Origin of the sequence: Enterobacter cloacae complex sp. P12RS, from assembly GCF_014895875.1 — a bacterium.
GTDB classification, from domain to species: Bacteria; Pseudomonadota; Gammaproteobacteria; order Enterobacterales; family Enterobacteriaceae; genus Enterobacter; species Enterobacter bugandensis.
Window position 1 is genome coordinate 451,661 of record NZ_JADBQO010000007.1, and the last position, 113,255, is coordinate 564,915.

Annotated in this window: 109 protein-coding genes and 1 pseudogene (1 of these 110 cut by a window edge); 69 read left to right on the forward strand and 41 right to left on the reverse strand. The window is 56.9% G+C overall.

Translation table 11 applies throughout. The features are described 5' to 3' along the window. Nucleotides 1-934, forward strand: the 3' portion of a protein-coding gene (locus tag IM284_RS05070) for a VOC family protein (protein ID WP_047368525.1). Its footprint begins 410 nt before the window's first position; the window shows 934 of its 1,344 coding nt (coding positions 411-1,344); its start codon lies off the left edge, out of view; the stop codon is at nucleotides 932-934. A gap of 43 nt (nucleotides 935-977) precedes the next feature. Beyond that, nucleotides 978-2,483 (forward strand): carboxylesterase/lipase family protein, encoded by a 1,506-nt coding sequence (locus IM284_RS05075; protein ID WP_047368526.1) that lies wholly within the window; start codon nucleotides 978-980, stop codon nucleotides 2,481-2,483. On the opposite strand, the gene IM284_RS05080 is transcribed toward IM284_RS05075, so the two are convergent. Next, on the reverse strand, nucleotides 2,470-3,312 hold the full coding sequence (locus IM284_RS05080) for a LysR family transcriptional regulator (protein WP_047368527.1): 843 nt from the start codon (nucleotides 3,310-3,312) through the stop codon (nucleotides 2,470-2,472). The two genes, IM284_RS05075 and IM284_RS05080, sit on opposite strands and share 14 nt — an antisense overlap. 114 nt (nucleotides 3,313-3,426) lie before the next feature. Here IM284_RS05080 and IM284_RS05085 point away from each other — a divergent pair, with 114 nt between their 5' ends. From IM284_RS05085 to rimL, 4 genes are all read left to right on the forward strand, one after another. Next, the gene (locus IM284_RS05085; RefSeq protein WP_047368528.1) at nucleotides 3,427-4,596 is read left to right on the forward strand and encodes a pyridoxal phosphate-dependent aminotransferase; all 1,170 of its coding nucleotides are present in this window, start codon (nucleotides 3,427-3,429) and stop codon (nucleotides 4,594-4,596) included. Between the two features lie 10 nt (nucleotides 4,597-4,606). Beyond that, nucleotides 4,607-5,380 (forward strand): transporter substrate-binding domain-containing protein, encoded by a 774-nt coding sequence (locus tag IM284_RS05090; protein ID WP_025756391.1) that lies wholly within the window; start codon nucleotides 4,607-4,609, stop codon nucleotides 5,378-5,380. Between the two features lie 242 nt (nucleotides 5,381-5,622). Continuing rightward, nucleotides 5,623-7,278 carry a glucan biosynthesis protein D gene (locus IM284_RS05095; RefSeq protein WP_045260490.1) on the forward strand — a complete coding sequence of 552 codons (1,656 nt, stop codon included), beginning with the start codon at nucleotides 5,623-5,625 and terminating at the stop codon, nucleotides 7,276-7,278. Between the two features lie 45 nt (nucleotides 7,279-7,323). Next, nucleotides 7,324-7,872, forward strand: coding sequence for a 50S ribosomal protein L7/L12-serine acetyltransferase (rimL, locus tag IM284_RS05100; RefSeq protein ID WP_047368529.1), 549 nt, complete (start codon nucleotides 7,324-7,326; stop codon nucleotides 7,870-7,872). Here the strand turns inward: rimL and ydcK are convergent. Beyond that, nucleotides 7,867-8,847 (reverse strand): YdcK family protein, encoded by a 981-nt coding sequence (gene ydcK / locus IM284_RS05105; RefSeq protein ID WP_041910038.1) that lies wholly within the window; start codon nucleotides 8,845-8,847, stop codon nucleotides 7,867-7,869. The two genes, rimL and ydcK, sit on opposite strands and share 6 nt — an antisense overlap. 122 nt (nucleotides 8,848-8,969) lie before the next feature. On the opposite strand from ydcK, the gene tehA reads away from it, so the two are divergent. Both tehA and tehB read left to right on the forward strand, forming a co-directional pair. Continuing rightward, on the forward strand, nucleotides 8,970-9,971 hold the full coding sequence (gene tehA, locus IM284_RS05110; RefSeq protein WP_041910036.1) for a dicarboxylate transporter/tellurite-resistance protein TehA: 1,002 nt from the start codon (nucleotides 8,970-8,972) through the stop codon (nucleotides 9,969-9,971). Beyond that, complete coding sequence (gene tehB / locus IM284_RS05115; protein ID WP_028013116.1) at nucleotides 9,971-10,564, forward strand: tellurite resistance methyltransferase TehB; 594 nt, start codon at nucleotides 9,971-9,973, stop codon at nucleotides 10,562-10,564. Before tehA ends, tehB begins: the two co-directional genes overlap by 1 nt. Here the strand turns inward: tehB and pepT are convergent. After that, complete coding sequence (gene pepT, locus IM284_RS05120; protein ID WP_047368530.1) at nucleotides 10,561-11,790, reverse strand: peptidase T; 1,230 nt, start codon at nucleotides 11,788-11,790, stop codon at nucleotides 10,561-10,563. The two genes, tehB and pepT, sit on opposite strands and share 4 nt — an antisense overlap. A 111-nt stretch (nucleotides 11,791-11,901) precedes the next feature. Here pepT and IM284_RS05125 point away from each other — a divergent pair, with 111 nt between their 5' ends. Both IM284_RS05125 and IM284_RS05130 read left to right on the forward strand, forming a co-directional pair. Next, nucleotides 11,902-13,497 (forward strand): ABC transporter substrate-binding protein, encoded by a 1,596-nt coding sequence (locus IM284_RS05125; protein ID WP_047368531.1) that lies wholly within the window; start codon nucleotides 11,902-11,904, stop codon nucleotides 13,495-13,497. Nucleotides 13,498-13,631: 134 nt separating this feature from the next. Then, a complete protein-coding gene (locus tag IM284_RS05130) occupies nucleotides 13,632-14,306 on the forward strand; it encodes a DUF3313 domain-containing protein (protein WP_047368532.1) in 675 nt (224 codons plus the stop codon). A 34-nt stretch (nucleotides 14,307-14,340) separates the two neighbouring features. Here IM284_RS05130 and IM284_RS05135 read toward each other — a convergent pair whose 3' ends face one another. Continuing rightward, on the reverse strand, nucleotides 14,341-15,237 hold the full coding sequence (locus IM284_RS05135) for a DMT family transporter (RefSeq protein WP_047368533.1): 897 nt from the start codon (nucleotides 15,235-15,237) through the stop codon (nucleotides 14,341-14,343). Between the two features lie 174 nt (nucleotides 15,238-15,411). Here IM284_RS05135 and IM284_RS05140 point away from each other — a divergent pair, with 174 nt between their 5' ends. Continuing rightward, nucleotides 15,412-16,284 (forward strand): helix-turn-helix transcriptional regulator, encoded by an 873-nt coding sequence (locus IM284_RS05140; RefSeq protein ID WP_028013121.1) that lies wholly within the window; start codon nucleotides 15,412-15,414, stop codon nucleotides 16,282-16,284. Here IM284_RS05140 and IM284_RS05145 read toward each other — a convergent pair. Further along, nucleotides 16,258-17,430 (reverse strand): benzoate/H(+) symporter BenE family transporter, encoded by a 1,173-nt coding sequence (locus IM284_RS05145; RefSeq protein ID WP_047368534.1) that lies wholly within the window; start codon nucleotides 17,428-17,430, stop codon nucleotides 16,258-16,260. The two genes, IM284_RS05140 and IM284_RS05145, sit on opposite strands and share 27 nt — an antisense overlap. Before the next feature lie 92 nt (nucleotides 17,431-17,522). On the opposite strand from IM284_RS05145, the gene IM284_RS05150 reads away from it, so the two are divergent. Both IM284_RS05150 and IM284_RS05155 read left to right on the forward strand, forming a co-directional pair. Then, nucleotides 17,523-18,050 (forward strand): helix-turn-helix domain-containing protein, encoded by a 528-nt coding sequence (locus tag IM284_RS05150; protein WP_045260498.1) that lies wholly within the window; start codon nucleotides 17,523-17,525, stop codon nucleotides 18,048-18,050. A gap of 80 nt (nucleotides 18,051-18,130) precedes the next feature. After that, complete coding sequence (locus tag IM284_RS05155; protein ID WP_047368535.1) at nucleotides 18,131-20,095, forward strand: U32 family peptidase; 1,965 nt, start codon at nucleotides 18,131-18,133, stop codon at nucleotides 20,093-20,095. Here the strand turns inward: IM284_RS05155 and IM284_RS05160 are convergent, their stop codons facing one another. After that, nucleotides 20,096-20,326 (reverse strand): DUF2554 family protein, encoded by a 231-nt coding sequence (locus tag IM284_RS05160; protein WP_047368536.1) that lies wholly within the window; start codon nucleotides 20,324-20,326, stop codon nucleotides 20,096-20,098. A gap of 246 nt (nucleotides 20,327-20,572) precedes the next feature. On the opposite strand from IM284_RS05160, the gene IM284_RS05165 reads away from it, so the two are divergent. Next, nucleotides 20,573-20,935, forward strand: coding sequence for a hypothetical protein (locus tag IM284_RS05165; RefSeq protein ID WP_045260501.1), 363 nt, complete (start codon nucleotides 20,573-20,575; stop codon nucleotides 20,933-20,935). Nucleotides 20,936-21,091: 156 nt separating this feature from the next. Here the strand turns inward: IM284_RS05165 and ftrA are convergent, their stop codons facing one another. After that, on the reverse strand, nucleotides 21,092-22,099 hold the full coding sequence (ftrA, locus tag IM284_RS05170) for a transcriptional regulator FtrA (RefSeq protein ID WP_193055742.1): 1,008 nt from the start codon (nucleotides 22,097-22,099) through the stop codon (nucleotides 21,092-21,094). Nucleotides 22,100-22,172: 73 nt separating this feature from the next. Here ftrA and IM284_RS05175 point away from each other — a divergent pair, with 73 nt between their 5' ends. The 8 genes from IM284_RS05175 to zinT all read left to right on the forward strand — a co-directional run bounded on the left by IM284_RS05175 (nucleotide 22,173) and on the right by zinT (nucleotide 30,193). Further along, a complete protein-coding gene (locus IM284_RS05175) occupies nucleotides 22,173-22,586 on the forward strand; it encodes a rhodanese-like domain-containing protein (protein ID WP_047365183.1) in 414 nt (137 codons plus the stop codon). 158 nt (nucleotides 22,587-22,744) lie between these two features. Further along, nucleotides 22,745-23,848 (forward strand): cobalamin-independent methionine synthase II family protein, encoded by a 1,104-nt coding sequence (locus IM284_RS05180; RefSeq protein ID WP_041910011.1) that lies wholly within the window; start codon nucleotides 22,745-22,747, stop codon nucleotides 23,846-23,848. Between the two features lie 202 nt (nucleotides 23,849-24,050). Further along, the gene (gene urtA, locus IM284_RS05185) at nucleotides 24,051-25,322 is read left to right on the forward strand and encodes an urea ABC transporter substrate-binding protein (RefSeq protein WP_028013130.1); all 1,272 of its coding nucleotides are present in this window, start codon (nucleotides 24,051-24,053) and stop codon (nucleotides 25,320-25,322) included. Nucleotides 25,323-25,346: 24 nt separating this feature from the next. Beyond that, nucleotides 25,347-26,921, forward strand: a complete 1,575-nt coding sequence (gene urtB / locus IM284_RS05190; RefSeq protein ID WP_047368538.1) for an urea ABC transporter permease subunit UrtB — start codon at nucleotides 25,347-25,349, stop codon at nucleotides 26,919-26,921. Further along, a complete protein-coding gene (gene urtC, locus IM284_RS05195) occupies nucleotides 26,921-27,994 on the forward strand; it encodes an urea ABC transporter permease subunit UrtC (RefSeq protein ID WP_047368539.1) in 1,074 nt (357 codons plus the stop codon). Before urtB ends, urtC begins: the two co-directional genes overlap by 1 nt. Continuing rightward, a complete protein-coding gene (gene urtD, locus IM284_RS05200; protein ID WP_041910005.1) occupies nucleotides 27,994-28,791 on the forward strand; it encodes an urea ABC transporter ATP-binding protein UrtD in 798 nt (265 codons plus the stop codon). Before urtC ends, urtD begins: the two co-directional genes overlap by 1 nt. A 9-nt stretch (nucleotides 28,792-28,800) precedes the next feature. Beyond that, nucleotides 28,801-29,499 (forward strand): urea ABC transporter ATP-binding subunit UrtE, encoded by a 699-nt coding sequence (urtE, locus tag IM284_RS05205; RefSeq protein ID WP_028013134.1) that lies wholly within the window; start codon nucleotides 28,801-28,803, stop codon nucleotides 29,497-29,499. Nucleotides 29,500-29,551: 52 nt separating this feature from the next. After that, entirely contained in the window at nucleotides 29,552-30,193 is a 642-nt protein-coding gene (zinT, locus tag IM284_RS05210) for a metal-binding protein ZinT (protein ID WP_047368540.1), read from the forward strand. Between the two features lie 45 nt (nucleotides 30,194-30,238). Here the strand turns inward: zinT and ydeE are convergent, their stop codons facing one another. Next, the gene (gene ydeE / locus IM284_RS05215) at nucleotides 30,239-31,432 is read right to left on the reverse strand and encodes an efflux MFS transporter YdeE (RefSeq protein WP_028013136.1); all 1,194 of its coding nucleotides are present in this window, start codon (nucleotides 31,430-31,432) and stop codon (nucleotides 30,239-30,241) included. A gap of 194 nt (nucleotides 31,433-31,626) precedes the next feature. Between ydeE and eamA the strand changes: the two genes are divergently transcribed. Then, nucleotides 31,627-32,526 (forward strand): O-acetylserine/cysteine exporter, encoded by a 900-nt coding sequence (gene eamA / locus IM284_RS05220; protein WP_028013137.1) that lies wholly within the window; start codon nucleotides 31,627-31,629, stop codon nucleotides 32,524-32,526. A gap of 38 nt (nucleotides 32,527-32,564) precedes the next feature. Here the strand turns inward: eamA and marB are convergent, their stop codons facing one another. The 3 genes from marB to marR are packed head-to-tail and all read right to left on the reverse strand — an operon-like array spanning nucleotide 32,565 to nucleotide 33,652. Then, nucleotides 32,565-32,783 carry a multiple antibiotic resistance protein MarB gene (gene marB / locus IM284_RS05225; protein ID WP_028013138.1) on the reverse strand — a complete coding sequence of 73 codons (219 nt, stop codon included), beginning with the start codon at nucleotides 32,781-32,783 and terminating at the stop codon, nucleotides 32,565-32,567. 33 nt (nucleotides 32,784-32,816) lie between these two features. Continuing rightward, nucleotides 32,817-33,197: an MDR efflux pump AcrAB transcriptional activator MarA gene (gene marA / locus IM284_RS05230; protein WP_008502237.1), complete on the reverse strand. Its 381-nt coding sequence runs from the start codon at nucleotides 33,195-33,197 to the stop codon at nucleotides 32,817-32,819. 20 nt (nucleotides 33,198-33,217) lie between these two features. Then, nucleotides 33,218-33,652, reverse strand: a complete 435-nt coding sequence (gene marR / locus IM284_RS05235) for a multiple antibiotic resistance transcriptional regulator MarR (protein WP_028013139.1) — start codon at nucleotides 33,650-33,652, stop codon at nucleotides 33,218-33,220. 256 nt (nucleotides 33,653-33,908) lie between these two features. Here marR and IM284_RS05240 point away from each other — a divergent pair, with 256 nt between their 5' ends. Continuing rightward, entirely contained in the window at nucleotides 33,909-34,574 is a 666-nt protein-coding gene (locus IM284_RS05240; RefSeq protein WP_041909999.1) for a MarC family NAAT transporter, read from the forward strand. 46 nt (nucleotides 34,575-34,620) lie between these two features. Here IM284_RS05240 and IM284_RS05245 read toward each other — a convergent pair whose 3' ends face one another. Continuing rightward, nucleotides 34,621-35,817 (reverse strand): sugar transporter, encoded by a 1,197-nt coding sequence (locus IM284_RS05245; RefSeq protein ID WP_041909997.1) that lies wholly within the window; start codon nucleotides 35,815-35,817, stop codon nucleotides 34,621-34,623. Between the two features lie 177 nt (nucleotides 35,818-35,994). On the opposite strand from IM284_RS05245, the gene IM284_RS05250 reads away from it, so the two are divergent. The 3 genes from IM284_RS05250 to IM284_RS05260 all read left to right on the forward strand — a co-directional run bounded on the left by IM284_RS05250 (nucleotide 35,995) and on the right by IM284_RS05260 (nucleotide 38,177). Next, complete coding sequence (locus tag IM284_RS05250) at nucleotides 35,995-36,783, forward strand: PhzF family phenazine biosynthesis protein (protein ID WP_047368542.1); 789 nt, start codon at nucleotides 35,995-35,997, stop codon at nucleotides 36,781-36,783. A 26-nt stretch (nucleotides 36,784-36,809) separates the two neighbouring features. Next, nucleotides 36,810-37,604, forward strand: a complete 795-nt coding sequence (locus IM284_RS05255; RefSeq protein ID WP_047368543.1) for a PhzF family phenazine biosynthesis protein — start codon at nucleotides 36,810-36,812, stop codon at nucleotides 37,602-37,604. 90 nt (nucleotides 37,605-37,694) lie between these two features. Next, nucleotides 37,695-38,177 carry a GNAT family N-acetyltransferase gene (locus tag IM284_RS05260; protein ID WP_047368544.1) on the forward strand — a complete coding sequence of 161 codons (483 nt, stop codon included), beginning with the start codon at nucleotides 37,695-37,697 and terminating at the stop codon, nucleotides 38,175-38,177. Here the strand turns inward: IM284_RS05260 and IM284_RS05265 are convergent. After that, nucleotides 38,131-39,009 carry a LysR family transcriptional regulator gene (locus IM284_RS05265; RefSeq protein WP_028013145.1) on the reverse strand — a complete coding sequence of 293 codons (879 nt, stop codon included), beginning with the start codon at nucleotides 39,007-39,009 and terminating at the stop codon, nucleotides 38,131-38,133. The genes IM284_RS05260 and IM284_RS05265 overlap by 47 nt on opposite strands. 98 nt (nucleotides 39,010-39,107) lie before the next feature. On the opposite strand from IM284_RS05265, the gene sad reads away from it, so the two are divergent. The 8 genes from sad to IM284_RS05305 all read left to right on the forward strand — a co-directional run bounded on the left by sad (nucleotide 39,108) and on the right by IM284_RS05305 (nucleotide 47,974). Further along, nucleotides 39,108-40,496: a succinate-semialdehyde dehydrogenase gene (gene sad / locus IM284_RS05270; RefSeq protein WP_047368545.1), complete on the forward strand. Its 1,389-nt coding sequence runs from the start codon at nucleotides 39,108-39,110 to the stop codon at nucleotides 40,494-40,496. A gap of 107 nt (nucleotides 40,497-40,603) precedes the next feature. Next, entirely contained in the window at nucleotides 40,604-42,193 is a 1,590-nt protein-coding gene (locus IM284_RS05275; RefSeq protein ID WP_047368546.1) for a methyl-accepting chemotaxis protein, read from the forward strand. Nucleotides 42,194-42,255: 62 nt separating this feature from the next. Beyond that, the gene (gene glsB, locus IM284_RS05280) at nucleotides 42,256-43,182 is read left to right on the forward strand and encodes a glutaminase B (protein ID WP_047368547.1); all 927 of its coding nucleotides are present in this window, start codon (nucleotides 42,256-42,258) and stop codon (nucleotides 43,180-43,182) included. After that, nucleotides 43,182-43,544, forward strand: coding sequence for a DUF4186 domain-containing protein (locus IM284_RS05285; RefSeq protein ID WP_045260515.1), 363 nt, complete (start codon nucleotides 43,182-43,184; stop codon nucleotides 43,542-43,544). Before glsB ends, IM284_RS05285 begins: the two co-directional genes overlap by 1 nt. 170 nt (nucleotides 43,545-43,714) lie before the next feature. Then, nucleotides 43,715-44,680 (forward strand): sensor domain-containing diguanylate cyclase, encoded by a 966-nt coding sequence (locus IM284_RS05290; protein WP_028013150.1) that lies wholly within the window; start codon nucleotides 43,715-43,717, stop codon nucleotides 44,678-44,680. Nucleotides 44,681-44,763: 83 nt separating this feature from the next. Next, entirely contained in the window at nucleotides 44,764-45,291 is a 528-nt protein-coding gene (locus IM284_RS05295; protein ID WP_047368548.1) for a GNAT family N-acetyltransferase, read from the forward strand. A gap of 116 nt (nucleotides 45,292-45,407) precedes the next feature. Next, entirely contained in the window at nucleotides 45,408-46,859 is a 1,452-nt protein-coding gene (locus tag IM284_RS05300; RefSeq protein ID WP_193055743.1) for a tagaturonate reductase, read from the forward strand. Nucleotides 46,860-47,059: 200 nt separating this feature from the next. After that, complete coding sequence (locus IM284_RS05305; protein WP_047368550.1) at nucleotides 47,060-47,974, forward strand: bestrophin family protein; 915 nt, start codon at nucleotides 47,060-47,062, stop codon at nucleotides 47,972-47,974. Here IM284_RS05305 and IM284_RS05310 read toward each other — a convergent pair. Then, nucleotides 47,962-48,510: a GNAT family N-acetyltransferase gene (locus tag IM284_RS05310; protein WP_028013154.1), complete on the reverse strand. Its 549-nt coding sequence runs from the start codon at nucleotides 48,508-48,510 to the stop codon at nucleotides 47,962-47,964. The genes IM284_RS05305 and IM284_RS05310 overlap by 13 nt on opposite strands. A 144-nt stretch (nucleotides 48,511-48,654) precedes the next feature. Between IM284_RS05310 and IM284_RS05315 the strand changes: the two genes are divergently transcribed. From IM284_RS05315 to IM284_RS05340, 6 genes are all read left to right on the forward strand, one after another. Further along, entirely contained in the window at nucleotides 48,655-49,125 is a 471-nt protein-coding gene (locus IM284_RS05315; RefSeq protein WP_047368551.1) for a GNAT family N-acetyltransferase, read from the forward strand. Nucleotides 49,126-49,137: 12 nt separating this feature from the next. Further along, on the forward strand, nucleotides 49,138-49,578 hold the full coding sequence (locus tag IM284_RS05320) for a GNAT family N-acetyltransferase (protein WP_028013156.1): 441 nt from the start codon (nucleotides 49,138-49,140) through the stop codon (nucleotides 49,576-49,578). Nucleotides 49,579-49,721: 143 nt separating this feature from the next. After that, the gene (locus IM284_RS05325) at nucleotides 49,722-50,717 is read left to right on the forward strand and encodes an alpha/beta fold hydrolase (protein ID WP_047368552.1); all 996 of its coding nucleotides are present in this window, start codon (nucleotides 49,722-49,724) and stop codon (nucleotides 50,715-50,717) included. A 44-nt stretch (nucleotides 50,718-50,761) separates the two neighbouring features. Beyond that, on the forward strand, nucleotides 50,762-51,502 hold the full coding sequence (locus IM284_RS05330; protein ID WP_047368553.1) for a response regulator: 741 nt from the start codon (nucleotides 50,762-50,764) through the stop codon (nucleotides 51,500-51,502). Beyond that, nucleotides 51,499-52,797, forward strand: a complete 1,299-nt coding sequence (locus IM284_RS05335; protein WP_047368554.1) for an ATP-binding protein — start codon at nucleotides 51,499-51,501, stop codon at nucleotides 52,795-52,797. The genes IM284_RS05330 and IM284_RS05335 overlap by 4 nt, the downstream gene beginning before the upstream one ends. A 136-nt stretch (nucleotides 52,798-52,933) precedes the next feature. Continuing rightward, the gene (locus IM284_RS05340; RefSeq protein WP_047368555.1) at nucleotides 52,934-54,124 is read left to right on the forward strand and encodes a cytochrome c biogenesis protein/redoxin; all 1,191 of its coding nucleotides are present in this window, start codon (nucleotides 52,934-52,936) and stop codon (nucleotides 54,122-54,124) included. A 6-nt stretch (nucleotides 54,125-54,130) separates the two neighbouring features. Here IM284_RS05340 and tam read toward each other — a convergent pair whose 3' ends face one another. Continuing rightward, nucleotides 54,131-54,889, reverse strand: a complete 759-nt coding sequence (gene tam, locus IM284_RS05345; RefSeq protein WP_045260523.1) for a trans-aconitate 2-methyltransferase — start codon at nucleotides 54,887-54,889, stop codon at nucleotides 54,131-54,133. 83 nt (nucleotides 54,890-54,972) lie between these two features. After that, the gene (locus tag IM284_RS05350) at nucleotides 54,973-55,557 is read right to left on the reverse strand and encodes an NUDIX domain-containing protein (RefSeq protein WP_047368556.1); all 585 of its coding nucleotides are present in this window, start codon (nucleotides 55,555-55,557) and stop codon (nucleotides 54,973-54,975) included. 86 nt (nucleotides 55,558-55,643) lie between these two features. On the opposite strand from IM284_RS05350, the gene IM284_RS05355 reads away from it, so the two are divergent. After that, nucleotides 55,644-56,399: a DeoR/GlpR family DNA-binding transcription regulator gene (locus IM284_RS05355; RefSeq protein ID WP_041909965.1), complete on the forward strand. Its 756-nt coding sequence runs from the start codon at nucleotides 55,644-55,646 to the stop codon at nucleotides 56,397-56,399. A gap of 57 nt (nucleotides 56,400-56,456) precedes the next feature. Here IM284_RS05355 and IM284_RS05360 read toward each other — a convergent pair whose 3' ends face one another. Continuing rightward, a complete protein-coding gene (locus tag IM284_RS05360) occupies nucleotides 56,457-56,828 on the reverse strand; it encodes a VOC family protein (RefSeq protein WP_047368557.1) in 372 nt (123 codons plus the stop codon). Between the two features lie 99 nt (nucleotides 56,829-56,927). Beyond that, nucleotides 56,928-57,371 (reverse strand): PACE efflux transporter, encoded by a 444-nt coding sequence (locus IM284_RS05365; RefSeq protein ID WP_047368558.1) that lies wholly within the window; start codon nucleotides 57,369-57,371, stop codon nucleotides 56,928-56,930. Between the two features lie 381 nt (nucleotides 57,372-57,752). On the opposite strand from IM284_RS05365, the gene IM284_RS05370 reads away from it, so the two are divergent. Continuing rightward, on the forward strand, nucleotides 57,753-58,790 hold the full coding sequence (locus IM284_RS05370) for an aldo/keto reductase (RefSeq protein WP_045260527.1): 1,038 nt from the start codon (nucleotides 57,753-57,755) through the stop codon (nucleotides 58,788-58,790). A 140-nt stretch (nucleotides 58,791-58,930) separates the two neighbouring features. On the opposite strand, the gene IM284_RS05375 is transcribed toward IM284_RS05370, so the two are convergent. Further along, nucleotides 58,931-60,112, reverse strand: coding sequence for an aldo/keto reductase (locus IM284_RS05375; RefSeq protein WP_047368761.1), 1,182 nt, complete (start codon nucleotides 60,110-60,112; stop codon nucleotides 58,931-58,933). Nucleotides 60,113-60,158: 46 nt separating this feature from the next. Then, on the reverse strand, nucleotides 60,159-61,145 hold the full coding sequence (locus IM284_RS05380; protein ID WP_047368559.1) for an aldo/keto reductase: 987 nt from the start codon (nucleotides 61,143-61,145) through the stop codon (nucleotides 60,159-60,161). 212 nt (nucleotides 61,146-61,357) lie between these two features. Between IM284_RS05380 and IM284_RS05385 the strand changes: the two genes are divergently transcribed. Further along, nucleotides 61,358-62,266 carry a LysR family transcriptional regulator gene (locus IM284_RS05385; RefSeq protein WP_047368560.1) on the forward strand — a complete coding sequence of 303 codons (909 nt, stop codon included), beginning with the start codon at nucleotides 61,358-61,360 and terminating at the stop codon, nucleotides 62,264-62,266. 36 nt (nucleotides 62,267-62,302) lie between these two features. Here IM284_RS05385 and IM284_RS05390 read toward each other — a convergent pair whose 3' ends face one another. Further along, a complete protein-coding gene (locus tag IM284_RS05390; protein WP_047368561.1) occupies nucleotides 62,303-63,202 on the reverse strand; it encodes a LysR family transcriptional regulator in 900 nt (299 codons plus the stop codon). Between the two features lie 83 nt (nucleotides 63,203-63,285). Then, nucleotides 63,286-64,401, reverse strand: a complete 1,116-nt coding sequence (locus tag IM284_RS05395; RefSeq protein WP_047368562.1) for an alkene reductase — start codon at nucleotides 64,399-64,401, stop codon at nucleotides 63,286-63,288. A 97-nt stretch (nucleotides 64,402-64,498) separates the two neighbouring features. Between IM284_RS05395 and IM284_RS05400 the strand changes: the two genes are divergently transcribed. From IM284_RS05400 to IM284_RS05440, 9 genes are all read left to right on the forward strand, one after another. Beyond that, nucleotides 64,499-64,882 carry a helix-turn-helix domain-containing protein gene (locus IM284_RS05400; RefSeq protein WP_193055744.1) on the forward strand — a complete coding sequence of 128 codons (384 nt, stop codon included), beginning with the start codon at nucleotides 64,499-64,501 and terminating at the stop codon, nucleotides 64,880-64,882. Nucleotides 64,883-65,066: 184 nt separating this feature from the next. Next, the gene (locus IM284_RS05405; protein WP_014831950.1) at nucleotides 65,067-65,375 is read left to right on the forward strand and encodes a hypothetical protein; all 309 of its coding nucleotides are present in this window, start codon (nucleotides 65,067-65,069) and stop codon (nucleotides 65,373-65,375) included. A gap of 8 nt (nucleotides 65,376-65,383) precedes the next feature. Beyond that, the gene (locus IM284_RS05410; protein ID WP_047368563.1) at nucleotides 65,384-66,073 is read left to right on the forward strand and encodes a type 1 glutamine amidotransferase domain-containing protein; all 690 of its coding nucleotides are present in this window, start codon (nucleotides 65,384-65,386) and stop codon (nucleotides 66,071-66,073) included. An 83-nt stretch (nucleotides 66,074-66,156) separates the two neighbouring features. Further along, nucleotides 66,157-67,104, forward strand: a complete 948-nt coding sequence (locus IM284_RS05415; RefSeq protein ID WP_047368564.1) for an aldo/keto reductase — start codon at nucleotides 66,157-66,159, stop codon at nucleotides 67,102-67,104. Between the two features lie 102 nt (nucleotides 67,105-67,206). Continuing rightward, entirely contained in the window at nucleotides 67,207-68,241 is a 1,035-nt protein-coding gene (locus tag IM284_RS05420) for an amidohydrolase family protein (RefSeq protein ID WP_047368565.1), read from the forward strand. Nucleotides 68,242-68,391: 150 nt separating this feature from the next. Beyond that, nucleotides 68,392-68,964, forward strand: coding sequence for an NAD(P)H-dependent oxidoreductase (locus IM284_RS05425; RefSeq protein WP_047368566.1), 573 nt, complete (start codon nucleotides 68,392-68,394; stop codon nucleotides 68,962-68,964). Between the two features lie 2 nt (nucleotides 68,965-68,966). Next, the gene (locus tag IM284_RS05430) at nucleotides 68,967-69,986 is read left to right on the forward strand and encodes an aldo/keto reductase (RefSeq protein WP_047368567.1); all 1,020 of its coding nucleotides are present in this window, start codon (nucleotides 68,967-68,969) and stop codon (nucleotides 69,984-69,986) included. Nucleotides 69,987-70,045: 59 nt separating this feature from the next. After that, on the forward strand, nucleotides 70,046-70,741 hold the full coding sequence (locus IM284_RS05435; protein ID WP_047368762.1) for a putative quinol monooxygenase: 696 nt from the start codon (nucleotides 70,046-70,048) through the stop codon (nucleotides 70,739-70,741). Between the two features lie 15 nt (nucleotides 70,742-70,756). Continuing rightward, a complete protein-coding gene (locus tag IM284_RS05440) occupies nucleotides 70,757-71,560 on the forward strand; it encodes a carboxymuconolactone decarboxylase family protein (RefSeq protein ID WP_047368568.1) in 804 nt (267 codons plus the stop codon). A 118-nt stretch (nucleotides 71,561-71,678) separates the two neighbouring features. Here IM284_RS05440 and IM284_RS05445 read toward each other — a convergent pair whose 3' ends face one another. Next, nucleotides 71,679-72,584, reverse strand: coding sequence for a LysR family transcriptional regulator (locus tag IM284_RS05445; protein WP_047368569.1), 906 nt, complete (start codon nucleotides 72,582-72,584; stop codon nucleotides 71,679-71,681). Between the two features lie 117 nt (nucleotides 72,585-72,701). Here IM284_RS05445 and IM284_RS05450 point away from each other — a divergent pair, with 117 nt between their 5' ends. Beyond that, nucleotides 72,702-74,102 (forward strand): MFS transporter, encoded by a 1,401-nt coding sequence (locus tag IM284_RS05450; RefSeq protein ID WP_047368570.1) that lies wholly within the window; start codon nucleotides 72,702-72,704, stop codon nucleotides 74,100-74,102. Between the two features lie 83 nt (nucleotides 74,103-74,185). On the opposite strand, the gene IM284_RS05455 is transcribed toward IM284_RS05450, so the two are convergent. From IM284_RS05455 to IM284_RS05465, 3 genes are read right to left on the reverse strand one after another with little or no spacing between them, the layout of a single operon-like run. After that, nucleotides 74,186-75,181, reverse strand: coding sequence for a DUF2891 domain-containing protein (locus tag IM284_RS05455; RefSeq protein WP_028013180.1), 996 nt, complete (start codon nucleotides 75,179-75,181; stop codon nucleotides 74,186-74,188). A gap of 9 nt (nucleotides 75,182-75,190) precedes the next feature. Beyond that, nucleotides 75,191-76,177: a DUF979 domain-containing protein gene (locus IM284_RS05460; protein ID WP_041909955.1), complete on the reverse strand. Its 987-nt coding sequence runs from the start codon at nucleotides 76,175-76,177 to the stop codon at nucleotides 75,191-75,193. Next, nucleotides 76,174-76,896 (reverse strand): DUF969 domain-containing protein, encoded by a 723-nt coding sequence (locus tag IM284_RS05465; protein WP_028013182.1) that lies wholly within the window; start codon nucleotides 76,894-76,896, stop codon nucleotides 76,174-76,176. The genes IM284_RS05460 and IM284_RS05465 overlap by 4 nt, the downstream gene beginning before the upstream one ends. A 199-nt stretch (nucleotides 76,897-77,095) precedes the next feature. On the opposite strand from IM284_RS05465, the gene IM284_RS05470 reads away from it, so the two are divergent. Continuing rightward, nucleotides 77,096-77,641 carry a winged helix DNA-binding protein gene (locus IM284_RS05470; RefSeq protein WP_028013183.1) on the forward strand — a complete coding sequence of 182 codons (546 nt, stop codon included), beginning with the start codon at nucleotides 77,096-77,098 and terminating at the stop codon, nucleotides 77,639-77,641. Nucleotide 77,642: 1 nt separating this feature from the next. Here IM284_RS05470 and glgX read toward each other — a convergent pair whose 3' ends face one another. The 3 genes from glgX to treZ are packed head-to-tail and all read right to left on the reverse strand — an operon-like array spanning nucleotide 77,643 to nucleotide 83,986. Next, complete coding sequence (gene glgX / locus IM284_RS05475; protein ID WP_047368571.1) at nucleotides 77,643-79,718, reverse strand: glycogen debranching protein GlgX; 2,076 nt, start codon at nucleotides 79,716-79,718, stop codon at nucleotides 77,643-77,645. Nucleotides 79,719-79,733: 15 nt separating this feature from the next. Beyond that, nucleotides 79,734-82,202, reverse strand: a complete 2,469-nt coding sequence (gene treY, locus IM284_RS05480; protein WP_193055745.1) for a malto-oligosyltrehalose synthase — start codon at nucleotides 82,200-82,202, stop codon at nucleotides 79,734-79,736. Further along, the gene (gene treZ / locus IM284_RS05485) at nucleotides 82,199-83,986 is read right to left on the reverse strand and encodes a malto-oligosyltrehalose trehalohydrolase (RefSeq protein ID WP_047368573.1); all 1,788 of its coding nucleotides are present in this window, start codon (nucleotides 83,984-83,986) and stop codon (nucleotides 82,199-82,201) included. Before treZ ends, treY begins: the two co-directional genes overlap by 4 nt. A gap of 132 nt (nucleotides 83,987-84,118) precedes the next feature. Between treZ and IM284_RS05490 the strand changes: the two genes are divergently transcribed. The 4 genes from IM284_RS05490 (at nucleotide 84,119) to IM284_RS05505 (ending at nucleotide 87,520) form a co-directional block, all read left to right on the forward strand. Next, nucleotides 84,119-84,646 (forward strand): N-acetyltransferase, encoded by a 528-nt coding sequence (locus IM284_RS05490; RefSeq protein ID WP_041909946.1) that lies wholly within the window; start codon nucleotides 84,119-84,121, stop codon nucleotides 84,644-84,646. A gap of 86 nt (nucleotides 84,647-84,732) precedes the next feature. Beyond that, the gene (locus IM284_RS05495; protein WP_226838541.1) at nucleotides 84,733-85,476 is read left to right on the forward strand and encodes a 5'-nucleotidase, lipoprotein e(P4) family; all 744 of its coding nucleotides are present in this window, start codon (nucleotides 84,733-84,735) and stop codon (nucleotides 85,474-85,476) included. 141 nt (nucleotides 85,477-85,617) lie between these two features. Continuing rightward, nucleotides 85,618-86,604: an MBL fold metallo-hydrolase gene (locus tag IM284_RS05500; protein ID WP_047368575.1), complete on the forward strand. Its 987-nt coding sequence runs from the start codon at nucleotides 85,618-85,620 to the stop codon at nucleotides 86,602-86,604. A gap of 4 nt (nucleotides 86,605-86,608) precedes the next feature. After that, nucleotides 86,609-87,520: a LysR family transcriptional regulator gene (locus IM284_RS05505; protein WP_047368576.1), complete on the forward strand. Its 912-nt coding sequence runs from the start codon at nucleotides 86,609-86,611 to the stop codon at nucleotides 87,518-87,520. Here the strand turns inward: IM284_RS05505 and IM284_RS05510 are convergent. After that, complete coding sequence (locus IM284_RS05510; RefSeq protein WP_047368577.1) at nucleotides 87,511-88,395, reverse strand: LysR substrate-binding domain-containing protein; 885 nt, start codon at nucleotides 88,393-88,395, stop codon at nucleotides 87,511-87,513. The genes IM284_RS05505 and IM284_RS05510 overlap by 10 nt on opposite strands. Before the next feature lie 113 nt (nucleotides 88,396-88,508). Between IM284_RS05510 and IM284_RS05515 the strand changes: the two genes are divergently transcribed. Continuing rightward, the gene (locus tag IM284_RS05515) at nucleotides 88,509-89,996 is read left to right on the forward strand and encodes a UbiD family decarboxylase (protein WP_047368578.1); all 1,488 of its coding nucleotides are present in this window, start codon (nucleotides 88,509-88,511) and stop codon (nucleotides 89,994-89,996) included. Between the two features lie 24 nt (nucleotides 89,997-90,020). On the opposite strand, the gene IM284_RS05520 is transcribed toward IM284_RS05515, so the two are convergent. The 5 genes from IM284_RS05520 to opgC are packed head-to-tail and all read right to left on the reverse strand — an operon-like array spanning nucleotide 90,021 to nucleotide 94,127. Further along, nucleotides 90,021-90,446: an ATP-binding protein gene (locus IM284_RS05520; protein WP_041909935.1), complete on the reverse strand. Its 426-nt coding sequence runs from the start codon at nucleotides 90,444-90,446 to the stop codon at nucleotides 90,021-90,023. Beyond that, nucleotides 90,447-90,785: an STAS domain-containing protein gene (locus tag IM284_RS05525; RefSeq protein WP_028013194.1), complete on the reverse strand. Its 339-nt coding sequence runs from the start codon at nucleotides 90,783-90,785 to the stop codon at nucleotides 90,447-90,449. It abuts the gene before it with no gap. Then, complete coding sequence (locus IM284_RS05530; RefSeq protein ID WP_028013195.1) at nucleotides 90,775-91,989, reverse strand: PP2C family protein-serine/threonine phosphatase; 1,215 nt, start codon at nucleotides 91,987-91,989, stop codon at nucleotides 90,775-90,777. Before IM284_RS05530 ends, IM284_RS05525 begins: the two co-directional genes overlap by 11 nt. Nucleotides 91,990-91,998: 9 nt before the next feature. Further along, nucleotides 91,999-92,898 (reverse strand): hypothetical protein, encoded by a 900-nt coding sequence (locus IM284_RS05535; RefSeq protein WP_028013196.1) that lies wholly within the window; start codon nucleotides 92,896-92,898, stop codon nucleotides 91,999-92,001. Nucleotides 92,899-92,909: 11 nt separating this feature from the next. Continuing rightward, nucleotides 92,910-94,127: an OpgC domain-containing protein gene (gene opgC, locus IM284_RS05540; protein ID WP_047368579.1), complete on the reverse strand. Its 1,218-nt coding sequence runs from the start codon at nucleotides 94,125-94,127 to the stop codon at nucleotides 92,910-92,912. 280 nt (nucleotides 94,128-94,407) lie between these two features. Between opgC and IM284_RS05545 the strand changes: the two genes are divergently transcribed. From IM284_RS05545 to IM284_RS05585, 9 genes are all read left to right on the forward strand, one after another. Next, nucleotides 94,408-96,225 (forward strand): glycosyltransferase, encoded by a 1,818-nt coding sequence (locus tag IM284_RS05545; protein WP_028013198.1) that lies wholly within the window; start codon nucleotides 94,408-94,410, stop codon nucleotides 96,223-96,225. Next, nucleotides 96,222-97,541 carry a DUF3131 domain-containing protein gene (locus IM284_RS05550; protein WP_047368580.1) on the forward strand — a complete coding sequence of 440 codons (1,320 nt, stop codon included), beginning with the start codon at nucleotides 96,222-96,224 and terminating at the stop codon, nucleotides 97,539-97,541. The genes IM284_RS05545 and IM284_RS05550 overlap by 4 nt, the downstream gene beginning before the upstream one ends. Further along, nucleotides 97,538-99,085, forward strand: coding sequence for a DUF3131 domain-containing protein (locus tag IM284_RS05555; protein WP_045630442.1), 1,548 nt, complete (start codon nucleotides 97,538-97,540; stop codon nucleotides 99,083-99,085). The genes IM284_RS05550 and IM284_RS05555 overlap by 4 nt, the downstream gene beginning before the upstream one ends. Then, the gene (locus IM284_RS05560; RefSeq protein ID WP_047368581.1) at nucleotides 99,070-100,464 is read left to right on the forward strand and encodes a DUF3131 domain-containing protein; all 1,395 of its coding nucleotides are present in this window, start codon (nucleotides 99,070-99,072) and stop codon (nucleotides 100,462-100,464) included. Before IM284_RS05555 ends, IM284_RS05560 begins: the two co-directional genes overlap by 16 nt. Next, nucleotides 100,461-100,886: a hypothetical protein gene (locus tag IM284_RS05565; RefSeq protein WP_028013202.1), complete on the forward strand. Its 426-nt coding sequence runs from the start codon at nucleotides 100,461-100,463 to the stop codon at nucleotides 100,884-100,886. Before IM284_RS05560 ends, IM284_RS05565 begins: the two co-directional genes overlap by 4 nt. 11 nt (nucleotides 100,887-100,897) lie before the next feature. Then, nucleotides 100,898-103,564, forward strand: a complete 2,667-nt coding sequence (locus tag IM284_RS05570; protein ID WP_047368582.1) for a response regulator — start codon at nucleotides 100,898-100,900, stop codon at nucleotides 103,562-103,564. Further along, a complete protein-coding gene (locus IM284_RS05575) occupies nucleotides 103,561-105,735 on the forward strand; it encodes a glycoside hydrolase family 2 TIM barrel-domain containing protein (RefSeq protein WP_047368583.1) in 2,175 nt (724 codons plus the stop codon). The genes IM284_RS05570 and IM284_RS05575 overlap by 4 nt, the downstream gene beginning before the upstream one ends. A gap of 94 nt (nucleotides 105,736-105,829) precedes the next feature. Continuing rightward, entirely contained in the window at nucleotides 105,830-106,117 is a 288-nt protein-coding gene (locus tag IM284_RS05580; RefSeq protein WP_041909918.1) for a VF530 family DNA-binding protein, read from the forward strand. A 7-nt stretch (nucleotides 106,118-106,124) separates the two neighbouring features. Continuing rightward, nucleotides 106,125-107,417, forward strand: a complete 1,293-nt coding sequence (locus IM284_RS05585) for a glycoside hydrolase family 10 protein (RefSeq protein WP_047368584.1) — start codon at nucleotides 106,125-106,127, stop codon at nucleotides 107,415-107,417. A gap of 40 nt (nucleotides 107,418-107,457) precedes the next feature. Here IM284_RS05585 and dsbG read toward each other — a convergent pair whose 3' ends face one another. From dsbG to IM284_RS05615, 6 genes and pseudogenes are all read right to left on the reverse strand, one after another. Beyond that, nucleotides 107,458-108,216, reverse strand: coding sequence for a thiol:disulfide interchange protein DsbG (gene dsbG / locus IM284_RS05590; RefSeq protein ID WP_047368585.1), 759 nt, complete (start codon nucleotides 108,214-108,216; stop codon nucleotides 107,458-107,460). A gap of 41 nt (nucleotides 108,217-108,257) precedes the next feature. Next, nucleotides 108,258-108,869 carry a DsbA family protein gene (locus IM284_RS05595; RefSeq protein ID WP_047368586.1) on the reverse strand — a complete coding sequence of 204 codons (612 nt, stop codon included), beginning with the start codon at nucleotides 108,867-108,869 and terminating at the stop codon, nucleotides 108,258-108,260. A gap of 6 nt (nucleotides 108,870-108,875) precedes the next feature. Further along, nucleotides 108,876-110,900: a protein-disulfide reductase DsbD gene (locus IM284_RS05600; RefSeq protein WP_047368587.1), complete on the reverse strand. Its 2,025-nt coding sequence runs from the start codon at nucleotides 110,898-110,900 to the stop codon at nucleotides 108,876-108,878. Nucleotides 110,901-110,948: 48 nt separating this feature from the next. Then, nucleotides 110,949-111,317: a hypothetical protein gene (locus IM284_RS05605; protein WP_028013210.1), complete on the reverse strand. Its 369-nt coding sequence runs from the start codon at nucleotides 111,315-111,317 to the stop codon at nucleotides 110,949-110,951. 87 nt (nucleotides 111,318-111,404) lie between these two features. Further along, nucleotides 111,405-111,965, reverse strand: a pseudogene (locus IM284_RS05610) (RNA polymerase sigma factor). A 5-nt stretch (nucleotides 111,966-111,970) separates the two neighbouring features. Continuing rightward, entirely contained in the window at nucleotides 111,971-112,390 is a 420-nt protein-coding gene (locus IM284_RS05615) for a hypothetical protein (RefSeq protein WP_047368588.1), read from the reverse strand. Nucleotides 112,391-113,255: the final 865 nt, after the last annotated feature.

Consider the following 113,255-nt stretch of genomic DNA (forward strand, 5'->3'; position numbering starts at 1 on the left):
AAACGTGGCGTTACGCGAGCGGGCGGCAGAAATTCTCTCTCAGCGGAACATCTTTACGCCGCGCTGTCTGGAACTTATTGACCTCCATGAGTCGGAAGGGCACTTTACCGAAGCGCAGGCGCACGAGTTTGTGCAGGAAGCGTTAAAAACATTCCGCTGGCACCGTCATGCAACGGTCGACCAGGAGACCTACCTGGCGTTGAGTAACGAGCACCGCCTGATAGCTGACGTGGTCTGCTTCCCGGGGTGCCATATCAACCACCTCACGCCGCGCACGCTGGACATTGACCGGGTGCAGGAGCTGATGCCGAAGTACGGGATTGAGCCCAAAATTCTGATCGAAGGGCCGCCGCGTCGTGAAGTGCCGATCCTGCTGCGTCAGACCAGCTTTAAAGCCCTCGAAGAGCCGGTGCTTTTCGCCGGGGAACATAAAGGCACCCACACCGCGCGCTTCGGTGAAATTGAACAGCGCGGCGTGGCACTGACCCCGAAAGGCCGTGAACTGTACGATAGCCTGCTGGCCCAGGCCGGAACCGGAAAAGATAACCTGACGCACCAGCTGCATTTGCGGGAGATTTTCAGCGCCTTCCCGGACAGCGAAATGTTCCTGCGCCGTCAGGAGCTGGCGTATTTTCGCTATCGCCTGACCCCGGCGGGAGAGGCCCATCGTCACGCGTTTCGTCCGGGGGATGACCCGCAGCCGCTGATCGAGCGCGGGTGGGTGGTGGCCCAGCCGATAATTTACGAAGATTTCCTTCCGGTCAGCGCGGCGGGGATTTTCCAGTCCAATCTCGGGAATGAAACCCAGGCGCGCAGCCACGGGAATGCCAGCCGCAATGCGTTTGAAGCCGCGCTCGGCTGCCCGGTGTATGACGAATTTACGCTCTACGAGGAGGCGGAAACGCGCAGCAAACAGCGTTGCGGTTTGCTCTGAAATCGTTACTCTTCAGGGGTGTGATGGAAAAAATAAGGTCGTTATGCAAAATCCTTCCGCCCCTGTGGTTAAAACGCGCCAGGGCGCACTGTCTGGTTTAACCGATGAAAACGTTCACCTCTGGCGCGGTATTCCCTATGCCGCACCGCCCGTTGGCGACTGGCGCTGGCGCTCACCCCGGCCGCCGGAACGCTGGGATGGCGTGCGTGCAGCTACCAACTTTTCGCCCTCAAGCTGGCAAAGCAGTGAATATTGTCAGGAGTTGGGCGGGGGCGATCCCGGCCAGTTTTCTGAAGACTGCCTCTATCTGAACGTCTGGTCCCCTATCGACCGTACCGGGCCGCTGCCGGTCATGGTTTGGCTGCACGGCGGCGGGTTTACGATCGGCGCCGGAAGCCTGCCGCCGTATAACGGCAAGGCCCTGGCATCCCGCGTGGTGGTTGTCGTCACGATTAACTACCGTCTCGGCCATCTCGGCTTCTTCGCCCATCCCGCTCTGGAAGGTGAAGAGGAGCGGGTGGTGCATAATTTTGCCCTGCTGGACCAGATCGCCGCGCTCGAATGGGTGCGGGATAATATTGCCGCGTTTGGTGGCGACCCGAATAACGTGACCCTGTTTGGTGAATCCGCCGGCGCGCGCAGCGTGCTGTCGCTGCTGGCCTCGCCGCTGGCGAAAGGACTATTCCATAAGGCGATAGTGCAAAGCGGGTACACTTTGCCGGATACGCCGCGCGCGCAGGCCCTGCACAAAGGGGAAGCGCTGGCCGCCCACTTCGGGCTGGAAAATGCGACGGCAGAGCAGCTGCGCGCGATCCCGCCTGAGGCGTTCTGGCCGCTGACCTCGCCGCTGAACCTCGCTCCGGCCCCTATCGTTGGGGATTGCGTTTTGCCGGAGGCGATGCTGGACGTCTTTTTCGCCGCCCGCCAGCATCCCGTGCCGGTGATGATTGGCTCCAACAGCGATGAAGCCAGCGTGATGGCGGTGTTTGGTGTCGATCTCGCCGGGCAGATCCAGAAGCTTCGCCGGGAGCGCCGCTTCGGGCTGGGGCTCATCAAGCTGCTTTATCCGGGCGTGAAGGGCGACGAGGAGCTCGGCAGGCAGGTGTGCCGCGACATGGCCTTCACCACTATGGGCTACGTGGTGATGCAGGCCCAGCAGCGCGTCGGCGGGCTTTGCTGGCGCTACTGGTTTGACTATGTGGCCGAAGCGGAACACGCCACCTATATCAACGGTGCCTGGCACGGCAATGAGGTGCCGTACGCGTTCGATACCCTCGGGCAGGTGGAGCCTTCGCGCCAGTACGTTAACGAACGGGATCTGGCGTTTGCCGCCCAGGTGGCTGATTACTGGGTGAGCTTTGCGCGCGATGCCGGAACGCATGACAGCCTTCACGGGCCGACGCGCTGGCCCGCCTGCCGCAAAGGGCGGGACGTGCTGTTACGTATTGGTGTGAATAAACATGCAGGTTTCAGGCTTGAAAACCGCTTTATGCGCGCCCGCATGAGCCTCTTCAAGCGCGTGATGAAGCACCACGTCAGCCTCGATTAAGCAAACAGGCGCGAAACGCCGCCAGACTATTCTCCTGACAAGGCGTTTCGCGCAGCACCAGCCGGTAGCTCGCGCCGGTTTTAATGCTGGTCTCATAGGGCCGCATTAGCCTTCCGGCGCGGATATCTTCTGCCACCAGCGTTTCGTCGGCAATGGCTACGCCCAGCCCCTGAATGGCGGCGGTAATGGCGAGATCCATCGTATCGAAGTGTTGATTTTTGTGCATAGCAAAGCCCGGACCTTCCTGATTCGCCAGCCACAGTGACCAGTCTGTCTTATCCCTTGTCGGATGAAGAAACGTAAGCGAACCCAGCGCGGCACCCGCTCGCACGGGGCTGAACACCGGCGTCAGCGCCTCTTCGAACAGCAGATCGCCTGCGCTCATGTGCGTGCCGAAGACGATGGCGGCATCGTAAGATTCGGTTTTGAAATTGACGTTATGATCGGTCGTGGTGGTGAGCGCGATCTGCAGATCCGGCTGCTCGCGCTCCACTTCCAGCAGGCGCGGCACCAGCCAGCGCATCGCGCAGGTGGGGGCCTTGAGGCGAATCACCGTATGCTGGCTGCGGGCCTGGTCGGCCACGTTCAGCAGTTGTTCGAAGGAGGACTGCAGTTCGGGAAGCAGGGCGCTGCCCTGAGGGGAGAGACGCAACCCGCGCGCGTGGCGCTCAAACAGCGGAAAACCAAACCAGGCTTCAAGGGAGGCAATCTTACGGCTCACGGCCCCCTGCGTCAGGCAGAGTTCCGCGGCGGCATGGGTAAGATTCAGATGACGCGCGGTGACTAAAAATGCGTCGATGGCATTGAGCGGGAGCGAACGGCGTGACATTGAAACACCTCAGCTATGCATTTTTCTCATGGCTATTATGACAACAATTCGATTGTCCCGGCAACGGAGTTATTGTTTGAATAGTTATGCAATATCCATGAGAAGGGTAAGAGGATGACTTTACGAACGCCGGTGCAAACGCGCTCCAAGCTGCCAGACGTGGGGACCACCATTTTTACCGTTATCGGCCAGCTTTCGGCCCAGCATAACGCCATCAACCTTTCTCAGGGGGCACCGAATTTTTCCTGCGACCCGAAGCTGATCGCCGGCGTTACCCGCGCGATGGAGGCAGGGCATAACCAGTATGCGTCGATGACCGGCCTGCAGCCGCTCAAAGAACGCATCGCCGATAAGATTGCCGCGCTCTACGGCACGCAGTATAACCCTGCCAGCGAGGTGCTGGTCACCGCCAGCGCCAGCGAAGGGCTCTATTCGGCGATAAGCGGGCTGGTGCACCCTGGCGATGAGGTGATCTACTTTGAGCCGTCGTTTGACAGCTACGCGCCGATTGTTCGTCTGCAGGGGGCAACGCCTGTCGCCATCAAGCTCACGGTGCCGGATTTTGCCGTCAACTGGGATGAGGTCCGTGCGGCAATCACCCCGCGCACGCGCATGATCATCATCAATACGCCGCACAACCCGAGCGGCCAGGTCTTCTCCGCTAATGACCTGCAGCATCTGGCGGCGCTGACGCGCAATACCGACATCATTATTTTGTCTGACGAAGTGTATGAACACGTCGTGTTTGATGGGGAACCGCACCACGGGATGGCCACGCACCCGCAGCTGGCGGAGCGTAGCGTGATTATTTCTTCTTTCGGAAAAACCTATCACGTCACCGGCTGGCGCGTGGGTTATTGTGTGGCGCCAGCAGAGCTGATGGACGAGATATGTAAAGTCCATCAATTTTTGATGTTCTCTGCCGATACGCCAATGCAATACGCGTTTGCAGAACACATGACCGATCCGCAAACCTGGCTGTCGCTGTCGGCGTTTTACCAGCGTAAGCGCGATCTGCTGCACGGCCTGCTGGCCGATTCGCCGTTTACCCTGCTGCCGAGCGCCGGGTCGTTCTTTATGCTGGCGGACTACAGCCAGTTCAGCGACGAGCGCGACAGCGAGCTGGTGAAGCGGCTGATTGTTGAGTACGGTGTTGCCACCATTCCGCTGTCGGCGTTTTATGCCGACGGCACGGATAATAAATTGATTCGTCTCTCTTTTGCGAAAGATGAGGCGACGTTACGGGCAGGTGCTCAAGCCCTGTGTCGGGTTAAACCACGCTAAGGAGTATGAAATGAAATTACGCGCGTTAGTTGTCGGCATGGGATTGCTGTGTACCTTTTCCTCCTTCGCGGCCACCGAGCTGCGCTACGGTCTGGAAGCGGAATATCCGCCGTTTGAAAGCCGTAATGCGGCAGGCGAACTGGAAGGGTTTGACGTTGAGCTGGGAAATGCCATCTGCAAAGCGGCAGCGCTGAAGTGCAGCTGGGTCGAAACCTCGTTTGACGCGCTGATCCCGGGGCTGGTGGCGAAGAAGTTTGACGCCATCAATTCGGCGATGAATATCACCGAACAGCGCCGCAAGAGCATCGATTTTACCCAGCCGATCTACCGCATTCCGTCTCAGCTGGTGGGCAAGGCCGGTACGGCGGTCGAAGCAACGCCTGAAGGGCTGAAGGGGAAAACCATCGGCGTGCTGCAGGGGTCGATTCAGGAAACCTATGCCAAAGAGCACTGGGAAAAGCAGGGTGTCACCGTGGTGTCGTATAAAGATCAGAATATGGCCTGGGGTGACCTGCTGAATGGCCGCATTGATGCCTCGCTGGTCATGTCCGCGGCCGGGCAGGCGGGTTTCCTCAGCAAGCCGCAGGGAAAAGGGTTTGGCTTCATCGGCAAACCGGTGTCTGACGACACTATCCTCGGCAGTGGGATCGGCTTTGGGTTGCGCAAAGGTGACGAGGCCACCAAAAAGCAGCTTGATGCCGCCATTGATAAAGTACGTGCCGACGGCACGATCGCCAAACTCGCTGATAAGTACTTCCCGGGTATCGATGTCAGCGTAAAATAACCGCCTCATTGGCCCCGTCAGCTGATGTCCTGACGGGGCATTTTTCTACACATTTTCCAGGCTTTCTTTACACCACTTTCGGGCCGTTCTGGTCGACAGAAAATATTTCTCACTTTGTTCAGATAATCACCGGCCAACAATTGGATTCTTAACCATTTTTGTTTAGGCTGTGCGTTCTTTCTTGCCGTCATTTCGCCGAGCGCGAAACACATTCACACGACCATAAGGACGTTTTTCCAGGCATGAATCGCAGACGTTTTCTAAAAGGCTCGCTGGCTGTGGCAGCCCTGAGCGGCACCTCCGGCCTTGCTTCCCTGTTTTCCAAAGCGGCATATGCGGCTGACTCTGACATCGCTGACGGTCAGAGCCGTCGGTTTGACTTCTCCGTACTGCAATCCATGGCGCATGACCTGGCGAAAACCCCGTGGGGTGGCGCGCCGCGTCCGCTGCCGGAGACGCTGGCGACCATGACGCCGCAGGCGTATAACGCCATCCGCTACGATGAAAAACAGTCTCTGTGGAACAACATTGAAGGGCGTCAGCTGGACGTGCAGTTCTTCCATATGGGAATGGGGTTCCGCCGCCGCGTGCGGATGTTCTCGCTGGACCAGTCTACCTCTATGGCGCGCGAGATCCATTTCCGCCCTGAGCTGTTCAGCTACGGTGACACGGGTGTCGATACCAAACAGCTGGAAGGGCAAAGCGATCTCGGCTTTGCGGGCTTCCGCGCCTTTAAAGCGCCTGAGCTGGCGCGCCGCGATATTGTCTCTTTCCTCGGGGCGAGCTATTTCCGCGCGGTGGACGATACCTACCAGTACGGGCTTTCCGCGCGCGGTCTGGCGGTAGATACCTTTACCGACACCCCGGAAGAGTTCCCGGACTTCACCTCCTTCTGGTTTGAAACCGTCAAGCCTGGCGATACCACCTTTACCGTCTATACGCTGCTGGACAGCCCGAGCGTCACCGGTGCCTATAAATTCGTGATCCACTGCGAGAAGAGCCAGGTGATCATGGAGGTGGAAAACCATCTCTACGCGCGTAAGGACATTAAGCAGCTGGGCATCGCGCCGATGACCAGCATGTTCAGCTGTGGCAACAACGAACGCCGCATGTGCGACACCATTCACCCGCAAATCCACGACTCCGACCGCCTGGCAATGTGGCGCGGCAACGGGGAGTGGATCTGCCGTCCGCTCAATAACCCGCAGAAGCTGCAGTTTAATGCCTATCTGGACAAAAACCCGAAAGGGTTCGGCCTGCTGCAGCTCGATCGCGATTTCTCCCACTATCAGGACGTGATGGGCTGGTATAACAAGCGCCCGAGCCTGTGGGTTGAGCCGCGCAATGACTGGGGGAAAGGATCTATCGCGCTGATGGAGATCCCAACCACCGGTGAAACGCTGGATAACGTGGTCTGCTTCTGGCAGCCGGAAAAACCGGTGAAAGCTGGCGACGAGCTGGACTTTAAATATCGTCTCTACTGGAGCGCGCAGCCGCCGGTGCGTTCCCCGCTGGCCAACGTTTACGCGACCCGCACCGGCATGGGCGGCTTCCCTGAGGGCTGGGCGCCGGGCGAACACTATCCGAAAGTGTGGGCCCGCCGCTTTGCGATTGATTTCGTCGGCGGTGACCTGAAGGCCGCCGCGCCGAAGGGCATCGAGCCGGTGATTACGCTCTCCAGCGGTGAAGCGAAGCAGGTTGAGATCCTTTATGTTGAGCCGTTTGACGGGTATCGCATTCTGTTTGACTGGTACCCAACGTCGGATTCGACGGAGCCGGTGGATATGCGCCTGTTCCTGCGCTGCCAGGGCGATGCCATCAGCGAAACCTGGCTGTATCAGTATTTCCCGCCAGCGCCAGATAAACGTCATTACGTTGATGACCGGGTAATGCGTTAACGATCGATTCCCTCTCCCTGTGGGAGAGGGTTAGGGTGAGGGGCAATGACCGCAACACAATCCGAAACTATTCCCGTATCTGACGCGCTCGAGCTTCGCGCCGTCGAAGAGCGTTACACCGCCGAACTGCATAACCTCGTCGTCAAAAACAGAGCCTATCTGCAAACCGCCTTTGACTGGGCGCAGCACGTGGGCAGCGAGGACGATACCCGACGCAACGTGCAGAGTAACCAGTTGCTGCACCAGCGCGGCTACGCCAAAATGTTTTTGATCTTCAGGGAGGATGCGCTGGTCGGCGTACTGTCGTTTAATGCGATTGAGCCTGCCAACAAAGCCGCGTACATCGGCTACTGGCTGGATGAAGCGCACCAGGGGCAGGGGATCCTCTCGCAGTCGCTGCAGGCGTTTATGCGCTACTACGCTGAGCGCGGTGAGATCCGCCGATTTGTGATCAAGTGTCGGGTGGCGAATCAGCACAGCAACAGCGTGGCCCTGCGCAACGGTTTTACGCTGGAAGGGTGCCTGCGTGAAGCGGAATACCTCAATGGCGCCTATGACGATGTGAACATCTACGGCAAAATTTATACCCTATAGCGCCCCCAGCAGCGGCGTGCGGGTGATGCGCTGGTCGCCGTTGATCACCTTTTCACCGCGCAGGTGAATGCTCTCACCAGCAAAGGCCTCTATCACCGCATCGTCGGTGATTTCTACCCGATGCTCAATCAGCACGTCGCCGCTGATCCGCGCGCGTCCCTGAATCACCACTTTATCATCCAGCATGATCGGCCCGCCGCGCAGCCATGCCTGACCGCCGATCAGGACGTGGTGCTTGATGATGCAGTTTCCTTCCACCACGGCGTTCTCGGCAATCTGAGAGCTGTAGCGCACGGTAGGGATGGCGTCATCGTCGAAACCGGCTATTACGCGGGCGTTGCCGTACACTTTGGCGCAGTCGCACACCCAGACGTTGTTGAGTTCGTTACCTTCGAGGATCGCGCAGTCGAACACTTCGGCGCGGTGCTCAACAAACGCGTTATTCACCATCGCCTCGCCGTATATTTGTGCCTGATGCACAATGCGCGATCGGCTTACCGTCGCCTTGCCGTAGATTTGCAGGATCTGGTCGTGGTCCGGCGTGAGGCCTTTAGCGGCAATGATGACGCTGTTGTGTAGGACGCGCGCGTCGCCGTAAAGATGGCACTCACCCCGCACGCAGGAGTGCTGAATTGTGACGTTGTCACTTATTCGCGCCCCGTGGCTGACCTCTGCGGCGTCAAGCCAGCAGTTATCGCCGATATGCGCGTCATGGCTGACGGTGCACGGCAGGGTCAGGCGCGCGTTGCCGGACACGGTTGCGCCAGCGAATACCACGCTGTTTTCATCGTAGATCCAGCAGTCTCCGTCCTGCGCAAGGGCGCGCTCATCGTCAATCCAGCCGCCTTTCGTGCCGGCCTTCACATCGTTAAAGTCCACCGTAGCGATAATCTGCCGCAGCGTCGTTGAGTGGGATGTTTCGCCATTTTTCCATTGCCAGAGCCGGGTTTCATCGCTGAGCCGATACTTATTCATCGTGGGGTCCCTGATATGCGTCTTCACTAAACGTAGCAAACTTTTGGCTTTCCGTTGTGCTGGCATCCGTTGCTGAAACCCCTTAAAATGGCATTTAAAATACATTTTAAAAATTCAAATTAATGGATAAATTAAACAAACCTGAACAGGCGCTTAACCTTCCCGCAGGCTATTTTGGCATGGTGCTGGGCATCATCGGCATGGGTTTCGCCTGGCGATACGCCAGCACCCTGTGGCCGGTGACGCGCTGGCCGGGTGAGATTCTGGTCGCTCTCGCAGTTGCCTGCTGGTTTTTACTGACGACGGCGTTTATTACCCGTGCGATCCGTTTCCCGCACAGCGTGCTGGCAGAGATGCGCCATCCGGTGATGAGCAGCTTCGTCAGCCTTTTTCCGGCCACCACCATGCTGGTCGCCATCGGTTTTGTGCCCTGGTTCCGCCCGGTATCGCTGGCGCTTTTCGGCGTGGGCGTGGTGTTACAGCTTGCTTATTCCGCCTGGCAAAGCGCCGGGCTCTGGCGAGGCAGGCACCCGCAGGAGGCCACCACGCCCGGATTGTATCTGCCGACGGTGGCGAATAATTTCATCAGCGCGATGGCGTGCGGTGCTCTGGGGTTCAACGATGCAGGGCTCGTTTTTCTCGGCGCGGGCGTCTTTTCCTGGCTCAGCCTGGAGCCGGTGATCCTCCAGCGTCTTCGCAGCGCCGGGGAGCTTCCCACCGCGCAGCGCACCGCTTTAGGCATTCAGCTGGCGCCCGCGCTGGTGGCGTGCAGCGCCTGGTTTAGCGTCAACGGTGGGGAAGCCGACACCTTCGCCAAAATGCTGTTCGGCTACGGCCTGTTGCAGTTGCTCTTTATGCTGCGCCTGCTGCCGTGGTATGTGTCTCAGCCGTTTAACGCCTCCTTCTGGAGTTTCTCGTTTGGCGTGTCGGCTCTGGCTACCACCGGGCTGCATCTGGGTCACGGCAGTTCGTCTGGATTCTTCCACGCCATTGCCGTGCCACTGTTTATCTTTACCAATCTCATCATTGGGATGCTGTTGGTCCGTACGTTTATTCTGCTGATTCAGGGCAAACTTCTGGTGCGCACTGATAAGGCACTGCTTATGCAATCTGAGGAAAAATAATGGCTGTCGATGAAAATTACTTCACAGAGAAATATGGCTTAACCCGTACGCATTCAGAGGTGCTGTACAGCGCCGGGATCGTAAAGCCCGGAAAGACATTGGATCTGGGCTGCGGAAATGGCCGCAACAGCCTTTACCTGGCGGCCAACGGCCACGAGGTGACCGCCTGGGATAAAAACCCGATGAGCGTTGATAACATTGAGCGTATCAAGGCGGCAGAAGGAATTGAGAATCTGCACACTGCCGTCAAAGATCTTAACAGCCTGAGCTTTGACGGCGAGTACGACTTTATTCTTTCCACCGTGGTGCTGATGTTCCTGGAGGCGAAAACCATTCCGGGCCTTATCGCCAACATGCAGCGCTGCACCAAACCCGGCGGCTACAACCTGATCGTTGCCGCGATGGACACGGCGGATTACCCGTGCACCGTGGGCTTCCCGTTTGCGTTCAAAAGCGGTGAGCTGAGCAGCTACTACGAAGGCTGGGAACTGCTCAAATACAACGAAGAGGTTGGCGAACTGCACCGCACCGATGAAAACGGCAACCGCATCAAGCTGCGCTTTGCCACCATGCTGGCGCGCAAGCCCGCTTAACGGGCGGCCAGCAGGCAGATCTGCAGGGCAGTCTTGTAAGACGCCTCGAACGACGACAGCGGCAGGAACTCAAACTTCGAGTGGAAATTATGCGCGCCGGTGAAGAAGTTCGGGGTGAGTAGCCCTTTTGCCGACAGCGCCGCACCGTCCGTGCCGCCGCGCATAGGGATCGGTTTTGGGGTGATGCCGAGCGATTCCATCGCCTCAAACATCAGGTCGATGGCGCGCCGGTCTTCACCAATCGCATTGCTGATGTTGCTGTAGGTATCTTCAATGCGATAGTCGACCTTCGCCGTCGGGTGTTGGGCGGCAATCAGCGCGGCGACGTCCGCAATCTGCTGCTTGCGGGCGTCAAAGCTGGTTTTATCAAAATCGCGAATATTAGCCTTTAGCACGGCGTCGTTCTGTCCGGCCTGAATGCCGTTAAACCAGATATAGCCCTCGCGGCCCTCGGTGCACTCCGGGGTTTGCTGGCGGTCGAAATGGCTGATGAAGTCGGTCGCCATCAATAACGGGTTCACCAGTACCCCTTTGGCGGACATCGGGTGCGCCGTCACGCCGGTGAAGTGGATCTCTGCCGCTGCCGCGTTAAAATTCTCGTAAACAATTTCTCCCAGCTCACAGCAGTCGATGGTCCAGGCAAAGTCCACGTCGAAGCGTTTCAGATCCAACGCCTTGGCGCCGTTCAGGCCAATCTCTTCGTCGGGCACAAACGCGACCACAATGTCGCCATGCTGATGCTCAGCGGTGAGGTTTTCCAGTACGGTCATTACCACCGTCACCGCCGCTTTATTGTCTGCGCCCAATACGCTGGTACCGTCGCTGAAAATAATCTCCTCATTCGGATAAGCCAGAATTTCCGGGTGCTCGTTCACGCGCAGCCAGATGTCTTTTTCCTTATTCAGACAGAGATCTTCACCATTAAACGTTAATATTTGCGGATGAATATTCGGTGATAAACCGACGTCTACCGTATCAATGTGGGTAATAAAGCCGATGCGCGGCGCACCGGGCACGTTGCCTTTTTTCACTGCCGTCACGGTCGCGAATTCGTCAATCACGATGTCGTCTAAACCCAGCTGCGCCAGCTCCTGCGCCAGCTCTCGCGCCATGTCGTGCTGGCCCGGCGTCGAGGGCAGAGTTTTTACTTTCGGATCGCTCTGGCTGGTAATCGCAAGATAGCGGAAAAAACGGTGCGTTAATTGTCTGGAAAGCGGCGAGCCCATAGTGTTTTCTTCCTTATTTATTTTTCGGGTGTTTGCCACTTCACTTTAATGTTATTTATGAAATGGCAAAAGAATTAATTAGCCGTCGAATTAAAAAGACAGGAATAAATGATGACAAGCAAACGCACAACGTTAACGCTGGCACTCGCTGCGCTCACGGTCAGTTCCACCGTAGCCGCGAAAACGCTGGTGTATTGCTCCGAAGGGTCACCGGAAAACTTTAATCCCCAGTTATACACATCGGGCACCAGCGTGGATGCCAGCGCAGTGCCGGTCTACAACCGGCTGGTCGATTTCAAACCCGGCACCACGGAGCTGGTGCCGAGCCTGGCAGAGCGCTGGGAGGTGAGCGACGACGGCAAGGTTTATACCTTCCATCTGCGTAAAGGGGTGAAGTTTCAGAGCAATAAATTCTTCACGCCGACCCGCGATTTTAACGCCGATGACGTGATCTTCTCGTTTATGCGCCAGAAGGACGTGAACCATCCCTATCACAACGTCTCTAACGGCAGCTATTCCAACTTCGAAAGCCTGGAGTTTGGCAGCCTGATTACCGCTATTGATAAAGTCGATGACCACACGGTGCGATTTACCCTGGCGCACCCTGAAGCGCCGTTTGTTGCGGATCTGGCATGGTATTTTGCCTCGATCCTCTCCGCGGAGTATGCCGATGCAATGTTGAAAGCGGGCACGCCGGAGAAGGTGGATATGCAGCCCATTGGCACCGGGCCGTTTAAGCTGGCGCAGTATCAGAAGGATTCCCGCATTCTGTTTACGGCGTTTGCCGACTACTGGCAGGGGAAATCAAAGCTGGACAGGCTGGTCTTTACCATCACCCCGGATCCCTCCGTGCGTTTTGCCAAAATTGAGAAAAACGAATGCCAGGTGATGCCGTTCCCGAACCCGGCGGATCTGCCGCGTATGAAGGCTAATAAAGATATTACGCTGATGAGCAAGGCCGGGCTGAACACGGGTTTCCTGGCGTTTAATACCCAAAAACCGCCGCTGGATAACGTGAAGGTCCGTCAGGCGCTGGCGATGGCCATCAACAAACCGGCCATTATTGACGCGGTGTTCCACGGTACCGGAACGGCGGCCAAAAATCTGCTGCCGCCGGGCGTCTGGAGCGCTGACAGCGAGCTGAAGGATTACGATTACGATCCTGAAAAAGCGAAAGCGTTGCTGAAAGAGGCCGGTTTAGCCGGCGGCATGAGTATTGACCTGTGGGCGATGCCCGTCCAGCGGCCCTATAACCCGAACGCCAGGCGGATGGCGGAGATGATTCAGGCTGACTGGGCGAAGGTGGGGGTGCAGACCAAAATTGTCACCTACGAATGGGGCGAATATCTCAAGCGCGTGAAGGACGGTGAACATCAGGCTGCCCTGATGGGCTGGACGACCGCAACGGGCGACCCGGATAACTTCTTTGGCCCGCTGTTTACCTGCACCTCGGCCAACGGCGGTTCGAATTCGGCGAAGTGGTGCTATAAGCCGTTTGATAAAATTATCGCGGAGGCAAAATCAACCACCGATCGCGACAAGCGCGTGGCGCTGTATAAAGAGGCGCAGCAGATCATGCATGACCAGATGCCGGCGGTCATGATTGCGCATTCAACGATCTTTGAACCGGTGCGCAAAGAGGTGACAGGTTACGAAATCGATCCGTTTGGCAAACATTTGTTCTGGCAGGTGGATATTAATCAGTAATTTTCTCTGCCCGGTACGCTGCCGGGCACTCTTTTCGCAATTTGTGCTCCCCACGTCATTTTTTGTCACAACAGACCCACCGAACTTTTGCTATAACTTCAAATGCATACTTGCAGATTACATGGAAAACTATCATGCGTACTCAAACTTTTTTTAAAGTTGCAGTGCTTACGGGTTTATTGGCAGTGGCGGGCTGTTCTTCAAAAGTCGCGGCTCCAGAACAATATTCAGGCTTTTTAAAAGATTATTCCGGCTTGCAGCAGACGACGTCTGCAACGGGTAAACCAACGCTGCGTTGGGTTGACCCTTCCTATAACGAAGCCAACTATGACAGCATTATCTGGACGCCAATCACCTATTATCCAACGCCAAAACCGACGACTCAGATCGGGAAACAAACCCTTGATGAGCTGCTGGATTACACCAATAACAAAATGAAAACGGCTATTGGTACCCGTAAGCCGATTGTGACCACGCCGGGTAAACACAGCCTGATTTTCCGCGGTGCTATCACCGGGGTGAGTTCGCAGAAAGAAGGCCTGCAGTTCTATGAAGTGGTGCCGGTCGCGCTGGTGGTAGCAGGTACGCAGATGGCTACCGGCCATCGCACCATGGATACCCATCTCTACTTTGAAGGTGAGCTGATCGACGCGGCCACCAATAAACCGGTGATGAAGGTGGTACGTAAAGGTGAAGGTAAAGAGCTGAATAACGAAAGTACGCCGATGACCTTTGCGACGCTGAAGCAGGTTGTTGACGACATGGCGACAGACGCCACCATGTTTGACGTGCATAAAACAGCGAAATAATGTTAAGCGGCCTGCATTGCGCAGGCCGTTTTTTTTACGCCGTACGCAGGCGCCTGAACCAGGTCTCTGGTTTCGTGAACATCACCATATTCCCGCCCAGAATCAGCAGCAAACCGACGATACCGTTGATGTGCCAGACGTAGCCTTCATACACCGTTGAGATAGAGAGCGCCACCAGCGGGAAGAGAAGCGTACTGTAGGCCGCTTTCCCGGGGCCGATACGTCCCACCAGCGTGAAGTAGGCGCCAAAGGCAATCACCGAGCCGAAGAGGGCCAGATAGAGCAGCGCGCCCATGTAGGTGACCGTCCATTCCGGAGTAAAACTGTCGCCTCTGAAGAGCGCAATACACCCCATCACCAGCGTGCCGTAAAGCATAGCCCAGGCGTTGGTGGTCATGGTTTCCAGACCTCTGCGCTGATGGCGCATGCTGATCATATTGCCCAGCGAGAAGCCGTACGTGCCGAGGGCGGAAAGGCCAATGCCCGTCAGGAGCGATACGCTCCAGCCGCTGGCCAGCAGGTCGTCCCAGAAAAGGGTCACGATCCCCACAAGACCCAGCGCCGCCGCCGTCCAGAAACGCGCGGGCGGGCGCTGTCCAAAGAAAATAAAACAGTTAATAGCGTTGTAGAGCACCGCCATGGAGAAGATCACCGATTCCAGCCCGGTGTTGATGTGTGCCGCCGCGGTATAAAAACACCAGAAGTTAAAGCAGAAGACGCAGCATCCCTGAAGCATGCAGAACAGATGATCCCGCAGCGCCAGCTTGCGCAGCCGGCGCAGGGCAAGTAACACCACCATCATCGTGGCGCTGGCCACCGCGAAACGCCAGAAAATAGAGACGGGGGCGGGTACGGGACCCTGCTGCAGGAAAATGGCAATCCAGGTGGTTCCCCAGATGATCACCACCAGTCCGTATAATAACGCGTTCATATTTTTTCTCTTCTCAAACCACGGAAGCCCGCAGTATGGCGCTGTCATCGCTCTGGGGCTTTCACCGGCTTGCGGTAGACTTGCAAAATCTTGCGCTTTTTTCTTTTCCGGGGGCTGGCAACGGGGGACAACAGTTCTTAGACTGACAGTTCACTCAATAACGCGCTAACGGTTATGTCTTACGCTTACGATACCTTTGAAACGCTTCGCCAGCAGAATGCGGTCCTGCGGGAAACGGTCGCGCTCAATTCCGGCATTCAGCTGGCGGCGTGGTACAACAAGCACGATACGATAACGGTTAAAAGCAATCATCATACCCTTAGTCTGTACGTCGCCGACGGTTACGAGAGCTATCAAAAGACGCCGGGCGGCTGGAAGAACGGCGGGGGACCGGACCGTTTCTGTCTGATGCCGAAAGAGAGCGAATCGACGTGGGACATCCGCGATGACCTGTCGTTTGTCCATCTCTACTGCACCGATGAACACCTGCGCGATGTGGGCGAAAAAATCTGGGACAAGCGGCCCCTGTCGCTGACTCTGGACGAGCGCATTTTTGGCAGCGACCCGAAAATTACCGCGCTGTACCGCCAGTTTCTGCTCGGCTGCGACTGGCAGCAGCAGGCCAACCAGCTCACCCTGAGCACGGCCTCTACGCTGCTGTTGACCCACCTGCTGCAAAACTACGCCAACGTTCAGTGGAAGCTCCCGGTCGTTACTGGCGGGCTATCGCCGTTTGTTCTGCGCAACGTGCTGGCTTTTATTGAAGAAAACCTCGGACAACCCCTGACGCTGGCCGATCTGGCGGCGCAGGCCGCACTCAGCGAATACCATTTTGCCCGCATGTTCCGCCAGTCGACGGGGCTGGCGCCGCATCAGTACGTTATGCAACGGCGCATGGAAAAAGCGAAAAACCTGGTGCAGCATACCTCGACGCCGCTGACGGATATCGCGCTGGCCTGCGGGTTTAACTCCGCCAGCCACTTCAGTAACCGTTTTCGCAGCGTCATGGGCATCACGCCGTCACAGCTGCGCGCGGCGAGCGCGTGAAAACAGGGCATAGCTTACGCCGCCCAGCACCAGCCCCCAGAATGCCGAGCCGATGCCCAGGATCGTGACGCCGCTTGCGGTCATCAGAAACGTGACGATAGCCGCGTCGCGCTCCGCTTCATGATTCAGCGCCTGATATAAACTCCCGCTGATGGTACCCAGCAGCGCCAGACCGGCCAGCGTCTGGATCCAGCTGAGCGGCAGCGCAGCCATTATCCCGGTGATGGATCCGCCGAACACTCCCGCCAGCAGATAAAACCCGCCCGCGGCGATAGCCGCCAGCCAGCGTTTACCGGCATCGGGGTGGGCATCCGGGCTTTGACAGATAGCGGCGGTAATGGCGGCTATGCAGATGGAAAAGACGCCGAAGGGGGATAGCAGCAGCGCCAGCCCGCCCGTAAAAATAATGAGCGGTGAGACCGCCAGCGGATAGCCGGACGCTTTCATGGTCGCGAAACCGGGCGCATTTTGCGAGGCCATGGTCACCAGGAAGAAGGGCAAGCCGATGCTCACCAGGCTGGTGAAGGTGAACGTGGGCGCAATAAACTCAGGTGTCACGAAGGAAATGGTGATTTTATCCGTGACAACGTCACCTCCCGCCCACGCCACGATCCCGCCCACCAGCAGCGTAACGACGATCGCATAGCGCGGTGCCAGCGCTTTCGCCAGCAGCCACGCGGCAATCATGCTGCCGCACAGCAGAAAGTGCCCGTCCAGATGGGCAAACGCATGCAGCCCAAACTGCAGGAGTACACCTGCCAGCATGGCCGCAGCCAGTGAGTGTGGGATCAGCTTCATCAGGCGGGCGAAAAGCCCGGTAATGCCGCAGAGTAAAATGAGCGCGTTGGCGAAGATAAACACGCCGATTGTCTCGGCCAGCGTCACGCCGTGCAGGCTGGTGGCGAGTAGCGCCGCGCCGGGCGTAGACCAGGCGGTCAGCACCGGAGCTTTATACCACCAGGAGAGCGCCAGCGTGCTGACGCCCATCCCAACCCCCAGCGCGGTCATCCAGCCCGCAATCTGCTGCGCGCTGGCGCCTGCCGCTGCGGCGGCCTGCCAGATGATAGCTGCCGAACTGGCGTAACCGACCAGAACGGCGACAAATCCAGCCAGTACGACTGGAACGAGATGAGAGGTAGGGCGCATAGAAACTCCGCTGTGCGTTATAACGTCCGCGATAAGGTAACACTGTGCGCTATAGCGTACAAGTGGTATGCTCAGGGCCATCAGGAGGGAGCATGGACATTACACAACATCTTGCAGCAACGCTGAAAACGCTGCGCCAGGCGCGCGGCTGGAGTTTATCGAAGCTGGCGGACGAAACGGGCGTGTCGAAAGCGATGCTCGGGCAAATCGAGCGCAATGAGTCCAGCCCGACGGTGTCGACGCTGTGGAAAATTGCCACCGGGCTGAACGTCCCGTTTTCCGCTTTCATTACGCCAGAGGCGGACAGGCCAGCTGTGTTTGATTCACAGCAGCAGGCGATGGTGGTCAAACCGCTCTTTCCCTGGGATGAGACGCTCCGGTTCGATCATTTCTCCATCACGCTGGCACCGGGTGCCCTGAGCGAGTCCACGCCGCATGAGGCTGGCGTGATTGAACATGTGGTGGTCATCAGCGGCGAGCTGGAGATGAACATCAACGACGAGTGGCAGACGGTGCATGCCGATTCTGGCGTCCGTTTTGCCGGCGATAAACCGCACGCCTACCGCAACAGCAGCGACAGGCCGGTGCATTTTCACTCTCTGATCCATTATCCCCGCTGAGGCTACGCAAAACTGTTTCGCTGGCGCATACTTCTGACTACAATAGCCGCCATTTTGACCATAACGGATAACGACGAAGTATGCGCCTGCAATCCCATCATCTTGAACTTTTAAGCCCGGCCCGCGACGCCGCCATTGCCCGTGAAGCGATCCTTCATGGCGCTGACGCCGTCTATATCGGCGGCCCTGGCTTCGGTGCCCGCCATAACGCCAGCAACAGCCTGCGCGATATTGCCGATCTGGTGCCGTTCGCCCACCGTTTCGGGGCGAAAGTGTTCGTGACCCTGAACACCATTCTTCATGATGATGAGCTGGAGCCCGCGCAGCGTCTGATTACCGATCTCTACCAGACCGGCGTCGATGCCCTGATTGTTCAGGATATGGGCGTGCTTGAGCTGGATATTCCGCCTATCGAACTGCATGCCAGCACCCAGTGCGATATCCGCACGGTTGAGAAGGCGAAGTTTCTCTCAGACGTGGGCTTTTCGCAGATCGTTCTGGCGCGCGAGCTGAACCTCAGTCAGATCCGCGATATTCACCAGGCAACCGACGCGACGATCGAATTCTTTATCCACGGCGCGCTGTGCGTGGCCTATTCCGGCCAGTGCAACATTTCCCACGCCCAGACGGGCCGCAGCGCCAACCGCGGCGACTGCTCGCAGGCCTGCCGTCTGCCGTATACCCTGAAAGACGACCAGGGTCGCGTGGTGGCGTTCGAAAAACACCTGCTTTCCATGAAGGATAACGATCAGACCGCCAACCTGGGCGCGCTGATCGACGCGGGCGTGCGTTCCTTTAAGATTGAAGGGCGCTACAAAGATATGAGTTACGTGAAGAACATCACCGCGCACTATCGCCAGATGCTGGACGCCATCATCGAAGATCGCGGTGACCTGGCGCGCGCCTCGGCTGGTCGTACCGAACATTTCTTTATTCCGTCAACGGACAAAACCTTCCACCGCGGCAGCACGGACTATTTCGTGAACGCCCGCAAAGGGGATATCGGCGCGTTTGACTCACCGAAGTTTATCGGTTTACCGGTCGGTGAAGTGTTGAAAGTGGCGAAAGATCACCTGGACGTTGAAGTGACCGAGCCGCTGGCGAACGGCGACGGCCTGAACGTGATGATTAAGCGTGAAGTGGTGGGCTTCCGCGCCAACACGGTCGAAAAAACCGGCGAGAACCGCTACCGCGTCTGGCCGAATGAAATGCCTGCCGATCTCTACAAGGCAAGGCCGAACGCGCCGCTCAACCGTAACCTGGATCATAACTGGCAGCAGGCGTTGCTGAAAACCTCCAGCGAGCGTCGCATCGCGGTGGACATTGAGCTGGGCGGCTGGCAAGAGCAGCTGATCCTGACCATGACCTGCGAAGACGGCATCAGCGTAACGCATACCCTTGATGGCCTGTTCGAGGTGGCAAACAACGCGGATAAAGCGCTTAACAGCCTGAAGGACGGCGTAGCGAAACTGGGCCAGACGATTTACTACGCGCGCGCCATCGAGGTTAATCTGCCGGACGCGCTGTTCGTGCCGAACAGCCTGCTGAACCAGTTCCGCCGCGAAACGGCAGAGATGCTGGATGCCGCACGCCTGGCGCAGTATCCGCGCGGCAGCCGTAAGGCTGAATCCGTTCCTGCGCCTGTGTATCCGGACACCCATTTATCGTTCCTGGCCAACGTTTACAACCATAAAGCGCGTGAATTTTATCATCGCCACGGCGTGCAGCTTATCGACGCGGCCTATGAAGCGCACGAAGAGAAGGGCGATGTGCCGGTGATGATCACCAAGCACTGCCTGCGCTTTGCTTTTAACCTGTGCCCGAAACAGGCGAAAGGGAATATTAAAAGCTGGAAGGCCACCCCCATGCAGCTGGTCAACGGTGACGAAGTCCTGACCCTGAAGTTTGACTGCCGTCCTTGCGAAATGCATGTTATCGGCAAAATGAAAAACCACATTTTCAAAATGCCACCGCCGGGCAGCATCGTTGCGTCCGTGAGCCCGGACGATCTGATGAAAACCCTTCCGAAACGCAAGGGCAGTTAATTACCTTACGTGCGTGTCCGGTTTGCGCGATTTCTGCCACAGGTGGTGTTCGCGCAAACCCTCCGCTGACTCTTCCGCTACACTGCGTAACTCGTCACTGTCGGCCTCATGCCGCAGCTGATGCTCCACATTCTTTACCCAAACATATTCATGCCCTTTGTGCCCGGCCATCAGTTGGCCAGAAAAGAGGGCACAAATAAGCATGATAAAAGATAGCCCTTTTTTGAACATAAATTCACCGAATAAGAACAGCGCGGGGAAATCATGCCAATTATTGTTTAGGGTTATTATTCAAAATTTCAAAATAGCGCAAAGAAAATGTCAAATAACGTGGGTTCATAATACCGATTAGGATTTTTCTTAAAATATATGTGCGTTTTTGTAAACCTCCTATTTCTGGTCCATAGTTGGATGTTCGCTTTAAGGATAAATCCTATATAATAGTGAATCTCTGGCTAAGGAATGGGTCATTCATAAATGAAAAAAATAATAGCGTTTTCGCTTCTGGCTGTTGCGGTAGGTGCCGTTGCAGCGATTCGTTATGCAGGTAATGACGAACCAGAATATATTCAGTCCGCTGAAATTCGCGTTGGTTCCTATTTAACCAGCGACTATGGACGCGTAGCCTGCACTAGTAAAAGAGTAAATGAACAGCGCTGGGAATTAGACTGCACCCATCCGGCACGGGGAAAAACATTCCAGTTTGCGGTATATCCCTCTGAAAAGGCTCCCTATGGCGTATCGCGATCGTTTTATCTTGAGGCCCTTAACGATGATGCCAGGCAGAGCGCTGAGCAGGGCCTGATGCGCTATTTGCAAATCAACACCAGCGCGAGTTAATCAGGCTGTTTAGCTTTCGTTGAGACAGCCAGTGTTAGTTTGTATGAGATCCGCTGCCCGACCATGGAGCGTCGGGGACGTAGAGACCAAAATACAAATCTATCCATGCAAGCATTTACCGCCAGATAATGGCGGTTTTTTTTTGCGCTTTTGCCGCTAGCGGGGAGTATCAGAACGTGAAAATTGTTTGCGATACTGAGCCGGGGAAAGCGCGAACTGCTGACGAAAATGATGACGCAGCGTCGACGCCTGACCAAACCCGGTCTGTTCCGCGATGCTGTCGATGCTTAAACGGCTGCTCTCCAGATAATCTTTTGCTCTCAGAAGGCGTTCATTAAGCAGCCAGCGAGCAGGCGTCGTGCCCGTTGCCGCCTCGAAGCGACGAAGAAAGGTGCGCTGGCTCATGCCGACCCGACGCGCCAGCGAGTCGACGCTGTGCGGCTCGACAAGGTGCGTGTGCAGAAAATCAAACAGCTGGCCCAGGCGCTGGCTCTCACGCAGCTGCGCCACCGGGCGGCTCAGCTGCTGCGGCTGTGAACCATCCCGGTGAGGGGGGATCACCAGCCGACGCGCCACGCTGTTGGCGGTTTCCATGCCATAGTCCCGCCGGACGACGTGCAGACAGAGATCGATTCCCGCCGCGCTGCCCGCGGAGGTCAGGATATCGCCCTCGTCCTGGTAGAGCACATCCTCAACCACCTCGATGTCAGGGTAGCGAACCTTAAGCGCGTCAATGTAGCGCCAGTGCGTCGTGGCTTTACGTCCGTTCAGCAGCCCCGTAGCGGCCAGCACGAACACGCCCGAGCAGATGGACAGCAGCTGACATCCGCGCGCGCTGGCCTGGCGCAGCGCCTCGCAGAGCGCCGGAGGAACCGGTGAGTCCAGCCCCCGCCAGCCGGGAACCAAGATCAGGTCCGCCGACGCAAGCAGGTTCAAGTCCCCATCGGTAACGATGCGGATCCCGCCGGTCGCCCGCAGTTCGCCGCTATCCACGCTCGCCACCGCAAAACGATACCAGTCGTCGCCCAGCTCCGGACGCGGCAGGCCAAAAATCTCAACCGCCACGCCAAACTCAAAGGTACATAGCCCGTCATACGCCAGCACCACCACCTGCGGACGGGTAACCTGTCTTAAGTTTGTCATCTTTTTGCTGTTTTCTGGCATAAGCGAGCGCATTCACGGGCTGAATTTGTGGATAGAGTAGTGTTAACACAAACGCCAAAGATGAGGAAGGATCATGAGCTATGTTACTGAATTTCCGGCTGCCGAGCCGCAGGAAGCCGTTACCCATTTTCTGCGTCGCCTGAGCGTCGAAACCGACTGTGCCGACGTGCATCACGCCATCGCCAATAATGAGCAGGACTTCGTGCTGCTGCACGTGGTGGGGAGCCCGGAACAGTTTGCCCGCCGCCATGTGCCGGGCGCACTGCATATGCCGTGGAGCCAGATGACCGCTGAGCGGATGTCTCAATGGCCGGAAGGGACGCTGTTTGTCGTCTACTGCGCGGGGCCACACTGTAACGGCGCGGACAGGGCGGCGCTGAAGCTGGCGCGTCTCGGGCTGCCGGTCAAAATCATGCTCGGCGGCATCACCGGCTGGGAAGATGAACGCTACGCCTTTGCCAGCCAGGCGCACGCTGACGCGCTGTGAAGATGAATTTTTTTCAACACACGTGAAATTTTCTCGTTTGCCGGAAACGGTCAGGTATGACATCTTTTTTTTGGACATTTAGACATCCAGAAGTCTAAAGATTCAAATGATGAATTATCACTGCGGGCAATTAATACCGGCAGACTGAGGAGATTTCCATGCAACGACAGCACGCCCCATACCGCGCCGACGTAGTCGGCAGCTTTTTACGCCCGGATGCCATCAAGCAGGCTCGCCTGAAGTTCGCCAGCGGCGAGATTGATGCCGGACAGCTTCGCGCGGTGGAGGACGAGGCTATTCGCCACGTCGTCGAGCAGCAGTGCGCGTGCGGCCTGCATGTGGTGACCGACGGTGAATTTCGCCGTGCCTGGTGGCACTTCGATTTCTTCGACGGTCTTCAGGGCGTTGAGCGTTACGATTCCCAGCAGGGGATTCAGTTCAACGGAGTACAAACCAAAGCCCACGGCGTGCGCGTGACCGGCAAGCTGGGCTTTGGCGACCACCCGATGCTGGAAGACTTCCGCTATCTGAAAAGCATCAGCGGCAATGCCCAGCCGAAGATGACCATTCCCAGCCCAAGCGTGCTCCATTTCCGCGGCGGGCGCAAAGACATCGACGCGACGGTGTACCCGGATCTGAACGACTATTTCGACGATCTGGCAACCACCTGGCGCGACGCGATACGCGCATTCTACGACGCGGGCTGCCGTTATCTGCAGCTGGACGACACCGTCTGGGCCTACCTCTGCTCGGACGACCAGCGCCGTCAGATCCGCGAGCGCGGCGACGATGCCGATGAGCTGGCGCAAATCTATGCCCGCGTACTGAACAAGGCCCTGGAAGGCAAGCCGGAGGATCTGACCATCGGGCTGCATGTCTGCCGCGGTAACTTCCGTTCAACCTGGATTTCCGAAGGCGGCTACGAGCCGGTGGCGGAAGTGCTGTTCGGGACGGTCAACGTTGACGCATTCTTCCTTGAATACGATAACGACCGCAGCGGGGATTTCGCGCCGCTGCGCTTCGTTCGCCCGGGCAAGCAGCAGGTGGTGCTGGGCCTGATCACCACGAAAAACGGTGAGCTGGAGAACCCGGAAGGCGTGAAGGCCCGTCTGGAAGAGGCGGCGAAATACGTGGCGAAAGAGCAAATCTGCCTCAGCCCGCAGTGCGGTTTTGCCTCCACGGAAGAGGGCAACAGCCTGAGCGAGTCCCAGCAGTGGGATAAGGTCCGTCTGGTGACGCAGATCGCCAGCGAAGTCTGGTAAAACCGCTTCCTCAGCGCTGCATTATAAAAGTGCAGCGCTGTGCCATTCTGAGTCGTTCTCTTTACATCCTGCCGTCTGTCTCCTGCAATAGCGCTTCCTCCATTCTGGCATCCTTTTTGCTCCTGCTTCGCTGACACCTTTATTTCCGCGTCCATGCCGTAACGGACGTTTTCGCACAGCGTTCTTTTTCAGGAGTGAAAATATGCAGCGTCGTACCTTATTAAAAGCTTTTGCGTTATCCGCGTCCGTCGTGGCGATGGGAATGAGTTTTGGCGTGCAGGCGGCCGACACCATCAAAGTGGGGATCATGCACTCTCTGTCCGGCACGATGGCCATCTCCGAAACCCCGCTAAAGGACGTCGCCCTGATGACCATCGACGAGATCAACGCCAAAGGCGGCGTGCTGGGTAAGAAACTGGAGCCTGTGGTGGTGGATCCAGCCTCAAACTGGCCGCTGTTTGCCGAGAAGGCACGCCAGCTGCTGAGTCAGGATAAAGTGGCAGTGGTGTTCGGCTGCTGGACGTCAGTTTCGCGCAAATCCGTGCTGCCGGTGTTTGAGGAGCTGAACGGCCTGCTGTTCTATCCGGTGCAGTATGAAGGCGAAGAGATGTCGCCAAACGTCTTCTATACCGGCGCGGCGCCGAACCAGCAGGCCATCCCGGCGGTGGAATACCTGATGAGCGAGGACGGCGGCGGGGCGAAGCGCTTCTTCCTGCTGGGTACCGACTACGTTTACCCGCGCACCACCAACAAGATCCTGCGCGCGTTCCTGCATTCGAAAGGGGTGGAGGATAAGGACATCGAAGAGGTTTACACCCCGTTTGGTCACAGCGACTACCAGACCATCGTCGCCAGCATCAAGAAATTCTCCGCCGGCGGCAAAACCGCCGTGGTGTCGACCATCAACGGCGACTCCAACGTGCCGTTCTACAAAGAGCTGGCTAACCAGGGGCTGAAGGCCACCGACGTGCCGGTGGTGGCGTTCTCTGTCGGCGAAGAAGAGCTACGCGGAATCGACACCAAACCGCTGGTGGGTAACCTGGCGGCGTGGAACTACTTTGAGTCCGTGGATAATCCAACCAACCAGGCGTTCGTCGCGGATTACAAAGCCTATGCGAAGGCGCACAAGCTGCCGAATGCCGATACCGTGGTAACCAACGACCCGATGGAAGCGACTTACGTGGGGATCCATATGTGGGCACAGGCGGTGGAAAAAGCAGGCACCACCGACGTGGATAAGGTGCGCGCGGCGATGGCCGGTCAGTCATTTAAGGCGCCGTCTGGCTTTACACTCACCATGGATGCTACCAACCATCATCTGCATAAGCCGGTCATGATCGGTGAAATTGAAGGCAACGGCCAGTTCAACGTGGTCTGGCAGACGGAACAACCGGTACGCGCCCAGCCGTGGAGCCCGTTCATTGCCGGGAATGACAAAAAGCCCGACCAGCCGATGAAAACCGCCAGCAACTAGGCCATTGCCTCAGGGAGAAACGTCATGAACGCCATGCGCATGTTCATCGCTCTTGTATGTCTTTCCGGACTGCTGCCAGGGATGGCGCAGGCATCGGATGCCGATCGTTTTGTTGCCGCCAGCCGCGGCCAGCAGGCGGAGCTCCTCACGCAGTGGGCCGCCGCGCCGGATGCCGCCAGGCTTCCGCTGCTTCAGTCCCTGCAAAAGGAAAACCTGTATACCGACAGCCAAAAGCACGCCTTTGCGAAGCGTAATGGCGAAATGGTTTCGCTCGGTGAGGCCCGCGCGGCAGTAGGGCAAACCAAAGCTGTACGCCTGACAAACCGGCTGCGCGTGCTGGCTGCAACGGCCATTGCCACGCATCAGCTTGTTAGTGACAGTGTCACCGAAAGGCGGGCGGCAGCCCGGCAGCTGCAGCGGGATGCTCAGCCCGACATGCTCGCTTTTCTGGAAAAGCGCGCCGGGGATGAAGCGGACGCTGTGGCGCGGCAGGCGCTACTGCTGGCGGTAGCGAATCTCCAGCTGGCGAGCCCGCAGCCGGAGGTGCGCCGCAGGGCCGTCGAACTGCTTGGCCAGTCAGACGATCCGGACGTACAGTCCAGACTCACGCCGTTTACCCAGGCGCAGACCGAGCCGGATGCCGGCGTGCGCGCGGCCGCAGAAGAGAGCCTTAGCCAGATTACGCATCGCCTGATGTGGGGCGATCTGCTGGGCCAGGCGTTTATGGGGCTTTCTCTGGGTTCGGTGCTGCTGCTGGCTGCGCTGGGGCTCGCTATCACCTACGGCCTGCTGGGCGTCATTAACATGGCCCACGGCGAGATGCTGATGCTGGGGGCGTACGCTACGTGGATGGTGCAGCAGGCAATGGCCGGGCTTGCGCCTCAGTGGCTGGCGCTCTATCCCGTTATCGCCTTGCCGGTAGCGTTCTGCCTGACGGCGGGCATTGGAATGGTGCTGGAGCGCACCGTGATCCGTCACCTGTACGGTCGTCCGCTGGAAACGCTGCTGGCGACCTGGGGGATCAGCCTGATGCTCATCCAACTGGTGCGCAAGACCTTTGGTGCCCAGAACCTGGAGGTGGCAAACCCGGCATGGCTTTCCGGCGGGGTACAGGTTTTTGCTAACCTGACCCTGCCGTGGAACCGCATTGTGGTGCTGGGCTTCGTGCTGCTGGTGCTGTTCTTCACCTGGCTGATTCTGAATAAAACCCGTCTTGGTCTGAACGTGCGCGCGGTGACGCAAAACCGCAGCATGGCCGCCTGCTGCGGGGTACCGACCGGGCGCGTCGATATGCTGGCGTTTGGGCTGGGCTCAGGGATCGCCGGGTTAGGCGGCGTGGCGTTATCCCAGCTTGGTAACGTCGGGCCGGAGCTTGGTCAGGGGTACATCATCGACTCGTTCCTCGTAGTCGTTCTCGGTGGCGTAGGCCAGCTGGCAGGCAGCGTGGCCGCCGCGTTTGGGCTGGGCATATTCAATAAAATCCTTGAGCCGCAGATGGGGGCGGTACTGGGCAAGATCGTGATTCTGGTGGCGATTGTCCTGTTTATCCAGAAGCGCCCTCAGGGGCTGTTTGCGCTGAAAGGGAGGGTGATTGACTGATGAGCCAGCCGCTGACCTTAACGCTGGCGCGTAAAGCGCCGCGCACAACACAGATTGCAGGCAGCCTGCTGGTGGCGTGTCTGCTGATATTACCGTTTTTCGCCTTGCTGCCCGCCACGCATCCGCTGGCGCTGTCGACCTGGATGCTGACGCTCATCGGCAAGATCCTCTGCTATGCCATCGTTGCGGTGGCGCTGGATCTGGTGTGGGGCTACGCCGGCATGCTCTCTCTTGGACACGGCATCTTCTTCGCCCTGGGCGGCTATGCGATGGGCATGTACCTGATGCGCCAGGCGTCAGGCGACGGCCTGCCCGCGTTTATGTCGTTTCTCTCCTGGAGCGAGCTGCCGTGGTTCTGGTGGGGCACCCAGCACTTTGCCTGGGCGCTGGTACTGATCGTGATGGTGCCGGGTTTGCTGGCGCTGGTGTTTGGCTGGTTTGCCTTCCGCTCGAAGATCAAAGGGGTTTACTTCTCGATTATGACCCAGGCGCTGACCTACGCGGGCATGCTGCTGTTCTTTCGCAACGAAACCGGCTTTGGCGGCAATAACGGCTTTACCGGTTTTACCACGCTGCTTGGGTTTTCGGTGACGGAAACGGCAACCCGCATCGCGCTGTTCCTGGCGACGGTGCTGTTGCTGCTTCTGGCGTTGGGCACCGGATTTGCGCTGGCGAAGAGCAAGTTTGGCCGCATCCTGACCGCCGTGCGCGACGCGGAAAACCGCCTGACGTTCTGCGGGTACGATCCGCGCGGGTTCAAGCTGCTGGTGTGGACGCTCTCCGCCGTGCTGTGCGGCCTGGCGGGGGCGCTGTACGTTCCGCAGGTGGGCATCATTAACCCCGGTGAAATGTCGCCGACCAACTCGATAGAAGCCGCCATCTGGGTGGCGCTGGGCGGACGCGGCACGCTGGTGGGGCCGGTGATTGGCGCGGCGCTGGTGAACGGGGCGAAAAGCTTCTTTACCGTTGCCATGCCGGAGTACTGGCAGCTGTTTCTGGGGCTGATTTTTATCGCCGTCACGCTGTTCCTGCCGCGCGGCGTCTACGGTCTGTTGCGTAAGGGAGAGAAATAATGCAGCCAACGGAAGAGTTATTTACCCGCCAGTTGCCCGGCGATCGCTACCGGGACCAGACTGACCCGGTGCTTCAGCTTGAGGCCATTAACGTCAGTTTCGACGGCTTCCAGGCGCTGACCGATCTCTCCCTGAATATCGGCGTGGGCGAGTTGCGCTGCGTGATTGGCCCCAACGGGGCGGGTAAAACCACGCTGATGGACGTGATCACCGGCAAAACCCGACCCAAAAGCGGGAGAGCGATTTACGACCAGTCCATCGACCTGACCGGGCTGGAGCCTGCGGCCATTGCCCGTCAGGGGATTGGCCGAAAATTCCAGAAACCCACGGTCTTTGAAGCGCTGACGGTGTGGGAGAACCTTGAGATCGCCATGAAAACCGATAAATCCGTCTGGGCGAGCCTGCGGGCAAAACTCAACGGCGAGCAGCGGGACCGCATTGACGAGATGCTGGTTCTTCTGCGCCTTGGCAGCGAGCGGGACCGTCGCGCCGGGCTGCTTTCGCACGGGCAGAAACAGTTCCTGGAGATCGGCATGCTGCTGGTGCAGGACCCGCACCTGCTGCTGCTGGATGAACCCGCCGCCGGGATGACCGATGCGGAAACGGAATACACCGCCGAGCTGTTCAAAACCCTGGCGGGCAAGCATTCGCTGATGGTGGTGGAGCATGACATGGGCTTTGTTGAAACGATTGCCGACCACGTCACGGTGCTGCATCAGGGGCGCGTGCTGGCGGAAGGCTCGCTTCGCGAGGTGCAGGCCAACGAGCAGGTGATTGAGGTCTATCTGGGCCGCTAAGGAGCGATGATGTTACAGGTTAACGAACTGAATCAGTACTACGGCGGCAGCCATATCCTGCGCGGCGTGAGCTTCGAAGCCGCTCCCGGTGAAGTCACCTGTCTGCTGGGACGCAACGGCGTCGGGAAAACCACGCTGCTGAAGTGCCTGATGGGGCTGATCCCGGCGAAAACCGGGGAGGTCATCTGGCAGGGTAAAACGATCACCCACAGCAGGCCGCACCAGCGGGTGCAGTCCGGCGTGGCGTATGTCCCGCAGGGTCGCGAGATTTTCCCGCGCCTGACCGTGGAAGAGAACCTTTTGCTTGGGCTGTCGCGTTTTTCCGCCCGCGAGGCAAAGCAGGTTCCTGACGAGATCTGGCAGCTGTTTCCGGTTCTCAAAGAGATGAAGCACCGCCGCGGGGGCGATCTCTCCGGCGGGCAGCAGCAGCAGCTGGCGATTGGTCGCGCGCTGGCGAGCCGTCCGCAGCTGCTGATTCTGGACGAACCGACGGAAGGCATACAGCCTTCCGTCATCAAAGAGATTGGCCAGGTGATCCGCACCCTGGCAAACAGAGGCGATATGGCAATCCTGCTCGTCGAGCAGTTTTACGACTTTGCCGCCGAGTTGGCCGACAGCTATCTCCTGATGTCCCGCGGCACTATCATTCAGCGCGGGAGGGGCGAAAATATGGAGCAGGAGGGCGTTCGCGGGCTGGTTGCGATCTGAAATGTTATAATATAACATCCTTATTCTTATAAAACGGAATGAGGGCGTTACTTTGGCTGTACATATTGGAAAATTTGCCATGACTCTGGGGGCGCTGCTGGTCAGTGGCCAGCTGTTTGCTCACTCGCACGGCCATCAGATGACCGAAGCGGAACAGAAGGCGGCAAACGGGGTGTTTGAGGATAAAGACGTAAAGGACAGAGCGCTGTCCGACTGGGACGGCACCTGGCAGTCGGTGTATCCGTTCCTGCTGGACGGTTCGCTGGATCCGGTCTTCAAACAGAAAGCGCAGAAGGATAAAAGCAAAACCTTTGACGAGGTGAAAGCGTATTACCGCAAGGGATATGCCACGGACGTGGATGCCATCGGCATTGAAAATAACGTAATGGAATTCCACAGAGGCAAGGCGGTCAGCAGCTGTCAGTATGACTACAGTGGCTACAAAATTCTGACCTACGCATCGGGTAAAAAAGGCGTTCGCTATCTGTTTGAGTGTAAGGATGCCGACAGCAAGGCGCCGAAGTTCGTGCAGTTCAGCGACCACATCATCGGGCCGAAAGCCTCATCGCACTTCCATATTTTTATGGGCAATACCTCCCACGAGGCGCTGCTGAAAGAGATGGACAACTGGCCGACCTATTATCCAAACGAGATGTACAAAGAGCAGGTGGTGGAGGAGATGCTGCACCACTGATGCGTTATTGCCGGGGGCGGCTTCGCCTTACCCGGCCACTATTTTTTACGCCGCTTTGGGGGATTCGTTCCACGCCTTCACGCTCATTCCCCGCAAAATCATCAGCCAGGCAACGACGATGGCAACCATCATGATTGCAAACAGCGACCAGTGCGGCAGGTTGGTCAGGATAATGCCGGTGATCATCGGGTTTGCCGCCGCGCCGAGCCAGCCCAGCGCCTGCGCGGAAAAATAGCTCGCCTTCATCCCCGGCGGGGCGATGTTGTCGATCAGCATGTATTCACCCGGTGCGTAGATAATCTCACCCAGCGTAAAGATGGCGGCGGCGATGCCCCAGTAAATCAGGTTCTCCCCGGAGAGCATAAAGCCTCCCAGACCCAGGATAAAAAACAGCGTTGCGGCGGTCATTAAAGGCCGAATATTGCTGGCGGAGATCTTCCGCCCCAGCGCGTACTGCAGCGTCACCACCACGGCGGCGTTAACGGGCAGCACCACGGCGACCACCTTCTGGGCAAAATCGCTGTCGGCATTGGCGGCCAGTACGTATTGCGAAATGCAGCTGGCGAACGATCCGCCCACGTAAGACGCGAGCAGGCCGGAGAGGGTGAACCAGAACAGGGCGCGATCTTTCAGCAGCACCGACGGCTGCCAGGGCATCTTCTCCTCGGCGGTATCCAGCGCGACGCTTTTTTGCACGAAGAAATGAATAAACCCGAGCGGCAGCGCGGCGCAGAAGGCCGCCAGCCAGAACGGCAGCTGCAGGCTGTACATCACCAGCAGGGTGCCAATCGGCGGCCCAATCGTCCAGCCAATGTTCAGAAAGCTGTAGTTGAGCGAGAAGACGCGCGCTTTCTGGCTGGAGGTCAGCACGTCCGAGAACCAGGCTTTCAGCACCGTCGAAAAGACGGAATAGGCGCAGTTAATCAGGGAAAAGAACAGCACTACCAGGGTGACGTTATCCACCAGCGGAATCGCGACAAAACCGGCGATAAAAGCCACGATCGCGATCAGCATATAGCGTTTTTTATCAAACTTATCGGCCAGAATACCAAATCCCAGGCTAAACACCACGCCAACGGTCAGCGCAATCGTCAGGGCATAACCAATATTCTCGACGCTCATATTAAACACGCGCGTGAGATAAATGGTCATGAACGGCAGCGTTGCCCCCCGACCGATGGTTAATAACAATGACGATGCCAGCAGCGCTGCGGTTGAGCGCCTGAGAGATGGTTTCATATTCCTTCCCGACGGTTGCTTATGCTTTTTTTAGACGAGTGTTAACAGGATTACCATGACATAAGGGGCTTGTATAGCACCCGATTTATCCCTAAGTGCTTCAGCTGCCTGCCAGAAATAATGATCTTCTCGCGGCACACTTTTTTCTGTTACCTTGAACTGTTAACAAATTATTAATAATTCAGGGGCAGGGTATGACGCGTAAAGACGGACTGCTGGCGTTGCTGGTGGTCGTGGTATGGGGACTCAATTTTGTGGTCATCAAGCTGGGATTGCACAACATGCCCCCGCTGATGCTGGCCGGTTTGCGTTTTATGCTGGTGGCGTTCCCGGCGCTCTTTTTCGTCGCCCGTCCGAAAATCCCGTTAAAACTGCTGCTGGGCTACGGTCTGACCATCAGCTTTGGCCAGTTCGCGTTTCTCTTCTGCGCCATCAAGTTCGGCATGCCGGCCGGTCTGGCCTCGCTGGTGTTACAGGCGCAGGCGTTCTTTACCATTATTCTCGGCGCATTTGTGTTTGGCGAACGTCTGCAGGGCAAGCAGCTGGCGGGGATAACGCTGGCGGTATTTGGCGTGCTGGTGCTGATTGAAGCCAGCCTGAACGGTCAGGATGTGGCGCTGCTTGGGTTTATGCTCACGCTGGCGGCGGGGCTGAGCTGGGCGTGCGGCAATATTTTCAATAAGCTGATTATGCAGCACGAGGCGAGGCCTCAGGTGATGTCCCTGGTGGTCTGGAGCGCATTGATTCCGATAATCCCGTTTCTGGTGGCGTCGTTTATTCTGGATGGCCCGGAGGTGATGCTGAACAGCCTGGTCGAGATCGATCTGACTACGATCCTTTCTCTTATCTATCTGGCGTTTGTCGCCACCATCGTGGGCTACGGGATCTGGGGTTCGCTGCTGGGGCGCTATGAGACCTGGCGCGTCGCGCCGCTGTCTTTGCTGGTTCCGGTAGTGGGGCTTGCCAGTGCGGCGATACTGCTGGATGAAACGCTGAGCGCGCTGCAGCTGCTCGGTGCCGTGCTGATCATGGCCGGGCTGTACATCAACGTGTTTGGCCTGCGGGTTCGCCGGGCGGCGCGGGTAAGGGGATAGGGCATAAAAAAGCCCCGCGGCTGCGGGGCAAAAACGAATCAGAGGCCGTGCTGATTATAATAAGGCACGCCTAATTCGTCGGATTTGTCGCTACCAGCACCCATGTGGTTGAAATCATAAGGCGACTGGTCATGTGCTGACGGCAAAATCATCGTGTCATGATTATTTTGCTGCGTTGCACCTGGAGTTTGCTCCGCGAAGGTCTGGCTGGAAAACAGCACCAGCAAGGCGAGGGCGGCGGAGGCGGTAACTTTCATTTTTTCCTCGGTTACGTCTTTTACAGGCGATGATTAACTACAGTGTTTTAACGGATACAGGTAACGGGATTCACCCGGCACGCTGGTGATTCGGTACTTATGAGGCGGCACGTCAAAATAGTTCTTGAACGTACGCGTGAGGGTTTGCTGTGATTCAAATCCGTAACGCTCCGCCAGATAAAGGATCGGTTCATTGCTTTCTTTCAGTTTCTGGGCAATTTCCGTCAGCTTGCGGCTGCGAATATATTGACCTAATGAATGACCGGTCTCTTTTTTGAACATCCGTTGCAGGTGCCATTTGGAGTAACCTGAACGCTCAGACACTTTTTCAAGGGAGAGCGGCGATTCCAGGTTATCTTCGATCCAGTCCAAAATGCTATGAATAGTGATAGCGTCAGTATTGCGTCTGGACATCGTCATACCTCTTTTTCTGTTTACGGCAGTATTTTCTTCAGCAAAAGCTCAAGGGTAGCCACTTCATCTGCCGTTAAGTTTTTTGTTAGTTCCTGATGCAGTGTTTGTCCTACTAATTGATGACATTGCTCGCACATAGCCGCACCATCGCTGGTGAGCCTGACCAGTACGCCGCGTTTGTCATTCGGGTTAGGGCTTCGTTCTACCCATCCTTTGCAGACGAGACGATCGAGCATGCGGGTTAACGCACCCAGATCGACAGAGAGCACCTTTTTCAGCTCAACCGGCGTGATACACACTTCGCAGCGAATGGAACACAGCACTTTGAACTGTGTTGCGGTGATATCCAGCGGTGACAGGTAGTCATTGAGCAGGCGATCTTTTTTCTGGTTAACCATATGAATAAGACGACCCAGCGGAACAACGTCGTTAAAGATATCACTGGTGCTTTTCACAATGGTTGCCCTGGCAAGTAGTTTAATCACGGCAGATATTATTGCTCAGGCAAGTATAAGTCAACTGAATGAATCAGCCGATGCCACGAATTGCTAAAACGTTTCATGAACGATATTTGCAACCTTTCAAATCAGGAAGATAACTAACGAGTATCGTTCCCAAAGGAAAACTATCGTTACGTTGCGCCGATGGCTGAACGTCACACTTTCACCCTATAATTGCGATGTTAAATGTGGATAAGGACAACGACGCACTATGTTGGATTTGATTAAAGCAATTGGTCTCGGGCTGGTGGTACTGCTGCCGTTAGCTAACCCGTTAACGACGGTGGCGCTGTTCCTGGGGCTGGCAGGGAATATGAACAGCGCCGAGCGCAACCATCAGTCGATGATGGCTTCGGTGTATGTGTTTGCCATTATGATGGTGGCCTACTACGCCGGACAGCTGGTGATGAACACCTTCGGGATTTCAATTCCCGGGCTGCGTATTGCGGGCGGGCTGATTGTGGCCTTTATCGGCTTCCGCATGCTGTTCCCGGCGCAAAAAGCGCACGAGTCTCCGGAGGCAACCAGCAAATCTGAAGAGCTGGAGTCCGAACCGAGCGCGAATATTGCTTTTGTCCCGCTGGCCATGCCGAGTACGGCCGGGCCGGGTACCATCGCGATGATCATCAGTTCTGCATCGACGGTGCGCGACAGCTCTACCTTCCCGGACTGGGTACTGACCGTTGCGCCACCGCTAATTTTTGCACTTATTGGGGTTATCGTGTGGGCGTCTCTGCGCAGTTCCGGTGCGATCATGCGCTGGGTGGGCAAGGGCGGAATCGAGGCGATTTCCCGTCTGATGGGCTTCTTACTGGTCTGTATGGGCGTGCAGTTTATTATTAACGGCGTGCTGGAGATTATTAAGACCTACCACTGATGTCATTGCCGGGTGGCGGCTACGCCTTGCCCGGCATAAATAAACCTCACCCGTGCTGCCCCTGTTCCTCCAGCGCCACCGGCCACTTGCGGAAGATGAGTACCGACCAGACGAGCGCGACGAGCGCCGGAATCGCCCCCAGATAGCCAATCGCCGACATCGATACGTGCAGGCTAATCTGATTGCCCACCAGCGCCCCCGCGCCAATCCCCAGATTGAATATCCCCGAAAACAGCGACATCGCCACGTCCGTGGCATCCGGTGCCAGGGCCAGGACTTTCACCTGCATGCCGAGACCAATAATCATGATCGCCACGCCCCAGAACAGGCTCAGGATCGCCAGCTGGCTTTCGCTGCCTGACGCAGGCAGCAGCAGCACCAGGCACGCCAGCAGCAGGCCGATGGCGCTGCTCACCAGCAAGGAGGCATGCTGGTTACCCAGTTTACCAAACAGCACGCTGCCAATAATGCCCGCGCCGCCGAGAATGAGCAGTAAGAGGGTGGCAAAGTTTGCGCTAAAGCCCGCGACCACCTGCACAAACGGTTCAATGTAGCTGTACGCCGTGTAGTGCGCGGTGACCACGATAACGGTAAGCAGGTAGATACTCAGCAGCGCCGGGCGACGCATCAGCAGCGGCAGGCTTTTCAGCGAGCCGGAATGTTCGCTTGGCAGCGCGGGCAGCAGCTTAATCAGACACACCAGCGTCACCAGCGCGCCCATGCCGATGGCAAAGAAGGTGGTACGCCAGCCGAAGTACTGTCCCACGATGCGGCCAATGGGCAGCCCCAGCACCATCGCCAGCGCGGTACCGGTGGCAATCAGGCTCAAGGCCTGGGCGCGTTTACCCGCCGGTGCGAGCCGAATAGCCAGCGACGCGGTGATCGACCAGAACACCGCGTGGGCAAAGGCAATGCCGATGCGGCTAATGACCAGCACCGTAAAATTCCACGCCATAAACGACAGGACATGGCTGGCAATGAACAGGGCAAACAGGCCGATCAACAGCCTGCGCCGCTCCATCTGGCTGGTCAGCAACATAAACGGCAAAGACATCAGCGCCACCACCCAGGCGTAGATAGTTAACATAATCCCCACCTGCGCCGTTTCCATCTGGAAGCTTTCTGCTATGTCAGACAACAGCCCAACCGGAACAAATTCTGTGGTGTTAAAAATAAATGCGGCAATGGCCAGCGTGACCACGCGTAGCCACGCGACCCTGCGGGAAACTGTGTTCGTTGTCATAGGGATGTCGGAGATTCGTTGCTGGAAAGATGAGAAGGCGATCTTAAAACGTCATACGGCGAAAACTCAACCATTATGTGACGCAGATCTCAATATTTACCTTATGAAAGCGGTAGCCGGGGGCGTTGTTTTCATTGAATATAAAAGTACGACACAGCATAGACAGGCGGTAAGACAATGCAGGAGATTGATTTTTATCTGGTAGATGCGTTCAGCAATACCTCGTTCGGCGGCAATCCGGCAGCGGTTTGCCCGCTAAACGAATGGCTGCCGGATGAAACGTTACTGAAAATGGCGCAGCAGCATAATCAGTCGGAAACCGCATTTTTCGTCTGCACTAAGGGCGGCATTGAGCTACGCTGGTTTACCACGCTCACTGAAGTCAATCTCTGCGGTCACGCCACCCTGGCCGCCGCGTACGTTCTGTTTAATGAACTCGATTACCCCGACTCGCGGATCCACTTTGATACCGCCTCTGGCCGACTGACGGTCAGCCGGGAGGGAGAGTGGATGACGCTGGACTTCCCGGCGTGTCCTATCCGTGAAGAGACGCCGCCGCCGGAGATGCTCGCGGCGCTCGGTATCCGCCATTACGTTGAAGCCCGTAAAGGCCGCGCCTGGGTGATTGTGCTGGAAAATCCCCGGCAGGTTGAAGCACTTGCGCCGCGCTTTTCGGCGATGACGCCGGGCGAGCATAAAGTGAGCGTGACGGCACCGGGTGAAGGGGAATATGACTTTGTCAGCCGCTTCTTCTCACCGGGCGTTGCCGTTCCGGAAGATCCGGTGACCGGATCCGCGCACACGATGCTGATCCCCTACTGGAGCGAAAAGCTGGGGAAAACGGCAATGTTTGCCCGTCAGGTTTCGGCGCGCGGCGGGGATGTGCGCTGCGAGCTGAAGGGGGAGCGCGTATTGATGAGCGGTCAAGCGTCGTGCTACCTGAAAGGCACTGTGTATCTGCGCTAAAACTGATAACAAAAGAGGAAGAGACAATGCGGGAAATTGATTTTTATCTGGTGGATGCCTTCAGCGACAAAACCTTTGGCGGCAACGCGGCAGCGGTATGTCCTCTGGAAGAGTGGCTGCCGGACGAGACGCTTCTCAAAATGGCACAGCAGCATAATCAGTCGGAAACCGCGTTTTTTGTGCGAACCGACGGCGGATTTGAACTGCGCTGGTTCACCACGCTGCATGAAATTAACCTCTGCGGCCATGCGACCCTCGCGGCATCACACGTCATTTTTGAGTATCTGGACTATCCGCATACGGAAATCCACTTTACCACGCGCTTCGTGGGGGAGCTGACGGTCAAACGCAGCGGCGACTGGCTGACGCTGAATTTCCCCGCATGGTCCACGGAGGTCGTCGATAACCCACCGCCTGCACTGTTTAGCGCGCTGGGCATCCCGGCGGCAAAAGAGGTGCGCGTCGGGCGAGACTACTGCGTGGTGCTGGAGAGCCAGCAGCAGGTGGAGGCATTAATGCCGGATATTGGCGCGATGGTTCCGCTGGGCAAAATGGTCTGCGTAACCGCGCCGGGCGAAGGGGAATATGACTTCGTCAGCCGCTTTTTCTGCCCGGGCGAAGGGGTACCGGAGGATCCGGTTACCGGGTCCACGCACAGCATGCTGATCCCTTACTGGAGTGAAAGGCTGGGTAAGAAGTCGCTTAACGCCCGCCAGGTGTCGTACCGCGGCGGGGATCTTCGCTGCGAGCTGAAGGGCGACCGCGTACTCATTGCCGGTCAGGCCACCCTGTACCTGAAAGGGCGGATCTTTTTACGCTAGCGGCTGCGCGATAAGTTAATACTATGAAGCAGCCTGGCAGGCCTGCGCTATGTTGACATTGAGTTTCACAAATAAAGCAAGGAGCCTGCCATGTATTCCATTACCTCTGAATCTGCACGTCACCCGGACATTCTTATGCTGATTGCGGCCCTCGACCGTTATCAGAGCGAACTCTATCCCGCCGAAAGCAACCATCTGCTCGATCTTTCAGAACTGCCCGCGACATCCCTTATCCTGATGATCGTCCGCGACCCGCAGCTTCAGGCCGTTGGCTGTGGAGCTATCGTGCTCAACGGCGACGGAACGGGGGAGATGAAGCGGGTTTATATCGATCCGGCCCATCGCGGGCAACATCTGGCTGAGAAGCTGCTGGCCGCGCTGGAAGATGAGGCCCTGAGCCGTCACTGCCATACCGTACGGCTTGAAACGGGCATCAAACAGCATGCCGCGATTCGTCTTTATGAACGAAGCGGCTACGATCGGCGTCCGGCGTTTGCCCCATATGTGGACGATCCGCTTAGCCTGTTTATGGAGAAGGCGCTGGTTGAAGACGTTCGTTTAGCAGCGCTATAAACGCTTCCAGCTGGCGGGTCATCGCCCCGCGTCGCCACACCAGCCAGGTAGTGAGCCAGCGCCAGTTTTCCGCCAGCGGCCAGGCTTCAACCTGATGGTGGCCCGGCATACTTTCCAGCATTGAGCGCGGCATCAGCGCGATGCCCGCACCCGCGATGACGCAGGCGAGCATGCCGTGATAGGACTCCATCTCATGAATGCGTCCCGGCGCGGCTCTGTCTGCATGAAACCAGCTCTCCAGGTGTCGGCGATACGAGCAGTTTGCGCGAAAGGCATAAACATCGCTGCCGCTCACCTGCGCAGCGCGCGTTACCTCTGTCTGCCCGGCAGGGGTGACCAGCATCATCTCTTCCCGGTAGACCGGCATTCCCTCCAGCTCCGGGTGCGACAGCGGCCCGTCGACAAAGGCGGCGCTCAGGGTTCCCTCCAGTACGCCATCAATCATCGTCCCGGACGGCCCGGTAGAAAGGGCAAACTGGATGCGCGGATAGCGCTGGTTAAACTGCGCCAGCGTCTCAGGGATGCGCACGGCGGCGGTGCTCTCCAGCGCGCCGAGGGCAAACAGCCCCTGCGGCTCATCGCCCGCGACGACCATGCGCGCTTCATCCACCAGCGCCAGGATCTGCCTGCTGTAGCGCAGGAAGTTATGCCCGGCGGGAGATAAGCGTAAACGCTGGTTCTCACGAATAAACAGCTCCACGCCAAGATCGGCCTCCAGCTGGCGGATGCGGGTCGTCAGATTCGAAGGAACGCGATGCACCTTCTGCGCCGCCTGGGTGATGCTTCCCGTCAGCGCGACGGCGTTAAACATTTCAAGCTGGGTTAAGTCCATAGCATTCTCGTTTCGTGAATAAGGTGGTCAGTATTATTCATTTTTAAGAAATAGCAGAGTGAGCCACACTTAATCAACCGAAATGCGTGGAGAACATCATGAAATATTCATCTGCTACACATGCTCTGTCCGTTAACCCTGCAACGGGCGAAACGCTCGCCTCGTATCCGTGGGCGACGCAGGAAGAGGTTGAACGTGCCATCGCGCTGGCTGATGCGGGCTTTCGTCACTGGCGGTGCGAAAGCGTAGCCCACCGGGCGCAGAAGCTGCGCGATCTCGGCACCGCGCTGCGCGGTCGCGCGGAAGAGATGGCCCGGATGATGTCCCGCGAGATGGGAAAACCCATTCAGCAGGCGCGGGCGGAAGTGGCGAAATCAGCGGGCCTCTGCGACTGGTATGCCGAACATGGCCCGGCGATGCTGAATGCTGAACCCACGCAGGTCGAGAATAACAACGCGGTCATCGAGTATCGTCCGCTGGGGCCAATTCTGGCGGTGATGCCGTGGAACTTCCCGCTCTGGCAGGTGCTGCGCGGCGCGGTGCCGATCCTGCTGGCAGGTAACAGCTATCTGCTCAAACACGCGCCCAATGTGCTCGGCTCGGCGGAACTTATCGCGCAGATTTTTGCGGACGCCGGCTTCCCTGAAGGGGTATTCGGCTGGGTGAACGCCACCAATGACGGCGTAAGCCAGGCGATTAACGATCGTCGCATTGCGGCGGTAACCGTCACCGGCAGCGTGCGCGCCGGGGCAGCCATTGGCGCGCAGGCGGGGGCGGCGCTGAAAAAATGCGTTCTTGAGCTGGGGGGTTCTGACCCGTTCATCGTTCTCAACGATGCCGACCTGGATCTTGCCGTGAAGGCGGCGGTAGCAGGGCGCTACCAGAATACCGGGCAGGTGTGCGCAGCGGCCAAACGGTTCATTGTGGAAGAGGGTATTGCAGACACCTTTACCCGACGCTTCGTTGACGCCGTCGCCGCGTTAAAGATGGGCTCGCCGGATGAAGAAGAGAACTACCTTGGCCCGATGGCGCGCTATGATCTGCGCGATGAACTGCATCAGCAGGTGCAGGCGAGCCTGGCAGAAGGGGCAACGCTGCTGCTGGGGGGAGAGAAAATCAGCGGTGAGGGGAATTATTACGCGCCAACCGTGCTGGCGAACGTCACCCCATCGTTGACGGCCTTCCGCCAGGAGCTGTTTGGTCCGGTCGCGGCCATTACCGTTGCGAAAGACGCGGCGCACGCCCTGACGCTTGCCAATGACAGCGACTTTGGCCTGTCTGCCACGGTCTTCACCGCCGACGCAGCGCTTGCGGATAAATTCTCTCGCGAGCTGGAGTGCGGTGGGGTGTTTATCAACGGATACAGCGCCAGCGACGCGCGTGTGGCCTTTGGTGGCGTGAAGAAAAGTGGCTTTGGCCGCGAGCTTTCCCATTTTGGTTTGCACGAGTTCTGTAATGTGCAGACGGTGTGGAAGGATCGCGTGTAATTTATTCGGCCCTCATCACGAGGGCCGTTGTCATTTATCTGCAATGGTTCTGTCATTTTCGTTTCGTAGACTCGCACGCGTCTAACGTCTTGTTACTGAAGAAAATTATGAACCTAACGCAAATTTTTCGCCGTATTGCGCAGCGTCTTATCCCTCGCCAGTTTGGCCTGCTGACGGGTATCTTTTGTATTATTGGCCTTTTCTCCGCGCTGCAGCTCTCCTCATCCTTTCTGCTGAACGCCTCCCTGAAGGAAGCTCAGCGCAATGAACGGCAAAACCTGCTGGCGTATCAGCAGCAGAGCAAGCTGGATCTGGCGCGCGTCTCCCTGCTGGCGGCGAGCGATCTGCTCAACCGCTCCGGCGTCTGGTTTATGCAGGATAAAGAAACCGGCTCGGAAGGAAGCTGGCACAGCCTGATGGACGACGCACAAAAGTCGCTGGCGGTTTCTCAGCAGGCATGGAAAGCCTGGCTGGCGCTCAGCCCGCCAAAAGATGAGGCGCTGATTAACAGCTACCAGCTTTTCTACGATGCCATTAAGGAGCAATCGGAAGCGCTTGTCAGAACCAACTCGATTGATTCCTTTTTTGCCGTGCCGGCACAGGCGTTTCAGACCGACTTTAACGACAACTACGCGCGCTATCAGCAGGCCAGCGAGAAGCAGGCCATGCAGGGGCGTCAGGCTTTAATGGCGCAGCTCTCCGGTTTGCAAACGTTGTTCCTGCTGGCGCCGGTTCTGCTACTCGCCATCGCCGCAGCCGTCTGGTTCGGTATGTCCAGGTGGGTGATTACGCCGTTGCGTCGGCTTATTGCACATATTAACCGGCTGGCCGCTGGAGATCTCTCCGGCACGCCGCCAAACGTGATGCGCTTTAACCGGGAGACGGGGCAGCTTAGCGACAGCGTTGCCACCATGCAGCGCGGCCTGCAGCAGCTGGTGACGCAGGTCAGCCACGCTACAGCCACGATGGTGGAGAACATTGGCACCCTCGCGGAGGGAAACCAGAAGCTGTACCAGCAGTCGGCGCGTCAGGCAAAGGAGCTGGAGGAGGTCACAGCGCATATCGCGGCGCTGGAAACCCACGTGGAAGGGAATACCGGCTATGCCCGCCTCGCCAGCTCGCGCGCGGATGAAGCGCGTCAGGCTGCCGCAGGAGGCGACCAGATGATGTCGACCGTGAATGCCTCCATGCAGGCGATCGTCGAGCGATCGTCAGAGATGCGCGGGATCGTGGCGATGATCGACAGCGTGGCGTTTCAGACTAACATTCTGGCGCTCAACGCCGCCATTGAGGCCGCCCATGCAGGAAACCAGGGGCGCGGGTTTGCCGTCGTCGCCCGGGAAGTCGGGCTCCTGGCGCGAAAGAGCAGCCACTCGACGCAGACCATTCAGGAGTTGATCAACCGCTCCGTGCAGGGCATTGAAGACGGCTCCCGCGCCGTGAATCTGATGGAAGAAAACCTGCAGCAGGTCACCGGTCTGGTGGGCAATTTAAGCAGTTTGCTGAATGAAATCTCGACCGCCACGCTCAGTCAGGGAGAAAGTATTCACCAGATGACGCGCCAGCTTCAGGCGCTGAATCAGGTCTCGCGCCAGACGGATCTGCTGGTTTCTGACGCCTCGGAGGCCTCTGAACGCCTGCAAAAGCAGTCCGATCTTTTATTGCAGGCCGTTTCGCGTTTTCGTCTTAGCGCCTGACGCAATACATTAGCCTCTGTTATACTCGCAGCCCGTTTTAGCCTGAGGGCAAGGAGCAAAGAGTGGCTGCGGTCATCCATAATGAGATGCTGGACGAGATTCTGGCGCAGGTTCGTCCGTTATTGGGAAAGGGGAAGGTTGCCGACTACATTCCGGCCCTTGCCTCGGTGAGCGGGAATAAGCTGGGCATCGCTATCTGTACCATAGACGGACAGCGATACCAGGCAGGCGATGCCGCTGAACGCTTTTCTATTCAGTCTATTTCTAAAGTGCTGAGTCTGGTCGCGGCGATGCGCCAGTATGAGGAAGAAGAGATCTGGCAGCGCGTGGGAAAAGATCCGTCCGGCCAGCCCTTTAACTCACTGCTTCAGCTCGAAATCGAGCAGGGTAAACCGCGTAACCCTTTTATCAACGCCGGGGCGCTGGTGGTCTGCGATATGCTGCAAAGCCGCCTCAGCGCACCGCGTCAGCGAATGCTTGAGATTGTTCGTCAGCTTTCTGGCGTGGACGATATTGCCTATGATTCGGTGGTGGCGCGCTCGGAGTTTGAACACTCCGCCCGCAACGCGGCTATCGCCTGGTTGATGAAATCCTTCGGCAATTTCCACAATGACGTGGCGACCGTGCTGCAAAACTACTTCCATTACTGCGCCCTCAAGATGAACTGCGTTGAGCTGGCTCAGACGTTTCTGTTCCTTGCGCACCAGGGGCACGCGCCGCATCTCGATCAGGAGGTGGTTTCCCCGCTTCAGGCCCGTCAGGTTAACGCCCTGATGGCTACCAGCGGCATGTATCAGAACGCCGGGGAGTTTGCCTGGCGGGTTGGCCTTCCGGCCAAATCGGGCGTTGGCGGCGGGGTGGTGGCGATAGTGCCGCATGAAATGGCGATTGCCGTCTGGAGCCCGGAGCTGGATGAAACGGGAAATTCACTTGCCGGCGTGGCGGTTCTGGAGAAGCTGACCCAGCGCCTGGGACGTTCTGTATACTGATGTCTGACCTGGATCCCCTTTTTTCCCGCCTGGCGCGATCGACGTTTCGCTCGCGCTTCCGCTTAGGCAATAAGGAACGACAGTACTGCTGGGACAAAGGCCCCGAAACCATTGACCAGCATGCCGCCGATTTTGTCGCTAAACGCCTTGCACCCGCGCAACCCGCAAACGACGGCAAGCAGACGCCCATGCGTGGCCACCCGGTGTTTATCGCCCAGCATGCCACCGCGACCTGCTGCCGGGGCTGTCTGGCAAAATGGCATAACATTCCCCAGGGCGTGCAGCTGAGCGCGCAGCAGCAACATTATATCGTCAGCGTGATCCACCGCTGGCTGGTGATACAGATGAACGCCCAAAAATGATATTTAATGCGTTCTGCGCTTACCGCCTGCATCTTCGTACCCGGCTAGCGGACGAGCAAATCGTCATAACGCATTGACGTGAAATGGATAGCGGCTTAACAGGACGTCGAACGCTGACAATGTCTCGGTTTAAGCTACGCTTTGAGTAACGCTTTACGTCAGGAGACATTATGAAAGCACCTGCAACACCTGAAAATGAAATTGACAGACTTAACGCGCTGCGCGAATCGGGTCTGCTTGAGATTGACAGTTCCCCGGCGTTTGACCGCTTAACGCGTCTGGCAAAACGTTTTTTCCAGGTACCGCTGGCCATGGTCAACCTTATTGATGAGCATACGCTGATCGTTAAGTCGGCGGATGGGCAGGCACCCGATTCCGTTCCGCGCAACATCTCTTTTTGTGGCCATACCATCCTCACCGAAGCACCGCTGATCGTCGGGGATATGCTTCAGGACGATCGTTTTGCGGATAACCCGCTGGTGGCCGGTGAACCTCGCGTGCGGTTTTACGCAGGCTTTCCGCTGCGTTTACGCAACGGCGCGAGCGTTGGCTCGCTTTGCCTGATTGACTACGCACCGCGGGAGTTCTCAGCGACCGATCTCGCCGTGTTGGGGGATTTGGGCGCGCTGGCTGAAGATGAGTTTGCGGCAATCAGCGCGGCGACCACGGATGAATTGACCGGATTATTCAACCGACGGGGCTTTAACCAGCTCGTGCGGTTCACGCTCTCCATCGCCCGACGCCGGGCTGAGCCGTTAACGCTCGGCTGGCTGGATCTGGATCGTTTCAAGGAGATTAACGATCGCTACGGGCACGAAGAGGGGGATAAGGCGTTAAAGACCATGGCGCAGCTGATGCGCGCTTCTTTCCGCGAAGCGGATATGCTGGTTCGTTTTGGTGGCGATGAGTTTGCCGTGCTGTTTGCTGATACGGATGAGAAGGGCGCGTGGATAGCCATGCAGTATCTCGCCGAGCAGGTCGAAAACTACAATGCACGCAAGCTACATCCGTGGTCGCTTCTGTTCTCCTGGGGGCTGAGCGAATTCGATCATAACGGCAACGACCTGCAGCAGTGGCTTAAAGATGCCGATGAAAAAATGTATGCCATGAAGCAGCAGCGGCAGCGGGCCAGATGACATAACAAAAGCATATGACCGTTCCGTTTGCGTTAATAAAATGTTAAATGCAAAGTGAGGATATTCAACGTAAGGACAAAAAAATGAATACCTCACTGCAAATCAAAAACCTCACCCGCGACGACATTCTCACCCATCTTGATGCGTTGGCCGGGATCCTCGAAAACTGCGTAAACGGCGGGGCATCCGTCAGCTTTATGCTGCCCTTTAACCTGGAGAAGGCCCGTTCATTCTGGCTCGGCATAGCTGACAGCGTAGGGCGCAACGAGCGCGTGGTGCTGGCCAGTATTGATCCGCAGGAGGGCGTCATCGGCACGGTGCAAATGATTACCGACCAGCCGGAAAACCAGCCGCACCGTGCGGACGTGGCAAAGCTGCTGGTTCATGAAAAAGTGCGTCGAAAAGGGGCCGCAATGACGCTGATGGAAGCGCTGGAAGCGGAGGCCCGGGCCAGAAACATTTCGGTTCTGGTGCTCGATACCTCCACCGGCAGCGGCGCCGAAACCTTCTACCAGCGTGCCGGCTGGCAAAAGGTCGGTGAGATCCCGCGCTACGCCCTGATGCCGGACGGCGCTATGACGGCCACGTCGGTGTTCTATAAATTCTTATAATTTTTTCACAACCACGCCGGGGATTGATCGAAACAGGGTTTCTGGTCGTAAAGTTTTGATAAGTTATCGTACCAATCTTATCAGGCTGTATGACTAATCATAAAAGGAACCCTCTTGTGAACACGCTCAACCGTCGTGATTTTCCCGGTGCGCAGTATCCCGAACGCATTATTCAGTTTGGCGAAGGCAATTTCCTGCGTGCGTTTGTCGACTGGCAAATTGACCTTTTGAATGAACATACCGATCTCAACGCCGGTGTGGTTATCGTTCGTCCTATTCAGAGCGACTTCCCGCCGTCGCTGAACACGCAAGATGGGTTATACACCACCATTATTCGTGGCCTGAATGAGCAGGGCGAAGAGGTGAGCGAAGCCCGACTTATCCGCTCTGTTAACCGTGAAATCAGCGTCTACGACGATTACGACGCCTTTCTGAAACTGGCACACAGCCCGGATATGCGCTTTGTTTTCTCGAACACCACCGAAGCCGGAATCAGCTATCACGCGGGGGATAAGTTCGACGATGCGCCTGCCGTCAGCTACCCGGCGAAGCTAACGCGCCTGCTGTTTGAGCGCTTTAGCCACTTTAACGGCGCGCCTGACAAGGGCTGGGTTATCATTCCGTGTGAACTGATTGACTACAACGGTGACGCATTGCGTGAACTTGTGTTGCGCTATGCCCAGGAGTGGGCGCTGCCTGCCGCCTTTATCCAGTGGCTGAACGAGGCAAACCACTTCTGCTCAACGCTGGTTGACCGTATCGTAACCGGTTACCCGCGCGATGAAGTGGACACGCTTGAGGCCGAGCTGGGTTATCACGATGGGTTCCTGGACACGGCTGAACACTTTTATCTGTTTGTAATTCAGGGGCCAGCCTCGCTGGCTGGTGAACTGCGCCTGGATAAGTACCCGTTAAACGTGTTGATTGTCGACGACATCAAGCCCTATAAAGAGCGTAAAGTCGCCATTCTTAACGGTGCGCACACGGCGCTGGTACCGGTGGCCTATCAGGCCGGGCTGGACACGGTTGGCGAGGCGATGAATGATGAAGACGTGTGCGCTTTCGTCGAAAAAGCAATTTATGAGGAAATTATTCCGGTTCTCGATTTGCCCCGCGACGAACTGGAGTCGTTCGCCAGCGCGGTAACAGGGCGTTTTCGAAATCCCTACATCAGACACCAGCTGCTTTCCATCGCGCTCAACGGCATGACCAAGTATCGCACGCGTATTCTTCCGCAGCTGCTGGCAGGGCAGAAGTCCTCAGGTCAACTGCCAGCGCGTCTGACGTTTGCGTTAGCGGCACTGATCGCATTTTATCGCGCGGAGCGTAATGGAGAGAACTATCCGGTGCAGGATGATGCGTTCTGGCTGGAACGTTATCAACAGCTATGGGCGCAGCATCGCGATAATCAGCTCGCTACCCGCGAACTGGTGCACGCCGTGCTGAGCGTAGAAGCGCACTGGGAGCAAGACCTGACGAAAGTAGACGGTCTGGTTGATCAGGTGACGCGGGATCTTGATGCCATTCTGCTGAAGGGCATGCGCGCAGCGGTGAAGCCGCTTTGCTAATTACGAGACCCGGCTTCGGCCGGGTTTAAACAGGCATTATTTTAGTTACAACATACTATTTACCCTGTTTTTAAAATCAAATGCAGCACCGTGCGGTTTTCGTTCTTCAGGTGAGAGAATGCAATGTTCCGTTAACATGCTTGCAACCGTGATGGGGATCACGTTTAATAGCCACGCTCTTTTCTTGCCTGAAACTCACTATGATTGTTCGTCCTAAACAGCACTGGCTACAACTGATTTTTGTCTGGCACGGTTCGGTACTCCCCAAAATCTATACCCGACTGCTGCTCAACTTCCTGCTTTCTATCGCCGTTATCCTGATGCTGCCCTGGTATACCTCGCTGGGCATCAAATTTACCGTGGCGCCATTTAGCATTCTCGGCGTGGCGATCGCAATCTTTCTTGGTTTCAGAAACAACGCCTGCTATTCACGCTACGTTGAGGCTCGCCAGCTGTGGGGGCAACTGATGATAGCGGCACGCTCGTTGTTTCGCGAGGTAAAAAACACCTTGCCGGACGATAATCACCTGGGGGAATTTGTCCGCCTGCAGATCGCCTTTGCCAACTGCCTGCGCATGACCCTGCGCCGGGAAATGAACGCTGACCAGCTCTCTCGCTATCTTGCCCCGGACGTTTTAGCTCAGGTAATGGGCGCCAACTCGCCGGCGAACCGTATTTTGCTGGTCATGGGGGAGTGGCTGGCCGTGCGGCGGCGTAACGGGCAGCTTTCGGACATCCTGTTCCACAGCCTGAACAACCGCCTCAACGATATGTCCATCGTCCTTTCCGGCTGTGAACGGATTGCGACAACGCCAGTGCCGTTTGCCTATACGCTGATTTTGCACCGCACGGTGTATCTGTTCTGCATCATGCTGCCGTTCGCGCTGGTTGTGGATCTGCACTACATGACGCCGTTTGTCTCGGCGCTGATCTCATACACCTTTATCTCGCTGGACACCCTGGCGGAAGAGCTGGAAGACCCGTTTGGCACAGAAGATAACGACCTTCCGCTGGACGCCATCTGCAACATGATGGAACGCGATCTGCTACAGATGAACGATGAAGAGAACATTCCGGAAAGGCTGATGCCGGATAAGCACTATCAGCTGACCTGATGGGCGTTCCATTCGTCGCGGGTGATCTCCCACAGTTCGGAGTCCAATATCCCGCTGACGTAGGCTTTCTTTTCCGTTCTGATGAGCCGCATGCCGCTGCTGTCTGAAATACGACGGGAGCGGCTGTTCGCGGCGGCCTTCGGCGCCCGCAAAACGGGTTTGTTGAGCGTATTAAACCAGTAATCCGTCGCGGCAATGCTGGCCTCACGCATATATCCCTGTCCCTGAAACTCCGGCGCCAGCCAGAATCCGCGGTTATTATCGTCAACATCGTACAGACAGATAATCCCCATCAACGCATCCGGCACCTCACGACGGCGGATGCTCCAGATCCAGGCTATCCCTTTTGCCATATCCGGCAGCGCGACGTTATTCACATAGTTTTCCGCGCCATTATCCGGGTAGGGCCAGGGCACGGAAGAGACCAAATAGCGAACGATCTCCCAGCGCGGATACAGCTTTTGAATCTGAACCGCATCTTCGGCGACCAGCGGTTTCAGCAGGAGACGTTCTGTCGTGAGGGTCGGTATTGTCATCTGCGGATCTCCTTATTTAAGCGTTATGTTTTTGTTTGCGTTCTGGTATTTTCATCTCTATCACATTCTGGTGAGGCGTGCTGTGGTTATTCACTACCAAAAATGGGCAACGTCTCTTTAATGGCGAAATATTGAAGAGGTGATATGACGTTACGAACTGCTCATCCACAGGAAGCCGAAATACTCTGGAATATACGCAATCAGGCGATTCGTCACGGCTGCAAAACCAGCTACGACGCTGACGTGATTGCACGCTGGACGCCGGATCTTATGCCCGAGCATTACCGTCAAATGGTCATTGATTACCCTTTTTACGTGGTGGAAGACGAGAAGGGCGTCATTGCGGCTACCGGCTATCTGGATCTTGATACCCATTGTCTGGAGGCCATATTCACCTTGCCTTCAGCCACCGGAAAAGGCATGGCGACCAGAATTATCGAGGCGCTTACACACGAGGCGCGCAGCCGGGGGATAACCCGCCTGAGGCTGGATGCAACGCCTAACGCCCACGCCTTTTATCAGAAGCTGGGGTTTGTTACGCTGCGCGAAAACTATCATCACTCGCGTATGGCGGGGGCTGATTTACGCTGTTTTGAAATGGCAATCGACTTGTAATGTGAGGAACGCATGGCTGTCACGGTAAGACCTCTACGCGAAGATGACTATCCCCAGTGGCGACCGCTGTGGGATGGCTATACCCATTTTTATGATTGCTACCTCGAGGAGTCCGTTACCGCATCGACATGGGAAAGGGCGCTTTCAGCGCATTCACCGATGTTCTGTCGGGTGGTAGAGAAAGACGCAAAGGTCATCGGTTTCGCAATGTGTGTTCTGCACGAAGGAACCTGGTCAACCGCGCCCATCTGCTATCTGGAAGATCTGTTTGTTGATGCAGCCGAGCGCGGCGCGGGAGCGGGTAAGGCGCTGATTGATGCCTTGATAGCGGAAGGCAAGCGCGAAGGGTGGTCAAAGCTCTACTGGGTTACCCGGGAGAACAATCCGGCACGTAAACTCTACGATCGATACGGTGACGCTGACGATTACGTCCGCTATCGTCTCTCCCTTTAAGGCAGCAGCCTGTGTTTGTATCACACTGTATCCGTGTTCCAGATACATACACAGGCTTGCAATAAACGCGTTTCCGCACATATCCGCTATACATTGAACTGTTGTTATATCTCCGTGAATTGTACTCAACCGGAGATACCAACATGTCCAGCAAACTCGCTTATTCAACGCTTGCTCTCACCGTTTCCCTTGGCACCGTCATGTCATGTCAGGCCGAAGTCACCGGCACTAACTTAGCGGCGGCTTTCGATCGTCCACAGCAAATTAACGCCGGCGATCTTAACGTCGGGTATGTCGACATTGGTCCTAAAGACGGCCAACCGGTCATTCTGTTACACGGCTGGCCCTACGATATTCACAGCTACGCTGAAGTCGCGCCTGCGCTGGCGGCAAAAGGCTATCGCGTGATTGTGCCTTCTCTGCGCGGCTACGGTACTACGCGCTTCCTGTCGGCAAAAACGCCGCGCAACGGCCAGCCTTCCGCGATGGCGAAAGATATCGTGAACCTGATGGACGCCCTGAATATCAAGCAGGCGGTGTTTGCAGGCTATGACTGGGGTGCCCGTACGGCCGATATCGTTGCGGCGCTGTGGCCAGAGCGCGTTAAGTCGCTCGTTTCGGTAAGCGGTTATCTCATCAGCAGCCAGCAGATTGGTAAACAGCCGTTGCCGCCAAAAGCGGAGCAGCAGTGGTGGTATCAGTTCTATTTCGCCACCGAGCGCGGCGCTGAAGGCTATGCCAAAAACACGCATGACTTCGCTCGTTTGATCTGGTCTCAGGCCTCACCTGACTGGAAATTTAGCGACGCTGTCTTTAACGCCAGCGCCAAATCCCTTGATAACCCGGATCACGTTGCGGTAACGCTCAGCAACTATCGCTGGCGCTTAGGGCTGGAAAAAGGCGAGCGCAAATACGACGCCTACGAGCAAAAACTGGCCACGCTGCCGAATATCACCGTTCCGACGATCACCATCGAAGGCGGAAACAACGGGGCGCCGCATCCGGCACCGCAGGCCTACGCGGGTAAATTCACCGGTAAGTATGAACACCGTACCTTCGGCGCAACCGTGGGGCACAATCCGCCTCAGGAAGATCCGCAGGATTTCGTCAAGGCAGTTGTTGACGCTGACAAACTCTGAAATGTGCTATTTTCAGTACGTTACCCTTCGGTCTGGAGATTTCGGTGGAGCATATTGATCATATCCTTGTCGTCGATGACGACAGGGATATTCGTGAACTGATTATCGACTATCTCGTTAAGTCCGGTTATCGCGCCTCTGGCGCGGCAAACGGCAAAGAGATGCGCGTCGTGCTGGACAAGCAGCATATCGACCTGGTGGTGCTGGACGTTATGATGCCCGGCGACGACGGGCTTACGCTGTGTCGGCAATTACGCGTCGGGAAATATAAAGATCTGCCCATCCTGATGCTGACGGCGCGCAACGAGGAGACGGACAGGATCCTGGGCCTGGAAATGGGAGCCGACGATTACGTCGTAAAGCCTTTCGTCGCGCGAGAATTACTGGCGCGTATCAAAGCGATTTTACGCCGTTTTCGCACGATGCCGCCCAATTTACAGGTGACGGAAGCAGGGCGGCTGGTGATGTTCGGTGAATGGCAGCTCGATACCGTTGCCCGCCACCTGATCGACCCGGAAGGGGTGATTGTGGCGCTCAGCGGGGCGGAGTATCGCCTGCTGCGCGTTTTCCTTGACCACCCGCAGCGGGTGCTGACCCGCGATCAGCTGCTCAACCTGACGCAGGGGCGTGACGCCGAGCTGTTTGAACGCTCAATCGACCTGCTGGTTAGCCGGGTTCGCCAGCGTCTGAATGAAGATGCCCGTACGCCCGCGTATATTAAAACCGTGCGCAGCGAGGGCTATGTGTTTACCATGCCGGTCACCATCAAAGAGGCTAACGAATGACGCTCTGGCCTCGCTCGCTGCTGGCCCGCTTGCTGATCGTCGTGCTGCCCGGCCTGTTGCTCGCCAATGCCCTGAGCCTGACGCTGGTCATGATAGAGCGAATGCACAGCGCCCGAACGGTGATGCTCGGTAATCTGGAATACGATGTCGCGACCAGCGTGGCTATTTTAGACCGCTTACCCGCCAGCGAGCGCGCGGCCTGGTTGCCGCGCCTTGAACGGGGTAACTACCGCTATATTCTGGGGCCGGGAGATCCTGGCAACGCGCCGACGGACAAGCGCTCCCGGGACGCCATCCGAACCTTAAAAGCGACGCTTGCAGCACAGTACCCGCTCAGCTTCACCGCCGTTCCCGGCGCCATTTCACATATCCAGGCGCATCTCACGTTACATGATGGCGCGCCGCTGACCATTGACCTGATCCCTCGGATGCCTCCGGTCGCCAGCTGGCTGCCCGTTGTTCTTATTCTGCAGTTGCTCGTGCTGGCTGCCTGCTCCTGGATCGCCGTACGCCAGGTGATACGGCCTTTTTCACAGTTTACCCGCGCGGTAGACTCCCTGGACCCGGCCGCCAACACGCCAATGACGGAAAAGGGGCCAGTCGAGGTGCAGCGGGCAGCACATGCCTTCAACGCGATGCAGGCGCGCATTCAGTCCTATCTCAGGGAGCGGGCGCAGATCCTGGCATCCATATCGCACGATCTCCAGACGCCCATTACCCGCATGAAGCTTCGTGTTGAAATGGCGGATCAGCCTGACCTGCGCGACAAGCTCTTAAACGACCTTGATAACATGTCGCGTCTGGTGCGGGAGGGTATTGCGTATGCCCGGTCATCAGAATCACTGGAAGAGACCTCGCTGAAGCTGGAGCTGAACGCCTGGATAAACAGCATCGCCTGCGATTATCAGGACATCGGTAAAAACGTGCAGTTTCAGGCAGGCGAAAACCGTTTGCCCATCGTCACGCGTCCACAGGCGCTGCGCCGGGTGTTGACCAACCTGCTGGATAACGCCCTGAAATTTGGCGACTACGCCACCATTAGCATTGATGACTCGGCTGCCGGAGAGGTGGTGATTCATATCATGGACGGCGGGCCTGGGATACCGGATGCCGAGCTGGAGGCGGTATTACAGCCGTTTTATCGGGTAGAAACATCACGCAACCGCGACACCGGCGGGACAGGACTCGGCCTGGCGATCGCAGCGCAGCTCACCGCTCAGCTGGACGGAAAGCTAAAGCTGGAGAACCGCGCAGAGGGCGGGCTGGACGTTTCGATTACTCTCCCGCGCCTTTAATTGTACGGTTCTGTATCTCCCCGCGTGGCCGATACAGAGCCAGACAAAAACCCATGCTTTTACACATATCCTGAACACATCCGCACGATGAAATAGCCTCACTGCAGCGTCGCAGGACTTGTATTGTGAGGTGTCTATGTTTCTGATAATTGCTTTCCTGGGCGGGATGATAAGCTTGCTCAGTCCATGTACGCTCCCGGTAATTCCTCTCCTGTTCGCCGGTTTTCAGGGGCAGCGGCGACATATTCTGGCGCTGCTCGCGGGGATGATCGTCATGTTCACCCTGGTGGCGATGGTCGTCACCGTCGCCAGCGAGTGGATAGCAGAGGCAACTATCGTCGGGCGCTGGGTCGCGCTTATCGTCCTGGCCACGGCCGCACTGGCCTTAATTTTTCCGGCCTTTGCCCAGCGTATCGCCGGGCCGGCAGTCAGCGCGGGGAATGTCCTCAACACCCGAAGCGGGCAAACGCGTGGTATGGCATCGGCTTTTCTGGCCGGGCTTGCCGTCGGGCTGCTCTGGTCTCCCTGCGCGGGACCGATTCTGGGCACCATTTTCAGCATCAATATTGCCGGACACTCGGCCATTGCCACAGGAGCCTTGCTGGCCGCCTATGGTAGCGGCTGCGCGCTGATGCTGGGCCTGCTCGTTTTCGGAGGCCGCACGCTGATGGCGCCGCTGAGAGCAAGATCGGCGCTGATGGAAAAGTTACGTCAGGGGGCAGGCGTGGTGATGTTAGCGGCCGTTGTCTTTAACGCAACGGGGATGACGTCTGCTCTGCAAGGCGCAAACGGCGTCGCGAATCGTCTTGAAACCGCGCTGCTGAATCTGGCAAAGCCCGCCGCGCAACCAGCGAAGCTTCAACCGGTCGTCATGACCGAGCCCAGCAGCCAGCTGCCTTCATTAAGCGGTGGAACAGGGTGGGTAAATGGTGACCCTGTCACGTCTGAATCGTTGCGCGGGAAGGTGGTACTGATCGATTTCTGGACCTGGGACTGCATTAACTGCCAGCATACCCTTCCGCACGTGCGCGACTGGGCAACAAAATACCAGTCTCAGGGCCTGGTCGTCATAGGGGTACACACGCCTGAATACCCCTGGGAGAAACCGATCGCCTCGGTGAAAAACGCGGTAAATAAATGGCAACTGCCGTACCGGGTTGTGACGGACAACAACTATCAGATCTGGAACGCTTTTGGCAACCAGTACTGGCCCGCGCACTACTATTTCGATGCTAAAGGTCAGCTACGCTATACCTCGTTTGGCGAAGGGAATTATGAGCAGCAGGAAAAGGTTATCCAGCAGCTGCTCAAAGAGGCCCGTTCATAGCGCCGTTCAGGGCTGACGCTGGGCAACCATAAACAGTCGAGGAAACGCCAGCAGTATCTGCCCGTTTTCCTGGAGCGGATACTGCTCTTCCAGCAGTTCATGGTAGCGTTTCAGGAAACGTTGCTGCTCGCTCTCGTTCAGTTCCTGGAGCCACGGGCGCAAACCGGTCGCGCTGACCCAGTCAATAATAGCCTGGTGCGAACTCATTTTATGGAAATAGGTTGTCCTCCAGATATCCACATCGCAGCCGGCCTCCGACAGGATATCGTAATAGGCATGCACGCCAGGCAGCGGCTCGCGGCCACGGTCAGGGTAGCCTTGCTCCAGCGCCACTTCACGCATCGCTACATGCGTGGGCTCAAGCCAGTTGTCCGGCATCTGGATCGCCAGCACGCCATTGAGCGCGAGCAGTGACGCCAGATGCGGCAGGAGATCGTAATGGTCAGGTATCCACTGTAGGGATGCGTTCGCATAGATGAGGTTCAACGGCTGGCCTGGCCTGAACTGGCGGATATCGGCCTCAACGAACTGACAGTCGGGCAGTGCGCTGCGCGCCTCTTCCAGCATAGCCGGTGAGTTATCGACGCCGACAATCTGCGCTTTTGGCCAGCGATGCTGCAACAGCGCGGTGCTGTTTCCCGGCCCGCAGCCCAAATCGGCAATGGTGGCAACGTCACTCAGGGGAATTCTGGCAAGCAGCTCGGCGGCAGGGCGCGTTCGTTCAGCGCCGTATTGCAGATAAAGCGAAGGGTTCCAGTCGGCCATCTTCAGATCTCCGTTTTGCGTGTTTCAGCAAGGATAGCACAGGCCGACACCTGCACCGGGACAGGCGTCGGGCGACCGGCAGGTTACAGAATGCCTTTCAGTGCAATATGGTAGAGCAGCATGATGGTTTTTCCGTCGACGATTTTGCCCGTATCAATTCCCCGCAAGGCCTCTTCAAAGGGCATTTCCAGCACGTCGATATCTTCTCCCTCCGCTTTGATACCGCCGCCTGCGCTGGTTTTGTCCTTCGGCTGATACTCGGCAATATAGAAATAGAGTTTCTCCGTGACGGAGCCTGGGCTCATGTAGGCTTCAAAGATTTTCTGCACGCTCGACACGTTAAACCCGGTCTCTTCTTCCGCCTCTGCTCTAATGCGGCTTTCCGGATCCATGTTATCAAGCAGGCCGGCCGCCGCCTCAATCAGATTGTCCTCATGGCCATTAATAAAGACCGGGAAGCGGAACTGGCGGGTCAGAATCACCGTTTTTTGGTCACGGTTGTAGAGCAGGATCGTAGCGCCGTTCCCCCGGTCATAAACTTCACGCGTTTGCCGCTGCCATTCGCCATCGCGTCTTTGCAGGTCAAAGGTATATTTTTTAAGTAAGTACCAGTTATCGGACAGGGTTTCACTGTCAATGATGCGCACATTTGCACGTTTTGATTGCACGTTTCGTCCTCCTTACGTAGAGTAACTATCAATACCAGCACTATCGTGCATTTTCAAGATTAAACATGCAACATCAGGAATACATCATGCTCACCAGTCAGCGAAAACAGTTGATCCTTGAAAAGCTCGGTGCCGAAGGTCAAGTCCAGTCAAAAGCGCTTAGCGTTCTCTTCGACGTCTCTGAAGACACCATCCGACGCGATTTGCGCGAGCTGGCGGCAGAAGGGCGTTTACAGCGGGTTCACGGCGGCGCGCTGCCGTCGTCTTCCGCTACTGTGCCTTTCGCGGAACGACAGTCCGTTAAAATGGATGCCAAAAGAAAGGTGGCGCAGAAGGGGGCACAGCTGATTTCTTCGGGCCAGGTGGTGATCGTTGACGGTGGAACGACCACTTCAGAATTGATCGCTTTTTTACCGCGTGACCTGCGTATTACCGTGGTGACGCACAGTCCGAGCATTGCCCTGGGGCTTGTTAATCATCCTTCCATCGAGGTGATTCTGATCGGCGGCCGTTTGTATAAACACTCGATTGTCGCCGTTGGCGCGGCGGCCATCGAAGGTATCGAAAACATTCATGCGGATCTGTTCTTTATGGGCGTGACCGGTATCCATCCGGAAGCAGGGCTGACGACCGGAGATTTCGAAGAGGCGTGCATCAAACGTGCATTTTCCGGCAGAGCCGCCGAGACGGTTGTCCTGGCGTCGCCGGAAAAAATAAATACGGCGTCATCATTTGTTATTGGCGATGTGGCGCTGGCGAATACGATTGTCGTCGAAGGCGATACCGACCGCGGCTGGGTCAATGCGGTATCGGAAAAAGGGGTATCGGTCGTATTGGCCTGAGCGTGAGCCAGCCAGAAAACTGGCTGGCGCGGGTACTCGCAAGCGGGTGAAATTAAGTTATCTTTCTTCGGGGGCATGGCATACCGCTTCGATATTATGACCATCAGGGGCAATGACAAATGCGGCATAGTAATTTTCACCGTAGGAGCGTAATCCCGGTGCGCCATTGTCGCGTCCGCCTGCGCGCAGCGCGGCATGGTAAAAGTCATCAACCTGCTGGCGTGTCGTGGCCACAAAGGCCAGATGAAGCGGAGCGGGTTTATCATTCGACTGAAAAAGGCAAAGAGAAACATCGCCGGAACTCATTTCGACGCCATAGTCAGGAGAGCCTTCATCGACGAGTTCGACACCGAGCGGTTGAAGCGACATGAGGAAGAAGGTTTTACTTTTCTCATAATCGCTGACGCCGAATTTTACATGATCAAACATAATGGACTCCTCAAAAGTGATGGTGAAATGAGAAGTATAGAAAGAGAGTGGAGTCCAATACGATCAAGGGGTTGTGAATGTGACCGATATCAATACTCGCTACACAGCAGACCGTTTACTCCCTACGAATGTCCAACGCAGATAATCATAGAGCCAGTTAAAAAGCATCGTGTATGGCAGGAAAAACAGTACAAGGCCAATCTCAACAAAAAATGCCTCCGCGATCGTTAAATTCAGCATATACATGGCCACAGGGATTAAGGAGATGATAAGGCCCGTTTCAAACCCAACTGCATGGATGGCGCGAACGAGAAACGTTCGTTGAAACTGATGTTTTTTCTGCAGGGCGTCAAAGAACTTATTGAAGACAAAATTCCAGACCGTTGCGGTAAGCGCAGATATCACCGACAACGAACCCGACTGGAGTACCGAAACGTTCATCAGCCACGCAAGAGACAGAGCGATGATAACGTTGGCCGTCACTTCAAAAATGACAGCGTGGAAAATCCTTTCTTTAAAGCTTTTATTGAGTTCGATTTCCATAAGTCTACAGCAGCGGTGGTCAAAGCCAGGAGTATATCAAACGTCTTTTAACATTGGATAAACGTAGAAGTTGGATTTCACAAGCTATCAATGAATCGGGGCAATCACGACCGTAGAAAGGCAGATTTTGACTGGCATTACATTGGTGCGCATAATGTATATTATGTTAAATAAGAATATTGCCGTGCCTCAGGAGGTATCCCTCCTCAGTCTTGAGGATTCACTGTTGGCCACGCAGTTTGTATGTAAACCCCACTGACGATTACGCCCATCTGTGAAAAAAACTCACAACACCATTCGATGGCGCATGGTGGTTCCCTTCATGTCAGTGCAATACCCTTTCACATACAGAATTGCTGGCAATAAAAGAAGGAACACAGAATGAAGTATGTGAATCTGGGTCGTAGCGGTTTGCAAGTCTCCCGTCTTTGTCTCGGTTGTATGAGCTATGGTGAACCTGAACGCTTGCCTCAACCCTGGTCCCTGGATGAAAAGGCGTCACGTCCGCTCATTCGTCAGGCGCTTGAAGCGGGCATTAATTTTTTTGATACCGCGAATATCTACTCGGGCGGAAGTTCTGAAGAGATCACTGGAAAAGCGCTGAGAGAAATGGCCAGACGCGATGAAATCGTTGTGGCGACAAAGACCTTCTTTCCGTGGCGCAACTCACCCAATACCGGGTTTCTTTCCCGCAAGGCCATTTTTCAGTCTATTGACGATAGCCTGATGCGCTTAGGCATGGATTACGTGGATCTCTTTCAGATTCACCGCTTTGACCACTCCACGCCTGTTGAAGAGACCATGGAGGCTCTGCATGACCTCGTTAAATCAGGAAAAGTACGTTACATCGGCGCATCATCTATGGAAGCCTGGCGCTTTGCAAAAATGCAGCATACGGCAGAGCGTAACGGCTGGACCCGATTTATTACGATGCAACCGCAATACAACCTGCTTTACCGGGAAGAAGAGCGCGAGATGTTGCCCCTGTGTGAAGACCAGGGCGTTGGTGTGATCCCCTGGAGTCCGATGGCACGCGGCAGGCTCACGCGCGACTGGAGTGTCACGTCCCGACGAACGCAAAACGATGCCTTTGCGTTAAAAATGTATGAGAACGCAGCCCTTCTGGATAAGCCCGTTATTGATGTTGTTGCCAGCATTGCTGAAAAGCACCATGTGCCAAGAGCCCATGTTGCAATTGCCTGGTTGCTATCAAAAACGGTCATCACAGCACCGATCATCGGCGCGACGAAACCAGAACATCTTTCAACGGCTATCAGCGCGCTGGACTTTTCACTTAGCGATGCCGAAATCATGGAACTCGAGGCACGCTATCTGCCGCACCCCGTCGACGGGATCATTCCCCCGCTTCCGGATACGCCACCTTCACTCACGCCGCCTTCAGCAATACAGGACTGTTAATGCCCTACCCTGGCCCGGCGTTGGTTCGGGCCCGCTGTTGGTGACAATGAACAACTCGTGATGTCAGGGTCGGATCGCTGACCGGGAGACTTTACCTACAGTCTCCCTGTGACAGTAAGTATAAAGGTGGCCATCACCGTTTAACTTTTATCAAACTGACTTTCGGTAAATGGATCTGCGCGACCGCCCTGCAATGGGATCCTGGCAAGCGCTGCATCGATTTCGCGTAACTCGCTGTCCGTCAACCGGACTTGCGGTGCACCGCTATTTTCTATCAGGTGCGGATATTGCGTCGTACCCGGGATGGGGACAATCCATGGCCGTTGTGCCATCACCCAGGCCAGCGCGAACTGAACCGGAGTGGTGTTTTTGCGGCGGGCCCACGATTGCGCAAATTCAAGCAGTACCATGTTTTTGGCCAGGGCATCGGGCTGGAAACGTGGCAGGTTATGCCGCCGATCTGTGCTGTCGAACCGCTGATCTGGATTGACTGCCCCGGCAAGGAAACTCCGGGCGGTCGGGCAGTAAGGTACAAAGCCGATACCCAGCTCTTCGAGCGTTGGAAATATCCGCGTCTCCGGTTCACGCCACCACATGGCGTACTCACTCTGTACTGCAGTCACAGGGAGTACCGCATGTGCGCGGCGGATTGTCCTGGCACTCGCTTCCGACAATCCCCAGTGTTTCACTTTACCCTCCTGGATCAACGCCTTCACGGTTTCCGCCACATCCTCGATCGGCACATTCGGATCGGGGCGATGTTGATAAAGAAGATCGATGTGGTCCGTTTTCAGACGCTTTAGCGAGCCCTCTACGGCACGGCGAATATGGTCAGGATGGCTGTTAAGGGAGGTTGGCTTCCCCTCCTCCACGCCGAAACCGAACTTAGTGGCAATCACCACACGATCGCGAACGGGGGCCAGTGCTTCCCCGACAAATTCTTCACTGAGATGGGGGCCATACACCTCGGCAGTATCAAAGAACGTGATGCCTTGTTCGAAGGCGGCCCGGATGAGCGAAACCATGGCTTTACGATCGCGCGGACCACCGCCGTAATACCCCACCATAGGCAGACACCCGAGTCCCATACTTGAAACCTCCAGCGAGCCGAGTTTACGCGTGGTTAAGGTCTCCTTCTGGACGGGAACAGCACCCGAAAGGGCGCTCGACGTGTCCTGACCAGCCGGTTTAGCCATCACGGCTCCGCTCCTGCCAAGGGTGGTAGCGGCCAACGCCAGACCGGCGCCGGCGATCAGAAAATTGCGACGATCCCGGGAAGCGGGTACGGAAGCAGAATGCTGGTCATGCATCATCTTGCTCATAAACTGGAACTCCCTATAGCGAAGAAAGGATTCATTAATGTGGTCATTACCAGGCATAAGCCTGGGGCGCTTCTCCCCCGGGTCCGGGCCAGATTTCGTCGAGACAGCTCATGGTGTCGTCTGATAGCGTGATTGTCGTTGCGTGAAGCGCCTGCTGGAGTTGTTCGACCGTACGAGGCCCGATAAGTGGAGCAGTAACAACAGGATTCTGCAGGAGCCAGGCAAGCGCCACATCGGAAGGGGTTTCGCCGAGATCCTCACATAATCCTTCGTAGGCTTCCAGCTGCGGACGATACTGTTCGATTAGACGGGAAAACGCGGGCCTTGCACGGCGCCCGCTTGCCATCTTTTTCAGTACGCCGCCAAGCAACCCTCCGGCAAGTGGGCTCCAGGGAATCAGTCCCAGGCCAAAATGACGGCATGCGGGAATGACCTCCAGCTCAACGGTTCGGGCAGTCAAATTGTAGAGACTTTGCTCAGCAACCAGGCCCAGGGAATGACGGGCCGTGGCAACTGACTGCGCAGTCGCAATGTCCCAGCCTGCGAAATTGCTGCTACCGATATAAAGCACTTTTCCCTGCTGAACAAGGAGTTCCATGGCCTGCCAGACCTCTTCCCATGGTGTATAACGATCGATGTGATGCATCTGATAGACGTCAATATGGTCGGTCTTAAGCCGTCGCAAACTGTCCTCGCAGGCCTTGCGAATATGGTAAGCAGAAAGACGACGATCGTTCGGACCCGGTCCCATAGGCTGATAGGCTTTCGTCGCCAGAACGATACGGTCACGGCGGCCACCCTGCTGGAGCCAGCGACCAATAATCTCTTCAGACAGCCCCGAACCTTGCTGGATATCGGGTGATTGCTCGGTGCCATACACGTCTGCTGTATCAATGAAATTGATACCCGCCTCAAGCGCTTCATCCAGAATGCGGGCGCTGGTTTTCTCGTCGGTGACATCACCAAAATTCATGGTTCCGAGACAAAGGCGGCTGACTTTCAGGCCGGTGCGGCCAAGATGCGTATAGTTCATACACGGCTCCGTTAGGTGAATGTTCCGCCCTGACCGACGGCCAGAGCGCATAATTTTCAAGAATAACGAAGCACAATGTGTTCAGTGAGAGGCGATGGGTGGATGGACTTGTGAAAAAAATTCAGCAACGGATTAGCCCTGGTCGGTCTATGGTGTATATCATTTCCGTATCAACGCATTCGGGCCTTAACGCACAAGGAAAACGATTCTGTATGCAAATAAGCAGAGCTGATGTCGCCGATCTCATTTATTTCATGGCTATTGCACGTCATCGCAGTTTCAGCCGTGCGGCGATTGAATTAGGTGTCAGTGCATCAGCGCTTAGTCATGCCCTGAAGGGACTGGAAACCCGGCTCGGGGTTCGCCTGCTTAATCGCACGACCAAGAGCGTTACACCTACGGCTGCAGGTGAAGAACTGGTTCAGTCTGTCCTTCAGCCTTTCGACAAGATAGAAGGCGCGCTTGAATCGCTTAACCGGTATCGTAATACGCCTACCGGGCGTATCCGCATCAATGCAGCCGTTGAAGCGGCCAATCTTTTGCTTGCACCGGTTATGCCCGCGTTTATGGATCGCTATCCCGATATTGAAATCGATATTGTGGCCAGTAACCGTATGGTTGACGTCACTGATGCGGGCTTCGATGCCGGTATCCGCTATGGTGGCACCGTCCCGGAAGACATGGTTGCCCGGCGTTTATCTGCCGATATTCGCTGGGTTATCGCCGCATCCCCCGACTACCTTGCACGCTACGGAACGCCTGAACATCCGGATGATTTGTTACACCATCGCTGTATAAGCAATCGTCTCGGCGACGATCGGATTTATCGCTGGGAACTTGAGCGAGATGGCGAAACGTACCAAATCACTGTGCCTGGCTCAGTGACGGTCAACCAGGCTGAAACGGGTCTTGTGGCCGTATTAGGCGGGGCCGGCCTGATGTATTTTCCGGAGCCTCTTGTTGCACCCTATGTGAAGGATGGACGGCTCCGCCTGGTGCTTACGGAATGGTCCCCGCTGGAGGAAGGTTTTTATATCTATTATTCAAGCCGCCGGCAACTGCCGACCGGGCTTCGCCTTCTGATTGAGTTCATACAGGAGGCCAGGCCGCTGGGGTTGTGAAATAGCGCTTCCATACGGGACGATGCGTTATCGTCTTTATCGCCCCGTAGCGGATATCAGAAAATCAATCAGGGCCTTCACTCTTTTCGTTTTGCCCGCGTTTTTGGGGTAATAGAGATACACTGGCGGGTAGGTTTTCCAGTAGCTCTCCATCACGGGTATAAAGCGCTCCCTGTCCGGCTGTAACTGCCAGATGGGTTCAAACAAACGTCCAATTCCCAGGCCGTTACGGATCCCGTCTGCCATAACGTCAATATCGTTGCTGATTAACTGTCCGGGCATCTCAACCGTCAACTGCTCTCCGCGGTCGTTCAGAATCAACGGAAGGATGCGGTTGTTAGTAATAAAACGGTAGCCAATCAGCTTGTGTTGACTGAGATCTGACGGCACCTCAGGCGTTCCATGCTCGCTGAGATAGGCTGAGGATGCATATAACCCTTCACGAAAGGGTTTCATTAACGGCCGCGCTACCACCCCACCCTCGAGGATATCGCCAAAACGGATCCCAAGATCAAAACGCTCTTCGATAACATTCACAGTACCGTCGTAAACCGAAATTTCCAGCTGTATACCCGGATATTGCTGACAGAATTTCGCCATTGCAGGCTTAAGAATTAACAGATAGGCAAAACGCGAGAGCGTGATTCGCACGATACCAGAGGGCTCCTGATTCTGGTCGCGAATGCTTTCAAGCGAATTTTCCAGCGACTCCACCGCCGCAGCGGTCTGTTCCAGCAACAGCTGCCCGGTTTCCGTCAGCTCAATACGGCGGGTCGTACGCACAAAAAGCGGATGGCCAATATGATCTTCCAGCAGCTTAAGCGCATTGCTGACGGAGGGGGGCGTAATTTCCAGTTTTCTTGCGGCTGCCGAAATATTGCCCTCACGTGCAATGCTCTGAAAGATCCGTATCTGGTTATACAGGGCGTTATTCATAATGTGTTCCTTAAGCAATCACTGCTTAATTGTTAACTACAGCCTAAAGATGCTTAAGTCAATAATATCCCTTTAGTTCGTTTTTACTGATGCTGCGATCCACTGTTTAGTGCGGGATAGTCAGTGTAGCCCACCGCATCGTTCTGTCCCGGCGCATAGAAGGTTGCAGGGTCCGGAACGTTGAGATCGCTGCCGCACGCAAATCTTGCGGGTAAATCGGGATTGGCAATAAATGGAACACCATAGGCGATGAGATCGGCCTCACCCTTGTTAATTGCATCCTCACCGGTCTGAGCATCATATCCACCATTCAGAATAAAAGTTCGCGAGAAACACTGACGAAGATAAGGTGCAATCCGCTGTGAACCTGCGACCGGAGCATCGGGCCCGGCAATACCTTCTGTTACGTGAAGGTAGGCGATGCCAATAGCGTCGAGTTGAGTCGCTAAATAACTGAATGTTTCAACCGGCGAAGAATCAGACATACCATGTAGCGACATGTTTGGACCAACCCTGAAACCAACGCGATCGGCGCCGAGCACTTCGCTCACTGCACTGACGACCTCCAGAGGAAAACGTGCACGGTTTATAATAGTCCCACCATAATGATCTTCTCGTTTGTTAGAACCGTCACGAAGGAACTGGTCAAGGAGATATCCTGAACTACCATGTATTTCTACTCCATCGAAACCGGCTTCAGAAGCTTTTTCAGCACCCTGACGAAACTGTGAGACGACATCGGCGATTTCACTTGTTAAAAGCGCGCGAGGGACAGGAGTTTGTGCTAGTCCATTAGACGTAAAAACGTCTGCCTCTGCATTAATTGCAGATGGGGCAACCGGAAGGACACCATCATGGAACTCAGGATGCGAAACGCGTCCGACATGCCACAGTTGCGCAAAAATAATTCCCCCCGCTTCATGAACTGCATCTGTTACGCGACGCCATCCCTCAACCTGAGCGAGGGAATATATTCCCGGTGTTCTTATATATCCGGTACCTTGACGGCTAACCTGCGTAGCTTCAGATATTATCAACCCTGCCTGCGCCCGCTGCGCATAGTAAACAGGAGCCAGAGGGTTAGGTACATTACCGGTAACGGCCCGACTGCGGGTCATTGGGGCCATTACCATTCTATTTTTTAGTGTCAATTCCCCGATGTTATATGGGGATAAAAGCGTAAGGGGTGCATTTTTCAAGGAGCAGTACCTTTATTCTCAGTAAGAAACGAGTCGTTTTGTTTTGTAACCAGGGCTATATTACATACCGTTATTTTACCCGCAAGAAGGCACATTCATGATACCGTCAGATAAACGGACAGCACCCACCTGCAATATTTTCACCCGCGAATTGCTCAGTCGGATTGGTGATAAGTGGAGTATCTTAATCATTGCTCATCTTTCCGAGGGACCTTTGCGGTTTAATATACTCAGACGTACCATCGGTCAGGTCTCTCAGAGAATGATGACGTTAACACTGAGAAGTCTTGAACGAGACGGGTTAGTATCGCGGACGGTATTCCCTTCGATCCCGCCACGTGTTGAATATGAGCTAACTCCACTTGGACGGACATTAATGGGGCCAGTTATGACACTTATAGACTGGTCCTTGATTCATCAGGGCGAGGTTGAAAAGGCACGTTCTGAATATGAAAGCCAGCCCGAGTTTTCGACTGATTAAGCCAGACTATTCATATACAGATGCAGGAACAGACATGTCTGGCATAGATTTACCCTGTCGCACTCCTCACCTGATTATTAAGTACAGACTAAATATGCTTAAGCCAATGGCCACCTAATCTTCTCAAAATGGCGCTCATATACTCTTCTCTCTTTCCCTTTAAACCTGAGAACAAGAGACACTTATGCGAATTTTATGTCTGGATATCCCCGCACCTGGAGCATCGCTGGAAAAGTATGCTCCACACCTTAACGCTGAAGCACTGCACGCCTGGGGATTGTATAAATCCGGCTTCATCCGCGACATCTACTTCCGTCAGGACAGACCTGGCGTCGCTATTTTTCTTGAATGTGACTCTGTCGATGAAGCGATGAACGTAATGGCCGAATTCCCGCTGGCAAAAGCAGGCTTATTAAGCTTTGAGTGCATTCCGCTTGGCTCCTTTATTAACTGGGAAAATCTCTTTGCCGCTGAATTTAAAAATAAAGAGTGAGGCCCGATATGAAACCTGCAGATAAACCCGTGCTGTGTGTCGTTTCCAGTCATCCGATTAAAGGCGCATCCGGTGTACCAACCGGTTTTTTCCTGGCCGAGCTGACGCATCCGCTGAAAGTACTGGAAGATGCCGGACTAAAAACGATGATCGCCAGCATTCGCGGGGGACAGCCGCCGGTGGATGGATTTGACCTCAGCGATCCTGTCAACGCCTGGTACTGGAACGAAACCGATTTTCAGCAGCGCCTGGCAACAACACCAGCGTTATCCGAGCTGAACGGTACCGATTACAGCGCCGTTTTCTTTGCGGGCGGCCATGGAACCATGTGGGATTTCCGCGACAGCCAGGATGCCCAGCGTATTATCCGCGAAGTGTATGAAAGTGATGGGATTGTCTCAGCCGTCTGCCACGGACCTGCGGCATTGGTTGACGCAAAGCTCAGCAGCGGCGAATACCTGGTGAAAGGCAAAAACGTGGCGGCCTTTACCAACAAGGAAGAGGAAGAAGTTCACGCCACAGATGTGGTTCCCTACCTGCTTGAGACTGCACTCCGCGAGCATGGCGCGCTTCATCATGAAGCCCCGAACTGGTCTGAAAATGTGGTTACTGACGGTCGCCTTATCACGGGGCAGAATCCCGCTTCAGCGCACGGTGTCGGTGTGGCGCTGTTAAATGCCCTCCGCCAGCCAACTTAATTCATTCATCTGTCTTTCATCTTTACTCACCCTCTTTGGCCGGTTTACGTCAGCAACGTTCCGGCTTTTTTCAGGAGCTGAATATGAAAACTCTTCCTCCAGTCGCGCTCGGCACATGGTCCTGGGGCACAGGCTTTGCCGGTGGCGACACCGTCTTCGGCAATCATCTTTCTGATACTCAGATGGCAGACGTGTTCACCACGGCCATGAGTAAGGGTCTGAATCTCTGGGATACCGCAGCAGTATATGGCATGGGGAGTTCCGAGGCAGCGCTGGGAGCATTAGTCCGTCAGTTCCCCCGCGAGGATATGATTTTATCCACCAAATTCACGCCGCAGATTGCGAACGAACAGTCAGCACAGCCTGTCAGCGATATGCTTGAGGCCAGCCTCGGACGCCTGGGTGTGGACGCGATTGATATCTACTGGATCCACAATCCCCTCGACGTTGAGAAATGGACGCCAGGACTGATCCCACTTTTACAAAGCGGTAAGGTCAAACGCGTCGGGGTTTCCAACCACAATCTCGCACAAATCAGACGCGCCAACGAAATCCTTAACGCTTCCGGTTATTCCCTCAGTGCAGTACAGAATCACTACAGCCTGCTTTATCGCGCCTCTGAAGAGGCCGGGATCCTTGATTATTGCCGACAAAATAACATCACGTTCTTTGCTTACATGGTCCTGGAGCAAGGCGCGCTCAGTGGTCGTTATGATTCAAATCATCCCATGCCTGCCGGGAGTGGCCGGGCCGAAAGTTATAACGCAGTACTGCCGCAGATAGAAAGATTAACCGCCGCCATGAAAAAAATGGGAGCCGAAAGGAATGCCAGCGTGGCACAGATAGCCATCGCATGGGCTATTGCAAAAGGTACCCTTCCCCTCGTTGGTGCGACTAAAGTCCATCACGTTCTGGACGCCGCCTGCGCTTCAGACATCCAGTTACGCGATGAGGAAATCATCCTGCTGGAACAACTCGCCACAGAGACCGGAGTGGATACACGAGGCGCCTGGGAAAAACCGATGGTGTAAACCCCATCCGGGACAGACTGTCATGAATGACACTCACGAACGGGCTGTTCCGGGCGCTCCTAATCTGCATCACTTTTACTGCTTTGTATGAAGGGTGAGAATATGAAAATCATTTGCCTCGAAGAACATTATCTCGACAGCGAGTTAGGGCGAGCGTGTATGCCTGTTGCGCTTGAGCAGGCACCTTTCCTTGGCGACTGGGGGAAAACCGTCGCTGATGGTCATAATCCTGACCGAAGCCGGCCGCAGATAGAAAAGAATGCGCTGATAAACGCGAAAGGCGCTGATTTGGGAAGCCGCCGCCTCAGGGATATGGATGAAGCTGGAATTACCCTTCAGATCCTCTCTGTGGGCGGATTTCCCCAGCTGGCACCCGGGGATGAAGTAGTAACATTAAATACGGCGGCAAACGACCGCCTTGCCGGGGCGGTAAGAAATCACCCGGATCGCTTCGCGGCATTTGCCACACTTCCCTGGGCACAGCCAGAAGAGGCTGAAAAAGAGCTTGTCCGCGCAGTTGAAAAACTGGGGTTTAAGGGGGCACTTCTGAATGGCCGACCCTCTTCATGCTTTCTCGATCATCCTGACTATGACTCCCTGCTTTCCCGCTTTAATAAACTGAATGTGCCACTCTATCTTCATCCCGGATTACCGGTTAAAAGCGTGCAACAGGCCTACTTCACGGGCTTCAGCGCAGAGGTCAACGCCCGGCTCTCTATGTTTGGCTGGGGCTGGCATCACGAAGCCGGGATCCATTTGTTACGGCTGATGTTATCGGGCGCATTTGATAAATATCCCCACCTGCAGGTAATCAGTGGCCACTGGGGGGAGATGCTGCCCTTCTGGCTGCAGCGTCTTGATGACAGCCTTCCGCTGGCTGCAACGGGTCTGTCACGCACGCTAACGAGAACCTTCCAGGAACACGTTTACGTTACCCCGTCAGGTATGCTGACACTGCCGCACTTCCAGTTTATCTACGCGTTAATGGGGGCAGACAGGATCCTGTTCTCCGTTGATTACCCCTATCAGACCCTGGACGGTGTAAAAACATTTATCGACAGTCTGCCCGTCAACAAGGCTGAAAAAGAGGCTATCGCGTTTCGCAATGCAGAACGTTTAGTGGGCATCATGGCGTAGTTCACGGGTTCATGATGACCGGGCACAATGAGAACAGTCGACCATTATTAGTTTTTGTCTAAAAGTGAATGAGCCTTTACTGCTCTAAAAAAAATAATGGTGTCACTCTATACTGGACTAAAAATTCACCAGCCTCTTTAACGTATTGAAATGAAAAATATCCTTGTTATTTCAGGTCATCCTGAGCTGAACCATTCCGTCGCCAACGCCACTATCCTTGACGAAGTGGCGACCGCCCTTCCCGATGCTGAAATTCGTCGTCTGGACTGGCTCTATCCGGACGGCAAATTCAATATCGCTTCGGAGCAGGATAGCCTGCTCAGGGCCGATGTGATTGTCTGGCAGTTTCCTTTTTCCTGGTATGGGCTGCCCGGGTTAATGAAACAATGGCTGGACGAGGTCTTTGTCCACGGCTTCGCGCATGGCTCAACGGCGAAACTGGGCGGTAAAAAGCTGATCCTCTCCTTCACTACAGGGGCGCCACAGGCGCTCTATACCGCTGACGGTTTCTTTGGCCATGCCATTGAAGAGTATCTTATTCCGTTCGAGACCACGGCAAAACTGTGCAATCTTGAGCTGCTGGCGCCGGTTTATACCTGCGGTATCAGCTATGCCGACCGGGATTCCGCCAAAATCGCGCAGCAAAAAACGCTTGCCCGGGAACACGCTTCAAGGCTTGTCGATCTGCTCAATTCCGTCGTGAATAATCCAGAGGGAGAATAACGATGCAGTATACCCGGCTCGGTAAAAGTGACTTACTGGTCTCCCGCATCTGTATGGGATGTATGGGGTTTGGCGACCCGTTAACGGGCCAGCATCGCTGGACGCTGGACGAAACAGCAAGCCGGGACATCATCCGCTACGGTCTCGAAAAGGGTATCAATTTTTACGATACCGCCATCGCCTATCAGAACGGCTCCAGCGAGCGATACGTTGGCCGGGCGCTGCGGGAGATGGCAAAACGCGAGGACGTGGTGCTGGCCACCAAGTTTCTGCCACGAACCGCCGCGCAAATTGCCGCGGGGATCGGCGGAAAAGAGGCAATAGCCCGATCGCTCGACCAGAGCCTGCAGAATCTGGGGATGGACTACATCGACCTCTACATCTACCACATCTGGGATTACAACACGCCCGTTATTGAGGTGCTTGAAGCGCTGCATGCCGCCGTTACTGCGGGCAAAGTGCGCGCTATTGGTATTTCCAATTGCTATGCCTGGCAGCTTGCGAAAGCGAACGCGCTTGCCGAACGCGAAGGGCTGACGCCCTTTGTTTCCGTGCAAAGCCACTACAACCTGATTATGCGTGAAGATGAACGAGAGCTCTTCGGTCTGTGCGCTGAAGATGATATCGCAATGACGCCCTATAGCGCGCTCGCCAGCGGCCGTCTCGCCCGGAAAGAAGGCCACACGCGGCGAGCCACGGAGGATGATTATGCGCGCGGGAAATATGACAGCACGGCTGAACAGGATCGGATCATTATCGAGCGCGTCGCCGAGCTTGCTGAACGACATCAGGTGTCCATGACGGAAATCTCACTCGCCTGGCTGCTGACAAAGGTCACGTCACCTGTCGTAGGGGCCACAAAAAAAGATCACGTTGATGGCGCGGTAAACGCCGTAAATCTTCAACTGAGCCTTGAGGAAATCCGGTTTCTGGAAGAAACCTACCAGCCGCACGTTCTGACGGGGATTATGGCGCAAAACACGCCGCAAACGAAAGACGTTAAGCAGGTCTGGACGCGGTAGCAAACAGTCATTTCAGTAAAAGGATCAACGTGAAAAAGCCCCTTATGCTTTTAATTTGCATGCTAATAAGCAGCCCTGTCTTTGCAACAAAACCGGACGCGCCGGATAAGGTAGTGATGAATATCTTTGAGCTCGGCGTCAGACCCGATCGGGACAAAGAGTTTGAAGACGTGGCCAGGCAGACGATTTCCGCTTCGGTTGATCATGAAGCAGGTACGCTGGCGATGTACGCCCTGCAACGAAGCGACAATCCACGTAAGGCATTCATGGTCGAACTCTATGAAAACGAGAGTGCTTACCGCAAACATCTGAATGCCGAACCATACAAGGCATTCGCTGCCCGGGCACCTGACATTATCGATCGGAAAAATAAAATCACTCTGGAGCCACAGTTTCTGGGCGACAAACACATCATACCGAATGAGCGAACCATTAATAATCTGGTGATCGTCGAGGTAAAGCCTGAATTTCAGACCGAATTTAAAAACATCGTCCTTCCTGAAATGGCCGAGTCGCTCAAAGTAGAGAAAGGCGTGTTAGCCATGTATGCCGCTACAGACTCACAGAGTCCGAACCGCTGGTATTTCTATGAGATTTACGCCAGTGAGGAGGATTATCAACTGCACCGACAAACGCCGCACTTCCTGGACTATCTCAGGCAAACGGCGCATATGAGCGCCAGGAAGGACGCTATCCCGGTAAAACCGGTATTTCTTCGTAACAAAGGCGGAATCAAACAGGATCCGCACCGTTGACCAGTGAGGATTAACATGAAAAGCGTAATTGCAGCGGCGGCCATGTCGCTTGTTATTTCTGATTTTGCTAATGCTGAGGAAACAAGAGGTAAAGCTATGATGAAAATTGAACCTTCAGCGATTCCTGAAGCTGATATTCGTTCTGTCTCACCGGCTCTTGCGCGCTTTGGTCGAGAAGCGATTACTGAAGATCTGTGGACACGCGATGCCCTCTCGCCCAGGGATCGTAGTATGGTGACCGTCGCCATGCTGATTGCCCGTAACCAGCCTGCCGAGCTCAAGCACTATATTGACGTCGCTCTCGATAGCGGCGTGACGCCAGCGGAATTGTCAGAAATCATTACCCATCTGGCGTTCTACTCAGGTTGGCCAAATGCAATGTCAGCCATCAGCGTGACCAAAGTAGTATTTGAAACTCGTGGCGTCACGGCAGATGCACTTCCTGAAGCTTCTCCGGACCTGCTTCCTCTCAATCAGGAAGCAGAAAAGCAGCGTTCAGAGACAGTGGAAAAAAATGTAGGCCCAATATCTCCAGGCCTGGTTAAATTTACTGCTGACCCACTGTTCCTGGATCTCTGGCAAAGACCCGCGCTGAAACCCCGCGACAGAAGCCTGATTACGGTCAGCGCGTTAATCGCATCCGGGCAGAGTGCGCAGATTGGCTATCACCTCAACAGAGCGATGGATAATGGACTTTCTGCTGAGGAAGCTGGGGAGATCGTTACCCAAGCCGCGTTTTACGCTGGCTGGCCAAACGCATTTACCGCTGCTCCTGTTGTCGGAGAGGTATTAAGCAATCGCTCATCGAGTAAAAGGTAATATTACTGAACACTAAAACCTGACGCACATCACAAAATTAGAACGAACGTTCGCGTTGAATCGGATGCGGTATCGACGCGCTTCATTCTCTCCGTGCCGAAAAAAGTGGCCTGAGCCGTCAGCGTACAGCGCGGCACACCTCCAGCACCTTTTCCCTGAGCCAGCGATGCGCCGGGTCCCTTTCCATGCGCGGATGCCACATCTGTGACACCGTAATGCTCCGGGTTTTAAACGGCAGTTCAAAGACGTGCACGCGCTCGGTCATCGGCTGATTGAGCAGATAGAGCGCCGGCACCATGGCAACGAGATCGGAGACCAGCGCCACCGATAACGCCGTCGGGAACCCTGGCACCACGCTGGCGATTTTGCGCTTCATCCCGCGTTCCGCCAGCGCCTCATCGACAAACCCGTGTAACGAGCCGTCGGGCGAGGCCACCACGTGCCCCCAGGCGACATAATCCTCCAGGCTGACTGACGACAGCGAGGCCAGCGGATGCCCCTGGCGCACCGCGCCAACAAACCGATCCTGAAAGAGCCGTTGCAGACGAATTTCAGGACCCATATTGCTCTGCACGCCGATCTCCAGGTCAACCAGCCCCTCACGCAGATAGCGCGACGTTTTCTCAGGTTTCGGCGAAAAGCGAATGCAGACGTCGGGCGCCACCGCCGCCACTGCGGCAATGAGCAGTGGCCCAAACGCCACCACAAAGCCGTCGTTGGCTCGGATGGTGAACAGGCGCTCCATACGCTCAACATTCAGCGTTTCCGTGGAGGGTTGCAGTACCGCCCTTACCTCATGCACGGCGCTTCTGGCCCGGTCCCGGGTGGCTTCGGCCCAGGGCGTCAGCACCATCTGCCGACCGGCCCGCACCAGGATAGGATCGCCTGTCACCTCCCGCAGCCTGCTCAGGGTGCGGCTCATGGCAGAGGTGCTCAGGTTTAAGCGCCGCGCCGCGCCAGCCACGCTGGCTTCGGCCAGCAGAACGTCGAGCGCAACCAGAAGGTTAAAGTCAGGATCGGACACGATGGCTCCTCAGATAAGGCGTTATATGCAACGATAAAGTGCAAGCGCTGCGTCTTCCGCCCTGTATACCCCATGATTATAGTTTCGTCATCACTATTCTTATGCGGAGTAACGACGATGACGCTCTTTTCAAACCAGCCCGGCGATGAAGGCTTACCCGGTCATGAACGCGCCCGGGTGATGGCCGCCGTCATGACCACCACGCTGATGGGCGTCTTTGACGGCACCATGATCAACATCGCGCTGCCCTCCATGGCAAGGGCGATGCAGGTCCCCGCGAACGTTGCGGTGTGGTTTGCCAACGGTTATCTACTATCGGCGGCAATGACGCTGGCCATCTTCGCGGCGCTGGCGGCGCGCGTGGGCTTTCGACCGGTTTTTCTTGCCGGGCTTGCCACCTTTACGCTCACCTCGCTCGGCTGCGCGCTGGCGAAAACGCCCGACATGCTGATCGGGATGCGTATTCTGCAGGGCATCGGCGGTGCGGCTACCCTGAGTATCGCCCCGGCGATCCTGCGTTCCGTTTTTCCGGGGCGATTGCTTGGGCGTATTCTGGGGCTGCACGCCCTGCTTATTGCCGCCAGCACGGCGATTGCCCCTGTACTGGGGGGAACGATACTGGACGCGCTGAGCTGGCAGTGGCTGTTCGCCATTAACCTTGTTCCGGGCAGTATTGCCCTGTTTCTGGCATGGCGGGCGTTGCCGCGCCAGTCGGACGTTGACCGCTCCCCCTTTGATGCGCCGGGCGCCGCGCTCTCCGCCGTGCTGTTAGGTTCTGCAATCATGCTGGCCGACAGCCTTCAGCACATAACGCAAGGCATTAACCCGGCAGCCGCTGGCTGGGGGCTTCTCACGCTGGTCAGCGCTATCGCCTTCGTCTGGCGTATTCGGCGCGCGCGCAGTCCCATACTGCCGCCCGTTATGTTCAGAAACGGACGCTTCACCCTCGCCGCCCTGACCTCGCTGGCCTCGTTTGTCAGCCAGGGCATCACCTTTGTCGCGCTGCCGTTCCTGTTTCAGAGCGTGTATGGCTTCAGCCCGGTGGTTTCGGCGCTGCTGTTCACCCCGTGGCCAATGGGCATCGTGCTGATCGCACCGCATGCGGGGCGCTGGGCAGATACCCTTTCCGCGCCGCTGATCTCGACTATCGGCCTGATGATTTTTGTCGGTGGGCTGGTCCTGCTGGCGACATTGCCGGAAAGTCCGTCCGTATGGAATATCTGCCTGCGCAGTCTGGTTTGCGGGATTGGGTTTGGCTGCTTCCAGAGCCCCAATAACCGGGAGATGCTCGCTAACGTGGCGCGGGAATATGCCAGCTATGCCTCAGGGGTGTTGTCTATCGTCAGGACGTTCGGGCAATGTCTGGGGGCCGCCGCGGTGGGGGTGCTGCTTGCGACGACCGGCTCAGACCACGATCGGGCCGTGCATCTGGCACTGTGGATCGCCGTCATCGCCTCAACAGGATCGGTTTTGTTTAGCCTGAGCAGGCTGCGCCCTGGGGTTCGGGCGTCAGCCTGAATCGCCCAGCGGCGCTACGTTTGTACGGGACAACGGCCGGGTAAGGCATAGCCGCCACCCGGCAAAAAAGACGACTCGTTCGTTTATTCCAGCGCCAGTAGCGCAAAGCTCGCCAGCCAGTGCCCGCCGCTGTAGTGGCTGCCCACCACGTGCCCGACGCTTGCCGCCAGGTGTTTTGCCACGGCATCACGCAAGGCCTGCTGGGCCGGGTGGTTTACCGGAAGCGCCCTGGCGATATGCTTCATACACCAGGCGCGGCTGAGGTTTAACCCATCCAGATGGGCAATTTTCGGGTCGGTACGGTCGCTCACTTCCGCCGGGTTCATCAGCGCCGCAATGGAGCCGATATCCGGCAGAAACGCGTCAAACCAGGCCGGGAAATTCTCTGCGACCTTGCTCATCAGCAGCGCTTCCGTCAGCGCACCAGAGATGTACTCATCGCCACCCGGCTCGTAATGGGCCGGGTAGCGCGTGTCGGCGAGATAAAACCGCTCCGCCGCCGTCACAATCGCCTGCTCAAGCGCGCTATCTTCCACGGCTCGGGCGTAATCCAGCCCCAGCGCGAGGGCAAACGCCGTGTTGTAGTGCGTTCCGACGCGGATCGGATAGGTTAGCTTGCTGAGGTAATCCACCAGCCGGTTGCGAATATCCTGGGTGAGCGGCTCCAGCGTCTGGTACCAGCCTGCGGCCTGCGGCAGCGACGATTGTTTCAGCTCCTGGGCCAGCGCCAGCAGCCATCCGTAGCCATACGGCCGCTCAAACGAGGCGCGGAACGGCGCGGTGAAATAGGCAAGCTCCTTCGCCACGTTCTCGTCGGTCAGGTGCTCGTCGAAAAGCGCGACGATGTTATTCCGACACGGTAGATCAGGATAGAGGCGCACGCAGCGCAGCAGCAGCCAGTAGCCGTGCACCGCCGAGTGCCAGTCGAAACAGCCGTAGAAAATCGGGTGCAGCTCGCGAGGCGGCAGAACGTCACCGTCATCATTCAGCAGATGCATGATGTGGTTCGGGTATTCCTGGCGCAAATAGGTTAAAGGCATGCGGGCAAACGCGTCAGCCTGATGTTGCGTCAATTCCATAACAGCTCCTTAGCGAAACACGAGGAAATACATGAGGAACACGTTCACCACCAGCAGGGTTAACGCGGTCGGGATCTGGATCTTGATCACCTGATATTTGTCTTTCAGCTCCAGCAGCGCGGCGGGAACGATATTGAAGTTCGCGGCCATTGGCGTCATCAGCGTGCCGCAGTAGCCCGCGTACATGCCGATCGCCAGCAGCGGCGCCGGGTTGCCGTGATGCACGTTGATCAGGAACGGTAAGGCGATCCCCGCGCTCAGCACCGGGAAGGCCGCAAAGGCGTTACCCATGATCATGGTAAACAGCGCCATCCCCACGCAGTAAATGACCACCAGCATGAAGCGGCTGTCCGGGTTCACGAACAGGCTCACCACCTTCTGCACCGAATCACCGGTATTGGCCGCCACGAACACGCCGCCGAGCATAGCCAGCATCTGCGGCAGGATCACCGCCCAGCCGATGGTATCGACAAGACGACGTGACTGGCGAATGGCGTGCAGCGGCGTGCCTTTGGTCAGCCACCAGCCGGTGAGGATCGCCGCGACGCAGGCCACGCACAGCGCCGCCAGAGTGAGCTGTTTCTGGTCGAGAAGGTAAACGCCGCCAATCGACACCCCCTTCAGGAAAAGCGTCCCGATTACCGTCACCACCGGGATCATCAGCGCGGGCAGGAACAGCCAGTTTTTAAGGCGGTTTGACGAGGCAATGCGCTCCTCGTCGGAGGCCATTTTATAGTGGCCTTTCCCGACCAGGCCAAAACCCGCCAGCAGCGCGATTGCGATAACGCAACCGCCAACGATCCGGTACGCCAGCGATTTGCCCAGCTCCTGAACCATCAGGTCACCGAACAGGAAGATCCCGCCGAATAAAAACCAGAACAGCGCGGTGGTAAAACGCTTCGGATTAGCGCGGTCGCGCAGGGTCATGACAACCAGCAGCATCACAACAAAACCGATCAGGTAATACACCCGATTAATGGTGATAAGCGTCATCATTGCGCGGCCCCCTGCGTACCCTGCTCTGCACGCCAGGCCATGACGTCGCGGCGGATGCTGGCATCCAGGCGCAGCAGGCGCGTCATATGAATAATCAATGCCGCAATGGCGGTGGGAATGGCCCACAGGCCGATATGCAGCGGCTCGATCCCCTCGATCCCGTTTTCCTTAAGAAACGCGTCAATCAGCAGCACCGCACCGAAGGCGATAAAGATATCTTCCCCAAAGAAGACCGCGATGTTATCGCACGCCGCGGCATGGGCCTTGATTTTGTCGCGAATGTGCTGCGGCAGTTCGCCGTATTCGTTCAGCGCTGCCCCTTCGGCCATCGGGGCCAGCAGCGGGCGTACCGTCTGGGCATGGCCGCCCAGCGACATCAGCCCCAGCGCGGCGGTTCCTTCACGCGCCACGAAGTAGAGCATCAGAATACGCGCCGAGGTGGCGCTGGCGATCTTCGCCACCCAGGCCTGGGCGCGCTCTTTAAGCCCGTAATATTCCAGCAGACCAATTACCGGCAGGATCAGGATGAAGGTCGCCAGCGATCGGCTATTGACGAACTTCTCGCCAAAGGTCTCCAGCAGCATCCCGAAATCCATCCCGACCAGCAGGCCCGTCGCCAGACCCGCCACCACAACGACCAGCAGCGGGTTGAAGCGCAGTGCAAAACCAATGACCACGATCGGTATCCCGATCAGCGGCAACAGCGTAGTACCGTCCATAACGTTTACCCTATCGAAAGTGAGCGTTGCGCGCCGACGGCTATTTTTTTAATTTGCGGCGAGCGATGTTGTGTTTTTCGCCAGGCTTCACAAAACCTGCGCTAAAAAGCTATATCTGAACCTCAAAAACATGTAAACAAATTATCAATAAAATGTTCTTATTTTATCGACGAGTTTACATTTCTGGCTAAGGAACGTTATGACCTCGAAAAAGAGTGCTTCACCCGATTGCAACGATATCAACGATGGCCGGATCGTCTCCTCCCGCCACCTGGTGTCGGAGCGCTGCGCGGAACTGTCAGAGCTGGAGTACGCGCTGATCATGACCGGCAACGCGTTTAACAAGTGGATGGTGCGCTGCATGGCCGCAGCCGGAGAGCCGGATATGGGCGCTTTTGACGTCTCGCTGCTGCATCACGTGAACCACCGCAACCGCAAGAAAAAGCTGGCCGATATCTGCTTTGTTCTCAACGTGGAAGACACGCATGTAGTGACCTATGCCCTGAAAAAGCTGGTCAAAGCGGGCTACGTGACGAGCGAGAAAGCGGGTAAAGAGCTCTTTTTCTCCACCACGGAGGAAGGGAAAGCGTTGTGCATGAAGTACCGGGACGTGCGCGAAGCGTGCCTGATCGCCATTCATGCGGAGAGCGGCATTTCCGGGAAATCGATCGGCGAAACCGCGCAGCTGCTACGCGCGATCTCCTCCCTGTATGACACCGCCGCCCGCGCGGCGGCATCACTCTGAATTACGGACGTCTGAACAGGGTAATGCTGCGTCCAGCCAGTTCGTACTCTACGGTTTCGGTGAACGCTGTCCCGGCGGCAGCGTCATCCGCCGTAGAAAGCTCCAGCACCCATCCCCCTTCGCCAAACTGCGGGATCTGGAACGGCACGGTGCCTTCAAACGGATTGAACAGCATCAGCACGTCGTGCCAGATGCCGTCCTCCTGCTGAAGATCCGGCCTGCTGATGGAGACCCCGAGCGTTGATCCTTCATCCCACTGCTCGGCCTGCTGCGGACCGCCTCCGGCATTGAACCAGCGGATCTCCAGCCCGTCGCGCCAGCTCTCACGACGCAGCAGCGGCTGCTGCGCGCGCAGGGCAATGAGCCGGCGGGTGAACTCGCGCAGCGCCGCGTCGTTTTCGGACAGCCCCTTCCAGTCGATCCATGAGATCTCGCTGTCCTGGCAGTAGCCGTTGTTGTTACCCTTCTGCGTGCGGCCAAACTCGTCCCCCGCCAGCAGCATCGGCGTACCGTGGGAGAAAAGCAGCGTGGTCAGGAAATTACGCTTCTGCCGTTCGCGGGTGGCGATAATGTCCGGGTTCTCCGTCGGCCCTTCTTCGCCATAGTTGTACGACCGGTTATCGTTATGCCCGTCGTTATTGTCCTCACCGTTGTCAGCGTTGTGCTTCTCGTTGTACGACACCAGGTCATTCAGCGTAAAGCCGTCGTGGGCGGTGATAAAGTTGACGCTGGCCCACGGGCGACGCCCGCGCAGGTCGTACAGATCCCCGGAGCCCAGCAGACGCGCGGCAAAGTCCGTCGAGACGTTGTCCCCCTTCCAGTACTCGCGCACGGTATCGCGGTATTTGTCGTTCCACTCTCCCCAGCCTGGCGGGAAGCCACCGACCTGATAGCCGCCGGGGCCAATATCCCAGGGCTCGCCAATCAGCTTGAGCTTAGAGAGCACCGGATCCTGGGTAACGGCGTCGAAAAAGCCCCCGCGCGGGTCGAACCCCTCAGGCTCGCGGCCCAGAATCGTCCCCAGGTCGAAACGAAAACCGTCAATGTGCATGGATTCGGCCCAGTAGCGCAAGGAATCCATCACCATCTGCAGCACGCGCGGGTGGGAGGTATTCACCGTGTTCCCCGTCCCGGTATCGTTAATGTAATACCGGTGCTGGTCCGGCAGCGTGCGGTAGTAGCTGTAGTTATCAATGCCCTTGAATGAAAGCGTTGGCCCCAACTCGTTACCTTCCGCCGTGTGGTTGTAGACCACGTCCAGAATCACCTCGATGCCCGCGTCATGATAGGCGCGCACCATGTCGCGAAAGCCCTGGATCCCCGCCGGGCCATAGTAGCGTGACGCCGGAGCAAAAAAGCCGAGCGTGTTATAGCCCCAGAAGTTCTTCAGGCCACGGTCGAGCAGATGCTGGTCGTCCGGGAACCAGTGAACGGGCAGCAGCTCCACCGAGGTAATGCCGAGGCTTTTGATGTAGTCGACCGAGGCTTTGTGTCCCATCCCCTCGAACGTCCCGCGCAGCTCGGGCGGGATGTCCGGGTTCATCTGGGTAAAGCCCTTCACGTGGCTCTCATAGACGACGGTATGTGGCCAGGGCACGTTTGGCCGGTTGTTGTCCTGCCAGTCAAAAGCGTTCGGGTCGATAACCTTGCATTTCGGCGTGAACGGCGCGCTGTTCCGCGTATCGAAGCTAAGATCCAGTTCGTCATGCCCCAGCTCATAGCCGAAATGGGCGTCGTTCCAGTCGATATCGCCCACCAGTTCACGGGCATACGGGTCAATAAGCAGCTTATGCGGGTTAAAGCGGTGACCGTTTTCCGGATCGTAGGGGCCATAGACGCGATAGCCATACAGCGCACCGGGTTTCAGGTCAGGCACATAGCCGTGCCATACCTCATGGGTATACTCCGGCAGCTCCAGCCGGGCGATTTCTGTTTTCCCGGACGGGTCAAACAGACAGAGCTCCACCCGCTCCGCGTGCGCGGAGAACAGCGCGAAGTTAACGCCCTTCCCGTCATAATTCGCACCCAACTGCTGGCCATGACCGGCCCGAATTTCAAACGTAGTTTCCTTTGCCATTTTCGTTCTCCACGATTATTCGCAGGTAAGCAGAACCAGTACACATCCCTTTTCTGACGTTAAATCCAGCGTCTCTTGCAGAATGCGGCTTTCACCGCTGAACAGATCCCGATAGCGCTTCCCGGCCAGTTCGTCGGGTATCGCTACCGTGGTATTGACCCACAGCTGATGATTATCGGTGATGCCAAAAACCAGACGCGGCACGGCAACGATCAGCGCCTCCTCGTCTTTAACGCGCGCATAGACAATCAGGTTCTCCTCGCGCTCGCCGGAAACCTTGAGCGGCAGCCAGTCGCCGTAGCGGAAAAGCGCGTCGTAATGCGGTCGAAGCCGAAGCAGCGTGGCGGTGACAAACTGCTTTACCCTGCCGTCCCGCCAGCACGCCGGGTGTTCAAACACTGAAGCATCCGCCGCGCTGAGGTTTTGCACCAGCGCGTTGAAGTCCGGCTCCCGCCGGTTATCCGGGTCGACGAGGCTAAAGTTGAGCGCCTCGCTGCCCTGATAGATATCCGGCACGCCGGGCGCCGTCAGCTTGATGACCGTCTGGCTGAGGCTGTTCATCAGCCCGGCGCGGATAAAGGGCTGCATCGCCTCGCTGAAATCGTGCAGGAACGGGGCGTTATCCGGGGAAAGCAGATGCCGCGCATAGCTCAGCACCACGCTCTCATAGCTCTCGTTGCTGTCGATCCAGTCGGTGCGCTGCTTCGCCTCGCGAAGCGCTTTCTCAAGGAAGCCGAGGAAACGCGTCTCCAGCGATGCAAGCCCTTCGGCATCGTCAGGCGACAGCGTGGCGGGCCAGACGCCCGCCAGCGCCTGATAGATCATCCAGGTATCGGCGGCGTTCGGCGCGGTGCCGTCGTTGAGAAAACGCACCTGGGTCTGGTTCATCTGCCGCCAGCGGGCGAGATTTTCTCCCCAGCGTTCCGGCGCCTCCGTCAGGGTGTAGAGCCGCGCCCGGGCGTCTTCTCCGCGCTTGGTATCGTGCGTGGAGGTGCCCAGCAGCGCGTCGGGCTGACGGGCGAGACGAATGCGCATCTCCTGGTGAAAGCGGGATAACGAGAACGCGCGCGGCGTCGGGTCAGCGCCCACTTCATTGAGCGCAAGCTCAAGGTTCAGACGGAAAAACAGCGTATCTTCCACCGACTTCGCCATCAGCGGCCCGGTCAGCTGCTGGAAGCGGGTTCTGAAAAGCGCGGCGCAGTCGCGGCAATCTTCCGGCAGATCGCCGGTAAGAATGCGCACAATCAGGCTCAGGGCCGCTTCGGACGTATTTACTCCGGCGACCACGCGGCTAAGCAGCGCCACATCAGGCGGGGTTAATCCCTCGCGAGTGCCGTAGGTGCGGTACACCGGAAAGGCGATAAGCAGCTCGCGCAGCGCGTGGCGGATCTCCTCGCGCGGCAGCGCAACGTCATTGCGGCGGGCCAGATCGTCCGCAAGGTTTAGCAGCGTGGTGAACTCGCCCTCAAAATTACGATCGGTCATCAGACCCTTGGCATCGCGCAGTTCGGCGTGGCGATCAACCGTGACGCCCAGCGTCTCGTCGTGGATTGTCTCCAGGCGCGAGAGGTTATCGTCATCGACCAGCACCTCCGCCAGCGAGGCGATAAACTCGTAGCCGGTGGTGCCGGAAACCGGCCAGTCGGTGGGGAGCTGCTCTCCCTTCGCGAGAATTTTTTCGACCGTGATGTAACAGTCAGGTCCGGCTGCCTGCCGCAGCTTCTGCAAATAACCCAGCGGATCGGCCAGGCCGTCAATATGGTCAATGCGCAGGCCGTCAACCACGCCCGCGTGAACCAGCTCAAGAATGAGACGGTGCGTATCGTCGAAGACCGCCTCGTCTTCAACCCGTACGCCTACAAGACCGGTGATCTCGAAGAAGCGCCGCCACGAGAGCTGCTTCGGCGCTTCCCGCCAGGACATCAGCCGCCAGCTCTGCGCCTCATGCAGTTCGGCGATACTTTTGTCCTCGCTGTACGTGCACGGATTAAGCGGGTACGCCGTGTCGTAATAGACCAGAGAGGCTTTATTCGTGACAGGGTCACGTTTTAACGTAATGGCACCCTTCTCCAGCTCCGCCTCAAAGGTGTCGCCGAGAAACGGCAGCGTAAGCGGGCGCGACGCGTCGATATCGAAATAGCGGAAATAGCGGCTCTGCTGGCCATATTCAATCACGTCCCGCCACCAGGCGTTTTCCAGCGAGGTGGACATATGGTTCGGGACAATATCCAGAATCAGCCCCATGCCAGCCTGCCTGAGCGCCGCGGCCATGCGGTCAAACCCTGCCCGACCGCCAATCGCGGGGTCAATTTCATTCGGGTTGGTCACGTCATAGCCGTGGGTGGAACCCCTTGTGGCGGTAAACACGGGCGAGGCGTAGAGGTGGCTGATGCCGAGGTCTTTCAGATACGGCACCAGCTCGACAGCGCGGTCAAACGTCATGCCGTTGCGGAACTGAATACGGTACGTGGCGGAAGGGATCATAACGATGCGTCTCCATCAGCAAAGCGAACGACAATACTGTTTGGCGGCAAAACGTCGTTTACCTCCGGCCAGGCGAAGCGCGTCTCCCCTGCGAGCGCGGGTACGTCGACAGGCTTAGGGCCGATATTGAGCGCCAGAGAGAGCGTCCCGGACGGGAAGCGCCAGCTCACCGCCACCATGCCGGGCGCGGTCTCGATCGCCTTGCCCTCAACGATGCCGCCCTGATGCAGAAGCGGAACGATATAGCGATGGCGCAACGTCAGCAGGTGGCGGGTGAAGCGCAGCCACGTTTTCCCTTCGTCGGTAGCAATCTTATGCCAGTCGAGCTTTGAGCGAACGAAGGTGTTAACGTCGTTCGGATCCGGGACGGCTTCATCGTGCCCGGCGTGGCCGGTAAACTCTTTCGCGCGCCCTTCCCGCACCGCTTTTGCCAGGTCGCCGTGAAAATCGGTGAAGAACAGGAACGGATGCGTTTCACCGAACTCCTCGCCCATAAACAGCAGCGGGATATGGGGAGAAAGCAGCAGCGCGGCAAGCAGCACCCGCGTTCTGTCGGCCCCCGCGAGGGTGATGAGCCGCTCCCCCTGGGCGCGATTCCCGGTCTGATCGTGGTTCTGAATGAAATCGACGAAGAACTGCGGCGGCTGGGTGCGGCACTCCACCCCGCGAGATTCCCCGGTTTGCAGCGAAATCTCGCCCTGGTAGACAAACCCTTCCGCCAGCGCACGGGCGAACTTTTTCTCCGGCTCACACGCAAAATCCTGGTAGTAGGCGTGCGTTTCGCCGGTGGCAAACACGTGGGCAGCATTGTGGAAGTCATCATTCCACTCGGCGGTGAACAGCGGCGTGTTGCCCTGTTCATCGCGCGGATGCAGGAAAATCACGTTGCGGCTGTCTTCAGTGGTCAGGTGAACGTGACGATGCGGGATCGCCTCGCGGATCTTCGCGGCAATCTCCTCCAGAATGTGCGTCCCGGAGCTGTCTTTAATCTGGTCGATGGCATCAAAGCGCAGGCCGTCCAGACGGTACTCCGTCAGCCAGTAGAGCGGTGCGTCGGTGATGTACTGCCTCACCGGCTCGCGCTCGTAAGCGATGCCGTTGCCCCACGGCGTCATTCGATCCGCATCAAAAAACGCGGGCGACAGCAGAGGGAGATAGTTCCCCTCCGGGCCGAAGTGGTTGAGCACGATATCCAGCACCACGGAAAGCCCCAGCCCGTGCGCGGCGTCGATAAACGCGTGAAAATCCTCCGGCGTACCGTAGGCAGCGTGCGGGGCATACAGCAGCACGCCGTCGTAGCCCCAGCCGCGGGTTCCGCCAAACTGGGAAACGGGCATCACTTCAAGCTGGGTGATACCGAGCTCCGCCAGATAGGGCAGCTTGTCGATGGCCGCCCGGAAAGTGCCCTCTGGGGTAAAGGTGCCGACGTGCAGCTCGTAAATGACCGTCTCTTCCCACGGCCGCCCTGCCCAGTCCCGGTTAACCGGCTGATAGCGTCGGGGATTGATAACAACCGATGGCCCGTTAACGTCGCCCTTTTGCGCGCGCGATGCCGGGTCGGGTACCGTCATGCCGTCCTGCAGGACAAACTGGTACTCTGCACCGTGCGTGACGCCAGAAACGTCTGCCTGGAACCAGCCGTGCCCCACCGCCGTCATCGGCACGTCGGTGGCGGCCAGACGTAGCGTAAGTTCTTTCTGTCCTTCAGCCCAGACGCGAAAACGTACCACGTCATCGGAAATAAACTCAGCACCCCACTGCTTTTGAAATGTCCTGAATTCCATTCATTGTCCTCGAATGACCCACATTTTACGCGGAACGAAGTACAAGCTTAGTTCAGGATCTCAAGTGCGTGAGCTCAGCGGATTTAACCGCGTCGTCTATTCTTTATGAAATAACTCACTATCGGGAATACTATGCAGATTCGAAAAGGATTAAATACGGACCTCGTCCGTCTTGAATGTTGTGACTTTTCTTTCACCATTAGCCACATTGCGCGAGAGCCGTTTATCCATTGTGATTTGCATATTGAAGCCGTCGCCGAGCCCTGGATAAAAACCTACGAACTCGACATCCAAACGCTTGAAAACCATTGCGTTAATCCGGACGCCATATTTCTTGTTGCGGAAACCGATGACGGTGAATTAGCCGGATTTATTACCGCGTCAATCGGCTGGAATAAATTTATTTCAGTGGATTATATTGCCGTTGATCGCACCAGACGCAGAACCGGCGCCGCGCAAAAATTAATGGCTGCCGCACACGTGTGGGCCCGCAGCGTAAACGCGCCGGGATTACGGCTTGAAACACAAAATGTGAACGTCTCTGCCTGTCTGTTTTACCGTAACTACGGGTTCACCCTGGGCGGGTACGATCGGTATCTCTACAACGCCTTACCGGAAAAAGACGAGGTTGCCCTGTTCTGGTATTACATGCTGGTGTAGCGCCGCAGCCTTCATATTTCTGTCATTGAACTTCATTACGCTTTCGGGATTTTAACCACGGTGTTGAGGAAAGAAGTGTGAATTCAATGGCTAAGGCATTACTGCTGGCATTACCCGTTTTGAGTGCAGCGGCGACGGCCGCTGAGCGCGAGCTGTGTGAACCCAAAGCGTACGAAATGGCGCTGCGCTATCAGCAGAAATCGGCAGAGATTCTGGCCCTTCAGCTGCAGACGTATCGGTTTGCCACCGAGCGTTTCGACGAAAAATTAAAAGATCTAAAAACACCTGAAAATTACGCCGTGGTGATGGACCTGGATGAAACGGTGCTGGATAACACCCCTCTGCTGGTGCGCGACATGGCGCAGTGTCACGACTATACGAAATGGGATACCTGGAGCGACTGGGAAAAACAGGGAAAACCCGGCTTAATTCCGGGAGCGAAGGCGTTTCTTGACCATGTGAATCAAAGCAAGGTCCGCATCTATTATGTTTCGGACCGTATGCAGGAAAACAAAGCCGACACGCTGAAGACGTTAAACGCTCTCGGCCTGCCGCAGGTATCTGACGAAAGCGTGCTGCTGGATACGGTCAGCAAGGAAGAGCGCCGTCAGAGCATCCTCAAAAAGCAGCAGATCGTGATGCTGTTCGGCGACAGCCTGCCGGACTTCGCCGTACAGTTCAAAAACAAAAAACCGAGCGAGCAGCAGCGTGAGCTGGTTGATGCCAGCGCCGAACACTTCGGCAACGACTGGATTGTGCTCCCAAATGCCGCTTATGGTGCCTGGTCCAGGGCCACACTGGATAGCTGGAACGCACCGCTGAAAAAATAACGCTTTACGGGCCGGGAATGGCTTCACCACCACCCGGCTGTTGCGCTGTGCTATTTATCTCGTTTATAGGTCCTATCATTTCTGAGCAGGTTCTTATAATTTTACGGAGCAGTAAGATGAGCACTTTCAAAGGAGACTCGTATGCTTACCGTGAAAAAACTTGCTCTTTCCACGCTGATTTCCAGTTCATTGCTGTTCTACCCTGCGCTGCAGGCCTCGGCAGAAACGCCGCAGCACGTCGTTAAACAACCGGCGGGCGGTTACAGCGTGCAGGTCGGTGACGTTCTGGTAACGTCGTTTACGGACGGGACCGTTGCGCAGGATCTGCATAAGCTGCTGCGCCGGACAACGCCGCAAAACATTGATGCACTGCTCGCGAAAAACTTTCAGACCAACCCGGCGGAAGTGTCCATCAACGCCTTCCTGATTGCGATGCCCGGACACAAAATCCTGGTGGATACCGGTTCCGGCCAGCTCTTTGGCCCCGGCAACGGCGGACGTCTGATTGAGAGCCTCGCCACCCAGGGAATCAAACCCGAGGACATTACTGAAGTCTTGCTGACCCACGCCCATTCCGACCACGCGGGCGGCCTGGTGAAAGACGGCAAGGTGGTGTTCAGCAACGCGCGCGTTTTCGTTGGCAAACCGGACGTCGACTTTTTCTTTAACGACGACAATCAGAAGAAAACCGGCTACGGCAAGAACTACTTCGATGTCGCACAGAAGACCTTAAAACCCTATCTTGACGCGGGTAAAGTGGTGCCGTTTAGCGGCACATCGGAGATTCTTCCGGGGCTGACCGGCACAGTTCACCCCGGACATACGCCGGGATCGGCCTTCTACACGCTGACAAGTAAAGGCGAGAAGATCACCTTTGTCGGCGACATCATTCACGCAGCGGCGGTCCAGTTCCCGCAGCCTACGGTGACCATCACCTACGATGAAGATGAGAACAAAGCGGCAAGCGTACGCGAGCATGCGTTCGCTGACTTTGTGAAAAATAAAGACCTTATTGCCGCGCCCCATCTGCCTTTCCCGGGCATCGGCTATGTGACGAAAGGTGAAAAAGGCGGCTATGCCTGGGTCCCTGTCACCTATACCAACCGGGACGCCAGCGGCGCGAAGTAGAGTGATGTCGCGTATATCTGACATGGACATCGACCTGCTCCTGGCGCTGGACGCCCTGCTTCAGGACAGGAACATCACTCATGCGGCCACGCGGCTGGGCATCAGCCAGCCCGCGCTCTCTGCCCGCCTGGCGCGTCTGCGCACGCTCTTTGGCGAGCCGCTGTTTATTCCCTCCCCACATGGACGTGGGGTGTTACCCACACCGAGAGCGGAGGCGTTGAGGCCACAGGTTGAAAGCGTGCTACGCGGCATCCGCGCGATGTTTGCCCCCACCGCGTTTGAGGCGCACACCAGCAGCCGGACATTTGTTATCGCGCTGCATGAAAACCCGGCGCTGATGCTCGGCACCGCGCTGCTTAACCAGGTGAGTACCGATGCCCCCGGCATCCGCCTGCGCTTCGCCCTGCCGGAGATGGTTGACCTGCCGCAGCAGCTGGAAAACGGTGATGTGGATATCTACATCGGCGTGAGCGCGGGCGCCCATGACGGATGGGTGAGGCGCAAACTTCTCGACGACGCGTTTGCCACCGCCCAGCGCAAAGCTCATCCGCGTGGAACAGGTCCGTTAGATTTGGAAAGCTACTGCGCGCTTTCTCATCTGGTGGTGTCGTCGGCGGGAGATCCCTTTACCGGATTTGTCGACCAAACCCTCGCCGGGCTGGGCTATCAGCGACACGTTGCCATGTCCACCCAGAGCTACGCTATGGCGCCTGCGCTGGTTGCCGGTACCGACCTGGTATGTACCCTGCCGGAACGGATGCTGAAGCAGTTTGCCAGCACGCTGGATATTTTCCCACCGCCGCTGCCGCTCCAGCCGATTACCATCAACATGTACTGGCACCCGAAAAACAGCCAGGATCCGGCGAACGCCTGGCTGCGCGGGCAACTGCTGCGGGCTGCCGGACGTCAGGTGTGATCGAGCGTGACCAGAAACTTTTTAAGCACTTCTGAACGAATAATCCGGTGGCAAACCAGGGTGAGTTCGCTCTCCCGCAGCCGGTCGAGGATGTCCACGTAGACGACATTCTCAACGCTCACTGCCTTTGCCGACGCGGGCAGCAGCGCCAGCCCAAATCCGGCCGCAACAAGGCTTATCACCGTGGGCACGTCGGTCGCATTTTGCACCACGTCCGGCTGAAAGCCCGCCCCGCTGCAGGCGTCATAGAAGTACTGCTCCAGCCCCATTCCCTCCGGATCGCGCAGCGAGATCCATTTTTCGTCTTTCACCGACGAAAGCGTCAGCGCGGACGATCCGGCGAGCGGATGCTGACGAGAGAGCGCCAGCACCGTTTTCTCCGAGGTGAACGGCCGGCTTTGCAGATCGTCAGGCAGCGACGGCAGTGGCGCGCGGATGATGGCCACGTCCAGCTGGTTGCTCTGCACGGCGGCGTAGAGCGTCTGCACATTTCCCGTCATCAGGGACATGGTAATGGCCGGCCAGCGGCTGTGCATCTGGCGCAGCGCGGCGGGCAGCCTGCCGTCAAACATCGCACTCGACACGCACCCCAGGTTTAACGCCCCCTGCTCGCCCCGTGCCGTTTGTCTGGCATCCAGCACCGCCTGCTCGGTCAACGAGATGGCAAGCCGGGCTTTGACCAGAAACGCTTCGCCCGCGGGCGTCAGGGTTAAGCGGCGGTTCGCCCGGCTGAAAAGCGTGACGCCTAAACGTTCTTCCAGCGCCTTTATCTGCTGGCTCAGCGCCGGTTGGGCGATGTTCAGACGCTCGGCGGCCCGGTGCATGTGGAGCTCTTCGGCAACGACAATGAAGTGGCGCATCTGACGAAACTGCACGAGACGTCTCCCTGTATTGATATAAATTTACTTATCAATTTAACAGAAATGATGAAATTGATGCTATTGGTCTTTGCCATAAAAATGGAGGTATTCAACCGAGGGAGGAAAATATGGAAAACCAAGTCAACGATCTCCGCAGCGCCATCGCCTTACTGCAGCGCCACGAAGGGCAGTATATTGAAACCGATCATCCGGTCGATCCCAACGCGGAACTGGCGGGTGTCTATCGCCATATCGGCGCAGGCGGCACGGTCAAACGTCCGACCCGCACGGGTCCGGCCATGATGTTCAACAGCGTTAAGGGCTATCCGGGCTCCCGCATTCTGGTGGGCATGCACGCCAGCCGCGAGCGCGCGGCGCTGCTGTTAGGCTGCGAACCGTCTGATCTGGCAAAACACGTTGGCCATGCGGTGAAAAAGCCGGTCGCACCGGTTGTCGTTCCGGCCTCGCAGGCCCCCTGCCAGGAACAGATCTTCTACGCTGACGATCCTGACTTCGATCTTCGCAAATTGCTTCCGGCACCGACCAATACGCCAATTGATGCCGGTCCGTTTTTCTGCCTGGGGCTGGTGCTGGCAAGCGATCCGGAAGACAGCTCGCTGACGGATGTCACCATTCACCGCCTCTGCGTGCAGGAGCGCGACGAGCTTTCCATGTTCCTTGCCGCCGGGCGACATATCGAAGTCTTCCGTAAAAAAGCGGAGGATGCCGGAAAACCGCTGCCGGTGACGATCAACATGGGTCTCGACCCCGCCATCTATATCGGCGCATGCTTTGAGGCCCCTACCACGCCGTTTGGCTACAACGAGCTGGGCGTCGCCGGGGCGCTGCGCCAGCAGCCGGTCGAGCTGGTGCAGGGCGTGGCGGTCAAAGAGAAAGCCATCGCACGGGCGGAAATCATCATTGAAGGCGAACTGCTTCCGGGCGTGCGCGTAAGAGAGGATCAGCATACCAACACTGGCCACGCGATGCCGGAGTTCCCGGGCTACTGCGGTGAGGCGAATCCCTCCCTGCCGGTGATCAAAGTGAAAGCCGTGACCATGCGCAACCACGCGATCCTGCAGACGCTGGTGGGACCGGGGGAAGAACATACCACGCTGGCCGGACTGCCGACCGAGGCCAGCATCCGTAATGCCGTTGAAGAGGCAATTCCGGGCTTCCTGCAAAACGTCTATGCCCATACCGCGGGCGGCGGTAAGTTCCTCGGCATATTGCAGGTGAAAAAACGCCAGCCGTCAGACGAAGGACGCCAGGGCCAGGCGGCGCTCATCGCCTTAGCCACCTACTCGGAGCTGAAAAACATTATTCTTGTCGACGAAGATGTGGATATTTTCGACAGCGACGACATCCTGTGGGCGATGACGACGCGCATGCAGGGCGATGTGAGCATCACCAATATTCCGGGGATCCGCGGCCACCAGCTGGATCCGTCCCAGTCGCCGGATTACAGCACCTCGATTCGCGGCAACGGCATTTCCTGCAAGACGATCTTCGACTGCACGGTGCCGTGGGCGCTGAAGAACCGCTTCGAGCGCGCGCCGTTTATGGAAGTGGATCCACGTCCGTGGGCGCCGGAGCTGTTTGCCAATAAGAAATAAAATCACGCGCGTATGGCCCGCAGGTCATACGCGTATTTTCTTTTCAAGCGTGGCGATATTTTCACCCGCCACGCGTTCAACAGTGAAACGATCGACGCTCAGCAATATGAGCATCAGCCCCCTGCCGCTCTCCAGCAGCGGCGACATTTCGCAGAAACGGTCTCGCCGGGCGATCTCAAGACGCTCCTGCGGGAACGCGTCACCCGCGTCGGTAAAAACAAGGCAGACGTCATTGCCGCGGATGGCGAACTGTACGCTAAAGACGCACGAATTATCCTCATGAAGCGCGTAGCGGATGATATTCGTTGCCACTTCACAAACGGCGAGATCGAAGGCGAAACGCCACTCGTCATCGACGGGAAGCGCGCTCAGCCTGTCTCTCAGCCAGTCTGACAGCGGCGTCAGGGACGCGATCGCCGCCGGAAATTCAGCATGCTCTGGCCTCTGCATCTACTGCCCCAGCTGTGCAAGCGCGCTATGTTTATCCGGATAGATACGGAAGATGCGATCCATTCGGGTCAGGGTGAACATGTTCATGATCCCGGGGTTCAGAGAGCACAGCGCCATGTCGCCTTTTCCGTTCATCAGCTTAAACAACGACACCAGCATCCCCAGCCCGCTGCTGTCGATGAAATCCACTTTGCTAAAGTCGACGATTAAGGCTTTACGATCGCTGCCGATTTCCTCCGTCACGGACGCTTTAAACGTCGCAGCAACGGAGGCGTCCAGCCGTCGGACCGCGGGCGTGAGAATGTTGGCATGCGGTAATCGTTCGGTGTTAATTATCATTCTGTTCTCCCTGACGCTCAATCACGAGCAGTGACACGTCATCGGTTAAGGCGATCGGTTCATCACGGTTTGCATTGCGCCAGCCGGTCAGGTGGTCACCGAACCGCGGCAGGAGCTGGTCAACGGGGAGCCGGGCATGCTCATGAAGCCAGCGTTCGAGACGTTGCGGGCCAAACTGCTCGCCGCTGACGTTCTCACACTCGGTAATACCGTCACTGAATAAGCATAAGCGATCCCCTGGATGGAGGGTAAACGCGACGTCTTCCCAGCTCAGATCCGGGATTAGCCCGACCGGCGGTCCGCCATCACCCACGGACGTGACGGCGCTGTCCGCATTCACAATGAAGGGAGTAGGATGCCCGGCCTGGCACAGCCACCCTTCACCAGTCTCTGGATCGATCACGCCGTAAATGAGCGTGAAATAACTGGTGATGTCGCTCTCTTCACTGCAAAAGCGGCTGTTCAACATCCTGACAACCTCCGCAGGTGACTGAATCCCCCCCTCTTCGGTAAACAGAAAGCGATCCACCACCCGGCCATGTAAAAACTGGCGAGCCACCGCGAGGGACATCATCGCAGCCCCCACGCCGTGACCCGATACATCAACGCAATAGAATCCCAGATGTGAATCCAGAGGGAAAATATTGAACACATCGCCCGAAACCCAGGCTGACGGCAGGAAAAGCCAGTCGGAGAAGTAGTCGCCATAGCGTAAGCGGCGTGAAGGCAGCACCGAGTGCTGGACGCGCGCAGCCAGTTCCAGATCTTTTTCAATCTGATGCAACGCTTCACTCAGGCGCTTGTTGTGCGCCGCGAGGGTCGCCTCCAGCGTCAGGATACGGACCCCGGCATGAAGCCGCGCCCGCAGTTCAGCCTGCTCAACGGGCTTACTCAAAAAATCATCCGCTCCGGCATCAAACCCCTGCGTCACGTCCCCGGCATTCTCGCGGGCCGTCAACAGGATGATATACACGTAGCGGCCAAACTGACGGTTGCGGATGGTCTGACACAGCGTCAGTCCGTCCATTTCCGGCATTTCCCAGTCGCTTATCACCATGCTGACCGGCTGGCTGGACAAGATTTCCAGCGCGTCGACACCGTTTTCCGCCTCGCTCACGATATATCCCCACTGGGTGAGCATTCGGGAGAGTAACCGACGATAAATCAGCGAATCTTCAACGATTAACACGTGCAGCGCCGACATACATCCCTCCTAAAGCGGTAAGAACCAGATGAGGCTCACGGTCCCTTCCCTGAATTTTGCATTCCCGTTGCCGTGCCCCGGATAGCGCGTTCCCGCATAGTTAGCGTACTGGATGGAGAACGAACCCGGCGTATAGCCGGCATAACCGAAGCTGTAGCTGTAATCGCCGTTCCAGGGCTGCTGCTGGCTGCTGTCCGGGAACCAGAATGCCGTCGCGCGAACGAAGAAATGTTGTTTGAAGGTGTAGCCGCAGCCGCCGAGCATGACGTTTTTATTTTTGCGGATGTCATCGCTGCTGAGGTCGTAGTAGCGCGGTACCCAGCTGTACCCGACCTGGCAAATGATGGAATCCCCTTTATTAATCAGGAGCGTGTTTTCAACCGGTTTCGGTAGCGAAAACTTATAGGCCAGCGTGAAGGCGCCCTGTTCGAAATAGGTGTGTCGTCGGCTGCCCGATGTCCAGAAATGGTTATCGCCGTAGTTGCTGTAAACCAGACTCACGGTGTTGGCGTGCCAGTCATCGTAGCCGAAGCTGTAGCGAAAATCGGCGGTGTAGCGGCTGGTGTCTCTGACCGGCAGTCGGGACGTAATGTTGGCAAACCAGAAGCTGTAGGGGGAATACTGAAGGCTGAGATTCAGCGTCTGGTTAATCTTTTTCTTTTCCGTGGCGGTGTCTGAACTGTTAGGAATGCTCATCCACTGCTCTTTCAGTCCCGAGCTAAAGCTCAGCGCACCTGAGAATTTCTTGTCGTTACCCGAGAACAGGCGCCCCCAACGGCTGGTAAAAACGCCTGCCTGAACGGGTTCACCGTTCTTATCGCGCAGGGTTTCTTTATCACTGCTTTGCGCCGCCTCCGCGGCGGGTATCGCGGCGAGCAGCACGCCCGCCAGAAGCCATTTTTCGCGCATAACCGCCATCCTTAGTTAGGTATCCAGCGTGCGCCGACGTCGTATTTTGCCATCAGCCACAAAATACCCAGTGCCGCCGCATGCACTAACGTGTTCTCTATCCAGGCGTGACGCCATAAATCGAAGGTGATGAACTGACTCACCAGCAGCACCACGTAAACATGCAAAATAAAGGTATAGAGCGAGTGCTGCCCTAGCGGGATGAGGAACCATCCCAGCAGGCGGTTGAGCGGCGTCCAGCAATACGTCAGCACCAGGTAGACGGTGACCATCAGGGCGATATCGTTTAATACCCGCACCGGCCCCAGCCCATTCTTCGCCGCCCAGGTGTGATAAAACGAATTGAAGCTGTCAGGCGGGATGACGTGCATCAGCAGCGCGGGCGGCATAAACGGGTTGGTATGGTTCTGGGCGACAAATCCCAGCACCAGCGACACCATGACCAGCGCCACCACCACCCCTTTCCCCGGGGGCGTCCGGGCGAACGAGAGCAGTTCGGCTTTATACCAGCCGCTGACCATGCCCAGCACAAAGATGAACTGCCAGGCGAGCAGCGGGAAGGCAAATTCGAATTCCGACGGCGTCAGCCGAAGCGGCCACCGCTGCCACAGGCTGTACACCAGCAGCGACAGCCCCAGCAGCCACCAGACTTTTCCTTTCTGCAGCATCCCTAAAAATAGCGGGCTGAGTAGCAGCAAAAAGATATACAGTCCGAGAATTTGCGTCTGGTGGGGGCCGATCTGCAAATAGAGAATAATGTTGAACCAGGTCTCTTTAATTTGCGGCGTCACAGGATAAAGCGACCAGCTTTGACCTGAAAAGCGGTCGGTAAAATGGGTGACCTCGAAAACGTTAATATGTGGGATATAGGCCAACAGAATAAACGACACTATGATAATGATATTTACGCGATATATTTTCCATGCCCTGAGATAAAGTCCCCAGGAAACCGTAAGCAAAACCACTTTTTGCAGACGCGCGCGATTCAGCATACCCAGCATAAACCCCGAGAGAATGACAAAGCCTTCTGCACCTGTTGTTAACCCAAAACGCTCCCAGGAGAATATATTAAATATCGACATTACCTCCGTATGCGCCACGACCATCATGACGAGGGCAATGCCGCGCATAAAGTCAATTCTCAGGTCACGGGCACCTGCAACGACATACCTCCATGTTATTGATTTAGCGTCATCTTCTTGCGCAATCGACGGCGCAACATGGCTCATAGGGTGTCCTTTGCCTGAAAACGAAAATTAAGGTCTAAATAAAGTAGATAGTCTAAAGGAATAGTAACTGCAATTTATCACCGGCAGATGAAACATATTAAGCAGAATTAAATCCAAATTAATCACCACCTCATATTAATAAAAACGACGCTGGACACTTTTATTCGGCGTTCTACACTTATCTTAAATCTTGTTTACTCGCTATTTTCTTTCGCTTTTGGGCAACTGTCTGCGCAGCAGAATGGGTCTGCATTTTCACGGAATCAGGAACGCCGGAACTATGGATTTTTATTTTTCCCGTTTTGAACATCGTCGTCCTCCGGAACCGTTAACAACACCGCGTTGGGTCATGATGACCTGGCAGGTATTAGCGGTCGCGGCGCTTATTCTGGGTGCAAATTATATTTACTGGCGCTGGACCGCCTCCCTGAATACTGACGCACTATGGTATGCCATACCGCTGGTCCTCGCCGAAACGCTGGCGTGGATAGGGACCGTGCTGTTTACCATCAACTTATGGAAAGAACAGGATCCCCCCCAGTGTCCGCCCCCCGGCGAAATCAACGAATGCCTGTTTCCGGAAGAGGCCGTAGAACCTCGTCCTGTTAAAGTGGATTTGTTCATTGCCACCTACTCGGAAGACACCGAGCTGGTCAGGCTGTCCATTCGCGACGCCCTGAAGATGGCCTACCCGTACCCGATTGACTACCGGATCCACGTGCTTGATGACGGCCGCCGCCCGGAGATGAAAGCCGTCTGCGACGAGGAAGGCGTTAACTATATCAGCCGCCAGACCAACATCGGCTTTAAGGCCGGCAACCTGCGCAACGGTCTTGAGCAAACCGACGGTGATTTCATAGTTATCTGCGACGCCGATACCCGCGTATTTCCCACCCTTCTCAGCCATACGCTGGGCTATTTTCGCGATCCGGACGTGGCCTGGGTGCAGACGCCGCAGTGGTTCTTCGACCTTCCGGAAGGAGAAAATCTTTCACGCTGGGGCCAGCGAAAAGCCGGAAAAGTGGGCTACGGTCTGGGCTGGCTGATTCAAAAGTGCGTTGGCCCGGTGACCGTAGGCCGCGACCCGTTTTTTAACGATCCGCGCATGTTCTATGACGTGATCCTGCGGCGGCGCAACTGGGCGAACGCGGCTTTCTGCTGCGGCGCGGCCTCCATCCACCGGCGCGAGGCGGTCATGCAGGCCGCGCTGAGAAGCTACGTCTGGTCCGTCGAAGAGGAGATCCATCGCCACACCCGCGACATCCGCGATGAAGAAACCCGCGAAGCGCTGCAGGAGGCGATGCGCCCGCACGTGGCGTTTGACACCGAGCTCACCCCCTACAAATTTCACGTCTCCGAAGATATTTACACCTCGGTGCTGCTGCACGGTGACGCCGCGCGACGCTGGCGCTCGGTCATGCATCCGCGGGTGGAGTCGAAGATGCTCTCTCCTCAGGATATGCTGACCTGGATGATCCAGCGCTTTAAATACGCCGCCGGCTCGCTGGATATTTTGTTCCATGACAATATCTTCAGCCGTCGCCGCTTCCGGCTTTCCCTCCCCCAGACGCTGATGTATGCCACCACCTTCTGGTCTTACATGGCCTGCGTGTGGAACACGGTATTTTTGATTTCGCCCATTATCTATCTGTTCACCGGCATTCCGCCGGTATCCGCATGGTCGACGCCGTTCTATCTCCACTTTCTCCCCTTTTTTATCTTCTCTGAACTGGCGTTTATGTTCGGGACATGGGGGATCTCGGCCTGGGACGGCAGGGCCTCTTACCTCTCCTTCTTTTCCATGAACCTGCGCGCGCTCAATACCGTGCTGCGGGGCGAGCAGATCAAATTTCACGTCACGCCAAAAGAGCGGCAGACGGGCCGTTTTCTCTACCTGGTGAAGCCGCAGATTGCCATTGTGGTGCTGACCCTCGCAGGGCTTATCTGGGGTGGTATTCAGGTGGCGCGTGGACAGGTGGACGACCCCTCCGGCTACGTCATCAATATTTTCTGGGGAGGGGTGAATATCGCCGCCATGCTGCCGCTGATTTTCGCGGCCATGTGGACGCCCGCTGAAGAGGATGAGGTCACCCAATGAGGATACGTGATGCCCTGCTGCCCGCGCGCAGCTACCTCACCATTTTGCTCGGGTTCCTGCTCGGCTTTGCCATTGTGGCCTGGGTGGAGAAACAGATGCCCACGCGCGTGGAAAGCAGCGGCGGCATCGCGCTCAGCAAAGACTTCCCGCCGCTGCCTGCGAAACGCGCCCTGACCTATGACGAAGCCATCTGGGCGCGGGTCGCCTGGCAATACTACGTGAATAATACCCAGCCAAACGGCCTGCCGAATGCCAGCGACGGTGAACCCTGGCTGAGCCTCTGGAGCGTGGGAAGCTACCTGTTTGCGACCGCTGCCGCAGAGCAGCTCAACATTATTTCCGCCGATGAGTTCGACGAGAGGATCGGTACGGCCCTGTTCGCGCTGGGGCAGCTGCCGCTCAACGAGCGAGGCCTCCCAGCTGCGTATTACCATGCCGACACCCTGAAAATCCTCGGCAAACCCGACGCCTCGGCAATTGGGCTGAGCCGCCTGCTGACGGCGCTTCAGACCCTCCTGTGGCGCTATCCTCAGCACGCGTCGGCTATCCACGATCTCTTCAGCCTCTGGAACACCGGCGCTCTGATTGAACATAACGTCCAAAGCCAGGCGGCCGTGCCGCTCCATCACTGGACGCTGACCGATGACGAACAGCGGGACAGCTTTGGCTACCGTCTCTATGCCAGCCATACGCTGCGCCTGATTGACAGCGCGGCAGGCATCGCGGTGACCAACCCGCCTGAAGGGCAAAAGATGATCGATCTGGACGGCGTGATGGTGCCGGATGAAGGGCTACGCACGCCCTGGGGCAAGCAAACCTCCCTGATCAGTCTCCCCTACCTGTTAACCGGCCTTGAGCTGGGCTTTGACGCGCAGAGCGCTGAGATTGCGTGGCGGATTATGCAGATCCAGCAGCGACGTCATAGCCTGCGCAGCCCAAAACCCCCTGTCAGCACGGATTACGCCGAACCGGCGCCGGATTACGTCAACGATCTGCCGAACAGGCAGCCGGTACAGGCGCGCAACCTGCGCGACGAGGTGCCGGAGAAAGTGGCGATAACCTCCACCCGCACCGCGTTTGCCTGGTATGCCCTGTTCCGCAACAGCTGGAGCGAAGCGCTGCGCCAGCAGGTTCTGCCGCTTCAGGTACCGGGTAAAGGCTGGCAGCGCGGGTTAAATCTCAACAACAGCGTCAATGCCGTCGTGGACGCCGATACCAATGCCATTGTGCTGGAAAGTCTGTCTTACATCGCGCATGGTCAGATGCTCTGTCTGGCCTGCCTCTACACTTCCCCCTCAGCAGGAGCAACGCCATGAAGCCACGATCCCCGATCCTTTTCCACCTGCTCACGGGAATAACGATCTGCTGGCTGGCGTTATCGACCGTGCGTGCGGACACCGAGCTTCCTGCATCAGGTTACTCCCCGCGCAGCGGCGAGCTGACGGCCCGAGAGATGACCATCGCGAAAAACGCCTGGCAGTATTTCGTCACCAACTATCAGCCCACGACGGGCCTGGTGAATGCGGTCAACAAATTTCCCTCCACCACCATGTGGGACAGCGCCTCCTATCTGGCCGCCCTGACGGCGGCGCGCGAGCTCGGGATCATTGATAAAGCGGAATTTGACCGCCGGATGCTGAAATTTCTCGCCACGTTAAACACCCTGGTACTGTTCCGCAACGAGCTGCCCAACAAGGCCTATAACACCATCAGCGCCCAGAAGGTGGACTACACCAACAAGCCCGGCGAAATTGGCTTCTCGGCGCTGGATATCGGGCGAATGCTGGTCTGGCTGAAAATCGTCAAAGAGCGCTATCCGGAATACGGCAACAGCATTGATAACGTGGTGCTCGGCTGGGATTTCAGCCACGCGATCGACCCCTGCGGCACGCTGTACGGGGCCTATCTCGAGAACGGCCAGCCGAAGTACGTTCAGGAAGGTCGGCTGGGCTATGAAGAGTACGGCGCGGCCGGGTTCCAGCTTTGGGGGTTTAATACCTGTAAAGCCAGCCGTCCGCAGCCTTATGAGCTGGCCGAAATCTACTGCGTGCTGGTCCCGTACGATACGCGCGACCCGCGCAACACGTCGCAGCATAACTACGTGGTGACGGAATCCTACCTGCTCTACGGGCTGGAGTTCGGCTTTGATAAACCGACCGACCGGGATAACGCCCCGCGCGACTACTCCCTGACATGGATGAAAAACTTTGCTGACCGCGTTTATCAGGCTCAGGAGAACCGCTATACCATTACCGGCGTCCTCACCGCGCGCTCCGAGCACCAGCTCGATAAGGCTCCTTACTTCGTCTATGACACCGTCTTCAGCGACGGATACAACTGGAACACCATTACCGATAAAGGCCAGTTCGTCCCCAACGCTGCCGCAATATCGCTGAAGGCGGCGCTGGGCATGTGGGTGCTGTGGAACTCCCCCTATACCGACCGCCTGCTGAATACCATTGAGAATGCCAACGAAGAGGGAAAAGGCTACTACGAAGGGCTGTATGAAAACGGTGACGGCCCGATCAAAGAGTTCACCGCGAACAATAACGGCATCATGCTGGAAGCCCTGCTGTTCAAGAAAGAGGGAAAACTGCTGGCCTTCAACACCGACAACCCAAAGAGCAAGGATTTTGCCCCCTCGCTGTGGGATCGCAAGCTGCTCGATCAGTTTGAAGAGAACAACGCGCTGCGCAGCCGTCCGTTCCTTAGCAGCACACCGGCCATAAAAAGCTGGTGCGACCGGACGGGCGTCACGCAGCGTACCAAACCCGCCTGTCAGGCCTGTCAGTGCGCGTCATGCAGCGTGGACGAGCCCGTTAAACTGCCTCCGGTGACTGCGCAATGCTTAAAACCTTAGCCAGAGGGCTCGCGGGATTACTCATTGCAGGCGGGGTCATTTTTGCCCTGTTTGGCCATCAGGGCGCAGGCTGGCGCTGGCTAATCCACGGCGGCTGGCACTCCAGCGCGCGTATCGCCGCCCTGACGCCGGAAGAGCAGACGTGGGCGACGATCGCCTGGCGCTATTTCGTCAATAATACCCAGCCGCAAACGGGCCTGGTCAACGGGAGCGACAAACAGCCCCGCGTCACGCTCTGGCAAATGGGCGATACGCTTATCGCCCTGCTGGCGGCAAAAGAGCTGGGGCTGATTGAGGACGCCGAGTATGACGCTCGCTTAACCCGTCTCATGGGCACCCTTAACCGCCTGATGCTGACCGATGCCCGAACGCCGGGTCGACTCTATTCCAGCCAGACGGCGACGCCAGTCGACTTTAGCGGCAAGCCCAGCAAAAATGGCTGGTCCGCGCGCGACATGGCGCGTCTGATGCTCGCCCTGCGCCTTACCGCAGAGCGGGAGCCGCAGTACAGCGAATACCTGGATAAAATTATCCTGCGCTGGAATTTCTGCCCGGTCATCGACAGCGAAGGCGAACTGTGGTCCTCTTCCCTGCAAAACGGTCAGCCGGTCGTGCGGGAGGAACTGCGGCTGGGCGAAAGTGAATATGCCGCGACGGCGTTTCAGCTGTGGGGATTTTCCCCGGATAAAGCATTTACGCCCCCGGCGCACCACGTCATCATCGCCCAGCGGCGTCTGGCCGTCGATGCCCGCGATCCGCGCACCACGTGGCAGCCCTCTCTGATTACCACCCTTCCCTATATGCTGCCGGGCCTGGAGTTTGGCTGGGAGCCAGAAGGCGTTGCGGCCGATCTGCAACAGCGTCTGCGCAAGCAGGCCGAAAACGTCTGGCTGAGCCAGAAGACCCGCTGGGAGACCGATAAAATCATGACGGCCAGGGCAGATTTCACGCTCTCTCAGGCGCCCTGGCATATCCAGGATACCGTCTGGGGAAATGGCTATGCCTGGAACTCTGTCGGAGACGATGGCCGGGACTACACCCGTTTCGCACAGGTATCGACTAAAGCGGTTTTTGCCCTGTGGGCGCTGTGGGATACCCCGTACACCGACGTGCTGATGACGGTCACCAAACACCTTAACGATCCGCAGAAAGGCTGGTATGAAGGCCGTCAGGAAGCCACGGGCGATACCAACGCTGCCTTAACCCTCTCGACCAACGCCACGGTGCTGGAAGCCCTTTTCTTTAAACACAACGCCGGGCCTCTGTTTGACGTGCGTCGGTCGAAGAAAGAGAGCTACTTCTCACGCCGTCTGGCAGAGCAATACACGCCCATCGGGCACTGTCTGCCGGGCGAAAGCACCATAAGGAGGACGCCGTGAAGTTCTATCGCGATCTGTTTGAATCCAGTCTGAACCGCGTCTTTCCGAATAATGAAAAAACCGCGTTTTTTCAGACGTTCTATGACGCCTTCGTCCATATGTCACCCGAAACCGAGGCACATTTTTCTCGTCTGCCGGATCGGGAGGGCCAGCAGACCCTGTTTAAAAGCTTCTTCGCCATGCTTGCGGTCGACGGCGCCCTGATCGTCCCTGATTTTCTCGAGCGCCTGGCGCGGGAGCAAAGCGACGACGGCCTCCACCTTCCCCCGCGGTTTTTTGCCCTTTGGCGCGAAGCGATGTTGAACGCGGTGAGCCTGCGCGATCCGCAGTGCGACGATGAGATCCTCACCGCCTGGGCCATGGCGATCGCGCCCGGGCTGGAATACCTTCGCCGACAGGCAGAACTGCACTACCGCGCGTAGGGGGAATCACGATGAGTTCATTCACGTACGATCTTAACGCGCTGCCGGCCGCCGTCATGATTTATGACCGTAATGAATGCCTGCAGGCCTGGAATCACAACGTTGCCCTGTTTTATCCGGTCATAACCCCGTGGCTGACGGTGGGAACCACTCTTGAAGCGCTGGCGGAACGCTTTATCGACGCCGTTTACAACGTCGATCCCGGCCTGCGCCAGACGCTGCGCGAGTCGATCGTGCGCAACTGTCGGCAGGATAAGCACTGCGAGGTGCGCCAGGCGGGCCAGCGGCGGATCTTCGTCCAGCATCAGCGGCTTGCGGACGGTGGTATTGTCAGCCTGCACAGCGATGTTACGGAGCTGGATGAAGCGCAGCGCGCGCGCCACCAGCTGCATGACGACTTTCTGCTGACGGCGGAATCCATTCATATCGGGATCTGGGACTGGCAGGTTTCCGGCGACACGCTCCAGGTCAACGATACCCTGCTTGCCATGCTGGGCCAGTCGCGCACACAGTGGCGATATCCGGTGCGTTTTCTCCTCAATCAGGTCCACGAGGACGATCGCGCAGCGCTACGCAAGGCGCTGCACGCTTCGAAGCAGGATCATCGTCCGGTCTTTGAATGTGAAATTCGCGTGCATCACCCTACCGAAGGACTGCGCTGGATGCTGCTGTCCGGCCAGGTGGTTACGCTCTCCATTGAGGGAAACGCAGAGCGCGTTATTGGCACGCTGCAGGATATTACGCGGCGCAAAGAGGCTGAAATTCAGGCGTTCGCCTCTGCCATTGAGGCACAAAAAGCCAATGAGGCAAAAAGCGCGTTCCTGGCGAATATGAGCCATGAAATTCGTACCCCGATGAACGGCATTATTGGCATGACCCAGCTGTGCCTGGATACGTCTCTGAGTGCCGATCAGCGCGACTATCTGACCCTGGTGATGAGCTCTGCCCAGTCTCTGCTGCATATCATCAACGATATTCTCGACTTTTCCCGAATTGAAGCCGGCAAAGTGGAGCTGGAGTCGGAACCCGTACCTGTCCGCCCCTTTATTCAGTCGCTCATTCGCCCGCACATGCCGGGGGCGAGCGAAAAAGGCATCGAGCTGCTGGTTGATATTGCGCCCGACGTTCCCGACGTGCTGCTGGTTGACGGCGCGCGGCTGCGGCAAATCCTGACCAATCTGCTGGGCAACGCGCTGAAATTTACCCATCAGGGAGAAGTTATCCTGGTTGTTGAGCCCGGCGATAGCGCGAATCGATGGCGTTTTCGCGTGCGCGACAGCGGCATTGGCATACCGGCAGATAAGCAGAAGGCCATTTTTGAAGCCTTCAGCCAGGCGGACAACTCAACCACCCGCCGCTACGGCGGCACGGGGCTCGGGCTAACCATCTCGGCAAGACTGGTTGCGGCCATGGGGGGCGAATTAACGGTCTACAGCGAGCCGGGAAAAGGAAGCGAATTTTCGTTCTCGCTGCCGCTGGCAGCGCAGACCCTTGCGTCCGGAGAGCGCCCACATAGCCAGCGCTTTAACGGTGAATCCGTACTGGTGGTTGATGATAACGCGACCAACCTGCGGCTGCTGTCCGCGATGCTCAGCCAGATGGGACTGAAACCCACCTGCGTTAACAACGCCAGCGAGGCCATTGACCGGGTTAGAACGGGAACGGCGTGGCCCCTGATCCTGCTGGACGCGCAGATGCCGGATATGGACGGCGTGTCTCTGGCCCTTGAGCTTTCGGTTCTGCCGCAGGTTGCTGAAAGCCATATCATCATGCTGAGCTCCATGAGCCGACATTTTGATATCAATATGCTGAAGCGGATCGGAATCAAGAACTATCTGCATAAGCCTATCGCCCAGGATGAATTACATCAGGCGATTGCCGCCGCGTTTGAACGTTCGCCAGCACCCGTGGGTGAAAGCACGCCCACGCCTGTCGCCTCGCCTGCAGCCACGGGACTGCGGATCCTGCTGGCTGAAGATAATCTGGTCAACCAGAAGGTCGCCGCGCGCCTGCTCGAGCGGCTCGGCCATAGCTGTCAGATCGTCGACAATGGCTTCGCGCTGCTGGAACGCTGGCGCGCGGATACGTGGGACGTTTTACTGATCGACCTTCAGATGCCAGAGATGGACGGTGAGACCGCCATTCGCCTGCTTCGTGAAGAAGAGCAGTCCCGGCCCGGACCGCCTCAACCCACCGTCGCCATGACCGCACACGCCATGCAGGGGGATAAAGAGCGCTGCCTGAACATGGGGTTCGACGGCTATATTGCCAAACCCATTAGCCAGGAGCGTCTCGCTGAAGAGATTGCCCGCGTGCTCCAGCACCACGAAGACGCCTCCGGTTTTCCGGATGAAGCACGCCTGCTGAAGCAGTGCGCTGATGATCCCACCCTGGTACAGGAGCTGCTGGCCCTGTTTGGCGAAGGGCTAAATGAAGCAATCAAAACCATTACCCAGGCGATCGACAGCAACGACCGCGAGGCGCTGCGACGCGCGGCCCACAAGCTGCGCGGAGAAGCCGTCACCCTGGACTTCAGCACGCTCGCACAGCAGTTGCAGGTGCTGGAAAGCGACGCGCATACGCTGGATGGGCGCCAGCTTGCGGCCCTGAAAGAAAATCTTCGCCAGGAATCGCTGCGCCTGATGGCGTGGCTCAACGCGCGCGGGGTAAACAAATGAACGCTCGCAACTGCACGCTGCTCGTTGCCCTGTTGACCACCCACGCGGTGGCGAACTCTGCGCCGGTCAGCTGGTCTCTGGCCGGAGAATGGCAGGTTCAGGATGCCAATGACAGCGCACGTCCTGCCGCATCAGGCTGGCACCCGCTTCAGGTTCCTGCCAACTGGTACAGTGCCGGGTACGATCATCAGGGCGCGCTGTGGTACAAGCACGCGTTTTCCCTGCCCGTGCAGCCCCCTGACGTGATGAGTACCCTGGTGTTTGACGGCGTCGATTACCTGGCCGAGGTGACCCTGAACGGCCAGCCGCTGGGCAAGCATGAGGGCTACTTTCAGCGTTTTTCGCTGGACGCCAGCCCGGCGTTACAACGTCACAATCGGCTCATCGTCAGGGTAGACAGCCCCTACGAAGATCCGCACAAGATCTGGCCTTTGCATAAAACGGCCATGAAGGGGGTTCTGAATCAGCATGACACGCGTCCCGGTGGCGCCTGGTCGCCGGAAGGACAGGACGCTAACTCGGGCGGCATTTGGGCACCGGTCCGGCTGCACCTTAGCCGGGGCGCTACCCTTGATGAGACCATCCTGCGGCCCGACTGGTCGCAGGGGCTGACTCGCCCGACGCTAAAAGCGGAGATTCGCTACCGCGCGCTCGGTCAGGGCCCGGCGACCGTGCGGCTCACCGCCACGCCCGCCAACTTCAGCGGCAGGCCCTATCAGGCTGACTTTCCGGTTACTCTCGAAAGCGGTGCCCATTCCGTTCAGGTGACGCTGCCCATGCCGAAGGCAAAGCTGTGGTGGCCCGTCGGTACCGGAAAACCCCACCTGTATACCGTTCGCGTGGCGTTGCGGGATGCAAACGGCTTAATGGACACGGCGGTAACCCGCACCGGGCTGCGCAAAATAGTCGAGCAGCCCGACAATAAGGGCTGGCTCATAAACGACAGGCGCCTTTTTATTAAGGGCAGCAATTACATCGGTTCCCCCTGGCTCGGCACCATGACGCGGAAAAAATACCGACGCGACCTTCGTCTGGTGGAAGCCATGAACGCCAACGCCATACGCGTGCACGGACACGTTGCCGGACGTGCGTTGTATGACGTGGCCGATGAGATGGGCATGATGATCTGGCAGGATGTTCCGCTGCAGTGGGGCTACAACAACAGTGCGGCTTTCACGGAAAATGCGGTTCGACAGACGCGGGAGATGATCGAACAGTTTGGCAATTCGCCCGCCATCATCGTCTGGGGCGGGCATAACGAACCGCCGTGGAATTCGCCGTGGATGGAAAAACGCTTCCCGGACTGGAATAAAGATCTGAATCGCGAGCTCACGCAAAAGGTGGCGGATACGCTTGCCGAAGATACCTCCCGCATCGTGCACCGCTTCTCCGCCGTTGAGGAGCATTACTGGGCGGGCTGGTACTTCGGCACCGTGCGCGACCTGCTTGCCCCAGCCAAAACGGGGATCATTACCGAGTTCGGCGCGCAGGCGCTTCCCCGCCTGTCAACACTAAAAACCATCATCCCGGCGGCGTCGCTCTGGCCAAAAACGACCGCCGCCGACGATCCCGGCTGGACCGTCTGGAAATACCATAATTTTCAGCCCTTCCAGACCTTTAAGTTTGCCGGTATTTCGCGCGGGAAGAACATTCAGGCGATGATTCGCAATACCCAGGCGTACCAGTCTCAACTGGTGGCCACGGCGGCAGAAAGCTACCGTCGACAGCGCTACCAGCCGGTGACGGCCCTGTTCCACTTTATGTTTGTGGAAACCTGGCCCTCCATCAACTGGGGCGTAGTGGACTATCTGCGTAAACCTAAAGCCGGGTTTTACGCGCTCCAGCGCGCGTACCAGCCTGTTTTGCCGTCCATTGAACCGGTCACCGCGCAGTGGCAATCCGGCGCGGCGGCGACCGTGCGCCTCTGGGCCATCAACGACACCTGGAAACCGTGCAGCGAATGCCGCCTGACCTGGCGTATCACGCAGCGCGACAAGGTGCTGGCTAAAGGCACGACGACGATGACGATCGCAGCAGACTCGGGAACGATGGTCAAAACGCTGACGGCTACGCCCGTGGGCCAGGACGACGTGTCGATTCGGTTTACGATTGAAAACAGCGCGGGAAAAATTGTCGGTGAAAATCAGCGCACGGAGTCCGTCATAAAGTGAGTGAGGGGAAAAGGAAAATTGCCGCTTCCCCTGCTTTCTTGTACCCTTTCAGCGTTTACCCCAATCCCCTAAAAATCGAGACATCCGGACGCCTATGACTGCACACATTTCCAAAGATCCTTTACATGGCGTAACGCTGGAGATGATGGTCAACGCCCTGGTGGCGAAGTATGGCTGGAGCGAATTGGGCGACCGCATCAAAATTAACTGTTTCAGAAAAGATCCCAGCGTTAAATCGAGCCTGAAATTCCTGCGCCGCACCCCGTGGGCGCGCGCGGAAGTTGAAGCCCTGTATCTGGACTCCCTCAACGATGAGGAAAGCGCAGAACAGGCGGCGCCCGCCTTTAATCCCTGGGCTAACAGTCGGATTATCAAGAGCTAATACGCAAATGACGCGACACGTAAAACGGATCGGTGCGCTGGCTGCCTGCGCGCTTTTACTTGTAAGCTGCTCCTCAAAACCACCTAAATCACTGGTTACCCCTCTTCCCACCGCCAGCAAACCGACGCAGCAGGCAAACGAGCCGATGCGCGGGGTCTGGCTGGCGACCGTCTCTCGTCTCGACTGGCCACCGGTGGCCTCGGTGAATGGCCGCAGCGCCGACCAGCGCATCACCATGCAAAAGCAGGCGCTGATCGGCAAGCTCGACAACCTTAAGCGCCTCGGGATTAACACCGTATTTTTCCAGGTGAAGCCGGACAGCACCGCGCTCTGGTCATCAAAAATTCTACCGTGGTCAGATATGCTGACGGGCAACATCGGCGAATATCCGGGTTACGACCCGCTGCAGTTTATGCTGGATGAAGCGCACAAGCGCGGCATGAAGGTTCATGCCTGGTTCAACCCTTACCGCGTGTCGACCAATACTAAGCCCTCAACCATCGCCGCCCTGAACCGGACTTCATATCTGACCCCGTCCAGCGTCTATGTTCAGCACCCGGAATGGGTACGCATCTCCGGCGATCGTTTTGTTCTCGACCCGGGCATTCCCGAAGTGCGTGACTGGATAACCAAAGTGGTGACCGAAGTGGTGGCGAACTACCCGGTAGACGGCGTGCAGTTTGATGATTACTTTTACGCTGAATCGCCGGGATCCGCGCTCAACGACGCGCAAACCTGGCGGCAGTACGGCCAGGGATATGCCTCAAAAGCCGACTGGCGCAGACACAATACGCAGCAGCTGATCGTGCAGGTGTCCCGCGCGATCAAGCAGACCAGGCCCAACGTGGAGTTTGGCGTCAGCCCGGCGGGCGTGTGGCGAAACCGCTCCTTTGACCCGGCGGGTTCGGACACGCGCGGCGCCGCGGCCTACGATGAATCCTACGCCGATACGCGTCAGTGGGTGCAGCAGGGCCTGCTGGACTACATCGCCCCGCAGATATACTGGCCCTTCGCGCGGGATGCCGCGCGCTATGACGTGCTGACCAAATGGTGGGCCGACGTCGTCAAGCCGACCCATACCCGCCTGTATATCGGCATTGCGTTCTACAAGGTGGGCGAACCGTCGAAGAATGAGCCGGACTGGACGGTTCAGGGCGGCGTGCCGGAGCTAAAAAAACAGCTCGACCTTAACGATTCGCTGCCCAACGTGAACGGCACCATCCTGTTCCGGGAAGATTACCTGAACCAGCCACAGACCCAGCAGGCGGTGAACTACCTCAAAGGACGCTGGGGTAGCTAAGTGACTATCAGGCAGAAACACCCCGTTTCTGCCTGATTTCTTAAGGCTTCGGCCCGAACATTGCCTCAAGCTGCTGCGCGTCCGGCATGCCGACCACCTGCTGCAGTTCGTTTTCCGCATTCAGATAGTAAATGGCCGGCGTGGCGTTTGCGCCCAGGCTGTCCATCAGCGCCTGATGTTTTTGCAGGATCGCTACCGTTTCGCGGGAAGCGTCCCCTTCAGGTTTTGGCAATTTTTTCCCACCGGAAAGCTCGTATTCGCGCCAGGCCGAGACCGGATCTTTCGCATTCAGGATCGCAGAGGCGTTGCGCCCGCTGTTGGGGTTAAGAAACGCCACCAGCAGCGTGTTGAGCTGAACCTTGCCCGCCTTCACCCACGGCTGCGCTTCGGCCCAGAACTGCTTGCAGTACGGGCAGAACGGATCGGCGAAGACGAAGACCTTACGCGGGGCGTTATCCGCCCCTTCCTTCAGGGGATGCGCCGCGTTGAGGCTCTTCCACATCTCGCGCCCCATCGGAGCGTAGATCTCTTTCTGGAAATAGCCTTCGCTGAGGTTTTTTCCTTTGTCATCGTACAGATAGCCCGAAATAACGTGCTTTCCGTCCGGGGTTAAAAACAGCGTCACGCCCATGTCCTGATATTGCCCCAGCCAGGCCGGTGCGCCGCCGGGAGCATCCAGTTTCTTAATGATTTTGATCTGCTGCTGCTCGCTGAACTGCTTCACCACATCCGGTATGGCATCAGCGGCCTGGGCCAGCCCTGAGGTCGCCAGCGCCGAAAGTAACAGTAATTTTTTCATTTCCCTCTCCGGTTTTTCGGGGGCATTCCGCCCCCTTCAGGTTAGCGGTTTTTCAGTGCGTCACTGACCATTTCGTCGAACTGTTCAAAAGGAACCCAGCCGGGCAGTAGCCCTTCGCCGATAAGCGTGGCGGGCGTGCCCTGAATTCCCATTTTTTCCGCGACGATCAGGCTGCGTTTGATCGACACCATGCTCTCATCATCCGGCGCGGTGACGCTCACCCCCGCCCGCTTTTGCGCCTCCTGAATGCTGGCGTCATCGTGGTATCCCTTTTTGGCCATCAGGGTATGGTTAAATTTCATAAACTGCTCGGGATGCGCGCGCCAGACGGTTAACGCGTCGCGCGCGGCGGTCAGCGAACTTTCCGAGCGGAAAGGTAAAAACTTAAAGACCACCGCCACATCAGGGTGTTTTTCGACGATCTTCTCCAGGTAAGGATCGAATTTCTTACAGTACGGGCAGTTATAGTCGGTAAACACCACCAGGGTAAGCTTTGGATTTTTCGCGCCGATGCGCGGGGAGTTCGGATCGTTAAACAGGAAATCAGCGATCATCTTCTGCGCGCGCTGCTCCTCGTCCGGCGTCAGCGGCTGGGCTGCCATGACCTGAGCCGAGGTCAGCAGGAGCATAAGCGTGATAAAGAATTTTTTCATAATGCATTAGCCTTTTGCGTTGTTCAGGGTGATGACCAGGGTGCGCTTGTCCAGCAGCGGCGAGAGGATGTCCCCCTCAGGCGTGCCGGGGCCATAGACCTCATTAAAGGGAATGGCGTAGCGGTTTCGCTTCGCGAGAAACTCCGCGATAAGCGCGGAGGGCTGGCTCCAGTCTCCGCGCAGGGCCACCACGTCCGGCTGACTCAGCGCGGCAATAACGTCCGGCTGACGCAGTACCCGGTGCTCGTTTACTTTGCAGGTCACGCACCAGTCCGCCGAGATATCCACAAACACCCGTTTCCCCTGCGCCAGCGCCTGCTCAATGGCCTCCTCGCTGAGCGGCTGCCACGGGATGGTCTGTGCGACGCTTTGCGTGGTGGCGTCAGGCGGTGAGTTGAGCAACCCGCGCAGCTGATACCCGCCGAACACCGACAGCGCGATGACCACGGCCCAGAATAACGGCGAGGAGGCTTGCCCCTTCTTCGCAAACAGCGCCAGCGCGATAACGATCAACACCAGCATCACGATCTGGCTGACCGCCTCGCCCAGATGCAGGCTCAGCAGCGTGACCAGCCAGAGGCTGGAGGCCAGCATCATCAGGCCCAGGATCGTTTTGAGCGTGTTCATCCAGCGGCCGGGTTTTGGCAGCAGCATGGCCGTTTTCGGCACCAGGGCCACAAACAGCCACGGCAGGCTCATGCCCACGCCCAGCATCAGGAAGATAAGCCACAGGGCGTGCAGCGGCGCGCCAAGGGCAAAGGCAACCGCCGTACCGAGAAATGGTGCGGAGCACGGCGTGGCAAGCAGCGTGGCGAACATCCCTTCGCAGAAACTGCCGCCAAGCCCTGTGCCCCCTGCCGTTGCCAGCCGCCCGGCGGCGGCAGAAGGGAGCAGCATCTCAAACGCCCCAAACAGGTTCAGCGCAAACAGGAAGGTGACGGCGACCATCAGGCCGATAAACCACGGGTTCTGGAACTGAATGCCCCACCCCAGCGACGCCCCGGTCAGCTTAAGCGCGGTCACCATCGCGGCCAGCAGCGCAAAGGAGGCGAGGATCCCGGCGCTGGTGGCCAGGAAGCGTAGCCTGATGGCGCGCCTGTCAGATCCCGCCTGCAGGATGCTGTTAAGCTTCATGCCCATTACCGGCAGCACGCAGGGCATCAGGTTCAGGATCAATCCGCCAAGCAGGGCAAAGAGGATCATTTTTCCCGTCCCGTCCGGTACGGAGGTCTCTTCTGGCGTTGTCCCAACGGTCATGGTGGTTTGCTGCGCGTTGCCGCCATTGGTCAGCACAAACGACAGCCTCTTGCCTTCCAGCGAGGCGGGTTTATCGCCCCATTCGTCGGTCACGGGTACCGTCACCCGAAGCGTGTTGCCGTTGTGCTTAATGGCCGGCTCGCCGGGGAGAATGTCACCCTCCAGCGGGTCAAAGTAGATCCCCGGATTGTCCCACTTCCCGTCCGTCGTGCCGGTAATCACCAGCTTGTCACCAGAGAGCCGGGCGGAGAGATCCGTGGATACGCCAGACGTACCGGGAACGGCGCGCATCGCTTGCTCGAAGGCGGCCTGGAAGCTCTCATCCACCGGCTGGGTAAAATCGAGATGCAGCGGGTAGTCCGTCAGCAGGCAGACGTTGCTGCAGGTGGAGAGCGTGAGCGTTCCATTGAGCGCGTCGCTCTTAACCCCGTCGAGAACGATCGGAATCGTGACCTTATCGTGATACCCCTGCGTGGTCATGCCGGAGATATCGAAGCGCGACGGTACCGGCCAGGACCAGCTGTCCGTTACGCCTTCCGGCCAGCTGATTTTTGGCGCGACGCCACCCTCGCCCGGCGATCGCCAGTAGGTTTTCCAGCCGGGCTTTAGCTCAATGGTGAGCAGGCCTTTAACGTGCGTTTGTTCCCTTTCCGCCTGAAAGCGGATGCGGGCGTGATCGTTTTGTGGGGAGACCAGCCAGCCGGTGTCTGCCGCATGGGCAATGCCGATGCAGGACAGCCACAGGAGGACGAATCCCCTGAAGAGATTAACCATGTATTACTCCGTGAACAGTGAAAAATTATCGTGTGGTGACGATGATTTTCATTCACGGAAAACGCAGTTTTTAAGGTGTATTCGGGGAGGCGGTGCCTGAACCGGCTGTTCCGCGGGAGCGAATGCCCGCCCTTGCGTCAGCAGCTGTAACAGCGCGAAGAAGATAATGATAGCCGGCAGCGCGCCGTCGAAGAACAGAGGCTGGGCACAAAGAAGCGACTGGGCGCCCAGCTGGCAGGGCGATGGCCCGGACTGCTCGGTGCTGCTTTGGGTTGGGGCATCTGCACTCAGTGAAATCTGCGGATCCAGTCCCTGTAAAAAATGGTTGAGCATCACCGCACGCTGCACGAGGCAAATCGCCATCGCGAGACAGGTAATGATCAAAAGCCATTTTCCGAGGAGCTGACGGTTGCGCATAATATTCCAGAGTAACGAGACGCCCCGATCATAAACGATAGTGATGAATCTACAAGTGCCGGAAGTGTAAGGTTTTGTCTGTCGCCGCTATTCCCCCGTCAGCGCGTCGTAGATATCCCGCAGCCGCGTGCGCAGAAACAGCACCGCCTTGTGCTTGCGGGATAACAGCGCCTGCTCGCTGGCCCCCGTCTCCTCTGCCAGCATTTTAATGCTGTAGCCGTTGAGTTCGGTCTTTTCAAACACTTCGCGCTGCGGTGGCGGGAGTTCTGACAGCGCCTGCCCCAGCTCTTCCCACAGCAGCGTTTTGAGATACTCCTCCTCCGGCGTTTGCGGTACGCCGAACAGGGTTTCGGCCAGCTCGTCCTCGGGAAAACCCTCTTCGTCTTCGCCCGAAAAATAGCTGGAGAGTGACACCTCACGCTTTTTACGCGCCCGGTCTGTCATCTCGTTACGCGCCGCGCGGAACAGCCAGGCCGCGACGTTTTCGACCGGCTGCTCCACTTTCATCAGCTGATACGTCACTTCCTACAAAATGTCGTCGGCATCATCGCGAACGGACGTCCGTCCGCGAATGAAGGCTTTCAGCCGGGCGCGGCAGGCGTTGAGCGCCGACATCAGCATGGATCCGCCCGCCTCCCCGGCTTTCATTTCGCTCACTCTGCTTCCGGGGTTTTGGGCGCGGCGTCATCGCGCTTATCGTCACGATGGCCGTGCCAGCCGCAGTGACCGCGACCGTGACGACCAAAGCCTTCGCGACGCTGCTGAATAAACGCCTCGCGCTGCTCGGGCGTCATGTTCATCCAGCGCTCGTGCATCCGCCGGTGCGCGCCAAACATCCCCGGGCGGAAACCTAATCCGCCAAACAGAATGCGGCTCAGCACCAGAATCCCCAGCGCCTGCCAGAATCCGATGGCCTTCACGCCGAGGATCGCCGGGAGCAAGGCGTTCCACAGGGACATCACCAGCAGACCGAGCACGATGAAAATCACCGCGCCGATGACTAAGCCCTTGCCCATACGGTGACGACCAAATCCGCGCCCGTGACCTCTGCCGTGCAGTTCAAAATCTCTCATGGTGTTTACCTCGTTTGCAGTAACTGATTATGGCTTGTGATGAGGTAGACGGATGAGGGAGGGAAATATTGCTGGGATGAATGTAAAATTTTTGGGCTAACGATTTTGGACTCTTAGCGGTAACGACTGGTGAGCGTGACCCGCCCCCTGTATTAGATACAACTTTCACCTTCAGTTAGTGATAAATATGGACGGATCTAGTTGTAATCCTGCCACCAATCATTGATGTCTTTCCTAGGGTGAGTAATATCGCTATGCAAGCGCTCATTTTGACTCACATTTCTTGTTAAAACTTTCAATAAATCCGTCTAAGTCTGCTTGCCCGGCTGGAATAGCCTAAGTTCCAAGCTGCGATCCAAGGCCCATTGTTCCAAAATGCGGCAGATGAATTCTGGCCTCTGTTCGGTTCATAGTTAACTCCTGTTAAGCCGAATTTCTGAGCTGTAATCTCATACTTGTGTTTAGTCCGACATAGACATTGTCATCCCTAAACCACTCCAAAGGAGGTGGTTTAGGGATGACAATGCCGCCGCAGAGCGTGCGTGCATCTGACGCGTAAAATAATTCCCGTCACTAAAACTGGCGCACAGTATACCCCTCCTCACCTGTCCTCTTTATAGTTGTTTTAATGCAAGTGCATCAGAGGTCCTAGGTATGACATGGGTTAAGACAGAAAATTGCCTAATAGTTTTGATGAAAATTCATGCATCAGATACGAAATTGGGCTGCAATCGAGGATTGCACTCGCTCCCAAGATCTCTCATATACACTGGAATCTCAGGGCAAAAAGCTTGTGAGAATGTAAATGTGATCAACATACAAACTATCTTAATTAATAGTTGAAATTAATCTAATAATATTGTAA

Excerpts from the sequence above, each read along its gene's own strand:
- IM284_RS05075 (WP_047368526.1), top strand. The coding sequence starts at position 978 with ATGCAAAATCCTTCCGCCCCTGTGGTTAAAACGCGCCAGGGCGCACTG.
- IM284_RS05080 (WP_047368527.1), bottom strand. The coding sequence starts at position 3,312 with ATGTCACGCCGTTCGCTCCCGCTCAATGCCATCGACGCATTTTTAGTC.
- IM284_RS05085 (WP_047368528.1), top strand. The coding sequence starts at position 3,427 with ATGACTTTACGAACGCCGGTGCAAACGCGCTCCAAGCTGCCAGACGTG.
- IM284_RS05090 (WP_025756391.1), top strand. The coding sequence starts at position 4,607 with ATGAAATTACGCGCGTTAGTTGTCGGCATGGGATTGCTGTGTACCTTT.
- IM284_RS05095 (WP_045260490.1), top strand. The coding sequence starts at position 5,623 with ATGAATCGCAGACGTTTTCTAAAAGGCTCGCTGGCTGTGGCAGCCCTG.
- rimL (WP_047368529.1), top strand. The coding sequence starts at position 7,324 with ATGACCGCAACACAATCCGAAACTATTCCCGTATCTGACGCGCTCGAG.
- ydcK (WP_041910038.1), bottom strand. The coding sequence starts at position 8,847 with ATGAATAAGTATCGGCTCAGCGATGAAACCCGGCTCTGGCAATGGAAA.
- tehA (WP_041910036.1), top strand. The coding sequence starts at position 8,970 with ATGGATAAATTAAACAAACCTGAACAGGCGCTTAACCTTCCCGCAGGC.
- tehB (WP_028013116.1), top strand. The coding sequence starts at position 9,971 with ATGGCTGTCGATGAAAATTACTTCACAGAGAAATATGGCTTAACCCGT.
- pepT (WP_047368530.1), bottom strand. The coding sequence starts at position 11,790 with ATGGGCTCGCCGCTTTCCAGACAATTAACGCACCGTTTTTTCCGCTAT.
- IM284_RS05125 (WP_047368531.1), top strand. The coding sequence starts at position 11,902 with ATGACAAGCAAACGCACAACGTTAACGCTGGCACTCGCTGCGCTCACG.
- IM284_RS05130 (WP_047368532.1), top strand. The coding sequence starts at position 13,632 with ATGCGTACTCAAACTTTTTTTAAAGTTGCAGTGCTTACGGGTTTATTG.
- IM284_RS05135 (WP_047368533.1), bottom strand. The coding sequence starts at position 15,237 with ATGAACGCGTTATTATACGGACTGGTGGTGATCATCTGGGGAACCACC.
- IM284_RS05140 (WP_028013121.1), top strand. The coding sequence starts at position 15,412 with ATGTCTTACGCTTACGATACCTTTGAAACGCTTCGCCAGCAGAATGCG.
- IM284_RS05145 (WP_047368534.1), bottom strand. The coding sequence starts at position 17,430 with ATGCGCCCTACCTCTCATCTCGTTCCAGTCGTACTGGCTGGATTTGTC.
- IM284_RS05150 (WP_045260498.1), top strand. The coding sequence starts at position 17,523 with ATGGACATTACACAACATCTTGCAGCAACGCTGAAAACGCTGCGCCAG.
- IM284_RS05155 (WP_047368535.1), top strand. The coding sequence starts at position 18,131 with ATGCGCCTGCAATCCCATCATCTTGAACTTTTAAGCCCGGCCCGCGAC.
- IM284_RS05160 (WP_047368536.1), bottom strand. The coding sequence starts at position 20,326 with ATGTTCAAAAAAGGGCTATCTTTTATCATGCTTATTTGTGCCCTCTTT.
- IM284_RS05165 (WP_045260501.1), top strand. The coding sequence starts at position 20,573 with ATGAAAAAAATAATAGCGTTTTCGCTTCTGGCTGTTGCGGTAGGTGCC.
- ftrA (WP_193055742.1), bottom strand. The coding sequence starts at position 22,099 with ATGCCAGAAAACAGCAAAAAGATGACAAACTTAAGACAGGTTACCCGT.
- IM284_RS05175 (WP_047365183.1), top strand. The coding sequence starts at position 22,173 with ATGAGCTATGTTACTGAATTTCCGGCTGCCGAGCCGCAGGAAGCCGTT.
- IM284_RS05180 (WP_041910011.1), top strand. The coding sequence starts at position 22,745 with ATGCAACGACAGCACGCCCCATACCGCGCCGACGTAGTCGGCAGCTTT.
- urtA (WP_028013130.1), top strand. The coding sequence starts at position 24,051 with ATGCAGCGTCGTACCTTATTAAAAGCTTTTGCGTTATCCGCGTCCGTC.
- urtB (WP_047368538.1), top strand. The coding sequence starts at position 25,347 with ATGAACGCCATGCGCATGTTCATCGCTCTTGTATGTCTTTCCGGACTG.
- urtC (WP_047368539.1), top strand. The coding sequence starts at position 26,921 with ATGAGCCAGCCGCTGACCTTAACGCTGGCGCGTAAAGCGCCGCGCACA.
- urtD (WP_041910005.1), top strand. The coding sequence starts at position 27,994 with ATGCAGCCAACGGAAGAGTTATTTACCCGCCAGTTGCCCGGCGATCGC.
- urtE (WP_028013134.1), top strand. The coding sequence starts at position 28,801 with ATGTTACAGGTTAACGAACTGAATCAGTACTACGGCGGCAGCCATATC.
- ydeE (WP_028013136.1), bottom strand. The coding sequence starts at position 31,432 with ATGAAACCATCTCTCAGGCGCTCAACCGCAGCGCTGCTGGCATCGTCA.
- eamA (WP_028013137.1), top strand. The coding sequence starts at position 31,627 with ATGACGCGTAAAGACGGACTGCTGGCGTTGCTGGTGGTCGTGGTATGG.
- marB (WP_028013138.1), bottom strand. The coding sequence starts at position 32,783 with ATGAAAGTTACCGCCTCCGCCGCCCTCGCCTTGCTGGTGCTGTTTTCC.
- marA (WP_008502237.1), bottom strand. The coding sequence starts at position 33,197 with ATGTCCAGACGCAATACTGACGCTATCACTATTCATAGCATTTTGGAC.
- IM284_RS05240 (WP_041909999.1), top strand. The coding sequence starts at position 33,909 with ATGTTGGATTTGATTAAAGCAATTGGTCTCGGGCTGGTGGTACTGCTG.
- IM284_RS05245 (WP_041909997.1), bottom strand. The coding sequence starts at position 35,817 with ATGACAACGAACACAGTTTCCCGCAGGGTCGCGTGGCTACGCGTGGTC.
- IM284_RS05250 (WP_047368542.1), top strand. The coding sequence starts at position 35,995 with ATGCAGGAGATTGATTTTTATCTGGTAGATGCGTTCAGCAATACCTCG.
- IM284_RS05255 (WP_047368543.1), top strand. The coding sequence starts at position 36,810 with ATGCGGGAAATTGATTTTTATCTGGTGGATGCCTTCAGCGACAAAACC.
- IM284_RS05260 (WP_047368544.1), top strand. The coding sequence starts at position 37,695 with ATGTATTCCATTACCTCTGAATCTGCACGTCACCCGGACATTCTTATG.
- IM284_RS05265 (WP_028013145.1), bottom strand. The coding sequence starts at position 39,009 with ATGGACTTAACCCAGCTTGAAATGTTTAACGCCGTCGCGCTGACGGGA.
- sad (WP_047368545.1), top strand. The coding sequence starts at position 39,108 with ATGAAATATTCATCTGCTACACATGCTCTGTCCGTTAACCCTGCAACG.
- IM284_RS05275 (WP_047368546.1), top strand. The coding sequence starts at position 40,604 with ATGAACCTAACGCAAATTTTTCGCCGTATTGCGCAGCGTCTTATCCCT.
- IM284_RS05285 (WP_045260515.1), top strand. The coding sequence starts at position 43,182 with ATGTCTGACCTGGATCCCCTTTTTTCCCGCCTGGCGCGATCGACGTTT.
- IM284_RS05290 (WP_028013150.1), top strand. The coding sequence starts at position 43,715 with ATGAAAGCACCTGCAACACCTGAAAATGAAATTGACAGACTTAACGCG.
- IM284_RS05295 (WP_047368548.1), top strand. The coding sequence starts at position 44,764 with ATGAATACCTCACTGCAAATCAAAAACCTCACCCGCGACGACATTCTC.
- IM284_RS05305 (WP_047368550.1), top strand. The coding sequence starts at position 47,060 with ATGATTGTTCGTCCTAAACAGCACTGGCTACAACTGATTTTTGTCTGG.
- IM284_RS05310 (WP_028013154.1), bottom strand. The coding sequence starts at position 48,510 with ATGACAATACCGACCCTCACGACAGAACGTCTCCTGCTGAAACCGCTG.
- IM284_RS05315 (WP_047368551.1), top strand. The coding sequence starts at position 48,655 with ATGACGTTACGAACTGCTCATCCACAGGAAGCCGAAATACTCTGGAAT.
- IM284_RS05320 (WP_028013156.1), top strand. The coding sequence starts at position 49,138 with ATGGCTGTCACGGTAAGACCTCTACGCGAAGATGACTATCCCCAGTGG.
- IM284_RS05325 (WP_047368552.1), top strand. The coding sequence starts at position 49,722 with ATGTCCAGCAAACTCGCTTATTCAACGCTTGCTCTCACCGTTTCCCTT.
- IM284_RS05335 (WP_047368554.1), top strand. The coding sequence starts at position 51,499 with ATGACGCTCTGGCCTCGCTCGCTGCTGGCCCGCTTGCTGATCGTCGTG.
- IM284_RS05340 (WP_047368555.1), top strand. The coding sequence starts at position 52,934 with ATGTTTCTGATAATTGCTTTCCTGGGCGGGATGATAAGCTTGCTCAGT.
- tam (WP_045260523.1), bottom strand. The coding sequence starts at position 54,889 with ATGGCCGACTGGAACCCTTCGCTTTATCTGCAATACGGCGCTGAACGA.
- IM284_RS05355 (WP_041909965.1), top strand. The coding sequence starts at position 55,644 with ATGCTCACCAGTCAGCGAAAACAGTTGATCCTTGAAAAGCTCGGTGCC.
- IM284_RS05360 (WP_047368557.1), bottom strand. The coding sequence starts at position 56,828 with ATGTTTGATCATGTAAAATTCGGCGTCAGCGATTATGAGAAAAGTAAA.
- IM284_RS05365 (WP_047368558.1), bottom strand. The coding sequence starts at position 57,371 with ATGGAAATCGAACTCAATAAAAGCTTTAAAGAAAGGATTTTCCACGCT.
- IM284_RS05370 (WP_045260527.1), top strand. The coding sequence starts at position 57,753 with ATGAAGTATGTGAATCTGGGTCGTAGCGGTTTGCAAGTCTCCCGTCTT.
- IM284_RS05375 (WP_047368761.1), bottom strand. The coding sequence starts at position 60,112 with ATGAGCAAGATGATGCATGACCAGCATTCTGCTTCCGTACCCGCTTCC.
- IM284_RS05380 (WP_047368559.1), bottom strand. The coding sequence starts at position 61,145 with ATGAACTATACGCATCTTGGCCGCACCGGCCTGAAAGTCAGCCGCCTT.
- IM284_RS05385 (WP_047368560.1), top strand. The coding sequence starts at position 61,358 with ATGCAAATAAGCAGAGCTGATGTCGCCGATCTCATTTATTTCATGGCT.
- IM284_RS05390 (WP_047368561.1), bottom strand. The coding sequence starts at position 63,202 with ATGAATAACGCCCTGTATAACCAGATACGGATCTTTCAGAGCATTGCA.
- IM284_RS05400 (WP_193055744.1), top strand. The coding sequence starts at position 64,499 with ATGATACCGTCAGATAAACGGACAGCACCCACCTGCAATATTTTCACC.
- IM284_RS05405 (WP_014831950.1), top strand. The coding sequence starts at position 65,067 with ATGCGAATTTTATGTCTGGATATCCCCGCACCTGGAGCATCGCTGGAA.
- IM284_RS05410 (WP_047368563.1), top strand. The coding sequence starts at position 65,384 with ATGAAACCTGCAGATAAACCCGTGCTGTGTGTCGTTTCCAGTCATCCG.
- IM284_RS05415 (WP_047368564.1), top strand. The coding sequence starts at position 66,157 with ATGAAAACTCTTCCTCCAGTCGCGCTCGGCACATGGTCCTGGGGCACA.
- IM284_RS05420 (WP_047368565.1), top strand. The coding sequence starts at position 67,207 with ATGAAAATCATTTGCCTCGAAGAACATTATCTCGACAGCGAGTTAGGG.
- IM284_RS05425 (WP_047368566.1), top strand. The coding sequence starts at position 68,392 with ATGAAAAATATCCTTGTTATTTCAGGTCATCCTGAGCTGAACCATTCC.
- IM284_RS05430 (WP_047368567.1), top strand. The coding sequence starts at position 68,967 with ATGCAGTATACCCGGCTCGGTAAAAGTGACTTACTGGTCTCCCGCATC.
- IM284_RS05435 (WP_047368762.1), top strand. The coding sequence starts at position 70,046 with ATGCTAATAAGCAGCCCTGTCTTTGCAACAAAACCGGACGCGCCGGAT.
- IM284_RS05440 (WP_047368568.1), top strand. The coding sequence starts at position 70,757 with ATGAAAAGCGTAATTGCAGCGGCGGCCATGTCGCTTGTTATTTCTGAT.
- IM284_RS05450 (WP_047368570.1), top strand. The coding sequence starts at position 72,702 with ATGACGCTCTTTTCAAACCAGCCCGGCGATGAAGGCTTACCCGGTCAT.
- IM284_RS05455 (WP_028013180.1), bottom strand. The coding sequence starts at position 75,181 with ATGGAATTGACGCAACATCAGGCTGACGCGTTTGCCCGCATGCCTTTA.
- IM284_RS05460 (WP_041909955.1), bottom strand. The coding sequence starts at position 76,177 with ATGATGACGCTTATCACCATTAATCGGGTGTATTACCTGATCGGTTTT.
- IM284_RS05465 (WP_028013182.1), bottom strand. The coding sequence starts at position 76,896 with ATGGACGGTACTACGCTGTTGCCGCTGATCGGGATACCGATCGTGGTC.
- IM284_RS05470 (WP_028013183.1), top strand. The coding sequence starts at position 77,096 with ATGACCTCGAAAAAGAGTGCTTCACCCGATTGCAACGATATCAACGAT.
- glgX (WP_047368571.1), bottom strand. The coding sequence starts at position 79,718 with ATGGCAAAGGAAACTACGTTTGAAATTCGGGCCGGTCATGGCCAGCAG.
- treY (WP_193055745.1), bottom strand. The coding sequence starts at position 82,202 with ATGATCCCTTCCGCCACGTACCGTATTCAGTTCCGCAACGGCATGACG.
- treZ (WP_047368573.1), bottom strand. The coding sequence starts at position 83,986 with ATGGAATTCAGGACATTTCAAAAGCAGTGGGGTGCTGAGTTTATTTCC.
- IM284_RS05490 (WP_041909946.1), top strand. The coding sequence starts at position 84,119 with ATGCAGATTCGAAAAGGATTAAATACGGACCTCGTCCGTCTTGAATGT.
- IM284_RS05495 (WP_226838541.1), top strand. The coding sequence starts at position 84,733 with ATGGCTAAGGCATTACTGCTGGCATTACCCGTTTTGAGTGCAGCGGCG.
- IM284_RS05500 (WP_047368575.1), top strand. The coding sequence starts at position 85,618 with ATGCTTACCGTGAAAAAACTTGCTCTTTCCACGCTGATTTCCAGTTCA.
- IM284_RS05505 (WP_047368576.1), top strand. The coding sequence starts at position 86,609 with ATGTCGCGTATATCTGACATGGACATCGACCTGCTCCTGGCGCTGGAC.
- IM284_RS05515 (WP_047368578.1), top strand. The coding sequence starts at position 88,509 with ATGGAAAACCAAGTCAACGATCTCCGCAGCGCCATCGCCTTACTGCAG.
- IM284_RS05520 (WP_041909935.1), bottom strand. The coding sequence starts at position 90,446 with ATGCAGAGGCCAGAGCATGCTGAATTTCCGGCGGCGATCGCGTCCCTG.
- IM284_RS05525 (WP_028013194.1), bottom strand. The coding sequence starts at position 90,785 with ATGATAATTAACACCGAACGATTACCGCATGCCAACATTCTCACGCCC.
- IM284_RS05530 (WP_028013195.1), bottom strand. The coding sequence starts at position 91,989 with ATGTCGGCGCTGCACGTGTTAATCGTTGAAGATTCGCTGATTTATCGT.
- IM284_RS05535 (WP_028013196.1), bottom strand. The coding sequence starts at position 92,898 with ATGCGCGAAAAATGGCTTCTGGCGGGCGTGCTGCTCGCCGCGATACCC.
- opgC (WP_047368579.1), bottom strand. The coding sequence starts at position 94,127 with ATGAGCCATGTTGCGCCGTCGATTGCGCAAGAAGATGACGCTAAATCA.
- IM284_RS05545 (WP_028013198.1), top strand. The coding sequence starts at position 94,408 with ATGGATTTTTATTTTTCCCGTTTTGAACATCGTCGTCCTCCGGAACCG.
- IM284_RS05550 (WP_047368580.1), top strand. The coding sequence starts at position 96,222 with ATGAGGATACGTGATGCCCTGCTGCCCGCGCGCAGCTACCTCACCATT.
- IM284_RS05555 (WP_045630442.1), top strand. The coding sequence starts at position 97,538 with ATGAAGCCACGATCCCCGATCCTTTTCCACCTGCTCACGGGAATAACG.
- IM284_RS05560 (WP_047368581.1), top strand. The coding sequence starts at position 99,070 with ATGCTTAAAACCTTAGCCAGAGGGCTCGCGGGATTACTCATTGCAGGC.
- IM284_RS05570 (WP_047368582.1), top strand. The coding sequence starts at position 100,898 with ATGAGTTCATTCACGTACGATCTTAACGCGCTGCCGGCCGCCGTCATG.
- IM284_RS05575 (WP_047368583.1), top strand. The coding sequence starts at position 103,561 with ATGAACGCTCGCAACTGCACGCTGCTCGTTGCCCTGTTGACCACCCAC.
- IM284_RS05580 (WP_041909918.1), top strand. The coding sequence starts at position 105,830 with ATGACTGCACACATTTCCAAAGATCCTTTACATGGCGTAACGCTGGAG.
- IM284_RS05585 (WP_047368584.1), top strand. The coding sequence starts at position 106,125 with ATGACGCGACACGTAAAACGGATCGGTGCGCTGGCTGCCTGCGCGCTT.
- dsbG (WP_047368585.1), bottom strand. The coding sequence starts at position 108,216 with ATGAAAAAATTACTGTTACTTTCGGCGCTGGCGACCTCAGGGCTGGCC.
- IM284_RS05595 (WP_047368586.1), bottom strand. The coding sequence starts at position 108,869 with ATGAAAAAATTCTTTATCACGCTTATGCTCCTGCTGACCTCGGCTCAG.
- IM284_RS05600 (WP_047368587.1), bottom strand. The coding sequence starts at position 110,900 with ATGGTTAATCTCTTCAGGGGATTCGTCCTCCTGTGGCTGTCCTGCATC.
- IM284_RS05605 (WP_028013210.1), bottom strand. The coding sequence starts at position 111,317 with ATGCGCAACCGTCAGCTCCTCGGAAAATGGCTTTTGATCATTACCTGT.
- IM284_RS05615 (WP_047368588.1), bottom strand. The coding sequence starts at position 112,390 with ATGAGAGATTTTGAACTGCACGGCAGAGGTCACGGGCGCGGATTTGGT.